The sequence below is a fragment of the Psychrobacter sp. N25K4-3-2 genome (assembly GCF_015351755.1).
In the GTDB taxonomy this organism is placed as follows: domain Bacteria; phylum Pseudomonadota; class Gammaproteobacteria; order Pseudomonadales; family Moraxellaceae; genus Psychrobacter; species Psychrobacter glaciei.
In genome coordinates this window covers 230686-346028 of the sequence record NZ_JADKLX010000002.1, presented here as the reverse complement: position 1 = coordinate 346028, position 115343 = coordinate 230686, and the positions used below count along the sequence as shown (strand labels likewise).

Here is a 115343-nt window from a genome sequence, read left to right as displayed (position 1 = left end):
ATGGCTAAATCTTGCCAAACATCGTCAAATAGCTGGTTAATATCCCGATATTATCTGCGCTATTTTTCTTGTTTGACGGCAATTTATCTCATTTTTATCACCATTTTTGAAATGAAGACACGCCCTAGAGTGAAACGATATACTCGCGCCCATTTTTGTGAGCAATGATAATCCGTTAAAATTGACTGTATCTAAACAGTCAGCTCATTAAGCAAGGAGCGCTGGTGTACTGGTTACTTGGTAGTCTGGTGATTATCGTTATGATGGGCGTTTTGGCAGTCGCGGATAGTCTGGCGATACCAATCAATTCATCAATAGAGCTGCATAACGCTAACAGTTGGCCGCTATTATTAGTCATTATTGCTATTGTCTTGATAGCTATTAATCAGCGTCAAGCGCTGTCTATAAAATCAGTTAACGTCCAAAAGCTTTCTTCTAAACACCAACCTTCTCAACCTTTTTTTTCTCAAGACACGTCTAAATATTTTTCTTCTTCCTCTAAATTTCCCATTCGAATTGTCAATTATTTGCTGATAATGATACTGGCCATGGGGCTGGTGATGGGTAGCGCATTGCAAGCCTTGATGGGTTATCAGCAGGCTGAAGCGACCAAAATTACTGAGTCTATGCGTGTACAGGCTTTGGTCACTATCGAAGGTATTAGTGATAGCGTTTATGATGGTGTCACCAATAGCGGTTATCGACAAGTCGCTACCGTCAGTCATATATCGCCCCTAATTTCTGAGTTGACGGCTCAAGAATTAGATAGTGCTAAGGTCAATTATTTCACAGGTATAGAAAATAGCCTAAGCAATAATAATTTATTTGATGATACTTCAAATGAAAGTAGTGATAGCAATATTGAATATCGAGTGCTACTCAATGCTTATCCAAAAAAAGGCGCTAAAAGTGCTCAGGTCACCGATCTAAATCAGTTGCGACCGGGTGATCAGCTGTTTATGACGTTAACGCTCGCACCGCTTGCTACCTCTGAGCAAGCTCTCAATAATCCCTCTGGATTTGATAGCTATCGCTGGTTACGAGGTCGTCATATCGATGGGGTTGCAAACATAGTGACGACCAGCGCGTCGTCTTTTGCGCTCGATGAGTCGTCTGAACTGGAAGCTGCTTCTCGCTCCTATCTTAAGCGCTTTCGTACTCGGATTGACCAAGGGCGTTGGCAATTGCGACAGCATTTTTATCAAGAGTGGGCGGGACAAACTACAGCCACGCAGCAAGCAAAAGCGGTGACTCTAAGTTTGCTCACAGGCGATCGCAGCTTAATCAATCGCGATACCAAAGATCTGTATCAACTGGCTGGTATTTCACATTTGCTGGCTATCTCTGGCACTCATGTGTTGTTTTTAGCGATTATGCTGGCAGGGACAGTCGTATTCTTGCTCAATCGTCTGTATCCAGCTTTATATCGGCACATACCACGCTGGCAAGTGTGCTGGTGGGTGATGATCAGTGCCGCTTTTATTTATGCGCTATTCACTGGTTTCGATGTACCTGCTGCTCGTACTGCATGGATGTTATTGGCGATAGGTCTAGTACGATTAACCTTGCTACCGATTAGTACGATGCGAGTATTGTTGGCGCTGGCAGTCTTGATGGCATGGTTTGATCCTTATGTGCTCTGGCAAGCTGGTTATTGGTTGTCCTTTATCGCTGTGGCGCTGTTGCTAAAATACGATAGTGCTTCACAGTCGCAAAATAACTCAGTGTTATCACAATCAGAGAAACCTCTCTCTCAGCATGATATTAAATATAGCCGTATTTTACTTATAAAAGTATGGCTTACAGGCAAACGTGTCTTTAAGTTGCAGTTCTGGTTATTTATCTCGTTGCTACCCATTACGTTGTTATTGTTTGGCAAAGCTTCACTATGGGGTCTAGTCATCAATTTATTTGCCATTGGTTTATTTGGCTGGGTCATCGTACCGCTCAATCTACTAGCTGGGCTTTGCTACTTATTATGGCCTGCGCTTGCTGATAGCATCTGGGTGTTGGTCAGCGCAATCATCAGTAATTTACATGATTTGATTACGTGGTTAACATCATTGCCAGCGCTGTCAGAGGCGTGGCTGTATACGCCAGTGAATATGGCGATATTACTGATGGTATTGCTGGCGATGTTGCCTTGGTTATTACCACGTGGACTTATCAGTCGTTGGCTGGCATTACCGCCTTTGACGCTATTAATGATGACGGTATATGCCAACCAGCAGTCATTAGCCACGTCACCAACTTTATATATATTACCCACTGGAGATCACTATATAAGCGCGGCGGTGCTGCAATACCCTATAATGGATAACGAGGTTGGGGTTAAGGATAATAAGGCGCAGTCCGCGAAGGGAAGCGTGAGTTGGTTGTTTTTGGCAGACCACAAGCCTAGTGCGACACGTACCATGCCAAGTACCTTGACGGCAGAGAAGCTGTCCGCGATATTAGAGCAGCAATTACGCACCTTATCGATTAAACGCTTAGAAGGGCTCGTAGTACAGACCAGCAGTGCAGGATTGACCGATACGCTCACTATTAATGAGGCAGACAATACATTTAAACCTAACGCCTCAGAGTTGTTGCCGATGACCGTTGCCAGAATAAGTCAGCGCCTACCGACCAGCCAGTATTGGCAAGCAGGGCGTAGTGATCGTTGGTTTGAGCGAGAAAAAATTTATAAAGAAGCAAGCGAATCTAACAATGCAGCGCATGTCACTACCAAAACGTATATCAGCCCTAAAAGCTGTGAGCAAAATGACTCATGGCAGCTCCCCAACGGGGGTTTATCATTACAAGCAATGACGGGCTGGAGTAAGATAGATGATGCCAGTGTGTGGGACTGTACACTTGCCATCGATAGCAGGTTGCCGATACAAGTATTGCAGTATAATGCAGCTGATCCACTCAATTCACCGCTGGCCACCTCTCAACTACTAACGGCAATTCCCTCTACAGCAAAAAATACGCAACCAAACAACCAAGAACTTACTATGCAAGCTCAGTCTTTGCCATCACGTATCGTTGTTGATGCCGATACCCATCAGCGCGTTTGGCAACTGTGGTCACTGCTCTGCCAAGCTGAACCATTTGATAATAGCGCCTATAGTCATCATACTTGGCTTGGGCACAGCGCCTCACACCTAGCGACCGATGATATTAAGCGCCAGCGTATCAATGAGGTCATTACTCATGATGATAATGCACTTGAGGCAGCACTGTCTCTGAATGCTCATTGAGTCTTAGAATAATATTTGGACGCGACATCTTATTTTGACAATACATTCTAAAAATCATCTTAACCATAGCAGCGTTATAATATGGTGATATTTCACGGTTACACTCTTGAACCATAACCGAAATAGCACCATACTTAGCACTCTATTAATATAGATGACCTATACAGTGAGAAAATTTGATTTCTCACTGTATTTATTTTCTATATCATCTCTTTTATCGTTTTAGACTGTTTCTGACTTAGGAAGTTATATGCCCAACTGGCCACCAGACCCTAACAAACGTTCTGACAATTCGGCAAATCAGCCAACACAGATGCCACAGTCAAGCCAGCCAAGCGGACAAGAATGGCGCCTGATTGAAAACACCTTATTGGCTAGTGTGGTTGAGCAGCGCCGCGCTCGTCGCTGGAGTATTTTCTTTAAATTATTGACCTTTGGTTATATCTTATTGATATTTTTGACCCTCGGTCGTGGGTGTAGTAGTTCGCCAACGGGTATGGATGCAGTTGATACTAGCGCACCGCATTTGGCCGTGGTTGAGCTGCAAGGCGTCATCAGTAATGACGATGTTGCCAATGCTTATGATGTCAATGAAGCTTTGAGAGATGCTTTTGCGAATAGTAATTCCAAAGCGGTGGCATTAGATATCAACTCACCTGGTGGCTCACCTGTACAGTCTGATGAAATCTGGCAGACTATGATGGATTTGCGCAAAGAGTACCCAGATAAAAAGCTTTATGCTGTTATCGGTGATATTGGTGCTTCAGGTGCTTATTACATCGCTTCTGCGGCAGATGAGATTTATGTCAATCCATCAAGTTTGGTTGGCTCTATCGGTGTCATTATGCCAAGCTACAATGTCAAAGGTTTGATGGACAAGGTCGGTGTAGAAGATCGTACTATTACGGCTGGTGAGTACAAAGACATTTTAAGCTTGTCGCGCCCATTGACTGATTATGAAGAAAATCATGTCGAAAAAGTATTGGCCAATACGCATAAGCATTTCATTAATGCTGTAAAAGAAGGTCGCGGTGACCGCTTGAAAAACCCTGAGCAAAACAAACTGTTCTCAGGATTATTTTGGACAGGCGAGCAGTCTATTGAGCTAGGTTTGGCAGACAAGACAGGTAGTATCACAAGCCTGAGTAAGCAACTAGATCTTGATACTGTGATTAGCTATAGCCCAACTGATCCGTTCCAAATGTTTATGGATCGTTTTGCCGTGCAACTGGGTGCAGGCATTGGCTCTAGCGTTAGTGTTGATGGTTTTTTACCACAAGAAGAAGGTAACGTAAAGATGCGTTAAGCGTTTAATGTTTTAGATATACTGTGTATGATTGTTGAGGCTGGGCATATAATTATGCTCAGCCTCAATTGTATGTAATGCTAAATAAATATCTTATTTAAGACTAAATCTTTAAGACTAAGTCGTTATCAATGTCGCGATAGCTATCAATTTTGCTATATTGGTGATATTTAGCTTAAGAATGCTATAAGGTTCAATCATTAAAAATAATATATAACATAAACCATCCCACGAGAGCCTGTTATGAGAGATGAAATAAATTTGCAGACCTTTGCAGCGCTACCTGTCTCCAAAAAAACCAATAAGCCCGTTATACATTTTGCCCATGCCAATGGGATGCCAAGTGCCGTTTATCAGCCGTTTTTTGAGCATTTAGCAGAGTTTTTTACCATTGAATATATCCCGATGTTAGGCAATACGCCTGATTATCCAGTGGATGATCATTGGCGTCGACTGACTCAACAGATTATCGACAGTGTAAAAAGCACCTGTGAGAAGCATGGCATCTCGCAAGTCGTGGCTGTTGGGCACTCGCTGGGTGCTATGTGTACGTTACAGGCGCTGTACCGTGCGCCTCAGCATTTTGCTCAGGCGGTATTAATGGATCCGCCTTGGATTTATGGCAAAGTCAGTTTTTTGTGGCATTTGGCAAAGACAGCAGACAGATTGCCTCTTATGAATAATCGTTTGATGGACAAGCTGTCACCAGCTGGCGTGTCTAAGCATCGCCGCGATGTGTGGGACAGCCGAGCCGACGCGTATGAAAAAATGCGGCATAAAGGTTTTTTTAAAAACTTTGATGAGCGTAGTTTTCAAGGATATATCGAGCACGGTTTACATGAGCGTGCGGATGGCAAGGTAACATTGGCGATTCCGAAAGCAAGCGAAGTGGCGGTCTTTCGAACCAATCCATCATGGTATTGGCTGACCCCAAACCGTGCGCCTAAGCGACCAGTCACTCTTATTATTGGTGAAGAGAGTTTGTTTTTGAAACGCCGCTTCCCGCAGCAAATCAAATCCCGACTCAATATTCCTTATGCAACCCATGCGGGTGGTCATATGTTCCCGCTTGAGCATCCAGAGTCTGTGTCACGGCAAGTATTGGATTTAATCAAGCAACAACTCCCAACATGAGTGATGCTCGCTACTTATTTAATGGCTTATATGAATAACTATATGAAGCTGTCAGGAGCATTGCTCGTTTATTTTTTTGAGTCACCGCCTTATGCCAAACCAACCTAGTGCTACTAATGACCCGTCTATAAATGCGCCCGAGCGTTTGCCGTTATTTTCACGCTTCGGTGCATTTTCAATGACCGTAGGAATGGTCATATCGTTTTTTATCAGTCAATTGTTAGGAGTATATGTTGCAGGCAAGCTGTTATTACCAGCAGCTAAAAGCTCAAGCGTGGCTGATGTATTTTTCTTTGGCAGTAGTAATGGTACGGTCGTGAGTGTGTCGATCATGATTGGCGGTATCTTGCTAGTCGCCCTCATCGTTATGCTGATTCAATTAAGAGGTGGTAATTGGCAACAGTATCTAGCGCTCAAACCGTTTTCGGTAACGGTGGGTGTCGGTATGCTGGGCTTGCTACTGATATTTATGATTGGCAGTCAGGCATTGACTTACTGGCTCGATAAATCACCATTGGTATTTGTAGATCCGCTGTATCAGTCAGTCAGCTCAGTGTGGCTACTGGTGTTTGCGATGGTGATCGTTGCGCCATTATACGAAGAGCTGGTCTTTCGCGGCATAGTATGGTCGGCCATTGCTGAGCAATTCGTTGCCTCACCAAGTCAAAAACAGCGTGGGGCGATCATTGCCAGTATTATCACCAGTTTGATATTTGCGGTGATTCACTTGCAATATGGCGTTTACGAAATCAGCACTATCGTGGTGCTGGCATTGATATTTTGCTACGCACGTGTAAAGTCTGGCTCGCTGTTACTACCAATGCTGCTCCATATTGTGAATAATGGCGCAGCGATGTGGCAGTATTTAGCGCAAACAGCTTAGGGCATGTGCTCAATTCAATCGATGGTCATCTAAATGGGTTAAAAATGGCTAAATCTTGCCAAACGGTGTCAAATAGCTGACTAATATCTCGATATTATCTGCACTATTTTCCTTGTTTGACGGCAACTTATCTCATTTTTATCGCCATTTTTAAAATAAGGACACGGCCTAATCAAAATCTGTTTAATCAAGCGTCTATTTAATCAAAGAAAGCTACGCATCAGGGTTTAACGCCAAGACTTCAGACGCTGCTTGCTTAATATCATCTATGGTCAGCTTGGGTTTGCCGCTCAGTGATTGACGCCATTTTCGAGCACCTGTCAGCCCTTGAAACAATCCTAAATAATGACGCGTCATCGTGGGTAGTGCTTCGCCTTTGTCGACTTTTTCTTCTAGATAAGGATAAAGCTGCGTCAAAATGTCTGAGCGCTTAGGTGCTGGCTCACCCCATAAGCTGTTGGCTTCTGCCAGTAGATAAGGGTTGTGATAAAACGCGCGGCCAATCATCACACCGTCTATATGCTGTAAGTGCGCTTGAATATCTGCAACTGTCTCAATACCACCGTTTATCTCGATATCGAGTTGTGGAAAGTCTTGTTTGAGACGATACACATCCTCATAGCGCAGTGGCGGAATGTCGCGATTTTGCTTGGGACTAAGACCTTGTAGCCATGCAGTACGGGCATGAACGATAAAACGGCTACAACCTGCAGCAGCGACTTTCTGCACAAAATCTGCCATAAACTCATAACTGTCAAAATCATCGATACCAATACGGTGTTTAACTGTCACTGGGATATCGACAGCCGCTTGCATATGTTTGACTAAGTCAGCGACAGTGTTTGGCTCGGCCATGAGACAAGCGCCAATTTTGTTATGCTGTACCCGATCTGACGGGCAACCAACATTGATATTGACTTCATCATAGCCATGCTGCTGAGCAAATTCAGCACATTGGGTCATCTCACCAATATCTGCACCGCCAAGTTGCAGGACAAGTGGGTGCTCAAGTGTATCAAAGCGCAAATGCCGAGCCCGATTGCCATGTATGAGCGCACCAGTACTGATCATTTCGGTATATAGATACGTATGCGGATTAAACAGCCGTGCAAAATAACGGTAGTCGGTGGTTGTCCAATCAATCATTGGGGCAACGGACAGTCGCTTATTGGTCATATCAACCATGGGTATTAAGCCTTAATATTTGTGTCTTAAATAAATGGATAAGGTGCAATGGATGAGACATACCATTGCACCTTAGTTTCAATTTTGATGTGGATATTGGTCAGCTATTTACGAGATCACATGGTCAATTTTTTTGTATTCAGGCAGATTATAAAAGTAAAGCCCCATGATAATACCAATAAAGCCGATAAAGGTAATGTACAGTGCTGGTGAGAAGCTTATTAGCGTAGTGGCATAGCCTAGACCGAAAGGTACTAGCACACCCACGATACCGTAGGTAATATTATAGCAAAAAGCCATTCCTGTGAGGCGCACATTGGTCGGAAACAATTGCACAAGGATGGCAGGTACCATACCGACGATGCCAGCGCAGAAGCCCAACAGTGCATACATGATTAATATGTAATCACCACCTGCCTGCAAATGGTAAAAGAAGGCCAGCATTTGAGCAATGAGTAGAACAGAACCAATAACTAAAATTTTACCAAAGTTCTCATGGTTAGACACCATGCCATAAAATATGCAGCCAAAAATCATAAATATGATGCCCAAACTATGAGAAAACCCAAATAGGTCACTATCTAAAACAAAGTTTATCTCTATTAAGTCTGGTAGCAGTAGAATGATAACAGAGGTAATGCTAGAAATGACCAATGTCAGTACCATGCCGACAAATATAGAATGCTTACAGTGTTTAAAGAGTATGGTAAATGGTTCGCTCACGCTAGTACCAATTTTTGACTTGTCCAGTGCAAGGAAAAACGGTGTCTCTCCAACGAGTCGCCATACCAATAATGGCAAAAAGCTTAATACAGCGGCAACTAAGAATGGCAAACGCCATCCATAATCAGTCAACTGATCCGTCGTCATAAAGGTAGAGAGCCACATAAAGAATGCATTTGAAAATAGCACACCTACTAAAAAGCTGGCAGTGACATAGCTACAGGCTACTGATAAATATTGCCGTGGTACATGCTCTGCCACAAAAACCCAGGCCAAGGGGACATAAAGGCCATATGCCATACCCTGTATAAGCCTTAGGAAAATAAATAAAGCGGGCGCAATCCATCCCCACTGTGCATAATTGGGCAGAAACGCCATCGCCAATAAACTTGCAGCGGTTACTATCAGGCTTAGCAACAATATGGGCTTTCGACCTTTTATATCGCCGTATCGACCAAAGAGGATACCACCAATTGGACGTGCCAAATAACCAACAGCAAAAAGCCCCAGCCCTTGTAGTTTAGCAACTTGAGGGTTGGTGTTCGCAGGAAAAAATGCAGCCGAGATGATATCTGCCATGTACAAATAAATCAAAAAATCAAAAAACACTACAGCGCTGGTAAAGCTAATAAACAGCACTACATTTTTGTCTCTAGCAGACATTAACGCATATTGAGAACGAGACGGCATAATAGATCACGCATCCACAGAGTAAAGTGGTCATTAAGACGGTCATCGTTTGGATAACCGCTCATCATAAAAACCGGCAAATCAACGTAGATAGATAATGATTTGCCGAAACAGTAGGTTTGGGTATTTTGTGTTAGTAATTTTGGTTGCAGGGGTTTGATTTAACAGAAGCTAAATCCGAAACCCTGAACTTTTGAGTGTCAATTAAGGGTCAGTGAGTAAAAGGTCTTACGTCTTTATAGCAGCCAGTCGATTGGTAACCATGACATGATGGTGAGCCAAATGTGATCACTCATATCAACGCGTGGCTCTGAATTATAAATCACTTTTTTACCATCTTCCATGGTATGCCATTGCAAAGCGCCGATCTCTAGCAACTTGACTTCATAAGCTTGATTTAACAAATCATCGCTGAGTGCACCGTGCAGCTGGCTTGCCAGTTCCTCATCGTTAATAATGACACCCATTTCGGTATTGATATTGGCAGAGCGCGGATCGACATTGTATGAGCCAATAAAGACTTGATAGTCATCCACGGCAAAAGTTTTTGCATGTAAGCTGGTCGATGATTGACTACGTGCTCGCCACAGTTTGTTTTCACGTTCTTCTTCAGCAGCCGTTGATTTTAGCTCGTATATTTTGACGCCTGAGCGAAGCAAGTTGGGTCGCCATTGACTATAGCCAGAGTGAACGGCAGTGACGTCCGTCGCATCAAATGAGTTGGTCAAAATTTTAATATCAACACCAGATTTGGCCAGCTTGACCAAGGTATCGACACCATCTTTAGTCGGCACGAAATAAGAAGAGATGATAGTCAGCTTTTTGGTTGGGCTACCGAGCAAAGTGCGCAGCTGATGTACCAGATTGGTGTCAGTAGGAACCGTTTTGCTCAGTTTACCGACATCATCACTCAAAAACTGCATATCCGTCCAGCGAAAGGGTACCCGTTTATTGATCAGATCGCTGTCTATCGTAGAGTCTTTGATCGCCGCTTTATAGACCGTCAAACTGCTGCCTTCGTTATTGTCTTCGTCGAGACCGAGCTTATCCAATGCGGACAGAAAATCAGGTGTCACATCATCATCAAATTTTGCCAACGTTTCGATATCAAATGATAAAGGTGATGACCAGTAACTGGCAAAACTGTTGTCGATATCTGCGACGACTTTACCAATAAGTAACACATCCAAATCCGCAAATTGACTGCTTTGATCATTACTCAGGTATTCGTTACCAATATTACGACCACCAATGATGGTGATTTGCTTGTCAAAGGTCATGCTTTTATTATGCATACGCCGATTGATACGCGGCAATCCTGTGACAAAGTTCAAGGTTTGAAATTTACGATGCATCAACGGATTAATAATGCGCACCGCAATGTTTGGATGGCTGGCAAAACGTAATAAATGCTGATCGAACTTCGCGCTATTATTAAAATCATCGAGCAACAAGCGCACGATAACGCCGCGTTCAGCTGCATCCCAAAGGTCTTTCAACAGTAGTTGACCGGCTTGGTCATTATGCCAAATATAATACTGTGCATCGATGTTACGTGTGGCCATATCTGTCAAGATACTGCGCGCGGCAAAGGCATTTGCCCCAGTCACTATCGGGTGATAGCCTGACAAATCAGGGTGAATGTCATTCTGCGCACTGATAGCGGATACCAAATCGATATTACTGGTGTCAGTCGCTGCAATTTGTTTAGGCTGTTGGTTGCTTTCTTGCTGATATAAAGCATTCACTCGCGCTGACAAGGCTTGGCTTTCAGGCAAATGGGGCTGTTCGGGCAAAATCTGACATCCACTCAGTCCTAAGGTCAACCCGAGTGTTAGGCTCAGCGATAAACTGCTTGGTTCTATATTTAGCATCGACATAACTGATTAACCCTAATAAGCCTTGATTTATTGAAATTTTGCTGAGTATTTTCGTTTATTTTCAAACAATAGCGATGATTATAATGCTTATAAAAATAACACTCGAGACAAAGCGTAGGACAAAGCCTAAATGGTCGCTAAGCTTAGCAGCTGTCGTCCTATCTGCCTATTATAAATACGTTATTTTTTTAGTTTATGCGCTTGACTAATCTCGCGTTTTATTCTGATTATAGACTTGGTGGTTATATCAAGACGTATTCAAAAATAATGTTTAGTAGGGCTCTGAAACCAGATGTTTGGAATAAGTTGACATGCTATGATAACGCTGACAAATGGTATCCATAATTAGGGTCTGTTGAACATTCAAATATTAGGACTGCTGATCGCTAAAATCGCATCAAACTAGGCGTAAACCGACGATAATGTCGAGACCTTAGCTAGGTTTATAACAACGTTTGGTGCGATTTTAGCATCAGCCCTTCGGGGCGGGACTATTTTTTGCCAATACATGGCGAAATTGTCTAACCTAGAATGACTAGGCGTCAAAAATTTCACTGCGTATTGTCTAAAAAATAGCCACTGCCAGTGCCACATTTGAATGTTCAACAGACCCTAAAAACAAGCAGCCATTCTATTACTAATCGTTTTATTACCAACACATTTTACTATTAACAAAAGTAACGGAAGATTTATGAGTCAGTCGCAAACGCAGAATGAGAGCAAGGTGAGTAAGTTAGATCCAAACTGGCGTAACGACGCCCTAGATTTAGGGCTTGATTATGGCATGCAGACCATCGCTGTACGAGCAGGGCAACATCGCACGGATGAAGGTGAGCACTCAGAGGCTATCTTTACTACCAGCTCGTATGTTTATACCTCAGCGGCAGATGCCGCCGCTCATTTTAACGGAGATAAGACGGGCAACGTCTACTCGCGGCATACCAATCCGAGCGTGCGTACCTTTGAGCGTCGTTTGGCAGCGCTTGAAAATGGTGAGCGCGCTGTTGCGACAGCTTCGGGTATGGGTGCGATTTTGACCATGTGCTTGGCGTATCTAAAAGCAGGCGATCATCTGCTGGCTGCCAATCAGCTGTTTGGTTCATCCATCGGTCTATTCAATAATTATATGGCCAAGTTTGATGTTGAGGTCAGCTACGTTGATTGCTTCGACAATGACGCTTGGGCAAAAGCGGTTCAGCCGAATACCAAGGTTATTTATTGCGAAAGCCCTAGCAATCCATTGGCGCAGATTTGTGATATTGAGTATTTAAGTCAGCTGTGCAAAGCCAATGACATCTTATTGGTGGTAGATAATTGCTTTGCCACGCCAGCCTTGCAGCGTCCACTCGACTTGGGTGCTGATGTGGTGATTCATTCTGCAACCAAGTATTTGGATGGTCAGGGTCGAGTATTAGGCGGTGCCTTGGTTGGTAGCGATGCGCTCATGCAAGAAGCGTTTACCGTGGTACGCTCAGGCGGTATTAGCATGAGTCCGTTTAATGCGTGGGTGTTTACCAAAGGGCTTGAGACACTGAAATTGCGTATGCAAGCGCATTGTCAAAATGCCAATCAAGTGGCGGATTTCTTGGTCAATCACCCCAATGTCAGTACCGTGCATTTCTCAGGGTTGAGCGATCATCCGGCTCATGAACTGGCGACGCGTCAACATCATATGAAAGGTGGTTATGGTGCTATCATGGGTTTTGAAGTCAAGCCATCTGCTAGCCTTGATTCAAAAGCCGCTGCATGGCATGTGATAGACTCAACGCAAATGGTTTCTATTACTAATAATTTGGGCGATGCCAAAACCACGATTACCCATCCAGCGACGACTACCCACTTTCGCTTGACCGCTGAGGCGAGGGCAGAAGCAGGCGTCAAAGATGGTCTTATTCGTCTGTCTGTCGGTTTGGAAGATGTAGAAGATATCATTAAAGATTTGGCGCGTGGTTTAGACAGTTTGTAAAGATAACGGTATAATCACCGTTAACGCATAAAATTTACGTTATGATTTACGTTAATAAAAATTACTCATTACTATATTACTCATTACTATAAAAGACAAAGAGGCAATTATGAATATTCAAGCATTGATGCAACAAGCCCAAACGATGCAAAAGAAAGTCGAAGCAAACGTTGAAAATGCTAAAAAAGAGCTAGGCAATAAAGAAGTTCACGCAGAAGCGGGTAGTGGTCTGGTAAAAGTCACCATGACGGGTCGCCATGTGGTTAAGCGTTTGACCATTGATCCAAGTTTGCTTGAAGATGAGCCAGATATGATCGAAGACTTAATCGCTGCTGCTATCAATGATGCGGTGCGTCAAGCGGATGAGCTATACGAAGAAACCATGGCTGGCGCGACCTCAGGTATGGGTCTGCCACCAGGTATGCAAGGTATGTTTTAAGCGTTAAATACTTCATACTTAAGACAAAAATGGGGTTGTTATCGACACGATACGACCCCATTTTTATAGCTACGGTTTATAAATTAAGTTAAATTAAGTTAAATAAAGGAAGATGCTTTGCTGACAGCCAAATTTGATCAGCTGGTCAAACAGCTGCGTATTTTGCCGGGTGTGGGTCAAAAAAGTGCCCAACGTATGGCGCTGCATTTGCTTACCAAAAAGCGCCCACAAGGCATGGCACTCGCCCAAGCACTTGATGAGGCGATGCGTGATATCGTCGAATGCCAGCGTTGTCACAGCTTTAGTGATGAGGTCGTTTGTCCGCTGTGTCAAGATCCAAGGCGTGATGATGGCCTATTATGCGTGGTCGAAACGGCGGCAGATGTGATGGCTATCGAGCAAACGGCAGGTTATCGTGGACGCTACTTTGTTTTAGGTGGTCACTTATCACCGATTGATGGGATTAGTGCCGACGACTTAAACATCGATCAGCTAGTATGGCGGGTTAAGCAAGAGCCTGTTGAAGAGCTGATATTGGCAACGGGTACAACTGTCGAAGGGCAGACCACCGCACACTTTATCAGCGAAGCGGTCAGTCGTCATGTCAATAAAGTCACACGTTTGGCGCAAGGCGTACCGATGGGTGGCGAGCTGGAATACCTTGATAGTATGACCCTTGGACAAGCGATGCAAAATCGTTCATTCCTATAGCAATTTTATAAGTTCTCTATAAAACCCAAATCTTGCCCATTTTATTTTATGAACTTGTTATAATTGCTTAATTGCCACTATTTTTCTCGTTTTTTTTTATTAAAACGCAGTTTGGCGTTTTCTTTCCCCCTATTTATGCAGGTATCTGCCCGTGTCTAACCATGTTCCAACCGCTTCAAGCGCTGCCACCCAATCAAACCTTGCAGACAACGCTGCTGCTATTGACGATTCATCAAAGCAATCAGTTAATACTGAAATAGCGTCAGCAGCTGTGCCGCCTGAACCAAATATCGATGCATTATTGGATATTGCGGATGAAGTTGCCATCACGTGGGTGCGTGAGCAAGATGGTTTGGCTGAAGTTATCGATGCATTGGCGATTTGCGGACGAGTGGCATTAGATACCGAGTTTATCAAGCGCGATACTTATTACCCGCGCTTGGCACTGGTACAGCTAAATACAGGCAATCACATCTATTTACTAGATGCCCCACAGTTGCAACTGGGTGATTTTTGGCAAGCGCTCAGTGAAGTTGACGTGGCGATTTGGCATGCTTGTGGTGAAGATTTAGGGATTTTTTATCTATTGTCTGGTTGCCCACCGTTGACCAATATTTTTGATACGCAAATTGCGTTGTCTTATTTGACGGGACAGTTGCAAATGGGCTATCAGCAGGCGCTTGATGACCAGTTAGATATGCATATCGATAAAGAACAAAGCCAATCAGATTGGCTACAGCGTCCGCTCTCAGATGAGCAAGAGCAATATGCGATTGATGATGTACGCTTCTTGCCAGCGCTTTACTTGAGCCTCGAATACGAGCTAAAAAAGCAAGGACTGTTTGAATATGTATGGGCGGATTGCCAGCTTTATGCCAGCGATTTGTACGATGCCCAGCATGTTGAAGACGAAGCGATGTACTTAACGATGGCTGATTATCGCTATAACTCGCAGCAAATGGCTATACTCAAAGGAGTGGCTACGTGGCGAGAAGAGCTAGCGCGTTCGACCAATCAGCCGCGTACTTTTGTGATTAAAAAACAAGCCGTACGTGAGATTATCACTGAAAAACCAAGTAATATGCGAGAGCTTGCGCACAAAACCACGATGCACCGTAGCATGTTGCGACTGCATGGCGAAGAGTTGCTTAAAGTAATAAAAGAGGCAAAAAACCTGCATCCTGCTGAATATCCAGACTGTCTATTGCCGCCGTATCGCTCAAAAAATAAAGTGCTGTCAAAAGCCGTGCAACAAGCGATTGATGAGCAAGCAGAAGCTATTGGTGTACCTGCTAATGTATTGATGCGCAAAAAATGGCTAGGGCAGCTGTATGAAGTGATTGCGTTTGATAAAAACCTAAGCGAGCTACCAGAAGGCTTAAAAGGCTGGCGCAATGAGTGGGTGACGCAGACTTTGATACCAGTGATTAACAAGCATAAAACCGAGTTGCAGCAGGGTATGGGTATCAATGTTTAAGTTTTTTATGCTCAAACTGTCCATGTTGTAAAAAATATATAACTTGTGTGGTGACACCTTTATCGACCAGCATCCCAGTATGCGAAACTGGTAAAACAATATGATCAGTGGCTGCCTCTATTTTAGTTTCTTCTATATATACTGTGCCATCGTGTAGCAGATGTTTTGCTGATGGCATATTGTCTGCTTTACGCAGTTTACGGTTATGATACTGTAAAAAAAGCTGCCCCAATCCATACGGACGATTTCCCGCAATCACGCCCAAGGTAATATGTGCTGGTAATGGTGGGACTGTTCCATCTAAAGCATCGACATATGAGCGTCCTACTACAGCGGGGCTTAAGCGCCAGATATAATCTGCACAAACACTTCCTACATGCGGTGTCCCAAGCGTCACGCAGCGTCCAATCTGCCACTTGGGGTACTGAGTGACGAAATCACGAATAATCAAACCACCCAAACTATGACCGACCAAATCTACCGGCTGATCAGGTTGATGATGATTTTCTAGCCAAGTATTGAGGCCTGCGCTATTGGTTTTGATGCCATCACGCATACTGCGGTAGCTATATTGATGGGTATCGAAGCCTGCTGCTTGCAGGCGCTTTGCCAATGGTCGCATGATCCAAGCGGTTTGATGCAGACCATGAATCAGAATAACGCGGTTTTTTTGTTGCATAGTAAGATCCAAATCATTGCTTCAAAAATTTACGGCTTCAAAGATTTAAGATAAATATTTTCTTATCGGTATAAGCCTTTATTTATCGCTTATCCATTAATAATGTTACCTGTTAATTTGATAGATAAAAAGTAAGCAAAATAAAAACCTCCAAATCAGCTACTGACTTGGAGGTTTGTTTTTCTATAAAAAGCTACTTATGATTTATCGAAGACTTCGATTACAGATAGTTTTCGATACTTGGGCACGAACACATCAGATTCTTATCACCATAAGCATCATCGATACGAGCGACGCTTGGCCAGAATTTATGAGCGCGTACATAAGGCAATGGGAATGCGGCAACATCACGGCTGTATGGATGCGTCCACTCGCTGCTGGTGATCATAGAAGCGGTGTGCGGTGCATTGACTAGAGGATTGTCTTCTAACGTCCAATTGTCTTCGCCTGCTTTGGCTTTCATCGCTTCGGCTTTGATAGATTTTAGCGCACTGATAAAACGATCTAACTCTTCTTTTGACTCAGACTCAGTTGGCTCAATCATCAACGTACCTGAAACTGGGAAGCTCATGGTTGGTGAATGGAAACCATAATCCATTAAGCGCTTGGCAATATCGCTTTCGCTGATACCTGTTTCATCCTTTAATGGACGAATATCGATGATACATTCGTGTGCCACGCGGCCGTTTTTACCAGCGTATAAGACAGGATAATGACCTTTTAGCTCGGCTGCTACGTAGTTGGCATTTAACAGCGCCAGTTCAGTGGCTTTAAGCAAACCATCACGGCCCATCATGGCAATATACATCCACGAGATCGGCAAGATGCTGGCTGAGCCATAAGGCGCTGCCGATACAGCTGAACAGTCTTTTTGCGCATTATGCACAGGGCTTAAGGTATGGTTGGCCATAAATGGTGCTAAATGTGCCTTCATACCGATAGGACCCATGCCAGGACCGCCGCCGCCATGTGGGATACAGAAGGTTTTGTGCAAGTTCATGTGTAATACATCTGCACCAACATCCGCAGGCTGCATCATGCCGACCTGCGCATTCATATTCGCGCCATCCATATAGACTTGGCCGCCATGCTTATGAATCAAGTCACAAATATGACGGATGCCTTCTTCGAACACACCATGCGTCGACGGGTAGGTGATCATCAAGGCACCTAGGTGCTCGCTATGCTCTTCACATTTAGCGGTCAAATCTTCGATGTCGACGTTACCGTTTTCATCGGTTTTAACCACGACGACTTTCATACCCATCATCATGGCAGTCGCAGGGTTGGTACCATGCGCTGACATTGGAATGAGACAAACATCACGATTGGTCTCGCCCAATGATTCATGATAGCGGCGAATCGCTAGTAGACCCGCATATTCACCTGAAGCGCCAGAGTTTGGCTGCATCGATACATCGTCAAAACCAGTGATGGCTTTAAGTTGATCTTGCAGACTGTCAATCATCGCAATGTAGCCGGTGACTTGATCGCGCGGTGCAAAAGGATGCACATTGGCAAATTCAGGCCACGTAATTGGTATCATCTCACTGGTTGCATTGAGTTTCATGGTACAGCTACCCAATGAAATCATACTGCGGTTCATCGCTAAATCTTTGTCTTCAAGCGACTTTAAGTAGCGCAGCATCTCATGCTCGGTATGATGCGAGTTAAATACTGGATGGGTTAAGATGTCGTCGGTACGCAAATGCGCGCTATCAAGTGACAGGCTAGCAGTCTCAGGCAAGTCATGCGATTTACTAACGAACAGCTGGGTTAATACGGTAAAGTCATGCTGGTCGCTGATTTCACTAAAAGCGACACCCAGTTTGTTATCATCTAGACGCCATAAGTTATAACCAACATTGTCTGCATTTGCAAAAATTTGCATCGCCAGTTTTTCTGAACCGCAATCGACAACGACGGTATCAAAGAACTGATCATGTACTACACTTAGACTGCTATCGTTGGCTTCTGTAATGACATTAGCAAACGCTGTGGCAAAAGCATGGATACGAGTGGCAATACGTTTTACGCCACCTGGACCATGATAAACCGCATACATCCCAGCGAGGTTGGCCAGCAATACTTGTGACGTACAGATGTTTGAGTTGGCTTTTTCGCGGCGGATATGCTGCTCGCGGGTTTGTAATGCCATACGTAGGGCGGTATTACCTTGCGAATCTTTTGAGACACCAATGATACGACCAGGTGCTGAGCGTTTGGCTTTATCAGAGAATGCAAAGTAGGCGGCATGAGGACCACCAAAGCCCATTGGAATACCAAAGCGCTGGGTGCTACCCAAAGCGACGTCTGCGCCCATATCCGCTGGTGACTTTAATAGCACTAAGCTCATGATGTCGCTGACGACGCTCACGTACGTTTTGTTTTTCTTAACCGCAGCGATAACGTCAGTTAAGTCTTTGACATCGCCTTCAACACCGACGTATTGGAATAGCGCACCGAAATAATCACCAGATTTGGCGGTTTCAAAATCACCAACAACGATTTCCCAACCAAAGTATTTTGCGCGAGTATTGATAACGTCTAACGTTTGTGGATAGACACGATCATCAACAAAAAACTGCGTTGATTTGCTTTTGCTCACCCGCTTAGACATCGCCATGGCTTCTGCGGCTGCCGTTGCTTCGTCAAGTAACGACGCACCAGCCATTTCTAGACCCGTTAAATCGATACAAACTTGTTGGAAGTTAAGCAGAGCTTCTAGACGACCTTGGGCGATTTCAGCTTGGTAAGGCGTATAAGCCGTATACCAACCTGGATTTTCAAGGACATTACGCTGAATGACCGCAGGCATACGCACAGGCGAATAGCCTTGGCCGATGTAGCTTTTATTAACGGTGATATTATCTGCCATGGCGCGCAATTTAGCCAACGCTGCATGCTCACTCATTGCCAATGGCAAGTCTAAGTCTTTGTGCAAGCGTACGGGCTCAGGCACCGTATCATTGATAAAACTCGCCATGTCTTTATAACCAATTTTTCTGAGTAAATCAGCTTGTTTGGTCTCATTTGAGCCTAAATGACGATAGACAAATTCAGCTTCGTTGAATAAACCTTGAAAGGTATCAAACGTCGGGTTTTGAGAAATAGTCATGACAATCCTTGGTTAAGGGAGTAATAAAAGGGTTTATTTAAATAGAGTAATATGGCGATGCATTAAACGTAATGTACAAATTGCTTTTGATCAAAGCGGAACTGGCTGTTGTAAATGCCATTGTCAGCACGCTCGCCAGCACCAATCATCATGATAATGTGCTGATCATTGCTTAAGCCTAACAAGCGCTTCATGGCAGGCTCATCGAAGCCGCCCATCGGACAGCTATCAAAGCCGTGCGCGCGTAGTGCCAACATGAGGTTTTCGGCAGCAAGTGCGGTATTGTTGGTCGCCCAGTTTTTGGTGTCTTCAAAAGTATAGTAAGGCGATTTAATAGGCCCTTTTACCCGTCTGACGACTTGAGTTGCGCTCCATTTAGCCGCTGATACTACGTTGGCAGGTCCACGTAAAAAGTCCATGGCAACGACTTTGGTATAGTAGTCTTTAACTTTCTTCGGTACTGGTGTCTCAGGATACTCACGTAAGATCTGCTGAGCGTGGTCGTGCCAAATGTCAGTACGGGCGACAACTGCGATCAAGCGCGCTGCTGTTTTTGCTGCGTTTTGATTCATGCAGTTTTTGACGGTACGTTTGCGTTTATCAGCATTGTCAATCACATAAAATTCCCACGGCTGTAGATTGCTTGAGTTCGGCGCTAGCATGGCCAAACGCAGACAATCTGCTAACACATCGTCAGGTATCGGCGTGTCAGTAAAACGACGGACTGAACGACGTGACTCGACCACCTCACGGAACGCTTGCAACTGCGGTGTGTGTTCGGGTGTGGCAATGTTGTCGTTGTTATCAGAGTTGGAAGTCATATTAGGATCCATGCTGGGGATTAAGTGATTAATTTGCTTATTACCGATGGCAGATTTTTTATAGACCAAGTGAAATAGATAAGGCAAATACATTAACGAGCGTATGGGGTAATAACATTGAGTAACGATCTTTCATGGCAGTATGCGTATTTAGCACAATTGCTGAATATTTTGAAATGATAAGTGCGTCTAAAATAAAGCGTACAGATACCAGTTAGCACCAGTATCTGTCATGTTTTCACGTCATATGACTATCGAATATAAGTGACTATCGAATATAAGTGACTATCGAATATAAGTGACTATCGAATATAAATGACTATCGAATATAAATGACTATCGAATATAAATGACTATCGAATATAAATGACTATCGAATATAAGCTAAATATTGATTACAAAAGAAAGCTTGGACTATAGATCGTTTTCGTACTCATCAGCCGTCATTAGTGCTTCGTAGTCAGCGATGTTGTCAGGCTTCATTCTAAAGAACCAACCTTCGCCATATGGGTCAGAGTTGATGATTTCTGGATCTTCTTCTAGCGCTTCGTTAATCTCAACCACTTCACCTGAGATCGGGGCATAAACGTCAGAGGCAGCTTTTACCGACTCAACGACTGAGATTTCGTCATCAACAGCGATGATGTCACCCACGTCAGGCAGTTCAACAAACACCACGTCACCAAGCAAGTCTTGAGCATGGTCTGTGATACCGACAGTGATTGTACCGTCGTCTTCTAGACGTAGCCATTCGTGGCTGGCAATGTATTTTAGTTCTGCTGGGATATTACTCATGGTCTCTCTCCTAAGTGATAGAGGATGGTTAACAAAAAAAGTGAAAGCTAATAATAGAGTTTATAATGCCTATGAGTCAAACTGCTGCTTGCCATTACGGACAAACGGTAACTTGAGAACGCGTACATCAACGAACTTGCCTTTGCCGCGTAGATCGACCTGTACGTTATCATCGTCTGATACGCTGGCAGGAACACGGGCAATCGCAATCGAGTTTTTTAGACTAGGGGAGAATGTACCACTGGTGATAATGCCAGTCTGCTCATTGTCTGAGCCTTGATTGATGGTGACCGTCATGCCTTCACGTAACACACCGCGCGTTGTCAATAGGAGACCCACTTGCTTCATGGCTGTATTGTCGTCTTTTGACTGCTGGCGTTTGCTAACCAACGCTGCACGACCAACGAAGTCGCGCTCATCTTTTAGCGCGAGCGTCCAGCCCATATTACATTCGTAAGGGCTAATGGTTTCGTCCATATCGTGACCATAGAGGTTCATGCCCGCTTCCATACGCAAGGTATCACGAGCGCCAAGACCCGCTGGTTTTACACCGTTGGCTTTTAATAGCTCAAAGAACGCTGGTGCATCATCACCATGCATAATCACTTCGACACCGTCCTCACCAGTGTAACCAGTACGAGCGACGAACCAATCAGCGCCTTCGATATCAGTCAAGTCAGCACCGACGAAAGGTTTGAGTTCGGCTAACGTTTCTGCCCAGCTTGGTTTGGCTTGTGCCAGTTTTTCGACCGCATGTGGCCCTTGAACTGCCAACATAGCAAGCTCTGGACGCTCAGTGATGGTGATGTCAAAGCCTTCTGCGACTTTATTGAACTGCGCCATATCTTTATCGCGAGTGGCGGCGTTTGAGACGATACGATATTCGGTTTCATCTGCATTCATAAGATAAACGATCAAATCATCGATAACGCTGCCTTGCTCGTTTAGCATGCCAGAATACAGCGCTTTGCCAGCAGTCTTGAGTTTATTGACATCATTAGCGAGCAGTTTTTGTAACCATGCCTTAGTGTCAGCGCCTTTAATATCTGCGACAACCATATGTGAGACATCAAACATACCAGCGTCAGTACGTACCGCTTCGTGCTCTTCGATTTGTGAACCATAATGAATCGGCAATTCCCAACCAGAAAAATCCACTAACTTGCCTTCACTATCAACGTGAGACTGGTAAAGGGGCGTGCGTTTAGGGGCTGAGGTATTGGTGTTTTGAGAGTCGGTCATAACAAATCCTTATGTGTACATTAGTCATACTCGGTAGAGTAATGAGCGATGCGCAGTATCATAGTAGCGAGAAGCAACGTTGCAGGATGCAAGCATTGCAGCCAAGGGTAGCACAGAAAAAAAAGATAAAGCCGCCAGCCAAACAGACGCTGAACGTCAGTTTAAGCAAAAGCCCTATCTGTCCTGTAACCTGAGATTTTCAACACGAACCATCACTGTTAGTTTCTAAAGCATAAGCTTCAAAAAATCAAATCAAATGATGTCGCATTTTCTCCCCTTCGGTGGGTAAGACGTCGTCCGTCTTTACCGCTCTCCAGATTTGTTATGCCCTATGTTCGGATGTGCTACGCGATTGACGGTAGACAGCGAAACAGTCGTGACATGCGTTTTTCAGTCCTTTTACCTGAGCGATTGGCAGGGTGGATGCGCCTTCGGTGGTCGTGTAGCAATTATATACGTCGTATGACCAATGCGGTTTGATACGATATTTTTTATGTTATAACCATATATTATAGTATAACTATGCTCACAAACTCTCTCCTGAAAAACGCTTTTATTATGAAAGGTTCAGGGCGCTTTTACAAGTCATCAACGCCATTAAAATGGATAATTTCGGCAAAAGTGCCTGTTTGTGAGGATAATCAGGCACATCCGCGATAAACCGAGTACCTTTATTGCTATTTTATCGTCTCAGTCTTAGAGCGGTTGCTTATATCAAAACGTAAAGCAACTACTGAAATTTGGCTAAATTATGCTAACCTACGCCTATAGTTTCTGACAGGTGGTTTTTATGCATTGTGATATTTATAAATTTTCTAAACATGACGGCATGTATGTCTATATTGCCCGCCCTGATTATCCTGATGACACTGACGAGATTAAGGACTGGCTGGGTGTGCTACCAAAAGACTTCCGCGCAAGCTTAGGTCGCAGTAAATTTGTGATGCATCTGGATTTGGCAACCACGCCAACGCTTGCACGTGTCGATAAAGAAGAGGTACTCGCAAAATTACAGTCGCAAGGGTATTTTGTACAAATGCCACCGCAAGACGTTATGCGCCGCCAAGCGGAATTACGTGCGCGCGAGGCACAAGACAACATTTACGATTGATACGTTTCTTTGAAAAATTTTCTTGATAGCTATCTCTTTGATATGTTGAATAAAAGCCACTAAGAAAAAGTTTACGACACATTTGCGCTCATGCATTTTGATAGAAAGTCATGATAAACTAGCAGGCTATCAATGAGTGATGAATGGCAAGGTGAGTAGTTTTGTCTCCAAGGCTTCTTTCGATAACGTATACGATATTCTCGTGAATAAAACAGCATATACTATAGTCAGAGCATTTTTAAACCGCTACGGTGTTACCTGTCCTAGATGTACTCAGTGTACTATTTGCGGTCGGTCGCCTTGTAGCGATTCTAAAATTACTTGACTATATTTATCATTAAGCGCAACAACGCGACGCACAATTTATAAACGCAGGTAACTACACACGCATGGACTGGTTAAAAGGTATTATAAACAGCTTACCGCTGGAAGCCATTAGCGATATTCTCGGTGAGATTGCTATTTGGTGGGGACAGCTGGTAAAAGACGTGCCACCCGCAGACTTACCAATGTATGCGTATCTCGGTGGTGTCGTTATTGTGTTGGTATTGTGGTTGTTGGTCGCTCGTATGCTGCCGCGACCGTTGGGTGGTATGAGTTGGATGATGTTGTTTGCCGTGTTGTTGGCACCTGGCACTGCCCTTAGCGACCCAAGTGTGATTGCACCGGCCAGTATTTCTGTAGTCTATGCGATTATGATGAAAGACACAGCTGGCGCGATTACCAACATGTTACCGATATTGGTTGTCTTGGTATCAGGCTTGTTTATTGGCTTTGTTTGGCAGCTTATTCGCGGTGCGTTTGAGTCAAGTCTAGACAAAGCGCGCAGTCGTACCGCAGAAGATACGCAAGCAACCATGCAGCTGACGACGGGCAGTTATTTGACAGAAAACGCGACTTTGATGGATCCGCCTACTGTCGCTGAGCAGTCTAATAAAACGCCTTTAGCGGCTAATGCTAAAGCAGATATTAGCTTAAAAAAAGACAGCAGCTTAGCTAAGCAACCCAATGCTGAAAAGCTTGATAAGCGGTAAAGTGACATCAGAAAACTGATATCAAAATTTTGCTAGAGGCGACTGGGTCTTTGCTTTAGGCTTATGGTAAATAAAATCAAAGCCGTTATGAATAAGAGACACTGTTAATAGATAAAAGATATTATGAATAAGAGACACTGTTAATAGATAAAAGATATTATGAATAAAAAAAAGACACCATGCGTGTCTTTTTTTATGAAAAAACGTTTTATGATTGAGAGAATAAATAGTTAAAAGGCGCTTCCTATATATATTGTTTATTAGCAATTGCGAACGCATGAGTATTTTGGCAATCAATCATGCTGTGCTAATCTAAATGATTATTTATTTGCCATCGATTGCTTTTAAGCTCTTGATAGCCTTAATCTATAACAATAACTGAGACTTGATTATGACCACGACTGATAAAACGAAGAAAAGCTTTACCGGTACGCAAAACTATATAGCCACTGACGATTTGCAGCTGGCGGTTAACGCAGCGATGACGTTACAAAAGCCGCTCCTGATTAAAGGTGAGCCGGGTACTGGTAAGACGTTATTGGCAGAAGAAGTGGCTGAGAGTTTGGGTATGCCGCTGATTACGTGGCATATCAAATCAACCACCAAGGCTGAGCAAGGTCTGTACGAGTACGATGCCGTATCACGCTTACGTGACTCGCAACTGGGTGATGACAAGGTGTATGAGATTGGCAACTATATCAAGCCCGGTAAGCTATGGGATGCGTTTACCAGTAAAGAGCGTAGTGTGCTATTGATTGATGAAATTGATAAAGCCGATATCGAGTTCCCAAATGACTTGCTACATGAGCTGGACAAAATGTCTTTTTATGTCTATGAGACAGGTGAGACCATTACCGCGGCACAGCGTCCAGTGGTTATCATCACCTCGAACAATGAAAAAGAGCTGCCCGATGCCTTCTTGCGTCGTTGTTTCTTCCATTATATTGACTTCCCAGAAGAAGAGACCATGCGTCAAATCATCGACGTGCATTTTCCTGAGATTCAAGAAAAGCTGGTCAATGATGCGCTCGATATTTTTTATAAACTGCGTAATGTTCAAGGGCTTAAAAAGCCGCCATCAACGTCTGAGTTGGTTGATTGGTTAACACTATTATTGGCTGATGATATGGCACAAGCAGAGCTGGAAGAAAACTTACGCGGTGAAAAATCTATTCCGCCGTTGTATGGTGCGCTGCTCAAAAATGAAGCCGATGTGAGCTTGTTGCAACGCTTTGCTAATATGATGCGTCGTTAAGCAACAGACTATTTGTCATGATTAAAGCTCATGATTGAAGTTAATAAAACGGCTTCATTCGTCACCATATCAGCCAATAAGCGATGCGACTCTTATGTTTATCAAATTGTTCTATACCTTACGTACTTACGGTGTGCCAGTCAGTACGCGCGAGCTGCTTGATCTAAATGCTGCGCTAGATAAAGGGCTGATGATGCACCCGCATCCTGAAGATCCAGCATTGACTACCTTTGCCAGTCGCGAAGATATGTATCGGTTGATTCGATTGTGCATGGTCAAAGACGAGCGCCATTTTGATAAGTTTGATCGGGCAATGGCAGATTATTTCGAGGGTGTCGACAGTCTGGATATGGATGAGCTATTGTCTAAGCTCACAGACGTGCCTAAAGAGTGGTTAGATTTAAAGCTCGATCCAAAGAATCTGACCGAAGAGCAGCGCCGATTGCTGAAAAAATATGGCTCGTTAGAGGAGCTGATGAAAGCCTTGGAAGAGCGTCTCAAGGAGCAAAAAGAGCGTCATCAAGGCGGCAGTAAATGGGTCGGCACTGGCGGTACGTCACCATTTGGTGCCTATGGCGACCATCCAGAAGGGGTGCGTGTCGGCGGTGAGTCACGTAAGCGTAGCGCGGCTAAAGTCTGGGAGCAGCGTAAATATCGCAATCTCGATGACGACAGTCAGCTTGGCACCCGTCAGATTCAGATGGCACTACGAAACTTGCGCCAGTTTGCTCGTACTGGTAGCGCGGATGAGCTAGACATTCATGAGACTATCAAACGCACCGCCAAAAAAGGCGTGCTCGATATCCATATGCAAGCGGAGCGTCGCAATCGCGTCAAAGTATTGATGCTGTTTGATGTTGGCGGCAGTATGGATATTCATGTCGAAGCTCTGGAAAAGCTGTTTTCGGCGGCTAGAAATGAATTTAAAACCTTAGAGTTTTTTTACTTTCATAACTGTCTGTATGACTATGTCTGGAAGGATAATGATCGTCGCCACAGTGCGCCGATGCCAACGTATGAGCTGCTCAACAAATACGGTCGCGAGTATCGCGTTATCTTCGTCGGTGATGCATCAATGTCGCCATATGAGCTGATGACAGTAGGCGGTAGCGTAGAGTATATGAACAATGAGGCGGGTATTGTTTGGCTCAAGCGAGTACTTGATCATTTTGATAAAGTGGCGTGGCTGAATCCTGAAGCGCCTTCTTATTGGCAATATACCCAAACCATCGTTGAGATCAAAAAATTAGTGGATCATAAGATGTATCCGATGACGTTACATGGCGTAGAAGAGATGACCAATTATTTAGCGCGGTGATTTTGGCGTTTTCACCAACTTGTAAAACCTGTTGATTCCCATATTTTTTTGATAAAAGCAGCCGTTATGACAGCATAACGGCTGCTTTTTTGGCTAATAAATCAGCTTTATAGCAATGCGGCATTGGTATACTCAGTAAAATATGATAACATTCATTTAAAATGAATGTTATAGATAGGTTGATGGCTTTAACAAAGCTTGACGACAGAATTTTAAATTTTGTTGGCGACACTTATTTAAGTCCTTTATTTTAAAATCTCTATCTTCCATTTTTAAACTGATCAATACCATCATTTATTAAGAGAAATAACATGGCCTCACCAAAAACGTTAGAAATCGTCACCGCAACTGTTCCCGTCCTTGAAGAGCATGGAACGGCAATCACCACGGTATTTTATAAAAACATGTTTGAAGAGCATCCCGAGCTGTTGGACATATTTAACGAAACCAATCAAAAATTGGGCCGTCAACAGACGGCTCTGGCGACGACCGTATTAGCCGCTGCTAAGCACTTGGATAAATTGGCAACGTTATTGCCACAAGTCACGCAAATCAGCCACAAGCATCGTGCTTTACAAATTTTGCCCGAGCATTATCCTATCGTTGGTAAGCATTTAATCGGTGCAATCAAGGAAGTGCTGGGCGAGGCTGCCAATGACGATATCATCGATGCTTGGACAGAAGCTTATGATGAGATTGCCTCAGTATTTATTCAGATTGAACATGGCATGTATGAAGAGGCGATGTGGCAGGATTTTGCGCCTTTTGTAGTGACTAAAAAGATAGCAGCCGCTACGGATATTGCTGCTTTTACAGTTGTGCCAGTCAATGATAACGCCGACAGCAATCAAGATATTGACCTGAGCAAATTGACTTTAACCGCGGGTCAGTACATCACGGTGAAAACAGACCCAAAAGACAGTGACCATGTTGCCCTGCGTCATTACTCTTTGTATTCCGCTAGTACCGATGCAGGCATTCAGTTTGCAGTCAGACGTGACAACCGTAACGAGCATCATGGTTTGGTCTCTAACTATATGCACGACCAATTAGAAGTGGGTGACACGGTTCTATTATCGGCACCAGCGGGCGACTTTGCGCTCAAGCAAGATTTGGTACAGCAGAATGAGATTCCTCTAGTATTGATGAGTGCTGGTGTTGGCGTGACCCCTGTGCTATCTATGTTGGAGGCACAAGTATTAGGCAATCCAAAACGTCCTATCATCTGGGTTTATGCTTGCCAAAATGAAGCGCATCATGCTTTTAATACCGAAGTAAATAAGCTATTAGAAAAGGCTGAGACTGTAGAAAAGCATGTCTTCTATTTTGAGTCGGGACAACTATTAGATGAGGCATGGCTTGCTACCTTGCCTGAGCCTGCTGATATTTATGTCTGTGGCTCGATGCCATTTATGGAAAGTATGATCGATGGGTTAGTGACGTTAGATCACGGTGTCGATAGTGTCCATTACGAACCGTTTGGTCCCAAGATGAGTCTGGGCGGCTAGTTTTTAGCTGTTGACTGTTGCTAGTAATAAAAAAAGCACTTGGATGACAAAGTCGTCTCAAGTGCTTTTTATGCGACACATTATAGTCGATACTAAATAAAATGCATACAGGACACTATGCTGCAGGGCTGGTACAAGTTTCTCTCGCTTGCTGTGCCTACGCCAGTAGAGGCTACGAAAAATTTGTACCAGTCATGCTGTATCTCTTTTATATTGACATAACTATATAAAGGCAGGCAGTTGATTAGATATTAACTTTGAAATATAAAGGCATATTAATCTTTACTTTCAACCAATCCAATCATCACACCCATCTCTTTTTTATCGTGCTTATCAATGCTGGGCGCATATAATGCTGACGCAATCCCGCCATCTAAAAATAGCGCGTTTGCACAGCTTAAGTCATCCTTAAACAACGATGCAAATTGATAAAACGTGACTGGTTCATCGCTATTAACAAACTGTATGCTGCCGTCATCACAAACCCCTGCGCCATTACGAATCTTGAGTGAGGTGCTATCAGGATTAAATTGCGGGTGTATCTCGTTATTGATGACCAGCATAGGACCTGATTGAGTGGCATACCTAGGTTCTGCCTCATCATTTTTAAGCTGCTCATTTAAGGCATTGCTTTCAGTGATTTGTACTTTACCAGCTTTATCCCACCACAGCACACCATTGGGCAGTAAATGAAAATTGCCGCCACCTTCTTTGGTATTTAACGCACGAATCTCTTTACCGTCGATGACAGTATAGCCAATCGGTGCATAATTTTCGTTATACATGCCCGCATTCATGGCAAAGGTGAGTGTTTGGTTGGCTGGTAAAGTCGCTAATAAATTGTCAAAGGTCAGTAGCGGCTGACTGCTATCGGAGGGCTGCCAAAACAGCTGTAGAGAAGAGTGTTCGCTATTTAATGCATCAGCATCGACACGACAGACGCTGTAAGTAAACGGTGAATTTTGCGTCTGGCACGACCAAATTCCTGTATTACTTTCAGAATCTTGTTTGGTGATGGGTTGGCAAGCACTGACGCTTAACGTAATAAGCGCTGCTGTCAGTAGAGTGTGTGGTAAGGTGAAAACGGAACTTGGCATCAATCATCTGTCTTTTTGATAAAGAGTAAAATAGAAACGCTCACGGATAGTGAAATACTCATCACTATTTTTCAATACTATTTTCAGTCATTGCTAGGTGGAAATTCGCGAAAAGTATTGTTGACGTTGCCGATTAACTGCCCACCGCCACTGATACTCGCAAAGTTCCCAAGACTCTGTTCCGCTGATGTGATGGTTTCTCTACCTTTATCTCGTGAGTCTTTATTATAAGCAATGAGGGCATCATCATTGGCTAAGAAGCTATCAGGGTTCGCCATTACCCACATCTGATTGAACACGTCCGCGCGGGCGCTACTATTGAGCAGGGCACCTCTATCAGTGAAATAAAAGAACTTCGATAATAGCTTTATCTGCCCGTCATCGAGGCGGCGAGCAATATGATAAGGTTGTAATTGGCTTGGGTGTTGCAAGCCAACTGCACCCACGATACTGGCAAGCGATTTTAGGGTGTTTTTATGGAAGCTTGCAACACGCTCAGCTTTGCTCGGCACATCCAATGCCTTTTGACGATACGGGTCTTGGGTGGCAACGCCAGTCGGGCAAGTGTTGGTATGACACGAGCGTGATTGAATACAGCCAACGGCAAACATAAAGCCGCGCGCTGAATTACACCAGTCTGCGCCCAACGCAATCATACGGGCAATATCGAAGCCAGAGACGATTTTACCGCTCACGCCAAGTTTGATTTTATCGCGAATGCCTGCACCGACCAAGGTATTGTGTACCAATAAAAACCCTTCGACCATTGGCATGCCAACATTGTCCATAAACTCGACAGGGGCGGCACCCGTACCACCTTCTGCGCCATCGATAACGATAAAATCAGGATAATTGTCCGTCTCTATCATGGCTTTGACGATGGCCATAAACTGCCAAGGCTGACCAATACATAGCTTAAAGCCAACTGGCTTGCCACCAGATAATTCACGCAGCTGCTGCCAAAAGGCGACTAGCTCACGCGGTGTGCTAAATGCCGTATGCGAAGAGGGTGAAACGCAGTCTTGCCCCATCGGCACTTGACGTGTATCAGCGATTTCTTGAGTGATTTTGCTGGATGGTAAGACGCCACCTTTACCAGGCTTTGCGCCTTGAGATAGCTTAATCTCAATCATTTTCACTTGTGGATCAACGGCTTTTTCGGCAAAGGATTGCGGACTAAAATCACCGTTTTCATCGCGGCAACCAAAGTAACCCGTACCTAGCTCCCAAATCAAATCACCACCGAACTTGCGATGATAAGGACTGATGGCACCTTCACCCGTGTCATGGGTAAAACCGCCTATTTTTGCGCCTTGATTAAGCGCCATGATAGCGTTTGCTGACAGACTACCGAAACTCATCGCCGAGATATTAAATACCGACATATCATGCGGCTGCTGACAACGCTCACCGCCCACCATAATGCGAAAATCTTGGTTTTCTAAAGGCTGGCTAATGGCGGATTGTAAAAACCATTCTTTACCATGGGTGTAGAGATTGTCTAGTGTGCCAAAAGCATTGGTATCACTAACGTTCTTGGCACGTTGATAAACCAAGGCGCGCTGCTGGCGTGAAAACGGTACTTGTTCTTTATCGTTTTCTAACAAATACTGACGAATCTCAGGACGGAAGTCTTCAAGTACGTAGCGGATATGCCCAGCCACTGGATAGTTTCTCAAGATGGCATGCTTTGACTGTATAACGTCATAAATCCCCAAACATACCCCAAACCCGCCAAGAATAATCAGCCACCAATTCATCAATAATAGCCCTGCTAAAAACAGCAAGACAGCAGCGGCAAAAGTGCTGTAACGTAACAGCACACCGACTAAATAAGGCGAGTTGGTTTTGGGTTCAGGGTTTAGATTGGTACGAGATTGGGGCATAACGAAGCTCAATAGTAATGATTAAATATAGTATAGATAAGATGCTCAAATTTATCGTGTATATCATACGCCAATAATATCATGGCTTAATGATTATTGAGTAACGGTGTGCTAACGTTGGCTTTATTGAGTCAACCGCTTCGATTTATACGATTCTGGATATGTTTATAGGTTCTTACCCATCTCTCCTCAAAGGGACATTGAATTTCCTATATAATGTGAGCTATTTCGTTGTTAACGATCCATTCAATTTAGGCTTTTTTCTTAGCAAAAAGGCTTCTTATCAGGTAAAACGGTGCTTTATGTTTAACGCTTCCTCGACTCGTTTAAATAAATACATCAGTGAAAGTGGCATTTGCTCTAGGCGCGACGCTGACCGCTTTATTGAGCAAGGTAATGTGTACGTCAATGGCAAGCGTGCTCAAGTAGGCGCGCAAGTGGTTGCTGGAGATGCGGTGAAAGTTAACGGGCAGCTTATTGAGCCACGAGAGGCAGATGATTTTGTGTTTATTGTCTTAAATAAGCCAGTGGGCATTGTGAGCACCACAGAAAGCTCCGAGAAAAATAACATTGTCGACTTTGTGAGACACAGTTTACGTATTTTCCCCATTGGACGTCTAGACAAAGATTCCCAAGGATTAATATTTTTGACCAATAATGGCGATTTGGTCAACAAGGTGCTACGTGCTGGTAATAACCATGAAAAAGAGTATCTGGTCACGGTCAATAAGCCTTTAACCGATAGTGTTATTGAGGGTTTGGCGGGCGGTGTGCCGATGCTTGGTAAGATGACGAAAAAATGTCCAGTGACCAAAGTAGCGCCCAACGTGTTTAACATCACACTAGTTCAAGGTCTAAACCGTCAAATTCGCCGTATGTGTGAGCATTTTGGCTATGAAGTCGTCAAGCTTGAGCGTACGCGGATTATGAATGTAAGTCTTAAGGGTACGCCCGTTGGAGACTGGCGAGACTTAACCCCAAAAGAGTTGTCTGTTTTGCTTAAGTCTGTAGAAGACTCTTCTTCGCAAGACAGTAAACCGGCTAAAAAATCTCATAATGCACCACGAAAAACCCCTCGTACTGATGACTCGTCAAAAGCAAAGTCGTCTTCAAAACCAGCGGGGGCGGCAAAGGGAAATAAAAAATACTCCAAGGATGATGCTAGAAAACCAGCGGGTTCTAAAGGTAGGGATGGGCGTCCTGCTGGTCGTGGTAAGCCGTCAGGGGGTAAGGGTAAGTCTGGAGGCAATGGCAAACCTGCTACCAATGGCAGGCGTCCTTCAAAAGGCCGAGGGTCTAAGCGGTAGTAGTTTCGCGATCATAAGTTTTTGACGTGCGACTGCTTTATTCATGTTTTAAATGTCAGTAAGCTAAATAATTTCAACTTTGATCTTAACAGGATAATATTATGTTTAAAATAAAAGTAGAACGCATTGTCAAAAAACCGATTGATGAGGTGTTTGAAGCGCTGAGTGACCATGCCAGTTATGGCTCATTTAAAGCAGTAGGTGTAGCTAAGTTGGTGAATGAGGGTGACGAGGAGCGCAATGGCGTTGGGGCTTTACGTAGCATTCAAACGGGACCTGTTAAGTTTTGGGAGCGAATTACAGCGTTTGAGCGTCCTACTCATATGCAATACCAAATCGAAAAATCTCAACCTATCAAAATGCGACATGATAAAGGCATCATTGATTTAAAAGACTTGGGCGATGGCACCACACACGTGACTTGGGTATCTGAGGGTCGATTGACTGTACCGTTGCCATTAATCGGTCGCCTATTTGACCGTCAAATGCAGAAACAAGGAACCATAGGGTTTAGTAGCATACTCAAATCTATAGAAAGCCGCTAATCTAGCGGCAATGTTGGGTTTTTTGATATAATTATTTAGGACACGCCCTAGTGGTGGCTTATTTTATTTGAGCTATCACTGTTAGTTTTAATCCGATTTTTTCTTAGCCGCTTCAATCTCGTTAAAACGTGCTAACTGCTCTGGCGTTGCTTTCTGTTGATGCTTCTCTTTCCACTCAGCATAAGGCATACCATAAACAAGCTCGCGTGCATCCTCGTATTCGATTTCAATACCACGCTCCTCACCAGCAGCTTTGTACCATTTGGATAAGCAGTTACGACAAAAATCGGCAAGGTTCATCAGTTCGATATTTTGTACATCTTTACGCTCGTCTAAATGAGCTAGTAAGCGACGAAATGCCGCTGCTTCTAATTCGATGTTTGATTCTAATTTTGCCATGATATTTTCCTAATTGTAATTGAATCGTTTCAAAACTGAGATGATACTAACGATGTAAATATTGCGCAACCTGTCATGATCTATATTAAAAAAGTCTATCAGTAAACTTGGTAAACTTATTATAGTAAGGTTTATCGACTTAAAGCCTTTTAATCATGATATTAAATTACGCTTCATTCCTATCTGCTCGTTGGTCAATCGTGAGCTAAGTTTCTTCTTTGAATTCATGAATAATTTTTTTGCCAGTCACGCATCATAATGTCGTGTACCCATTTTACGTAGTATCAGCTATATCATTACTTCTAGATAATCGTCGTTAAATGATTTGACTGTTATCATTTTAGCTGTTAATTTTAAGTAGCGTTTTGAATGTTAAGCAGTTTTAATTTAAAGTGTTTATGTCTATTGAGGCAGATTAATTAAGTCTTAATATCAATCAAATGTCAAAAAAATAATCGCTATCAAAAGGAATTGATAATGAAATTAGCACCTTTTTTTTCGATAGGTGCACTAGCAGCTATTAGCCTTTTTGGTTGTTCTGGCCAATCTGATAACAGTAGCGAAGTTGCCTCAAATCAAGAAGTTACCGTTCTACGTTTCTCCCATTTTTATCCCGCCACTGCTGATGTTAATAAAGAAATTTTTGAGCCATGGGCCAAAAAAATTGGAGAAGATTCTAATGGTCGTCTTAAGGTTGAGGTATATCCATCGGCAACACTCAGTAAAGCAGATACCGCTTATGAATCCACAGTAAAGGGAACGATTGACATCGGTTCTCAAGTACAGGGTTATACTAGTGGCCGCTTTCCACTGACCCAGATTGCAGAGCTTCCCGGTTTGTCTAATTCATCAACACAGACAGGTTGTATGCTGCAAACCCTTTATGAAAATGGCACTATATCTAGCGAATATGAAGATTCACATCTCCTTTTTATGTTCGCTACCGGCCCTGGTACATTACATAGTGCTGATAAGCTTATTCGAACTCCCGAAGATATGAAAGGGATGCGTATCCGCAGGCCATCTGCTGTAGCAGGTGATATTATAGAAAGTATGGGTGCCTCTCCTGTGGGTTTACCTGCCAATGATATATATACGTCTCTACAGCGCGGTGTGGTTGATGGATTAAGCTTTCCATGGGAGGCGATCACAACTTTCAAGCTTGATGAGTTAACCAAATATCATACCAATATCCCATTTTATAGTTCTGCTCTGATGATGACTATGAATAAAGATAAATATGAAAGTTTGCCTGATGATTTAAAAAAGGTCATTGATGATAACTCAGGTATGGCTCTTACTAAGAAAGTTGGTGAGATGTGGGATAGAACTGATTTATTAGGTTTGCAAGCTGCTAAAGATAGAGGTGATGAGATCATTGATATTCCAGATCCACTTAATGATCCAGATTGGAAAGGACCTCTGCTAAAAGGAACACAAAAATACTTAGACGATGTAAGCGCATTAGGACTCGATGCCGAAAGTGTCTATGAAAAAGCAAAAGCTGCTAGTGTGGCCTGTAAGGTCTAATTATTTTTTAATATTAGGGCGTGTCATCAAATCTTCTATAAACCCCAAAAATTGGACAAAAAAAGCCTCACTTCCTATTTAAGGAGTGAGGCTTTTAGTGCTTTTTCAAGCCATATTTGGAGCGGGAAAAGAGATTCGAACTCTCGACATCAGAACGCTACTGCGGTGACATGTCGCTAACTCTGATAGCGAAAAGCCGCGAAATCAATAACGGTAGTGAAGCTATGAGTAGCTATGATATCAAGGTCGTGGTACTACAAGGGGAGTCTGCTATTGTTAATAACGCTTACGTCACAAATACGCTGTCCTCATCAAGCGTACAAAACGAGGCTGATATCAATAATAAAGTAGCTACTCCAGTACTGAACGTTAGGAACAAGCAAACCTCTCCTCATTCCAGTGCGCCAGTATGTAATGAGCGATCAGGTAAAATAGACATCACTGTCGCAGCTCAGCCTGTACGTGTTGATGGCTTCGATGCCATAGACGACTGGCTTACGAACATGGAGTCAAAGGCACAGAAGAAGTGGCGCGTTTAAAACGAAGATAATGCTTAACATTGAAGACGCTATGCGGCAGCTTTGAGTTTGTTTTCTGAGACAACAAAGCTGTCCAGTAGTACGATACGTAAAATAAACATATAAAGGACAACACATGAGCTTTAACGGAATATTCGTATGGGATGCCAAGAACGGCAAACCGACCAGCTATAGTGACGCGCAGGACATGGAAACGCAGGTGTCACACAATGCGCTAAAAAGGCATAATCCCGCCTTTATGGCAGTTGCCAAAGCAGTAGAGCAGTTTATAAAAGAAGCCAAAGCCTACTATGATGATGAAATCCTTAACATGTATAGTGACATGACAGACTGGATGGTCGACTTTACTAACCCTGTCTTAAGCATTGATCATGCTCCTGAGGAGCTCGCCATTGAGTTTTCTGCGGTCATTATCAGAGCAGCGCAAGTGCATAACCTTGTAGTATTGCATCAAGAGATCGAAGTGGTGTTTTTACCTGATGGTACGGTATTAACCGAGAATACTCCTGAGATCTGGATAGATTATGCTAAGGAGACCTTAGCGGCATGGGCACAACAGCTTGTCACACTCAAACAAGAGAACGAGAACAGAGACACGTTGCCCAGCACCAGCGCTCCCCTAAAAAAACTCATCAACCAAATAGTACGTACCCGCCTAAAAGAAGCGGGTCTTACTAAGATAAAAAAACCGGAGCCAACCGTTTTTGCTGTGGACTGCGGTAGAATCCAGCTAACACTAGCTATGTTTCCAGAGATAGACCATCTTTACAAGATAGAGGAAGGAATAGTGAGAGTTGAGTTTCTTAATTTTCTATATATCTTTATCAATGACTTTAATCCCATAAATAAGGACAAAGCGCAGGGTTCTGACAATGAGGATAGCAGTACTCTAAGGGACTTCGTCAACTTTAAATTACGTACAACACCTAAAGCCTTCTATAAAGATGAACACGAGACAATCGTTTATACCTTACTAGAGTATGAAAATGAAATACATCGCTGCGTAGATATGTTTCTGTATTTTTATAAGGTGTGTGGTAGCTTACCGATGTTATATGAGATGCTGGTCACCAACAAAGACAGTAAAGAGCTAAGCCTTTATAAGCAAGGGTATGAGTGCCAATATGTAAACTATATTCCTGCACCAGATACGCTGTTAGTAATGGCAAAGTTAACCAAGCAGCCTAACTATGACGAGCTAGTACCATATTATCGCCAAGCTTATATTGACCATAGAACCGCTATATACTTGAATAAAAAAGAGTCTTGGGAAAGAAATGAGCAAGAACTATCAGAACGAAATCTAAACTACAATAAAATAAAATTTCAAGAGATGGTGAATCCGCAAGCCACTTTTGAGCAGGAAATTGACAAGCTCATTACTTATTTAGAGACGCTAGATGTGGATGCCATAGTAAACGCACCGCCTAATAAAGCGTTGGATTTTCGATAGCGGTTAGCTACTATTTTTATTTTAGTGATCGATGAATGTTTAATCACGACACTAAACGTTGATATATTTTAAAATACCGATCTTAATTAACACTGTGCAAATACTTATGAATTTTAGAAAGTTACATATAAGAGCAATACTGTCTCTATTGGCTTACAGTGTTATCACGCCAGTATATGCTTCGGTTGGTCAATCTTCACCCACGCTATCACAGCTACAACAAGCAGCGATTAAGCGTAACCCTGAGCTGGCAGTGCAAAGAGCTGAACAAGAAGTGGCAGGAGCGGAAGTAGATATCGCTAAAAGCGAGTGGTTACCCTCTGTTTCTGCCAATATTGACAAATCTTATGGTAGAGGGTCTGGTAGCTTTTCTGATACCAGAGTCTCCAATAAACGCATCAATGATGCTGGAAAAGTTGGATTTAGTATCTCCCAAAACCTATACAATCCCATCTTGAACATCAATATAGATCAAGCAAATCTGAGTGCAAAGTCAACTGATTTTGCTATTGACCAAACGTACGATGAGCTGACCAATCGTATAGTCTCACTATTTTTAGATATTTTGGCCACACAGTCTGAGATGGTTCTTTTGGAAGGTCAGCAAGTTGCTGTCAATGAGCAAAGAAAACAAGCACAGTTAAGCTTCGAAGTAGGGACAGTGTCTATTACTGATGTACGTGAAGCCGAGGCCAAGCATGATCGCATTGCTGCGCAACTATCCGCATTGAAATGGCAAATGCAAGCAAAACAAGCAGAGCTTACAACCTTGAGCGGGGCTAAAATTGAACCCAGTACTTATGCATCAAGTATTCAGGCGCTACCAGATGTCGCCGAAGAAGATCTTACCTTATGGCTTGCTGCTATGGGTAGTCAAAATAGCCTATTAAAACAGTCTGTTATTGATTATCAAATCGCTACACTCGAAAAAAATAAATTGCAATATAAGCATTATCCAAAAGTGCAGTTGGTTGTGGAAAACAACCGTAACTTAGGTTCTTGGTCTAGTGAAGGGCAAGAGGATTATAATAATAGTAAGGTGGCAGATCACGCCAAGGACAGCCAACACACATACGATATAATACGCCTTCGACTGTTTGTCTAAGAGTCCCTTTGTCATAGATATTAAGTTCTAGTAATATAGGTCTTAGTCTTGTCCTTTGAGCATTGTACGAGGCATAGCAAACGATGTCTTTTTTGTGTGAGAACTTAAAGACTAACCGTTTGCTATTTTTTTGCCATCGTTTTATTCTCAATGTTCAACACGCCCTAGTTTGATTGGTCAACAAGATATAAAAACGCTGTAGCCCTTAAAAATTAGACAAAAAAAAGCCTCACTGTTAAGTGAGGCTTTTTAAGTATTTGGAGCGGGAAAAGAGATTCGAACTCTCGACCCCAACCTTGGCAAGGTTATGCTCTACCACTGAGCTATTCCCGCTAATTATCAATTAACTATCGTCAGTTGATGAAGGCGTATTATACGCAGTTTTTTTTACCTGTCAACACTTACGTTAAAAAAAAGTAAAGTTAGTAAAACAGGCATGTCATCCAACTGCATAGATATGTTATAACAGTTTCTTATAAAAACTATTCCAAAAGCTTTGCATTGAATAAATAGGCTGGAATACGATTTATAATTTACTTCAATTATATAAACAATCGTCAATACTTATAATGATAAGTCATAAGGATATAAAATGAGTCAACAATATACCATCGCTGATTATTTGTTTGATCGCATCGCAGAAGCGGGTGCATCGGAGATATTTGGTGTCCCTGGTGATTTTAATTTAACTTTTTTGGATAACATTCTTGCCTCTGATAAATTGCGTTGGGTGGGTAATACCAATGAGCTAAATGCCGGTTATGCTGCTGATGGTTATGCACGCGAGCGTGGGTTTGCCGCGATGGTAACTACTTTTGGTGTGGGCGAGTTGTCCGCTATTAATGCCACGGCAGGCTCTTTTGCTGAGTACGCGCCTGTATTGCATATCGTGGGAGCACCAAGTACCGCTCTACAAGACTCAAAGCGCCGTATTCATCACTCGCTTGGTGATGGCGTATTCAATCATTTTATTAAAATGGTCGAGCCAGTGACAGTGGCACGGGCGCAAATTACACCAGAAAACGCCGCCTCAGAGATTGACCGTGTCATTCGTCTGGTGCTCAAAAAGCATCGCCCCGGCTATCTGTTACTATCGCCTGATGTTGCGCGTCAGCCTATCTATCCACCAACCACCAAGCTGATCGACAGCCAAGAAGATATCACCAGTCAAGCGGCACTGGCAGATTTCAAACAAGCCTTGACGGAGTTTTTGCCAAACAAAACCATGATGCTTATGGCAGATTTGATGGTACATCGTTTAGGATTGCAAAATCAGCTCAAAGCACTGATCGCTGATACCGATATTCCTTATACCACGCTGTCTTGGGGCAAAACGCTGCTTGATGAAAACAGCGATCGCTGGGCAGGAACTTATGCAGGTGTTGCTTCGCGTCCTGTGGTCAAAGACGCGGTAGAAAACTGTGAATGCCTGATCAAAGTAGGGGTGCAGTATACCGATACGACTACCGCAGGATTCAGCCAAGATATCAATGAGGATGTGGTCGTAGACTTACATTATGAGCGTGCTGCCATTAGCGGTAAGAATTTTGCACCGATTGCACTCAAAGATGCGTTGCAAGCGTTACATGAAGTGATGACCTCAGGCATTAACATCGTACCGAAAGTTTTTTGTGAGCCGGTCAATCCTCATGAACAAAATGGCAAAGACGATGAAGCCATCCGCCAAGATGATCTGTGGCATATCATTGCTGCGCGCTTAGATCATAATAATTTGGTGTTTTCAGAACAAGGAACGGCCTATTTTGGTATCAGTGATGTGCGTCTGCCAGAAGGGGTTACCTCTTATGGGCAACCAATGTGGGGGTCGATTGGCTACACATTGCCAGCCAGCTTAGGTGCCGCTATCGCATCGCCAGACAAGCGCAGTGTTTTATTGATTGGTGATGGCTCAGCATTGTTGACTATTCAAGAACTGGCGGTCATGATTCAGGAGCGTATCAATCCAGTCATCGTCTTAATTAACAACGATGGCTATACGGTAGAGCGTGCGATTCATGGCGAAAATCAATACTACAACGATATTCCTAAATGTGATTGGCAGATCATGCCACAAGCCTTTGGTGCCAACAAAGAGAACAGTCTCATACTCAAAGTAGAAACGGCAGGTGAGCTAAAATCTGCCCTCGACAAGGCCGCTGCTACCACGGATAAATTAGTGATGATCGAGGTGATCGCGGACAAGCATGATATCCCGCCATTACTTGCAGATATCAGTGCCGCGCTGAAGCCAAAAAATGATTAATTAGTTCGCAAACAGCATTAACAATTATCAGTCATCGCCCCATTTAGCACTATTGCTAGGTGGGGTTTTTTTGAGCCTTTTTATGATGTAAGTCAATTAAGCTGTTGTTCCTCTTATATCGCTTTGCAGACTTTAGTATCATGGTGGATTGGGCTATGTTCAGCCCTTAGCATTCAACAGGAGATGATCCCGTCGTGATTTGGTTAAAAATGCTTATTGGCGCTTTAATGGTACTGGCAATTCAATTATTTGCGCAAACTCGATTTTTTTATTTGGCGGCACTTGCGCCACTTTTCCCTACTTTTACATTAATCAGTCACTTCATCGTCGGTACTGAGCGTAGTCCTGCTGATTTAAGGGTTGCATTGATATTTAGTATGCTTGGCATCATCCCGCATCTTATTTATACCTTTGTAGTGTTTTTTAGCATCAGCTATGTCAGCTTATATAAGGCACTTTTATTGGGCACCGTTGCTTGGACAATAGCGGCGGCAATTTTAGTACTTACTTGGCAATACATTCAGGCTTAGTCAGTATTGAAAAGAGTATGCCAAACAGTTTCAACTGTATTTATAGGACTGAGGGCATGTCATCAAACTCACTTGTATCATCATGACTAAAATGAGAGCAAGTATTAGTAAAAATCTTTATAGATAGTTTTTGTAGAAATGATAGTAGATGTTATTCTTAATGATATTTTTAATATTCAGATGTGGCGTCTACTGGTAAAGGTAAAAGATTAAATTGTAATATTTTCGCACCAACTTAATTCATCACCATTGATAAAAATAGGGCTTAAAAAAAGATGGATACCTTAAATATCCTATACCTCGTAGGAGCATTGTTAATTTTTGCCAGTATCATGGCCAGTACGTTATCCGCGCGTTTGGGCGTTCCATTATTGCTGTTGTTTTTGATGGTAGGGATGTTGGCAGGTGAGCAGGGTATTTTAGGTATTGAGTTTTCTCAATATGGTATTGCCAATTTCGTTGGGCAAGCAGCCTTAGCCTGTATCTTGTTAGATGGTGGTTTGCGCACCTCTTTTAAATCGTTTCGGGTTGGTCTTAAGCCTGCCGTTACACTCGCTACTTGGGGTGTCCTCGCTACTGTCATGATACTGGGCGTTTTCGTGACTTGGCTACTCGATGTCGATTGGCGCTTTGGGCTATTGATGGCAGCTATCGTTGGCTCAACCGATGCGGCAGCGGTATTTTCACTATTGCGTAATGGCGGTGTCAAGCTCAATGATCGCGTCCAAGCCACGCTCGAATTAGAGTCTGGTGCCAACGATCCCTTGGCTATTTTATTGGTTACGGGTCTTATCGCTTTAAATGTTGATCCAGCGGGACAGACAGTATTTGGCTTTTTGATATTACTGTTCCAGCAGTTGAGCTTTGGGCTAGGGATGGGCTTGCTATTCGGTTATTTGCTATCCCGATTATTGCCCAAGATACATTTAGCAGAAGGCATGTATGCTATTTTGATACTATCTGCTGGCTTGTCCGTCTTTGCCGCGACCAATCTAATTGGCGGTAGTGGATTTTTAGCGGTTTATCTCACGGGTGTGATGATTGGCAATCACAAGGTACGCTCCACCGAGCATGTGATGCGAGTGATGGACAGCTTTGCATGGTTATCACAAGCGGTGCTTTTCGTAGTGTTAGGACTATTGGTCACCCCATCAAACGTCATCAATGTCTGGCATTATTCAGTTGCGATCGCGCTCTTTATGATCTTTGTTGCCCGTCCTATCGCCGTCTATACCAGCGTTAAACCTTTTAAATTCAAAGACAGAGAGATAGGCTTTATCTCTTGGGTTGGCTTGCGCGGGGCAGTGCCTATTACCCTTGCGATATTGCCTGTTATGGCAGGGATAGATAACGCCTTTATGCTGTTTGATATTGCCTTTGGGGTCGTGGTTTTGTCCTTGATTTTGCAAGGTACAACCATTCCTATCATGGCCAATTTGTTTAAGGTGCGGATTCCGACCAATGATGATCCAAAAGAGGAGCATGAGGTTTGGGTGTCGGATAAGGCAAGTATTACTTTGTATGAATTCGAAGTTCAATCAGGGGCATTTGCGATTGGTCGTCATCCGATGGATATCTCTAAACGCATTAGCTCTGATGAGATTAGTGTGTTTGCGCTGGTACGTAGGCAGAGAATCGTGGTCGTTGACGAAGACACGAAGCTGAAATTTGGTGACAGTGTTTGGTACGCCATGCGCGGCGATCATGCCAGAAAAATCGCTAAAATTTTCAATGATACGACATTGGATCGTAAAGTCATCGATGATTTTTATGGCGACTGGCTACTATCACCTAGCGTCAAGCTTGGAGATTTACCCTTCTTCACGGCTATGATGCAATCTGAATCACTGGTAGACAACCTACAGTCTGACTCTGACAGCCCAAAAACTATGTGGGAACAAACGGTCGCTGAATATGTGACAGGAAATCTAGGTACGGCACTGGTCTCAGGAGATACCGTCGCCATTAATGATAAGTGGTCATTGGTCATCAAAGAAATGGATGATAAAGGCAAGCTAAGAACCATTGGCTTAAAGCGTCAGGAGCAACCAATATAGTCGGTTCAATTTAAAAGCGTTACAGCGTTAACCTCGCTTGAGGTCTTAAGTATACATCTACACTCGGTTGCCTTGTACCACTTTTAAATTGAACCGACTATAGCCATTTATCGTTGTGATGAGCCGTAATTTAAACTGGCTCGTATTAGGCCACGCCTTAGTCATTTATAGCTTTGGCGAGCTTTTTGATAATAGACGCATCATTTGACTTAAAAAATCAGCGACCTGTTTGTGCAAGTTTTCTCGATAAGCCCAATGATGCTTGACCTCATAACTGGCCTCGGTGGGCAGTAGTATTTTCATCAGTCCCATCTCTTCATAACGTTTGGCTAAGTCATTGGGCAGATAACCAACATGATGACCTGCCAAAATCAGCTGCGCGGTCGCCTCCATATGGTAAGTGGTGGCACTCAAAGTTTTTGGGCGCACATGATTGATACTCAAATCGGTAATATAGCCTCGTTTTATCCATGGATAGTTTTGTTCCAAATCCTCAAAAGTTAGCCCTTCTGATTCATAAAATAATCGATGCTCGCGTCCACAGCAAACCACCTGCTTTTCAATAAATGCTGGCTGAAAAGTGAGTAGCGGTGGAAAACTGCCAAAATATCCCACACCAATATCACTCTCGTTGCTTAGCAGCTTTTCTAGCATGCTTTCAGGACTTTGCACATCGATAGAAAAGTGGATAAGGGGATTGTCACGATAACTAGCAGCCAAGCATTGGCGCAAGGCATCATAAAAAAACGTCGGCATTTGATCAATGAGACACAATCGAATGTGACCGCCATGCACGGAGTCTAATTGACGAATGTAGTGCAACTGATGTTGAAAGCTGGCAACTGCTTCGGTAAAACTCAAGCAAGCTTCATATACTGCTGCGCCATCTTCTGTCAGCTTAAAACCCGCGCGTCCACGATGACAAAGCGTCATACCCAAGCGGTCTTCTAAATGGGTCAAATGACCACTAATGACAGAGGTTGTCACATTCAAGCGCGACTGGGCGGCCGTCACGCCCTGACACTCTACAATTGCCATAAAGCTACGCAAGGTTTTGATGTCTATTTTTATCAATTCATCTAGCATCAGTAATTATTCCTCAGCACTTGTGATGTTTATCAAAATGAATTTTCTATTCATCACTTTTTTAGCATAAAATTTATATCAAACTTCTGATAATAACGGTTAAATCTAACTTACTACGAAAAATCAGAAGTTTACTTCTGAATTTTACCATGGTTTGTATTCAATTATTTAGGTATTGTCAGAGTCATATAAAAAGTGACATATAACAAATTGGCTATACCGACACACTAAAACAAGGATGTGATTTATGAAATTCAATCAACCATTAAGCGGCAACGATATGCCAAGATTTGGCGGCTTTGCTTCTATGATGCGCCTGCCGACTCAGGCTGATGCAGAAGGATTAGATGTGGCTTTCGTTGGTGTACCTTTGGACATCGGTGCATCAAACCGTAGTGGTGCTAGATTGGGACCAAGACAGATACGCGATGAATCACGCATGATTCGTCCCTACAATGTGGCCACTCGTGCTGCGCCTTTTGAGTCTTTACAAGTCGCTGATATTGGCGACGTACCTATCAATACTTTCAACCTGCTAAAAAGCGTTGATATCATCGAAAAATTCTATACAGAAAAAGTCGTCAAACATGGCGCGATTCCTCTAACACTAGGCGGCGATCATACCATTGCCTTGCCTATTTTGCGTGCGCTTGCCAAAAAACATGGCCCTGTCGGTATGGTGCATATCGATGCGCATGCAGATATCAACGATGATATGTTTGGCGAAAAAATCGCTCATGGTACACCGTTCCGCCGTGCTGTCGAAGAGAACTTAATCGATGGCAACCGTGTGGTACAGATTGGCTTACGTGGTACAGGCTATAGCGCCGAAGAGTTTGACTGGTCAACCCAGCAAGGCTTTCGCGTTGTACCTGCTGAGGAATGCTGGTACAAGTCGCTAACACCATTAATGGCAGAAGTGCGCGAAAAGCTAGGCGATGGACCTGTCTATTTAAGTTTCGATATCGATGGTATTGACCCAGCGTTTGCACCGGGTACGGGTACTGCTGAAATCGGTGGTCTGACCTCAACTCAAGCCATAGAAATCATTCGCGGTATGCGCGGACTGGAAGTAGTCGGTGGCGATTTAGTAGAAGTGTCACCGCCGTATGACCCATTCGGTAACACCTCAGTACTGGCAGCGAACTTATTGTTTGAGATGCTATGTATCCTACCGGGTGTGCGCTATGACGATAAGGTCAAAGCTGTTTACTAATAGCTGTATCTTATCATGACAATCATAAAAGAATGGATCATTAACAATCTCTTACTAGCTAGATTTTGCGTATAGGGTAGTTATCCCAATGCGGTATATGAGCGGATAACGGCATCGTCACCAGTGTACTTGAGTTGCTGGTATTAATATAATTTGGTTAAGGAAGACCGCAATGAGCAAACCCTCTTCATTTTTTGGTCAAGATACGCTCTCTCCAAATGAGGCTGGACACAGTTTAGGTTCGATTGGTACGTTTGCGCTGTGGTTTGGTGCCAATATAGTCGTCACGACTATTTTAACTGGGATGCTGTTGGTACCTGATTTGCGGTTTACTACTGCTATAACGACGGTACTAATCGGCTCATTGATCGGTGCCATTCCGTTACTCTTAGTTGGTCTAATGGGTCAGCGCACTGGTTTACCATCGATGGCGCTCACACGTAGAGCTTATGGGCCATTGGGTAGTCAGTTAATTTCATTGGTAAACATGGGCGTGCTCATCGCGTGGAGCTGTATTCAGGCTTTGCTCGCTGGCATGAGCCTTAACTATGCCGTTGAAGCCACAACAGGCTATAGCAATCTGCCACTATTTGTCATCCTGTGCGAGACAGTCGTGGTGTTGATTGTATTACGTGGTCACCTTGGTATTGAGCTTGTCGAACGCTGGGCAGCATTAGCAATGGCAGGTCTTACCGTCGTGGTGCTCTATCAGTTAAATCAGCACTATGATGTTTCTACACTATTTGAGATGCCAGTTGAGTCGCGTAATGGTATTACGTTAGGTATCGCTTTTGATATTGTTATCGCCACTGCGTTTTCTTGGATGTCTTCGGCAGCCGATTACAATCGCAATTGCAAGACCTCAAAAATTGCAGTATGGGGCACTTATTTTGGTTATATCGTGGCTGCTATCGTTGCGATGGGTTTGGGTGCGACAATCTCAGGGCTTTCTATCCTAAATGGCATGGAGCAGACTTACGATCCGACTCGTTTGCTTGCTGAATTTGGTTTTGGTTTACCAGCTGCACTGGTTATTTTCTTCTCAGTCATGACAACCAATGTGATGGCAGTCTATAGCGCAACGCTATCATGCATGAACATAGCGCCTAACATGAGCTTTTGGAAACCTGCACTTATCATTGGCTTAGTCACTATTTTTGGTGCACTGATTCCTGGTATTTTAGATCAGTTCCAAAACTTCTTGTTAATCGTTGGTGCATTGTTCATCCCAGCATTCTCAGTCATGATTGTTGATTATTACCTTGTGGGTCAAGAAGGTTATACGGCAAAACTGCTTGATTCTACTAAACAATTGGGCCGTCCTACGGCAAAGATTGCTATCGCGGCTTACTTAATTGGTGCTGCTCTTGCAGCTTACTGGACTTTGATCTCTCCTCCTTCTTTTGGTGCCTCATTACCTGTCTTTATCATCACTGGCGGACTTTACTGGTTAGGTGCTACTTTATTTACTCGTCCTAGTGATGCCATCACTTCCGCTCAAAAGGAGCCTTCATTATGAGATTGATGATTGCTCAAACAAATCCTTTATGGGCTGAACCTGCTGCTAACTTAAAAGCATTGGAGTCATTATGTCGCCTAGCAGCAGAAGCCAAAGTAGACTTATTGGCACTGCCAGAGCTGGCATTCACAGGCTACAACATCTTTGAGCGGCTTGATAGCCTAGCGGAACCTGCTGATGGCTCAATCGTGACCGAAGTAGCCACGCTTGCTGATAAATATAATTTGCACTTGCTATTTGGCTTTGCTGAGCAGGGTGCTGATGGTGAGTTTAGCAACTCTGCCGTATTGTTAGATGATAACGGTCAGCACCTTGCCACTTATCATAAGCGGCATTTATGGGGCCGCGAAAATGAGTTCTTTGTCGCAGGTAAGCAATCTTGTGTGGTTGATACTCGATTCGGAAAATTAGGATTGATGATTTGCTATGACAATGAGTTTCCAGAAGTGGCAAGAGAGCTGGCACAAGCAGGGGCAGAAATCATACTGTCACCGACGGCAAATATGTTGCCGAATGCAGAGCGGCAGGTACTACAAATACGCGCGCGAGCAATGGACAATCAATGTTTTGTTGCTTGTATTAACCGATCAGGTGTAGAAGAAACGCTTCATTACTGTGGGAATAGTATCGTCGCTGGTCCGGATGGTGAGGTGCTCGGCCGACTTGGCTTAGCGGCTGGCACCTTGATAGTAGATATTGATCTCGCTTGCATTGATGAGAGTCGCACGCATCAAGACTATCTTAAAGACTTGCGTGTTCTTAAAGATACTCATGCCTTTAATGGAGCGAACTCATGAGTGAACAGTCATTACCACGTATTAAACCAGAAAACTGGTATCGAACAACAACACTTAGCGATGGCATTACGCTCATCGATGAGCCGTGGATCAAGCCATTTTTCCGCTGTAATCTATGGCACGTACGGGGTAGTGAACGCGACTTATTAGTCGATTTTGGATTAGGGGCTGTACCATTGCGCCGCCATGTCGCTTTGCTCGCTGATCGCGATATCGTTGGTGTTGCCAGTCATACTCATTTTGATCATATTGGCGCGGCAAGTGAATTTGACTGCTGTCACGTACATTCTGCTGAAGCCCATATTCTCGCTGAGCCAGACAATGCTCGCACCTTAGCAGATATGTTTGTCAACGATGAGATGTTTGATGCACTGCCTCCTGAGCCTTATGCTCATTGCGGCTATAAAATTGCTGCACCAGCGAAAATAATGCAACTTGAAGACGGTGACATGATTGATTTGGGCAATCGTCAATTTGAAGTGATTCATACACCCGGTCACTCCCCAGGTGGTATTGCCTTGTGGGAATCAGCTAGCGAGACTCTGATTTCTGGTGATCTTATTTATGACGGCCCATTGATCGAAGATACATGGCATAGCAATATGTCTGATTATGCTAAGAGTATGCGCCGCCTAAATGCACTGCCTGTACGTGTTGTACACGGTGGTCATTTTCCCAGTTTTTCAGGCAAACGCTTAAATATCATGATTGATGATTGGTTACGGCACCATGAATTGTGATTTGTAGCATTTAATAACTATTTAAAACAAACAGCTAGCCAATATAAAAAGCTTAACTTAATACTTATTACATTCTTTAGGATAACTGACTCATGACCCAATTGACGCAAGCGTCTTCTTCATTACCTGCAACCCCATCTCTGACATGCGGTGAGCTGTTGGTACAGTGGTTAGAATACTATGGCGTAGAGACCGTATTTGGCATACCCGGTGTGCACACGGTCGAGCTATATCGTGGTCTGCCAAACACCAATATCCGCCATGTGACGCCGCGTCATGAACAAGGCGCTGGGTTTATGGCTGACGGCTATTACCGCGCTTCGGGCAAGATTGGTGTTTGCTTTATCATCACCGGCCCTGGCATGACCAATATTATGACTGCCATGGCACAAGCATTGGCGGATTCTATACCGATGCTGGTGATCTCTAGTGTCAATAAAGTGGCAGATACGGGCAGCGGTGAAGGGCATTTGCATGAATTGCATGATCAGCAAGGTATGGTCAGCAAGGTGGCACTCACGAGCAAAACCATCTGGAAGCCTGAGTCGTTACCCAAAGTCATCGCAGAAGCTTTTGCCTTATTCAATGGTGCACGTCCGGGGCCAGTGCATATCCAGCTACCAATCGATGTAATCACCGCTGATGCCAGTCATGTCGCCAAGCCGCCTGATTTAACGCCTTACTTGAATAGTCCGGCAACCAGCCAAACTGATGCGAATAGCTCAACGCTGCCTCGAGTAATGAGACCGCTGCCCAATCCTGCACAGCTTGATTTGATTATCGAGTCTCTTAAAACCGCAAAAAACCCAGTATTGCTTTATGGTGGTGGCTGCGTCGATGTCAATCAAGATGCACAAAAACTGGCAGAGCTGATCGATGCGCCGACATTTTTGACCATCAATGCCAAAGGTTTGCTACCACCCGCTCATCCGTTGAGCTTAGGCAGCAATCAATCATTAGCAGCAGGTCGAGCCGTTATTACTGAAGCCGATCTGGTATTGGCGATTGGTACTGAACTTGGTGAGACTGATTATGATGTGTTTTTTAATGGCGAGTTTAAAATCAACGGTAAGCTGATTCGTATCGACTGCGACGCTCAGCAATTGCAGCGTCCTTTTAGAGCGGATATCGCCGTATTATCCGATGCGCAAATGGCTATAAGTGGCCTTTGCACACGTTTAGAAAACCAAGCGTTAAATCATAAAGCGGTGTCACGAGTCGCTGAGGCAAAACAGGCATTGTTAGCAGAAATGACCCCAGACTTTGCTGGTCAAAATGCACTACTTCAGCTGATTCGAGATGAAGTAAAAGACGTCATATTTGTTGGAGATTCAACGCAGCCTGTCTATAGTGGCAATCTTGGTTTTGAAGCACTGGCAACCCGAAAATGGTTTAACTCGTCGACTGGGTTTGGCACGCTAGGTTACGGTTTGCCTGCCGCGATAGGTGCCATGATTGGCTCAAAATCGCCAGTTATTAGTCTTATTGGCGATGGTGGTATTCAGTTTACGATTGCAGAACTCATCTGCGCTGCCGAGCTTGAGCTACCATTGATTGTGCTGCTGTGGAACAACCAAGGCTATGGTGAGATTCGTCGTTATATGGAGGAGGGCGGTCTACCACTGATTGGGGTCAATATTAAGACGCCACATTTTGAGCCATTAGCCGCAGGATTTGGTGCAGGTTATCGCCGAATTACCGAAAAGCAGCAACTGCTAGACGCCTTGCAAAAGGATATCAACGGCAAGCAGCCTTTCATTTATGAAATTGATGAAGCCGATGATTTTCTGACTGAGATAGGCAAGGACTTTATCTGTTTTAGCTGATGATAATGACTTAACGGTACTAAAGGCTAGTCACTCAAGGAAAAATGTCTGCAATGCTAAATGCTAACCACTCGTCTAATAGTTGGAATGCGTCGCAGGCGAGTTTGTTAGCAGACTTAGCAGCCGTTGCTGGCGCGCCCAATGTATTGACCAAGCCGAGTCAGCAGCAGTCGTATATACAAGGGGCGATTGCTGCTATCACAGATGCTATCTTGGCAGTGGTGACCCCACATTCTCTTGTGGCGCTATGGCGCGTCATTAACCTCTGTGCAGCATCTGATGTGATCATTATCGCTCAGGCTGCTAACACAGGGTTGACCGGAGGCTCCACGCCGTATGGGAAGTATGATCGACCAGTCATCGTTATTTCTACGCAACTATTGGGCGGTGTTCATCTGCTCAATGACGCAGCAGAGCTTGTTGCCTTGCCAGCGGCGACCCTTCAGCAATTAGAATACAAGCTTGCACCTTTGGGGCGTGAGCCGCATTCAGTGCTGGGCTCTAGTTGTGTTGGTGCTTCGGTGATTGGTGGCATTTGCAACAGCTCTGGCGGTATGTTGGTGCAGCGTGGTCCGGCGTATACCGAGATGTCACTATTTGCCAAACGTAATGCTATGGGTGAGTTTGAATTAATCAATCATTTAGGCATTGATTTAGGTGTAGATCCAGAAGAGATGCTTGGTAACCTACAAACTGGCACGTTCAATAAAAATCCACATAGTGCCAACAGTAAGTCCTGTACAAACCAGCATTATCAACACAAAGTGCGTGATTGCGAGGCAGACACACCTGCCAGATTTAATAATGACCCTAACGGATTGTATGAAGCCTCTGGTTCAGCAGGCAAAGTCATCGTCTTTGCGGTTCGAGTCGCGACATTTGCCAAACCAGCGCAAGAGCAAACATTCTATATCTCGACCAATGACGCCGATACCTTGACCACACTCAGGCAGCAGTGGTTAAAAAGCGAGCTGAACCTGCCTGTTTTGGCAGAATACATGCACAAAGACTATAACGATATAACCATGCGCTATGGCCGCGATACTTGTTTAAGTATGCGCAAACTGCCAGCCAGTAAGATAGGCGCGTTGTATCGGTTACAAGCCAAGATTGGCTATTATTTGGATAAATGGCGACTGCCTCAGACTTTACCAGATCGGGTGCTACAAATGGCATCGACCTTTATGCCGCCATCATTGCCAGACTCTTTGGCTGAGCAGGCACGCTCCTATCGTTATCATTTGATCATCAAAGTCGCGAATGACAGTGACGATGATAATGACAGTGCTAAGGCTAGTAATCAGCATATTGCCGCCGCTCAAGCATTTCTACAGTCCCATATGCAGCATCATCAAGGCGTCGTACATCTTTGTACAGCTGAAGAAGCTCAGGCATTATTGGTGTTTCGCAGTGCGGCAACCGCTGCCATGTTTCGTTATCACAATCTTAACCACACAAAGTTTGGCGAGCTATTAGCGACTGATATTGCCTTACCAAGGAATGCCGTAGATTGGGATGAGGTGCTACCTACTAACTTGCAAAAGCAGGTAAGTAAAACCTTTTATTTGGGGCATTTTTTCTGTCATGTCATGCATCAAGACTATCTGTTATACCCTGAAGTGGATGTAAAAAAATTCAAGGATGACCTATTGGCGTTTTATGATCGACGTCGTATAGAGTACCCTGCTGAGCACAACGTGGGACATGTCTATACCGCAAAATCTGCACTACATAATTTTTATAAAAAACTAGATCCAACCAATTCGCTAAACCCAGGCATTGGTCAGACAGCAAAATGGAAAAATTGGCGGTCGTCGCCTATCATGGAGGAATTAAATGACGAGTCATATCAGTAAGTCACAGCAGCCAGTCTTAGGTAATAATGCTGTCGACCCAAAAACACCACAGGGCGAGCAATGGCGAGCGTCATTGTGGAAATTTCTTTTATTTTCAGCCCTTGGTATCGCGCTATTTATCATTCCCTTTCAATGGGATGGCAAGGTTACTATTTTATTGGGCGTATTGACCGATGCACTACAAGGCTGGATAGGCGGTTATGTGGCTTACGTGGCACTGGCGATCGTTACCATCTCTTTTGTTGGCGCACTCGCGGTCAAGCTGTTACGACCGACCTTGCACGAAGACTCTATGATAAAGAAGCTCTTCGATGTTGAGTGGCTGTGGTTTGGCGCTCGTTTTTTGGGCGCAGTATTTATCTGGATGATCTTTTTACAAGTAGGCCCCGAGTTTATTATTAACCGTAATACCGGCGGCGTTATTTTTGAAGATTTGATTCCGATTTTGATTCCTTTATTTTTCTTCGCTATCTTATCCTTGCCGTTCTTAACAGATTTTGGTTTGATGGAGTTTTTGGGAACATTAGCCAGCAAAGTCTTTATCAAACTATTTAAACTACCCGGACGCTCAGCGGTAGATGCGATGTCTTCTTGGTTTGGCGCGGCCTCTATCGGCTTGCTAGTGACCATGCAAGAGTATGACAAAAGTTATTATAGCCAGCGTGAAGCAGCGGTTATTGCCACAACTTTTTCGGTCACCTCAATCGCCTTTACTTATGTCGTAGCGAAAACAATTGGCGTAGACAATAACTTTGTTTTCTTTTATCTGACCATCGCGTTGACTGGTTTTATAGCAGCCATTATCATGCCACGTATTCCGCCATTATCACTGAAAGCGGACACCTATCATTCTGGCAAATGTATGCTAGATGAAGAGATTCCTACTCAGTATAGTATGCCGCAGTGGGCGCTAAATCGTGCTGTGACTCGTGCGTATTCTATGCCAAGTCTGGCAAGTGTGTTCAAACACAGCCTAAAGAATTTATTTGATATTTACTTTGGTCTGATTCCTGTTATTTTTGCTATCGGCACCATTGGTCTAGGGCTGGCAGAGTACACACCAGTATTTAACTGGATATCTGCGCCCCTCGTGCCTTTGCTTGAATTGCTACAAATTCCAGAAGCGGCAGAAGCGGCGCCTGCCATGATTATGGGATTTGCTGATATGTACTTACCAGCGTTGGTCGGTAAGAGTATTGAGAGTGAAATGACACGATTCATCGTTGGGGCATGCTCTATTACGCAGATTATTTATATGTCTGAAGTGGGTGCGCTGATTTTGAAATCAAACATTAAGCTTAATGTTCTAGAGCTATTCATGATTTTCATCCTCCGTACTTTGATTAGCCTAGTGATTATTACCTCAGTAGCGCATCTCCTGTATTAATCAGAAGACCCCGTGACAAAGGTAGGATAGGGTAAACGACAGTGATTTTTGGCGGGTGATTGATGCCAGTGACTGCGCAGGTAGGCAGTAGCGTCAATCACCCGTAATCATTATCAATAAATACGCTACGAATAAACAATGAGAGAGGACATACCATCATGGAAACGATAAATGCTACTGATATAACCAGACAAATTGCAAAAGAGACAATGCAAAATGAAGTGGTATTAAATGCGGCCTATATTAATGGTAAATGGACTGCCATCGAAGCATCATCGGTTGATAGCGAAGACACTGATACGCAGAATTTATATGACCCAAACACTGGTGAGGTGTTAGCAATGACGCGCTTATGTACCAGTGCCCATGTAGAAACAGCGGTTAATGCTGCCTCTGACGCCTATGCAAATTGGTCGCAAACCCCAGTAAGCGTGCGTGCGCATTATCTGCATGCGATTGCTGACGCTATGGAGCAGCAATTTGATAAGTTAGTGGGGCTGTCTGTTTTAAACAATGGTAAGCCCATCGAAGAGGCAAAAATAGACGTCGGTGATGCTATCGCTTGTTATCGCTATTATGCCAACCTGATAACAGATCAAGAAACGTGGTCGGAAGTACCCACGAATGAATCAGGCATTCGTCTGCTAAAGACTTTTGCGCCCGTTGGCGTGTGCGCATTGATTGTACCTTGGAACTTTCCAATGGTGACGACCTCTTGGAAGTTGGCGCCAGCGCTAGCAGCAGGCTGTACAGTGGTATTAAAGCCTTCTGAGGTAACCTTATTGCCAGAATTGATGCTGGGCAATATATTGTCTAGTATCGAGCTGCCAAAAGGCGTGGTTAATATTTTGCCCGGTGCTGCCGAAGTTGGTGCTGCCATGACCAGTCATCCGCTGATTGATAAAGTCTCTTTTACGGGTAGTAATGTGGTGGGTGAAAAGGTAATGACCCAAGCGGCAAAGAGCATCAAAGACATCAGTCTTGAGCTTGGTGGCAAGTCTGCTATTGTGGTGCGCGCGGATGCCGATATCGATTACGCTTGTGACCTTATCATTGGCGGTGTATTTACCAATGCTGGTCAAATATGTTCAGCGACCTCTAGATTGCTTGTTCATGAAGATATCGCACCGACTTTATTTGAAGCGTTGAAAGTAAAAACCGCAAGCCTACAAATTGGTGATGGTTTTGATACAGGCACTCAGATGGGTCCAATGGTCAGCGAGCAACAGCTTAAGCAAGTAAAAAAATACTGTGATATTGCGACTGCCGAAAACCTTACTTGCCTGACTGGTGGAGAAATATCAGCTAGTCAAGGGTATTTTGCCGAGCCCACTGTTTATATCGATGTTCCTGTAACCAGCCAATTGTGGCTCGAAGAAGTGTTCGGACCAGTATTGGTTAGCAAAACCTTCAAAGACGATGCAGAAGCCATTCGTTTGGCCAACGACAGCAAATATGCGTTGGCGGCAACCATTGTCAGTACTGATGAAAAGGTCGCATTGGCGATGGCATTACAGATTGAAGCGGGTCATGTTTGGATCAACGAACAACAAATCGTGCTGCCTGAGTCAGGGTGGGGCGGCTTTAAGCAAAGCGGCATCGGCCGTGAGTTAGGTGGAGGCGGTCTGTCCGCTTACCAAAAGAGCAAGCATGTATTGTTATCTGACTAAATATTTGAATGTTCAACAGACCCTAATATTTTAAGCTTATCGATTACCCATTAAAAAACCCCTTTAAATTTTAAAGGGGTTTCAAAAACGATTAACTTTGGATAATGAACGACAGTAGTACGATTGAGTTTTCAATTTTTGCCACGTTAATGGGTCATCCGCCTTAGCTAATATAAATATTACTCTCAATATTATTCTTCATATGAAGCAATCGAGGGGCAATGTCTTCTTCTAGCTTAGTACGACTAAGAACAAAACTGGGTGCGCCGCAATTAAAAGTCAGTAAGCCCTCAGTCGGATGCATGATGGCGGTAGCGACAGCGTTGACGTCTTTTTGCCATTCACTAATCGAGAAGCAATACCCATAGTCGTCATAATCTCTAAAGGCTTTATCCAGTCCGCGTCTAATCTTTAACCAATCATCTTTATACTTACTGCGAATGGCATCAAGGATAAATTCTTGCTCAGCAGCGGGCATACTGGCTAAGCATGCGCGTCCCATCGAACTTAAATGAATGGGTAGATATGAGCCGACATTACGTCGCATGGTCGTCGTGCCAGACCCTTGCACGACGTTTAGATATACCATCCTCAGGCGGTCACGGGTTGCCATAGCGACCGCACTATTGGCATAATCTGCCAGTTCTTCCATATAGGGGGTGACTAAATTGTTGATAGAGATATTCGCCATCATCGTATAGCCAAACCCTAACACACCGGCAGAAAGCTGATATTTACTACTATTGGTCGATTGCTTTAGATATCCTAACTTGACTAAGGTATAAGTCAGCCGCGTGATCGTCCCTTTAGGCAGGCCAGTCAATTGACTCAAGTCTTGATTACCCAAATAGGGACGCTGCGGGGTAAAACAACGCAGCAGCTCTAAGCCGCGTGCCAAAGCGGTAATAAACTGCCTATCGTTTTTATCTCTCATGTCACTAATCGGCTCTAACAGCTCAATGTGTGTTGATTTATTAGAGTCTTCATCATCAAGGATATTAGTTGTCATATAAGATTTATTGCTCTCAATTACGTTAATTTAAATAGCATAAAATTCACTACTTTTAGGGCGTGTCTTCAATTCACTCGATAGTCCTCTAAATGGGCTAAAAATGGCTAAATCTTGCCAAACATCGTCAAATAGCTGGTTAATATCCCGATATTATCTGCACTATTTTTCTTGTTTGACGGCAATTTATCTCATTTTTATCACCATTTTTGAAATGAAGACACGCCCTAGTACCTTGCAAGCCAATAGTCGTACGCTGATATAGTCATTCCACTATAAAAGTATTACAGCGTTAACCTCGCTTGAAGTATCAAATATACATCTACACTCGGTTGCCTTGTACTACTTTTAAATTGAATCGACTATAGTAATTTGTTGCTTTTAATAACACTCTATTAATGTACATTGAAACTATTAACATAGCTATTATAAATATCAGCTATTATAAATATAAAGGATTTCGCTATGCGGTATATATGTATTTAATAGTATCACGCCTTTTGTGGATCATATTGCTGCTCTTTGATGAACAACGTTGGAATAAGGCCACATAAGAAATACGCGCCTGCCATAAGCAACAAACCTGCACCGATAGAGTTTTGCATGGCCATATAACCAATGGCAACCGGCGCAATAACTGAGCCCAGTCGTCCGATATTGAACGCACCGCCAATAGCCGTACCTCGAATAGCGGTAGGAAAGCTTTCCGTCAAGTAGGTGGCATTGATAGCATAAGGGATGCCGTATAAGAAACCAAAGGTTATCATCAACCAACCGATGTTTTCTGGGGTATGCATATAGACTAACACTGGAATAAATAGCGCTGTGCCCATAGTACCGAAGGCAAATACTATTTTGCGACCAATTCTATCAGCCACTAAACCTGCCACGACTTTAGCAAACATCATCGTCAAGTAAGTACCTGCCATATATAGTGCCATCTCCTTAAACTTGATACCCAGTTCAGTTTCTAGATAAGACGGTAGCCAGTTGCTTACGCCAAAATAGCCAAATAGTAACAGCCCTGAACTCATCGACCATAAAATGAACATAATGCGATGTTTGGGGTTTTCAAATATGGCTTTATAAGGGTTTTCAGGTTTTGTGAGTGAGTTCTTCGCGCCGCTAAGTTTGAGGGCACGAGCCTCTTTCCAAGACTGTGGTTCAGGGATAAGAAAATACATCGATATCGAGAGAATGATAGGTAGGAACGTTAAGAGATATAAGGTGCGCCAACCATAGACGGGAATAATCCAAGCTGAAATGCTCGTGATCACTAAAGACCCTAAGGTAAAACCTGTCATTAGCGCTGCGAGTACCGTCGTTCGATGTTTGGTAGGTACCATTTCAGACATCAGGGTGTTAGTGGCAATATATAAACTGCCCAGACCCAAACAGGCGGTGAACCGTAATGCTATAAACTGCTCATAACTCTGTACAAAGCCACTGAAACCAGATAATACAGAGAACATCGCTGTCGCAATCACGATAACACGTACTCGGCCAAAACGATCACAGGCCCAACCACCGAAAAATCCACCGATTGCCATGCCAAATAATGACCAACTGCCCAAAGCGCCAGCTTGTATATTGGTCAACCCAAATTCTTGCTTGAGACTTGACAGAGTAAAGGCGAGAATCCCAATATCAGCCCCATCACATAACAGTACTAGAAAACAAAAAAAGAAGGCCAATTTCCAAGGTTGCTTTTGGGTAGAATCTGAGCTTGGATTTGACGTTATAGCGGCACTTTTCACAATTTATATCCTTATTGTTGTGAGAAAGAAATTTTATGGTAACAGCGACATAAACCAGGTATCTGCGTCCTAGCAAATACCTCGATATGCTTTGATCATGTAAATACCTTTTAATAATCAAATAAATAGCATTCAAATAAATGACAACTACTCGCTAACTTCTTTAATCATATTGCGGGCAATAATGATCTGCTGGATTTGGGTCGTGCCTTCATACAAACGATATAAGCGCACATCACGATAAAAACGTTCAATGCCATAATCGGCAATATAACCAGCACCGCCATGAATTTGCACGGCTCTATCAGCAACACGGCCACACATTTCGGTGGCAAACATCTTGGCACATGACGACTCGGTAACGACATCTTTGCCATCATCGCGCAAGCGTGAAGCATCTAATACCATCGATTTTGCCGCATAAATCTCTGCTTTTGAGTCAGCAAGCATCGCTTGAATCAGCTGAAAATTGGCAATGGGTTGACCAAATTGTTTACGCTCGACGGCATAGCGTAGCGCGTCATCTAACATGCGAGTGGCTGCGCCTGTACTCGCTGCAGCGATATGTAAGCGGCCTTTATCCAGAACCTTCATGGCGGTTTTAAAACCTACGCCTTCTACACCACCAATCAAAGCATCAGCAGGTACGACGCAGTTATCAAAAATGACATCACAAGTATGTGCGCCTTTTTGACCCATTTTTTTGTCGATTTTACCAAGCGTAATACCAGGAGTATCGCTCTCAACGATGAATGCTGAAATACCACCAGACCTTTTGTTTTCGGGATCAGTGCGTGCCATGACGGTAAAGATACCGGCTTGAGGGGCATTGGTGATATAACGCTTAGTGCCGTTGAGTACGTAAGTATCGCCGTCTTTGATTGCAGTGGTTCGCAGCGATGCCGCATCGGAGCCTGACTCAGGTTCGGTCAAACAAAATGAGCCGATAATTTCACCGCTGGCCAGTCTTGGTAGGTATTTTTGTTTTTGCGCTTCAGTACCATCGATGACCAGACCAGAGGAACCAATACCGTTATTAGTGCCTATTAATGAGCGAAAAGCAGGTGAGGTACGCCCTAACTCAAATGCCAATGTGACCTCTTCTTCCATCGTAACGCCAAGTCCACCGTATTCCTCGGGAATAGTCAGTCCAAATAGACCCAGCTCACGCATCTGACTAATAATCTCTTCTGGCAGACGATCATTTTCTGCCACCCAGTCTTCTTTTGGGATCAGTTGGTTATTCACAAATTGACGAATGGTTTGGACAATATGGTCGAGTACTTCCTTATCTCTAATCATGTGATTCTTCCTTGTTTAGATGACGTCTAATATTGATTGATGAGGGCTTTATAATTAATTTGAATAAACAGCATAATCGATAATTTATTGGATTACAATACTTTTGGTTTAAAAAACCGCAATGCGGTATTTATAAAAGAGACGAGGCATTAACGGCCTATCTATTTATTAATTTAACTGGCTTTTACTCTTCACAAAAGAAAATAAACAGTATATATTGGTACTGAATATCGCTATGCGGTATTAATAATCATAATTTTTAGTGTGTTTTAAGGGTGGCGGCAGTTTACCTAAAGACATTACTTAAAGGACAGCATCATGGAAGAGCAAATCATCATTTGTGAAACGTTAGACAATGGCGTGAGTTTGATAACACTGAATCGTCCCAAGGTTCGCAATGCTTTAAACACTGAACTACGCGAAAAAATGGCAGAGATTTTCATCAAATTAAACGATGACCCAAAGACCAAAGCTATCGTGCTGACGGGTGGTGATAAGGTGTTTGCGGCCGGTGCTGACATCAATGATTTCCTAACTACCAAAACAGTCGATGTGTATTTACGCCACAGCGAGCGTTATTGGGATGCCATCACCAATTGTCGTAAGCCGATTATCGCAGCGGTAAATGGCTATGCGCTTGGCGGTGGCTGTGAGCTTGCTATGCATGCCGACATCATCGTCGCTGGCAAGTCTGCTAAGTTTGGCCAACCAGAAATCAAAATCGGACTGATGCCCGGAGCAGGGGGCACACAGCGTTTGTTTCGCGTGATTGGCAAGCATAAAGCCATGAAGCTGATACTAACAGGCGACATGATAAGCGCTGATGCAGCGGATCAAATGGGGCTGGTCTCTGAAGTGGTCGAAGATGAGGCGACTATTAATCGTGCCATCGAGATTGCTGAACAACTAGCAGGTTACTCGCCTATTGCTTTAACCCAAATTAAAGAAGTCGCCAATCTTGGGGTGGATATGCCGCTACAAGCCGCATTGGCTTTGGAGCGTAAAGCCTTTCAAATTTTATTTGATACCGAAGATCAAAAGGAAGGCGCGAAAGCCTTTTTAGAAAAACGTGACGCGAATTATAAAGGTCAGTAGCTTGTCAAAGCATAGACTTTCCGAAACATAGATTTCTCAAAGCATAGACTTCTCAAAGCATAGAAAGAAACAGCACATATACTTTGAAAACGAGACTATTCAATAAGAGCATATAAATTAACAAGACCATATAAAGGATTATTATGACTGTTAAATCATTGGCCATTGTTGGCACGGGCATTATGGGCATGGGGATTGCCCAAATCGCAGCGCAAGCAGGGATTCAAGTAATGTTGTTCGATGCCAAATCAGGTGCTGCTGAGCAAGGACGCCAATCACTTCAAGCTATGCTCGAGAAACTAGCCGCTAAAGGTAAATTTACTGAGGAGCAGCTACAAGCGACTTTGGCTAATCTGATAGTGATTGAAGATATAGCCAAAGTTGCCAAAGTAGATATCGTCATTGAAGCCATTATCGAAAATCTAGAAATAAAACAACAGCTTTTTAAACAGCTAGAAAGCATTGTTCCTGCCGAAACAATTTTAGCAACCAATACTTCATCGCTCGCGGTAACCGCAATTGCTTCTGATTGCGAGCACCCAGAGCGCGTAGCAGGATTTCACTTTTTTAATCCAGTACCCTTAATGAAAATCGTTGAAGTGATTCCAGGGCTCTCTACTGACCACCGTGTTGTAGAGACGCTTACTGATCTAGCCAAACGCATGGGTCATCTAGGCGTCGTTGCAAAAGATACGCCAGGGTTCATCGTCAATCATGGCGGTAGAGCTTATGGCACAGAAGCCTTAAAGATATTAGGCGAGGGCGTGGCTAGTTTTGAGGACATCGATCGTATTTTGCGTGATGGCGCAGGTTTTCGTATGGGGCCGTTTGAGCTGCTCGATCTCACGGGTATCGATGTTTCACATCCCGTTATGGAATCAATTTATAATCAGTATTACTTTGAGCCGCGCTATCGCCCGCATCCCTTGACCCGTCAAATGCTAGAGGGTAACAAGCTGGGCCGTAAAGTTGGTGAGGGCTTTTATAAGTATAAAGACGGTCAGAAATCCACAACCGGATTATCGCAACGGTCAGTACCTAATGTAGTAATCACCTCAGTTTGGATTGGTGCGGATTTAGCCACAGACAAAAAACAGCTGATTGATCATCTAAACGCTAATGGTATTACTATCGACGATAATGATCAGCCAAATTCTGACAGTTTGATATTACTGGCAATTTATGGCGAAGATACCACCAATGCGGCTATTCGCTATCAAGTCAATCCTAAACAAGCGGTTGCCATTGATATGCTGACTGACTTATCCAAGCATCGTACTCTCATGCCAAGTATCGTCACAGAGGATAATTTTGTGGCACAAGCTTATGCCCTATTTGGTAGAAATAATAAGTTCGGTAAAAACTCGGATCAGAACTCGAATGTTGCTGTCGTTGCCACGCTAATTGCCGAAAGTACTGGCTTCGTGGCGCAGCGAGTCGTTGCTATGGTGATTAATTTAGGTTGCGATATTGCGATGCAAGGTATTGCCACACCAAAGGATATCAACAATGCTGTCAAGCTTGGATTGGGTTATCCCTATGGGCCTATCTCATGGGGAGACGAGCTTGGTGCCGAGCGAATTTTACTTATTCTACAACGTATCTATGGGTTAACAGGTGATCCGCGTTACCGTCCAAGCCCATGGTTGCAGCGCCGTGCCAAGTTAGGTATCTCATTATTTACTCAACAGAGCAATTATCAACGCTAAGAGCTAGGCCAATTTAATAAACCCTATATTTCAATCAAATAAACTCTTAAAACACAACAAGGAACAGTTATGTTAGACGCCTATATTTATGACGGATTAAGAAGCCCTTTTGGTCGCCATGGAGGCGCACTAGCCACCGTACGTCCTGATGACATGATTGCGACAGTAATGAAAGCTTTGGTTGAAAAGCACCAATTACCGAACGATATTTTTGACGAAGTGCTGATCGGTAACACCAATCAAGCGGGTGAAGACTCACGCAATATTGCTCGTAATGCTGCATTGCTAGCAGGATTAGATGTCACGACGCCCGGTCAGACCGTCAACCGTTTATGTGCCTCAGGGCTGTCTACCGTCATCGATGCCGCCCGTAGTATTACTTGTCATGAGGGGGATATATTTTTAGCAGGTGGCGTTGAGTCAATGACCCGAGCACCATTTGTGTTTGCTAAGACCGAAACGCCTTTTAGTCGTGAATTTAAAGTATTTGATACCACTATTGGCAGCCGTTTTCCCAATCCTCTTTTGACCAAAGAATTTGGCAGCGATAGCATGCCGCAGACGGGTGATAACGTTGCTCGCAAATATAATATTAGCCGAGAAGAGGCCGATAAATTCGCCGCCGCCTCGCAAGCGAAATATCAGACTGCCAAACAAGCGGGGTTCTTTGACGATGAGATCACACCAATTATGGTATCACAAGGCAGAAAACTACCGGATAAAGCGATAGTAGAAGATGAACATCCTCGCGCCAGCTCTACTGTGGAAGCACTGCAAAAGCTCAGACCATTAAATGAAAATGGCATAGTCACGGCAGGTAACGCATCAGGTATCAATGATGGCGCAGCGGCGCTTATTATTGGCTCAAAGCAAGCAGAAGAGCAACTAGGCTTTAAGCCTATTGCCAAAATTCTATCCTCTGGCGCTATGGGGGTTGAGCCAAATATAATGGGCGTAGGCCCTGTTGAGGCCATCAAACTGGCATTGAAACGTGCTGATTTGACCCTTGATGATATGTCCATCATTGAGATTAATGAAGCATTTGCCTCACAAGTACTAGGCTGTCTAAAAGGTCTAGAAATTGACTTTGATGACAAGCGTGTTAACCCCAATGGCGGTGCGATTGCCGTTGGACACCCGCTGGGCGCATCAGGTGCAAGACTTGCATTAAGTACGGCACGAGAGCTACAGCGCACGGGCGAAAAATACGCAGTGGTCAGCTTGTGCATTGGCATTGGGCAGGGGCTTGCCATGGTAATAGAACGAGTTTAATTTTTTCGTTAATCCACTATAAAAGAGTGACAGCGTTAACCTCGCTTGCCTTGCCCTTCTTTTAAATTGAATCAACTATATGCCCTCGCCATACTATTTTATTATCAAGGACGACAATAATGACTTCTATACTTAACCAACATGAGGATTACCAACAAGCTCAAGAAGCGTATGGTTTTCCTTTGATTATCAAGCAGCTGCTAAACCGTGCAAAAATTGCCTCTACGGATCAAACCATTAGTTATGCCGATAAGGTCACTTATACCTATGCTGAATTTTTTAAGCGCGTTAATCGCTTGGCGAACGTACTGAAAAACATGGGTTTGCAAGCAGGTGATGTGGTTGCTGTTATGGATTGGGACAGTCATCGTTACCTTGAAGCGTATTTTGCTGTGCCGATGTCTGGCATGATTTTGCAAACGGTCAATGTACGCCTAGCTGAAGATAAAGTGCTGTACACCATCAACCACGCCAAACCCAAAGCCTTGTTACTAAATGCTGAATTTGAGCCAATGGCTAAAAACTATCGTCATGAAGCCCCTTCTATCGAGAAAATTGTTTGGCTCGATGATACTGGCTTTGATGATGCTGAGTATGGTGAAGACGATATAAAGAATGATACAAAAACTGAGCAAGCTAGCATGCCAGATTATGTCGAAGGTGAATATGAAGCCATGCTAGCTGCGGCTAGTGATGCGTTTGATTTTCCAGATTTCGATGAAAATACTATCGCTACCACATTTTATACCAGTGGCACGACGGGCGATCCAAAGGGGGTTTTCTTTACCCATCGACAGATTGTATTGCAGACGCTGGCAAGTACGTTAGCATCCGCGCTAAATGCCGAAGGTCAAGGCGCGCGCTACAATGATGTGTACATGCCAATGACGCCATTATTCCATGTGCACGCTTGGTGCTGGCCGTATGGGGCAACCATGATAGGGCTTAAGCAAGTGTATCCGGGGCGCTATCTAGCTCCCACGTTAGTGGACTTAATCGAGCAGCACAAAGTCACGCTTTCACATGGCGTTCCAGCAATTTTGCAGATGCTATTAAAAGAGATGGCAGCACGAGGACGTAAGTTTGAGGGTCTGAAGTTGTTACTCGGTGGCTCAAAGTTGAATGAAGGTTTGGCCAAAGCAGCCATTGAAAGCGGTATTGAGTTTATGTCTGGATTTGGGATGTCAGAATCCTGTCCTGTGCTATCTAGAGCAGTATTCGATGATAAAACGGACTCGATGGAGATGAAGGAGCAGCTCAATTATCGGTGTTTGTCTGGCTCACCCATTATGCTCGTTTCAATGGAAATTTGGGATGAAAATGGCAAGCCGCTACCAATGGACGGCGAGTCGACAGGGGAGTTGGTCATTCGATCGCCTTGGCTGACCCAGAGTTATTTTAAAAACCCAGATGCTGGCAATGAGTTATGGCGTGGTGGCTGGATGCATACCCAAGATATTGCTTGTATTACCTCTGACGGCACGCTAAGCATTACGGATCGGCTTAAGGATGTGATTAAGTCTGGTGGTGAGTGGGTATCTTCGCTTGAGGTCGAGACTATTTTATCCTTCCATCCCAGCGTCGCTGATGTTGCCGTCATTGGCGTGCCACATGAAAGATGGGGCGAATGCCCTTTAGCGTTAGTCGTTTTAAAACCTGAACATATCGATACCAAGGCGGATGATATTTTAGCCTTAGGTCATCAAGCGGTAGAGAAAGGCCATTTACCAAAGTATGGCGTGCCAAGCGAAATCAAGTTTTTAGCAGAAATGCCAAGAACCAGTGTGGGTAAGCTCGATAAGAAAAGAATGCGGATAATGTGCGCAGAAAAACTTATTTAATCCAATTTTTTTTGTTAAACATTGTCGAAAACACTCATTACATCTGACTGAATATTTTTAATATCGGTGTCAATTGGCATGACTAGAAGAGAAAACTATGAAAGCTTTAGCTATATTACCGGAAATCCAAGAGGTGCTGGATAAAGACAAAAACCATCCCATGCATGGCTTCGCGGTTATCTACTCTCAACAAGTAGCGTGGGGCGATATGGATGCTTTTGGTCACGTCAATAATGTGGTCTATTACACTTATGCCCAAAACGCTCGTATTTACTACAACAGTCAACTAAATCTATTTAATGAAAATACTTTTTCTGTCATGGCGGCATCATCCTGTCAATACTTCAAACCCGTGACTCACCCTGATACCTTATGGATTGGGGTTCGAGTCAAGAAAATTGGCAATGCCAGCTTGATTCATGAATATACCTATTATAGTACGGTGTTAAATACCATCGTTGCTAAGGGTGAATCTGTGCTGGTATATCTTGATAAAACCAGTGGAAAAAAGAAAAATATCGATGACACCAAAAAAGCCGCGATTACTGCTTTTGAAAGTTTTAACTAGGGCGCGTCATCATTTAGATTGTGAGGCTTAAAATGAGAAAAATTGCAGCCAAACAAGGAAGAAATTGCCGAAAATATGAACATATTGACAAGATTGCTGACGATGTTTGGCAAAATTTAGCCATTTTAAGACCACTAAATGTATCAATGTGCTAATTGATGACACGCCCTCAATTAGAATGCATAGGTTTTATACAAGGAAATGATGCTGGCATTTATAAGATAAAGAAATACGATAGCAGCAGAGATTTAAAGGGATTTTAATTAATTTAACTGGATTTTAAAACAACACAAGGAATGTGTAGGTTATGCTTTATATCAAAAAGTTGTCTTTTGGTTTGGCTGTTCTTGGAGCATGCGTACAGGCACAAGCCATAGATCTTGTCACCAATGGAGATACCACTTTAAGCATCGGTGGTTATGTTAAAGCGGAAGGCATATTTTACTCTCCCGATGAAGGGGAGTCTGAGTTCAAAGGAAGTGGACGACAATCTCGGATTAATGTTAAAACCACAAAGAATGTAAAGGATAAAAAGCTAACGGGTTTTATTGAAGGCGACTTTTATGGCAATGCCGCAAACGGTGGTTCAGACTTGCGGCTCCGCCATGCTTATGTTCAGGTCGATGATTTGACCGTCGGTAAGACGTGGAATGGTCAGTTCTTAGCGGTCTACCCACTTTTGACTGATCAGCTTGACTTTCGGGGCACGGGATTGGGTACTATATCTGGTGGCGGCGCTGATATTCGTCCAGATTTGACGGTGCACTACACTCATAAAGGGTTTCGTTTTACCGCTCAAGACCCTGTTTATGATGAAGCTAATCTGCCTGATATGGTTGTTAGCTACAAGAATAACATATCTGATCTTAGTTATAACGTGGCGGTCACTGCTCGTGAGGCCAAGAATGGAGACGATTCGGATGTAGGCGTCGGTGTCTCTTTGGCAGGTGAACTGAAACTGGGCAATGACTCGCTACATGCGAGCGTATATAACGGTAAAGGGATGGGTGTCTATTCTACCGTCTGTGTGGGAAGAGCCCTTGGCACGACGGGCGATTTAGATTGCGATGCGGAAGACGGTAAGCTTGTCTCGCAAACGGGCTACACGGTCGGTTACAGGCACAAGTTCACAGAAAAATTGATGAGCAACATGCGTTATGGTGAGATTATGGTGGATGATGAGGCGAATACTTCTGTAAATGTAAAAAGTATCAACCTTGTCTATGAGTATCTACCAGATCTAGATATTGGTATTGAGTGGAGAGATCGTAGCGACAAAACGCTATCACAGGTAAAGAAAGGTCAGCAAGTTGAAATAATGGCCAAATATAACTTCTAAATTATAGTCAGTGAAAAGTAATATTGATACATCACGCACTGCTAATATCAATTTTTCTTGCTTGCTGTGCCTGTGCAGACAGAGGCTACAAAAAATTGATATCAGCAGTATCGTCGCGTTTTTGGGGTATTTTGACTATATATGTTGAGAGATAATAAGCAAACCACATCTGCCTTAGCGCTTTAAAACCCAAACCCTTCTGAATTCCAATGCGAGCACAGCTTTCATCTTATGTAGAGACAAAGCCGTGCCTCGCTTCATCCTTCCTTATTTAATATCTCTCGTTCTTCTTCAGCTATTTTTAATTGGCGTTTGAGTTGCTTGATTCCTTCAAGAGCTGACACAACTCCAGTATAATAGGGTGCTGCGGTGACAAGCTTGCTTTGATTGGTTTTGTTCTGCCAATTGGCTAGCTTTTGCATCGCTTTTCCTAATTGTTGAGCAGTTGCAATCGAATTAGCATTATTATCTGCTATCTTTTGACCGATTCTACTTTGAATTCCGTATTATCGCTCTGTATTTTCTTGGTCATGATACACTTATCGTCGAGTGGTTGCTTGACCAAGTTTACTGCCATGATTTTTTCAGCATCGCTCAATAAATGTAAATAATGACTGTTAATTTAATGAATAAGTAAAATATTTAACCCATTAATTTTTTCACTCATACGCCTCTAACAAGAAGATTTTATTATGCAAACCAAACGTCCGTTATATATTCCCTTTGCAGGCCCTGCATTATTAGAAACCCCTTTACTAAATAAGGGTAGCGCTTTTTCATCAGAAGAGCGCGATAGCTTTAATCTAACAGGCCTACTGCCTCATAACATTGAGACGATTGAAGAGCAGTCATTACGCGCTTATCATCAACTGCGTTCATTCACTAATGATATGGATAAGCATATTTATCTGCGTAATATTCAAGATACTAATGAAACCTTATTTCATCATTTGATTGAGCAGCACATTGAAGAAGTCATGCCGCTCATATATACCCCAACCGTTGGCCAAGCATGTGAAAAATTCTCTCAGATTTATCGCCGCAAACGTGGTTTGTTTGTCTCTTATCCTGAGCGTCATAAAATCGATGACATGCTGCAAAATGCCACCAAACAAAACGTCAAGGTAATCGTTGTCACCGATGGTGAACGTATACTAGGCCTAGGCGATCAAGGCATTGGCGGTATGGGTATTCCCATTGGTAAATTGTCGTTATATACGGCTTGTGGTGGTATTAGCCCCGCTTATTGCCTACCGATCTTATTAGATGTGGGCACCAATAATCAGCAGTTGCTTGACGATCCTATGTACATGGGCTGGAGAAATCCACGCATCTCAGGTGACGAATATAATGAGTTTGTAGACTTATTTATTCAAGCCGTTAAACGTCGTTGGCCTGAGGCATTATTACAATTTGAAGATTTTGCCCAAGAGAATGCGACACCATTATTGAATAAATACCGTGACCAATTATGCTGCTTTAATGATGACATTCAGGGTACTGCTGCTGTTTCAGTCGGTACCTTGATTGCAGCGTGCTTGAATAAAGGTCAAAAGCTTAGCCAACAGAATATCGCGTTTTTAGGTGCAGGATCTGCTGGCTGCGGTATTGCTGAGCATATCATTCGCCAAATGCAGCGTGAAGGGTTGACGGAGGCGCAGGCTCGCAGCCAAGTCTTTATGGTGGATCGTTATGGCTTGCTTACTGATGGCATGACAGAGCTACAAAAATTCCAAGAACCGTTAGTACAAAAAGAATCCGCTATTGCAAGTTGGGATAAAAGTAAAAAGCTTGGTTTGGCGCAAGTGGTGAAGCAAGCAAAAATAACGGTATTATTTGGCGTCAGTGGACAAAAAGGTCTGTTCACCCAAGAGGTGATCGAAGCTTTATGTGTGAATACTGAGCATCCGATTGTATTACCGCTTTCAAACCCAACATCTCGTGTTGAAGCGACACCGCAAGAAGTAACAAACTGGAGTCGTGGTAAGGCAATCGTGGCAACCGGAAGTCCTTTTCCTCATACTACTTTTGAAGGACAGACTTTCGAAGTGTCGCAGTGTAATAACAGCTATATTTTCCCCGGTATTGGTCTAGGTGTTTTAGCATCACGTGCGACGGGCATCAGCGATAATATGCTAATGGCGGCAAGCCAAGCACTTGCCGATATATCAATGGAATATGAAAAAGCACCAGGTGCAATATTACCGCCCATTAGAGTCATTAGAGAGATCAGTGAAAAAATAGCCTATGCAGTCGCACGACAAGCGATTGAAGATAAATTGGCATTACCTGTCACGGCAGAGAACTTAGAACGTCAATTAAAAGCCAATTTTTGGTTGCCTAAATACCGCAACTATCGTCGTACTTCTTTCTAATTTTATAAAGTACATACAGAAAAGCCAAATGTTACCGTTAGAGGTAGCATTTGGCTTTTCTGTTATATGGTGTCATGAACATATTATATCGTTTAAAACCCATAAAAAAAGGCTTGCCGCATCGCTGCGAACAAGCCTGATTTCTTTTTGCACTATAAATTTGGTGGGCCCAGTAGGACTTGAACCTACGACCAAAGGATTATGAGTCCTCTGCTCTAACCAACTGAGCTATGGGCCCTAACGCTAGACGGACAATGATACCTTATTTTTTGAATTTTTCAAGTAAAAGTTAACAAGTAGCGCAGAGTATTTGATGACTTGTTAATAACTGCCACCAGCCAAGGTCAAACTACGCCCGCCATCAACCGCGATAATCTCGCCAGTCACATAACTTGCGCCAGCCAAATAGAGCACGCAATGTGCAATGTCAGCTGGTTTGCCTATTCTTTGCATAGGAATAGAGTCGATAATGCTGTGTTGTTGCTCATTATCAAGCGCTTGGTCGCTATCAGTCTCAGGTAAAATATTGACCCCAGGGGCAACACCATTGACGCGCACATCAGGTGCCATATCGAGTGCGAGAGATTGTACCATCATCCGATGTGCAGCCTTTGCCATGTTATAGACGGTATAAGTGCTGAATGGTTTATTGTGCGCATGGATATCGAGTAGGCTAATGATGCAACCTTGCCGTGCTTTCAGATACGGATATAACGCTTGGCTTAATAGTAAGGGCGCTTTTGCATTGGTCAAAAACAATTCGTCCCATTGTGCTTTTTCGATACTACCAAGCGCACTCGGATAAAACCGTGAGGCATTATGTACTAGCACATCAAGCTGACCAAAACTTTCCATGATATTTTGGATGAACTGGCTAAGAGTACGGCTTTCATTAACGATTGCTAAATCAGCGACGATTACCAAGGCACTATCGGCTCGATTTTCATTGAGCTCATCGGCTAGGGTATTGGCTTCTTGCTCACTATGATGACAATGGATAATGACACGGTAGCCTTGACGGTGTGCGGCTGTGATAATGGCGGCACCGATACGCTTAGCGCTGCCAGTCACGAGTATCACTGGTGCAACGGTATTTTCTGCTAGAGAGGTGTTAATTTTTTGATTCATAGTTAAGTTTTAGTAGACATTTGAGAGTGATTTTTAAGCCATCTTTTCAGAGGGTGTTAAAGACATATCGTGCGCTTGTAAGTGTTCAATTCTGGCTTGTCGCAATGCAGCACCAATCGCTGGACCTTTGAGGTCTGATTCGATATCTTTGACACCGATAGCATGGAAGCTGTCTAAGGCTAGCATCATCTCACGGTGCTGAGAGGCGAGCTGTAACACGTGGCTGGTCACTAGCAGTTGCGAGAGCTTATCAGGCTCTTTATGGGCGCTACAGGATTGGATAAGGTCTATTTTTTCACTCGCGCTAAGCTCATTTATACGTTTTAATTTTTCGCCTTGCTGCACGAATAAAGTCGCAAACTGAGTTTGAGCTTTTGGTACTTTAGCGGCGTTGCCTATTTCAGTAATAGCTTTTGTGGCAGGCATCGTTTCACTGGGTGTTAAACCAAATAACGCTGGATTAAGACTGGACAGTAATAACGCCCAGCGTTGTGATAGATTTAATTGCATTTGACCCGCGAAATACAGCGCGGTCTGTACAGTCTCTCGTATGTGACCATTAGCGCTCCACGTCTGATGTAAGGGCGCAAAGTATTCTGTTAAAGCATCGATTTCGAACAATTGCTGCCAGTATACCTGAGGAGAGACCTGCATCATTGCGCGGCTCGATTCTTGCCAAATGCGCTCACTACTCAAATGCGACAGTTCGCCTGAGCTGACCAACTGGCGCATCAATGCCAAGGTCTCATCAGCAATCGTAAAGCCTAAGTCATAATAACGCCCATAAAAGCGCGCCGTTCTAAGCACTCGTAATGGATCTTCGTTAAAAGCGCTGGAGACATGGCGTAGGGTTTTGCTTTTTATGTCACTCAGTCCACCATAATAATCGACTACTTCGCCACTGATAGGAGTGTCGTCAGTGAGGCTCGTGACTTCGATTGCCATGGCATTGACAGTTAAGTCGCGTCGTTGCAAATCTTCCAACAGCGTCACTTCAGGGCTGGCATGGACACTAAAGCCCTGATAGCCTCGTCCTTGCTTGCGTTCGGTACGTGCTAGCGCATACTCTTCATGACTGGTAGGATGCAAAAACACAGGGAAATCTGCGCCGACTTGTTGAAATCCAGCAGCAATCATCTCTGCTACTGTCGCCCCAACGACAACGAAGTCTTTGTCTTTAATAGGACGATCTAGCAATCGATCGCGTACTGCGCCGCCGACGAGATAAACTTGCATAATAGTTCCTATTTATTGACTTAATTGACACTAGTGAAAGGGTGATTGACAAAAAAACCAGTCAGCGCTTTTAATAAAGCACTGACTGGTTTTAGTATAGCAGACCATCTCCATAAATAAATTACAGTGATGGTGCTAATAACACACTCATACTATCGTTGAGCTATTTCTGAGCTTCGTTCTCTAAATCCTGAGCTTCAGTAACGGTCAGTGCAGTCATGTTGACGATACCACGTGCTGTCGCTGATGGCGTCAAAATATGCACTGGCTTATTAGTACCTAATAGGATAGGGCCAATAGAAGCACTGCCAGTTGCGGTTTTAAGCAGGTTGAAAGCGATGTTTGATGCATCAAGTGTTGGCAAGATGAGCAAGTTCGCTGCACCTTTTAACGGACTTGATGGCATGTCGTTTAGACGGATATGCTCATTCAGCGCGGCGTCACCTTGCATTTCGCCTTCAAATTCAAAGTCGACATTCATATTGGTTAGTAGCTCATGAACCTTACGCATTTTGACAGCGCTGGCACGGTTTGAAGCACCAAAGTTAGCATGAGAAACTAGTGCGACACGTGGCGTGATACCAAAACGACGTAACTGATCAGTTGCCAAGACCGTCATTTCAGCCAACTGTTCAGCCGTTGGATCTTCGTGGATATAGGTATCCGCGATGAAAATGTTACGATCTTGCATCAATACGGCATTCATCGCATAAAAGTCGTTCATACCTTCTTTTTTACCAATGACGCTTTCAACGTATTTTAGATGCAATTGATAATGGCCAAATGTACCACATACCATGCCATCTGCCGCACCATTTTCGACTAGCAAAGAACCAATCAGAGTCGTCTTACGGCGAACATCACGACGAGCAAGCTCAATGCTTACACCGCGGCGTTTGTTCTTCTCGTAGTAGCCCTGCCAGTAGTCTTTGTAGCGAGGATCGTCATCAACGTTGACGATGGTAATATTCTCGCCATCTTTTAGACGTAGGCCCAGTTTTTTGATATTGGCTTCGATAACTGAAGGGCGACCAACCAAGATAGGTTGTGCTAGCTTCTCATCCACGACGACTTGCACAGCGAGCAAGATATTGTTGTCTTCACCTTCACAATACACAATACGTTTTGGATCAGCTTTAGCACGAGCAAAGATTGGCTTCATCACAAACGCTGAGTTATAAACAAACTCAGACAGACGCTGACGATATGCTTGCATGTCATCGATAGGTAGCGTGGCAACGCCTGAATCCATTGCTGCTTTGGCAACAGCAGAGGCAATCTCAATGATTAGATTTGGCTCTAGAGGGCCTGGGATTAAGTAGTCACGACCAAAACTCTGCATCTTTTCGATGTTTCTAGCGCTGGTAGTTGGAGTAGCTTCGACGTGTGCCATCGCAGCGATTGCTTTTACGCAAGCGACTTTCATCTCTTCGTTGACGGTCGTTGCGCCAACATCCAATGCACCGCGGAAGATGTACGGGAAGCATAGCGCGTTGTTTACTTGGTTTGGATAGTCTGAACGACCAGTTGCCATGATGACGTCTGGACGTACCGCATGTGCCAATTCTGGCATGATTTCAGGTGTTGGGTTGGCAAGTGCAAAGACGATAGGGTCTTTTGCCATACGGCGTACCATATCTTCTGATAGTGTACCTGGCATTGATAGGCCTAGGAACATATCAACATTATCCATGACTTCTTCAATAGCAGTGGCCGTGATATCACGAGCATAGCGCTGTTTGGTCTCATCAAGGTTTTCACGGCTAGTACTGATAATACCGCGTGAATCTGAAACAATAATGTTGTTCTTATTAACACCAAGGGCGCAAATGATATCTAAGCAAGAAATGGCTGCTGCACCCGCGCCTGAACAAACAATTTTAATCTCTTCAATCTTTTTGCCAGTAATCAACAGAGCGTTTAGCATGGCTGCGGCAACAATGATTGAGGTGCCATGTTGATCGTCATGGAATACGGGAATGTTCATGCGCTTACGCAATTCACGTTCGATTTTGAAGCATTCTGGTGCTTTGATGTCTTCTAGGTTGATACCGCCAAATGTTGGCTCAAGAGAAGCGACGGCTTCAATAAATTTGTCTGGATCATTTTGGGCAATTTCAATATCAAAAACATCAATACCCGCAAACTTTTTGAACAGAACCCCTTTACCTTCCATGACTGGTTTTGACGCCAACGGGCCGATATTACCTAAACCTAGTACGGCAGTACCATTGGTGATGACACCGACCAAATTGCTACGCGCTGTATATTTGGCTGCTAACGCTGGGTCTCTTTGAATTTCAAGACACGGTACAGCAACACCTGGAGAGTAGGCAAGTGCTAGGTCGCGTTGGTTGGCCAATTGCTTGATAGGGGTAACTGAGATTTTACCTGGTCTTGGAAACTCATGGTAATGGAGGGCAGCTTGTTCAAACTGCTCTTTTTCCGTATTAGGGTTATCCGTATTCAAAGTGATATCGTCATTCATAATAATTGCCATGGTTGGAATAAATTGGAATAGATTAAATGGTGATAAAAAACTAACGCCGAACCCTCAAAAAACCATAAGATATGATAAGAAGAGGGCACAGTTACACTAAAAAAGGTAATGATCGATAAAAAGGTAATGGTTGGCGCTTAGATTGCAGCGAAAAAAGCAATTTTGCAAAATAGTTATTCTAGCACTATTGACAATTCGCGCCTAGTCAATAGCCGTGAATTGTCCGAACAATATAATAAAATGATATTCATTATTTAGCTGGTTGATAATGCCAAAGAACAGAGCCAAATATCAACCTTAATTTTATAATGTTTTAAAATACTATCGAACAGTAGATCTATTAAGACGAGCAGCTAATGGGCATTTGCGGTGCGTGAGGTGCAGGCGGCGCACTATCTAAATCGGTAGCGATAGCTTGGACATCATAAGGATTGGCAAGTAGCTCGAATACACGATTAACTTCCTCGAATTGACCTTGTTCAGCGGCGGTAATGGCACGCTGAGCCATGCTGTTACGCAATACATAGACAGGATTATTAGTTGTCATTTCATTAATTGTCTGTTCAAGTGGCAGCTGCTCGATCTGTGCCAGATAACGTGCTGACCAGTCTTGCCATACTTGCTGCGCATCACTGCTTAATTCAGTGGTCATAGTAGCCAGCAGCTTTTGCTCATAAGGATAATCTGCTGGTGCGACCAAACCGAGTAGGGCGCGGAAACTATTGGTGTAGTCAAGCAAGTTGTCTTCTAATAGTGTCAACCATTCAAAGGCCAAGCTGAGGCTTTCTCTTTGGTGCGGTAGGCCAAGCTTGCGGCATAGCCCTTGCTGATAGTGCTGCATAAAGGTCGCCTCGTAAGGTGCCAAACAGTCAGCCAGCGTCTCACGTGTTACTCCCTCTAAGCGCATGAAATGTGGTAGCCAAGTATTTAGATTCCAATGTCCGATAGCGGGCTGATTCTGATAAGCGTAACGCCCAGTATGGTCTGAGTGATTATTAATCCATGCAGGATTGAAGCGCTCCATAAAGCCAAACGGCCCAAAGTCCAAGGTACTGCCCGTGATAGATAAGTTATCTGTATTCATCACGCCATGGGCGAAGCCAATCAGCTGCCAGTCGGCAATCATCCGCGCGGTACGCTCAACCACTGCGGTCAAAAACGCCAATACTGGAGTCTCGCTTTGGCGACACTTTGGATAGTAAGTGTCAATCATATAGTCAGTAAACTCACTGAGTAAATCAGGAGCGAAGCTGGCAATCCACTCGACATGACCCAATCGAATATGACTGTCAGCCACGCGCATCAATGCCGCACTAGCTTCTATGCGCTCACGGCGTACCCGAGTGTCTGAGACCACAAAGCCCAAGGCATTGGATGAAGGAATACCAAGCTGGGTGAGGGCGTGACCACATAAATATTCCCGAATGGTACTGCGTAACACCGCGCGTCCATCGCCCATCCGTGAATAAGGCGTCAGGCCGATACCTTTGAGATGTAAGTCTTGCGGTTGATTATTACTATCGAGCACTTGTGCCATGAGTAAGCCGCGCCCATCACCCAATTGACCGGCCCATTGCCCGAACTGATGACCCGCATAAGCCATGGCTAACGGTTCAAAATCTGCTGGCAGGTATTGACCACCGAGTATATCAACCCAGCGTGCCATTAAGTCTTCATCGTCTGCCCAGCCCAATTGCTGTGCCACCTGCATATTGAAGTGACCAATCCGTGGATTGTCTAGTGGCGTAGGAGACTGTTTATGATAAAGACGTGTGTCTAGATTGACGTAGGTGTTTTGATAGCGCATGCAAGGCTTTCCCATCGAATTATAAAGTAAGTGACTTATTTTAGTGACTTGCTTACTATAGCATAGCCTTACCATTGCAGCGTTTCACTCTGTCCATCTCTTGTAATCTGCGCCTCTCAAGACTGTCTGATGAATCCTGTCCGACTCCATAAATCTCATAAATAAGTGCTGTGAATAAACGTTAGATAAAAAAATCCCTCTATCTATTACAGATAAAGGGAAGGAAAAAAGTCAAAATAGAAAAGTCAGATTACTGTTAACGTTTAAGCCGCTTTGGCGTTATGACCAATAGAGCGAAATGCCGTCTTTAAATTGCTATTATGCTCAAGGATTTTTTGTTCAATCTTAGCATAGTCATTTTTCAGTATATCTTCAGCTTCATGCAAGCGATCCGCAAACTCTGTCTTTTTCATCTCAATAGTCTTGGCTTTTAGTGCCTGCCATTCTTCTACTGTCTGGGTGAACGCATCAAATTCAAACTTAATACGATCTTGGAAGCTTTTCATTGCATGAGGTAGATCAATGCCGCCAACGGTTGCTGTATCAATTTTCTGTTGTGCTGCCTTAAACTGCATTTGCACTTCAGCATACTTGATGGTCGTGTCATCGACTGTACGTAGATCTGTTGTCAGACCAAGCTTCGATAAACCTACAATCAACCATTTGGTTGGATCATACTGCCACCATTTCACGCCATTACGATAATCGTATTGGAAGAAGTGATGATAGTTATGATAACCCTCACCCCATGTAAAGATGGCTAAGAAGAAGTTATCACGGGCTGTATTAGTATCCGTATAAGGACGGCTACCAAACATATGGCATAGCGAGTTGATAAAGAACGTAAAGTGATGCGTCAATACTAAGCGTAGCAAACCAGCTATAACCAGCGTACCCCAAACATCACCCAATAACCAACCAATAGCAGCGACCATACCAACGTTCAAGGCAACGACCCATAGACCGTAGTATTTATGCTGAATCTGTAACGTTCTGTCTTTGGTCAAGTCAGGGATGTTTTTATAGTCAAACTTGCCGCTAGGGTAGTTGCGTAGCATCCAACCAATATGGCTGAACCAAAACCCACGCTTTGCTGAATATGGATCATCCAAACGATCGTCTACATGGCGATGGTGAGTACGATGGCCAGACACCCAGTCAAACGCAGAGCCTTGCACCGCTAGGGTTGAGCCAAGCAACAAGAAGTTTTTGACAATTGGATGCGCTTTATAAGCACGATGCGCCAATAGACGATGGTAACCAGTTGTGATACTCATGCCCGTCCATACCATAAAGGCACCAAATACGCCCCAAACAGGCGCGCTCACATCATGCGTAAATAAATACCATGGCGTAATAATAGCGGCAGCAATTGGTGTGGCTACCAAGATAGTCGCTGGAATCCAGTTGATCGGCGCTTTTGTGAACTCAAACTCACGCATATCAATGCTTTGCTCTTCTGTAGAAACGTCAGTTTGTGCAGAATCTGTCGCATAGTTGCGTTTTGCTACAGGTTGCTCATCAAAAGCAGCTTGCGCCTTTTTTTCGTCAAAACGAGTTTTAAAACGCGTTACTTGAGTGCTGGCAGTTTTTACAAGCGTGTCGCCAGATTTGATAGCGAAACGTAAGCCTTTAAGCGGTAAGCCAAGTGCTTTTTTTGCAATCATATAATATCCCTAACGGTATTAATTTAAGACACCATAGTACCTTAAAAACTAAGTAAAGTGAACACTTATACACTATAAAAATATTGCTAAATAACAATAACTTGTATCAATTATAGTATTCATTGCTGTAAATAACCGGTGACTTATCAGGCATAGCGTAAAAGTGTAAGTAGCACGATAGATATGTAGGGGGTGTGAGGTTTTTTCAAGAGGGGTGTCGGACCGTTAGTGTACCAATAGGTGGGTTGGGAAATCCGTAATAATTACATCAACCTGCCACGTTATTAGTGATTTAATGGTATCGATGTCGTTGACCGTCCACGCACTAACAGGTAAACCATAACGATGGCTATTTTTAATGACGGACTGGGTTAGGAGCGGGTAGTGGATACCCAGTCGACTACAGCCCAGTTGCAATGCGGTATTGGGCGCCGTTGCCAAGGCGTCAGGTGTGCGAATAAGCAAGCCGCGTGGGGTATGCATCAATAGCGGATGACGTTGCAAGCGAGCATGCAGCTCAACATCAAAGCTAGTAAGGACAATAGGTAAGCTGGCAAGTGGTGTGTCAATGAGGTTGCGTGCTAGTGCGTTAACCAACTGCCTATAATTGGTACGCTCATGGGTTTTTATCTCAAGCTCGATATAGCGAAAATTGGTCAGTACATCATAAGCGCACGCTAAGGTCATGACTGGATATCCATACTGCCAGTAGCGTTTAATCTCAGCGAGCGTTAACTGGTCGATATGCGATTGCTGACCACACATGCGTTCTAAGTTATCGTCATGGAACACAACCAATTGTCCATCAGCACTTAGCTGAACATCAAACTCAACCCCCGCTAAACCCCGTGCCTGTAAATGCTGCGCATGCTCAAAACCTGCCAAGGTGTTCTCGACTGCTTCACCGCGTGCACCGCGATGACCGAGCAAAAGCGTGTTGTTAAGATTTATCATAATGAGGAACTGTCGGCTATTTTTACGAGTAATGATATAGCGTCCAACCGACAGAATCTAACGAAATTTGCAAAATAGTTTTTGCTCAGGTGTTGCTGTAGAGAGTGGCAATATAAAAAAGTAAGTTGATATTTGAAAGTCGTTTCAAAAAAGGTTTATTGCAATTTCCCGCTAGAAGTAAACCGTTGTTTAAAAATTATTAGCGATGATATAAGTATGTATTTGTTATGTTTTTGCAACCAAACATAGGTTTTGGGCACAATGTTGGACATTATTTGTACAGTAGGGAGTTACACTAATGACCATCCTATTCAAACACCGTATAATAATCTGATTTTCAAATCTATCGCGGCAAATGTTGCGATCTGAATGTCAAATACCGTCCATCGCAGGCGGTAAGCATTAGTAAATTGGGAGTAAATTGAGTATGAGCGTAGCAAAAAGCAAGTGGATCAAATGGCAGCACGTTGCGGGTATTAGTCTGATATGTGGTTTGGCCGTGACAGGTTGTGATCGCTCAGATAAGGACGATAGCGCTGAAACGACAGCAGCAACGGCAGATCAACCAGTGACTGACGATAACGTAATTGCTCCTGCCGTCAGTTGTGATGATCCGCTGGTACAAGATCGCTTGAAATCCACGCTGAAAAACACGCTCAATCAGCAAGCCCAAACGTTGGCTGCCAATTATGCCAATGAGGCAGAAATCAGTCTAAACGGTGGTGTTGTCACTGACAAAATCAATGGCATTATTATCGATGTGCAAAATGCTGCGATCTTACAAGAAGCCAATAACAATGGTATGACGACTTGTCAGGCAAGCGTTAGTATGACTTTGCCAAGCGAAGACTTATATCAAGCAAGTCAAGTACAAGCGGCTGGTAACCAACCAAGCTTGCAGTCTCGATTAGCGCAAAACAATATTCGTATCAATAATAATATGCTCGTTGACGACGCTTTTACGTATGTCGTCGGCACTCAAGGTGGTCAAGTTCGTACCCGTATTGCTGGACAACCGGCACTATTGACTGTTGTGGCAGATGTGATGGCAGGCTCGGTGTTTAAGTCAGCGGTTGATGAGCAGCGCGCTCAACAGGCTGAAAGTCGCCGTGACGCTGCACAGAACAATAACAACGATCAATCAGCGCCAACCCGTCAGCCAAGAATAGTGACGCCAACCGCCCCTGTTCGTCCAGTAGAGCCTGCTACGCCGCCGACCATTAATAATCCAAGCAGTAGCCAAAGCAACAGTCAGAGTAGCGCTACAGAAAACAACCAAGCCGCCGCGGCAAGTGCTGACGCCAAAAAGCCAGCAACACAAACAACGCCAAAGTTAGTGCCTAATGATGACAGCATTGATATGGTCATCGTCGAAGATGATAGCGCTACATATTAAGTCGTCAAGACGAAGCAGTTGCTAATAGCATCTCAAAAAAGCCCGCAACTTTTACGCTGCGGGCTTTTCTATATGAGCTATTGGCTTATCGATAGAGTGGCATATAGCCTCATATCGCTGTGCTGTGCTGTGCTGTGTTGTGTTGTGAGTGATTATTTATCATTAGTGAAATTTTGCAAGACCTGACTGTCCCACAGCACTTCAGAGACTTGGGCAGGATCGGTGCAAAAACGCGCCGCGACGAATAACCAATCAGATAAGCGATTTATAAAGCTAATCGCAGTACCGCGAATGGCTGGTGGACGTTGTTGCTGTAAGAGTACCGCTTGGCGCTCAGCACGGCGACAAACAGTACGCGCTATATGCAGCTGACTGACCAATAGTGAGCCTGTCGGTAGAATAAAGTCTTTTAACGGTGGTAAGGTCGTGTTCATCGCGTCAATTTGTTGCTCCAACCATTCGATATGAGTGGCATTGACACCTTCATATTCTGGCATGGCCAACTCGCCACCGATATTAAATAATAAATGCTGAATAATGACTAAGGCTTGAGCAAAGTCTAATTCCTTTTGCTGTTGTAAGCGTTCAGGCAACTGCTGTTGATTTGCGTTTTCATTATTATGGGCAGCTTGTGCCAAGTGCGCGCGTACCAGACCGATGTGTGAGTTGAGCTCATCGATATCACCCATCACGCTAAATAGGTTGTCGGCTTTACTCACGCGGCTGCCATCTGCCATACCGGTACTACCATCATCTCCGGTGCGTGTATATATTTTGCTCAAGCGATTGGCCATTTCTACATCCTTAGCGGTTTTTATCATTGAATAGGGTTAGTTGTGCGCTCATTGTAGTATTTTCCGGCTGATTTCGCTAAGATAATGGGTTAAGTTTTATAAAGTGATTATTTTTTATAAAGCGGTAACTTTTAAATTTATCATCTCATTAGTCGCGGTTGGTGGCTAATAGTACGGTACTCATATTTTATCGTCATCTCAATTTATCTATCTTGTTCTAATTAAAAGGCTTTTATACCATGACCACACCTCTTGCCGATGCGATGTCTCAGCTTGCCATTTATGATTCACTGACTGGCGGTAAACGTCAGTTTGTACCACTCAAAGCCGGGCAAGTAGGTATGTATGTATGTGGCATGACTGTTTATGATTATTGTCATATTGGTCATGCACGCATGATGATTGGCTTTGATATGGCAGTACGCTGGCTGACGCAATTGGGCTATGACGTCAATTATGTGCGTAATATCACCGATATCGATGACAAAATTATCACGCGCGCTGCCGAAAATGGCGAAGAGATTGGTGTATTGACTGAGCGTTTTATTAAAGCGATGCACGAAGACTTCTCTGCACTTGGCTGCTTGACGCCTGATGCCGAGCCGCGGGCAACTGACCACATCGACGAGATGCAGCAAATGATTGAGACGTTGGTTACTGGTGACTACGCGTATGCTGGCGACAATGGCGATGTTTATTATGCCGTGGATAGTTTTGCTGACTATGGCAAATTGTCCAAGCGCAATCTTGATGATATGCAGGCAGGCTCGCGCGTCGATGTCGAGAACGATAAGCGCAATCCGTTTGATTTTGTATTATGGAAAGCAGCAAAACCTGATGAGCCACAATGGGCGTCACCATGGGGTCAAGGGCGTCCAGGCTGGCATATTGAATGTTCGGCGATGTCGACCAAGTGCTTGGGCAATACTTTTGACATTCATGGCGGTGGTCATGACTTACAGTTCCCGCATCATGAAAACGAGATTGCGCAGTCTGAAGCAGCGACTGGCTGTGAGTATGCACGTAATTGGATGCATGTTGGTTTTATCAATGTCGATGGCGAAAAAATGTCTAAGTCATTAGATAACTTTTCCACCATTCGTGATGTCATTGCGCACTTCCATCCTGAAACGTTGCGCTTTTTCTTATTATCCAGCCATTACCGCAGTCAGGTAAATTTCTCTGATAGTGCCTTGGAAGAAGCGCATAATAGCCTAAGCAGATTATACAATACCTTAAAGCTGGCTGAACAGCAAAAAGGTGAAGCATTGGTAATCAATGAGGCGTTAATAAACGACGCTTACAGTAGCACGGCTGGCCAAGACTTCATTAAAGCCATGAATGATGACTTTAATAGCTCGACGGCAATTAGCGTGTTGTTTGGGCTGGCCCGTGATATCAATAAAGCCATCAAAGCTGAAGACGTGGCGAGTGTTTGGCAATGGGCGCAGCAGCTCAAAGCCTTGGCACAGGTATTAAATGTACTACAGCAACCAGTGTCACAGTTCTTACAAGCAGTCGTCGGTGATCAAGCAGATGACGGGTTAACTGATGCGGTTATTGATGGTCTAATCATTGAGCGAGCAGAGGCTAAAGCCAATAAAGATTTTGCGCGTGCCGATGAGGTGCGTGAGCAATTAAAAGCGGCAGGCATTGAGCTTGAAGATAGCCGTGCTGGTACGACTTGGCGCCGTGCCTAATGCTGTGCTTAATAGTGCTTTGCTCAACATAGATGGTATCAACCATAAACTACGTCAACTTACCTCACTTTTATCCTCATTTTTAAAATGAGGACACGCCCTAATAAATTAAGTCAGCATTGCGCTGGCTTTTTTTTGTAGACTGCATTAGGTTAGAAACACACTGAGGCCAAGATTTCTCTTATGCAAAATTTCCTACATTCTCTAGACACTACACACGTTAAAAACGTCAATGATAAACCTAACGCTATTTATGATATTGGTGGCAGTGCTGTGCGCCATCATAGTAGACTGACACTTTTACTCAGCATGCTGGTCATGGTATGTAGTGTGTTTTATCTTCCTGCGACGGCGGCTACCAACCAGGATACGGCCGTCGAAAATCAAAGTAATGCACTGAATACTGTACTTGCGAAGCCAGAAAACTTGGCGGATTACACGGCACATAAAATTGAACAGATCAAAAAAGAAGGCATTAGTGTCTCGGAGATTGCAGATGAAGTTGTCAATCCTTTAGGCAAGGATGCAGTGCAGCAAGCAGGCGTAATGCAAGGAGATACGGGTCTCACTGGTGATTATAACGAAAGCTATTATTCTTTAAACAAACTAAATGTAGGCTTGCCACCGCTCGCTGAACCACCGAATTTATCTACGCCGCTTGCCACCTTAGAGTTTTTTCAGTCAGCCGTCATGAAGCAGCAATATGATTTGGCCGCTTATGCGCTCAATATGAATTTGATTGATGGTAAGTTACAGCGTAGTCGGGCGATAGATCTGGCCAAACAACTTGATTTTTTGTTGATTGAAAAAAAGCTCTATGTTTTTGATGAATTGCCAGATCGCCCTGACGGTTTGATTGAGCCACCGCTTGGTAGCACGAACAGTATTCAAGGCATTCCTAGACGCTCTATTCAGCTTGGTTACATTGATTATCGTGAGCGCCGTGTACCCATACATCTAGAGCGTGTGCGCATTGATGATAGTGCGCCTTTTTGGATATTTTCTGCCCAAACGGTTGGTAATATCGATAACCTCTATGAGCAATACCATCCTGCAAAGTTTGAGCGTTATTTACCGGCGTGGACAAAATTACAGTTATTTAGTATCGCCATCTGGGAGTTTTTAGCATTACTTGTTTTCTTCTCTTTTACCATGGGAGTGGGCTGGTTACTCAGTAAAGGTGCTGGCAAGCTTCTCAATTGGTATGTCAAAGATAAAGCCGGCAATCGGCTGAGTACGCTCCACCATAATAGCGTGGAAGATTTGGTCAATAAGCTGACAGTACCGCTAACCTTTACCATCAGCTTCTCATCGGTATTTACTTTGGTGTCGGGTGGCTTTCCTTACCTGGATGCAGTCGCTTCCTCTATACGTCCGATTATTTGGATTGGATTGGTCTTTAGCGCCATGTGGCTAGGTATACGTGTTATCAACTTTTTTGCCAACCGCTATCAAGATATGCAGATTGAAAACCTAGGAGAGGAGCAGTTTGACAAAGTGCGCCGTCGTCGCACTTACGTATCGATATTTCGCCGCGTCTTCGTATTTGTCATGGTGTTGGGCAGTATTTGGATAGGTCTGAGTGAGTTTGCCAACATGGAAGGCTTTGGCAAAACCTTAGTGACTTCGGCTGGCATTGCTGGCGTGGTCATTGGTATCGCTGCTCAACCAATACTGGGTAACATCATTGCTGGAGTACAGGTAGCAGTGACCCAGCCCGTACGAATTGGCGACAGTGTGATAATGGATGGCAACTTTAGTACCGTTGAAGACCTGCGTTACACTTATGCGGTACTAAAAACATGGGATGAACGTCGATTAATCGTGCCGATGCGCGAATTGATCACCGAAATGGTAGAGAACTGGTCGCATACAGAAGTGCATCAGACCTGTCCTGTGTTCTTATATATCGATTATGGTGCAGATATTAATGCCATTCGGCAGCAGTTTATCTCGGTGGTGAAAGACAATGAGCTTTGGGACAATAAAACTGAGCCTGAAATATTTGTCGTTGAGGTGACTGAAAAGACCATTCAACTGCGCGGCGCTGTTTCAGCGGTAGGCCCTGTAGAAGCATGGACACTGGCCTGTGAGATACGTGAGCAGATGCTTGATTATTTGTACCGTGAACAAAAGCATTATTTACCAGCCGAGCACCTTGTATTGAGACAAAAGTAGTCAATGTCTATTAGGGTCTGTTGAACATTCAAGTATTAGGACTGCTGATCGCTAAAATTGCCCCAAACCTTTTATCAAATCAGGCGTAAACCGACGATAATGTCGAGACCTTAGCTAGGTTTACAACAACGTTTGGAGTGATTTTAGTATCAGCCCCAAGTATACAAGCAGGGGCAGGGCTATTTTTTGCCAATACATGGCGAAATTGTCTAACCTAGAATGACTAGGCGTCAAAAATTTCACTGCGTATTGTCTAAAAAATAGCCACTGCCAGTACCACATTTTAATGTTCAACAGACCCTAGTTTGACGCTTAAAAAAATTGAATGTACAGCCTCACTATCGATAGACAACTTTGGGTAAAACCCACTGACAAATATAGCATGCGATTTGCTTGCTTATTTGTTATAATATGGCGTTATTTTTAAGGGATAACTGAGCGATTAAAGATAAGGCCGCGCAGTATTTGCGTTTTCTTACCACTGATAAATCAATAGCAGTTTTCTAGTGTTCTTATTTGATGACAAATAATGTTTGATTATAAATAACGACTGGTACATTGCTTATTATCTAAAGCTCTATGATTCAAAGCCTTTAACAAATAAGGGTTGAACGTCGTAAAGTCATAATGGTGATCTTGAATGATTGTCTTAATGCGAAAATCCCACCCATCAAAATAACCACCACTAGGGGTCTGTATGTTACGAATTGTCGATGAAGCCTTCACCTTTGATGACGTTTTATTGTTACCAGCCTACTCTGAAATCCTGCCAAAATCTGCCGATCTGTCCACGCGTTTGACCAAAAGTATCACACTGAATCTGCCGCTAATCTCGGCTGCTATGGATACCGTCACCGAGTCTGAAATGGCTATCACCATGGCACAGCTGGGTGGTTTGGGTATCTTGCACAAGAGCATGGATATCGATAAGCAGGCCACACAAGTACGCCGCGTCAAAAAATTCGAAGCAGGAACGGTAGTCGATCCTATTACTGTGCATCCTGAAATGACGATTGGTGAATTATTAAGATTGACCCAAAACAACAATATATCAGGTGTACCTGTGGTAGAGAAGGGCACGGATAAAGTCGTCGGTATCGTCACACATCGTGACTGGCGTTTTGAGACCAATCTGTCGTTACCAGTTAGCTATATCATGACGCCAAAAGAGCAGCTAGTCACCGTGCAAGAAGGTGAAAGCAATGAAAATATCAAAAAATTGCTGCATGAGCACCGTATCGAAAAAGTGATCGTAATTGATGAAGACTTTCGTCTGCGCGGTCTGATTACGGTCAATGACTTTGCCAAAGCTGAAAACAACCCAAACGCTTGTAAAGATGAGCAAGGCCGCTTACGTGTCGGCGCTGCTGTCGGTACGGGTGCAGATACGCAAGCGCGCGTTGAAGCATTGATTGCAGCTGATGTCGATATTATCGTGGTCGATACGGCACATGGTCATTCAAAGGGCGTGATTGAAAAAGTCTCTTGGATCAAGAAAAACTTCCCTCACGTACAAGTTATCGGTGGCAACATCGCTACCGGTGATGCAGCTTTAGCGTTACGTGATGCGGGCGCTGATGCGGTAAAAGTTGGTATCGGCCCTGGCTCTATCTGTACCACACGTATCATCGCGGGTATTGGTGTACCACAAATCTCGGCCATTGATAATGTCGCCAGCGCCCTGAAAGACAGTATTCCATTGATTGCTGATGGTGGTATTCGCTTCTCAGGTGACATGGCAAAAGCCATCGCAGCTGGTGCTTCATGTATCATGGTTGGCTCACTAATGGCCGGTACCGAAGAAGCCCCAGGCGAAGTTGAGCTGTTCCAAGGTCGTTATTATAAAGCATATCGCGGTATGGGTAGCTTAGGTGCGATGTCAGGTCAGAATGGCTCATCAGACCGTTATTTCCAAGATGCCAAAGATGGCGTAGAAAAACTGGTTCCAGAAGGCATCGAAGGTCGCGTTCCTTATAAAGGACCAGTGGCAGGTATCGTGAATCAATTGGTAGGCGGTTTACGTTCATCAATGGGCTATACTGGCTGTGCAACTATTGAAGATATGCGTACCAAACCACAGTTCATCAAGGTGACGTCTGCGGGCATGAAAGAGTCGCATGTGCATGATGTGCAAATCACCAAAGAAGCACCGAACTATCGAGTGGATTAATTAAAACACTTTAGTCCTAATAACTTCTTAATCCTAATAACTTTTTAGTCCTAAGAACGTCGATAGTCACTGACAGACAGCATGACAGTGACATCAGGATACAAACAGTCAACAATGCCCCGTCATTGTTGGCTGTTTTTTTTTGTAAAATACACCAATAGATTATAATAACTATTGCCTTGCCTGCGCGTACGTCTGGCGTTTCATTTTTAGACTTGAGGAACATTTGTAATGAGCTACTTTGGCACTGATGGTATTCGCGGAAAATTTGGTGAGTTACCGATCACCCCTGATTTTATTCTAAAGTTAGGTTATGTGACTGGACTGGTGCTCATAGAAAACAATGACAATCCTAACCGTAAGCCGAGCGTGGTCATCGGCAAAGACACTCGTCTCTCAGGCTATGTGATCGAAGGGGCGCTACAGGCCGGTTTTAACGCAGCAGGGGTCGATGTAAACATGCTTGGCCCATTACCAACGCCAGCTATCGCTCACTTAACCCGCAGCTTTCATGCGGATGCAGGCGTCGTTATCTCAGCATCTCATAATCCATACTATGACAACGGCATTAAGTTCTTCTCAGCTGACGGTAAAAAGTTGACCGATGAGATGCAAACGGCGATTAATGACAAATTAAAAGCCATTATGAGTGAATCTAGTGGCAGCGATGTGCTCATGCCTATTCTTGATCCAGCACAATTGGGTAAAAATAACCGAATTAACGATGCTAAAGGTCGCTATATTGAATTCTGTAAAGGCAGCTTCCCTTATCAGTACGACTTAGCTCATCTAACTATTGTTGTCGATTGTGCCAATGGCGCAGGCTATAGCGTTGCTCCAAGAGTCATGCGTGAGCTTGGTGCCAACGTGATTGCTATTAATAATACGCCAGATGGTATCAATATCAATGCTGACTGCGGCTCGACCCATCCAGAGAGCTTGCAAAAAGCCGTACTCGAGCACGAAGCGGATGTCGGTATTGCCTTAGATGGTGACGGTGATCGTATCGTGATGGTCGATGAGATGGGTAAGCTGGTCGATGGTGACGGCATCTTGTATGTACTTGCCACTCAAGGCAAAACGCCTGCGGTAGGAGTGGTTGGTACGCTCATGACTAACATGGGTCTAGAGTTGGCACTGAAGGAGGCAGGTATTGTCTTTACTCGTGCAAAAGTAGGCGATCGTTATGTCATGCAAGAGCTTGCCGCTCACGACTGGATACTAGGCGGCGAACCATCTGGGCATATATTATGCTTAGACAAGAGCCGTACGGGCGATGCGATCATTGCGAGCTTACAAGTATTGGCCGTTATGCAAGCGCAAAATAAAGCCCTAAGTGACCTTACAGAGGGCTTTGAAGTACTGCCACAGAAGCTGGTCAATGTACGCTTATCTACCATGCAAGATCCTTTTGAGCATAAAGAGTTAGTCGCCGCTTTTGATAAAGCACGTGCTACTCTAGAGGGTCGTGGTCGTCTGTTGATTCGTCAATCGGGCACTGAGCCGATGATTCGAGTGATGGTCGAGTCAGATGATGAGATAGAGTGTGATGTGATGGCCAATGATTTGGCTGAGCAGATTAAGGCAGTATTGGGCTAGGGCGTGTCTTCAATTCACTCGATAGTCATCTCTATGGGCTGAAAATGGCTAAATCTTGCCAAACATCGTCAAATAGCTGGTTAATATCCCGATATTATCTGCACTATTTTTCTTGTTTGACGACAATTTATCTCATTTTTATCACCATTTTTGAAATGAAGACACGCCTTAATAATTTCGATAAATAGGTCATTAAAAAGGGCTTAATAATATAACGCAATCAAGGAATAGTTATGAGCATGGACTTTACCGATCAACGTTTATCGTACGAAAAAGGCGCTCTTGACCAGCAGTCGATTCCTACATCACCATTTGAGCTATTAAAAGGTTGGATTAGCGATGCGACCGAGCAAAAAGTGCAAGAGCCTTATGCGATGAGCCTTGCTACTTGCGGGGCAGATAATAAACCCAGTGTGCGTATTGTATTAATGCGTGAGATTACTGAGACTGGTGTGGTGTTTTATACCAACTATGAAAGTGCTAAAGGTCAAGATATTGCTGAGAACCCCAATGCAGAAGTGCTGTTCTTTTGGCATGAGCTTGAGCGGCAAGTCCGTATCAGCGGTAGTATTGCTAAAATAGATGCCAATAAGTCAGCTACGTACTTCCAAAAGCGTCCACACGATAGCCAAGTAGGCGCATGGGTCAGCCAACCACAAAGCGGCGAAGTCGCTAACCGAGAAGTTATGGAACAGACCTTTGACCAGCTACAAGCTGATTATCCCGAAAACAGCCAAGTGCCAACACCAGCGTTTTGGGGTGGCTATGAGATTACGATTCAACAAATTGAATTTTGGCAAGGTCGTGCCAACCGCATGCATGACCGTATTGTGTACACCCAAGATAGCAACGAGGACAAGGCAGGTTGGACAACTAAGCGCTTATTACCTTAGATGTTAAATCAATAGGTATAAGGCTGATAGATGTCAGCTTGTTTTAACGCTAAACAAAAACCCCTTTAAATCCCTTTATACTGGTATTTAAAGGGGTTTTTTATGCAGAGGCGTACTTAATATGGCCCAGTTTTTTGCTTTAATCTAGCTTTTTACTTTGATATTAGTATCTACATCGACAGAGACCGACATACCGGGACGTAATTGAGCAAGCTCAGCCTGATTTTGGTCTAAGTCAATGCGCACGGGGATACGCTGGGCAATTTTAATATAGTTGCCAGTAGCAGGGTTTGCAGCGCCTGCGCTAAATTCACTACCAGTCGCTGGTGAGATATTGCTGACACGCCCGTGGAATTTGGCACCACCAAGCGCGTCAACATGGATGGTTGCAGGTTCACCAACTGCCATATTAGCGACTTGCGTTTCCTTAAAATTCGCGATAATCCAAACGCCTTTAGGAACGACATACATCAGCTGGGTGCCAGCACTAACGTATTGACCTTCTTTGACACTGACCTGACTCAACTGTCCCGCTTCAGGTGCGGTGATGATGGTGTTATCTACATTAATTTGTGCTTGCTTGAGACCTGCTTCAGCATTTTTTATGTTCGCGTCCAAAGAGGAGCGGCTGCCACTGGTTTTTTTGCGGTTTTCACGAGCTGCTTGTAAGTTAGCCTCAGCTTGCTGGACGCCTGCCTGTGCTTGCGCAAGTTGTGCTTTTGTATGAGCAACTTCTGCCTTTGATACTGCGCCGATAGCATCCAAACCTTGATATCGATTGACATCTTCACGAGCACTTTCGACACTCACTTTGGCACTATATAAATCGGCTTCACGTGCTTCAATTTGTGCTTGACTTGATTGAGTATCTTGAGTGTTGCTAGAGCGGTTGGTAACGGCCACTTCTATATTGGCCTGCGCTTGCTCAAGCTGTTGACGGAAGCTACGATCATCAATTTTTACTAATAAATCACCCGCTTTTACGTTGGCAAAATCCTGTACGGCTACTTCGGTGACGTAGCCTGAGACTTGCGGGCTTATAATGGTCGTCTGGCCTTTGACAAAGGCGTTATTGGTTTGCTGTACCGTCGGGGTAAACGGTGGGAGCTTCCATGCATACAAAATCAATGCCACACCAATGACAATCATTACAACCAATAATCCTAAATTCAGATAGGATTTTTTCTTTGGCGACCAGCCAGTAGCCGCTGCGATAGGTTCTTTTGGTGGCATAGGCGTCTCATCACGTGAGCCTTTTTGTATGTCAGTAGCTGGATTTGCCTCAGAGGTATCCGTTTGCTCTATTGTAGGATTTTCGGCCTGATTGGTATCGGTATTTGACGCAATACGTGCGTCTGTTATGGGAGCATCAGTTGACGTCTGAGGTGTTTGATTCAGTTCACTGGGTTTCTTTTGGCTCATGACGCGCTCCTAAATGTTTAATTAGCAAATACTTAAACGGTGTGGCGATAAATCAATAAAGTGAAAAATCACTCATGCAATAAAAGGTGTTATTTTGGTTCACGCATTTTTGCAATAACAGCAAGCTCTTTGGCCAGAGGATTGCGTTTGTGATAACGATAGTAAAAATAATTGAGTAATAACATAGCAGTAGCTACAGTTGACAGAATGGCCATGATAAAAAACAAATCACCATAAGCGGAGACCGTTGCTTGGCGCTGAATCCCTTGCAAAACTTGGTTCATTGCAGCCACATTCGCTTGCGCTGCATCCGTCGTTTGGTTTGACAATACACTACGAGTACCAGCAATTTGAGCGCTGAACGTAGGATTACCCAAATTCAGTGAGCTGACCATATCTGCATAATGGACCTGTGTGCGAATAGTCGTAAATGCCTGAATAGCCGCTGCACCTGCCAATCCGCCAACCGTTTGGGAAATACCAAAGATAACCGAAAAACTAATGATATAAGCAGGGCCACTAGCAATAGCTCGCAGAAATCCTTCGAAAACCAAAGGCCCCATAAAGTATACTGCGGCAAATGCAATCAAAAACTGGCTAATATAAAACATATAGGGAGCGGAATTAATAGACACCCCAACGTCCATCCAAGACCCTAAGGCAATCAATGCCACTGCAAAAATAACGGGTCGGCGTAAATCCATCGGATTGGTGCTAAAAATACTAATCACCAAAGCCAACACACTGGCAGCCAATATGACCGCATAAAAAGTAATGAGCTGATCGTTACCATAGCCTAAGTTGGCAAGTAATCCTGCCGCACCGACATTTTGCTCAGATAGCAAAATTCGCATGACAGCGCCCGTAATCATAAAAGCGATAATATTGCGGCTACGCATCCAGCGAACTTGCAGCATTGGGTTTTTGCGATGCGTTTCAATCCATAAGGCGATGCTGATTCCAATAATGGCAATCATCAATGGATAGACAAGCCAAGGCGTCGTCCACCACAGAATCCTACCTTGCACCAAAATGACCGCTAATGCAGCCAGACCACTGGCAAAAAACCCAAAGCTGAGAAAATCGAGTTTCTCAAATACTTTTTCTGTATTACCTGGTGGTAGCTCTAAGATGTTAATCAGCCCAAAGCAAATCAGTGCCAAACCAAATTGGAATAGAAATAAGCTTTCAAGCTGACCATCGATGGTGAGGTAGGGCGAGATGATGCGGGATAATGGAATACCGAACTGTACCAAGCCAAAGCCCAATATTAGGCCACTAGTACGTTTGACAGTTGGCATACCTTGCAAGCAATAAAATAAGCCCAATATGGTCATGCCACTGGCCACCATACCGCTAAGTCCCCTTGCGACAATCTCTAGGTAATAGGGCTCGATGCCAATGTTAGGCGTATCTAATAAGTGACTACTGATCAGCCACTGTAGACTCGTAGCGGCTAACAGAAAAAATAGGGTGATTTTACTAAACAGTGACATGCCAAATTGTTGGCGAATTTTGTACAGTAGAACGGTAATACAAGCATTGGTCATATTGTAGCTGACAGATATCCAACCACCTTCGGCGGGCGTTAATCCCAATTGGCCTTGAATTTGAGTGAGATTTGCGACAAGTAGACCATTTTGAAAGCTGGCTGTAAGACCAACGAAAATTCCAATCAGCAAATAAAACACTTTACGGCGTGCAGGATGATCAGGATTGGCTGGAGAGCCCACCATCATTGGTTGTTCGTGGGGCTTAAACTGGTATTCGTTACTCATGGTCGTATGATGATTTGTGTGAGTGAATAGAGTAAGGACATGGTACAGCTCCCCTATGATTGGCGGCGCTAGATGAGCGTGTCAGCAACTGATCTTAGTACAGTTATTAATGGAATAAAACCACAAAAATAGCCCAAGATAGACTTGGGCTATTTTATCATATTTGTTATTGAGCATTTATTATGAAGCGTGTTTACGCTTGCTTTGACTCGTCATGCTCAGCTTCAAGATTCATCGCACGTTGATAGCTATCAAGACTGGCCAGCTTTTCAGCATATTGTTTAATATGTGGATAAGCGTCCAGTTTTTGACGTTGAGCAAGAATGATCAAGTCAAACGACAGCATAAAATCAGCACCGCTCAATTTATCACCCACAATAAACGACTTACCCTCAACTGAGGTGTCTAGATATTTGAACAGTCGGGTTTTTTCTATCTCTATATAACCGTTCAAAAACTCATTGTCATTGATACCTGCTTTTTTGGTAAACAATTCAAGCATCAATGGCAACATCAGCGAGCTTTCGGCAAAGTCAATCCACTGTAGATAATGCCCATAATCGGCACTGTCAGGAGCAGGGCGTAGACGATCTGGCGCAAAGCGTTCGATCAATAGCTCAGTAATGGCCCCTGACTCCGAGTATATTTCACCATCCATTTCAATGACCGGTGATTTACCAAGAGGATGCACAGCTTTTAAGCTATCAGGTGCCAAGTGCGTTTTAGCATCGCGCTGATGACTGACGATCTCATAAGGGACGCCAAGCTCTTCTAAAAGCCATAAAGTACGTAGCGACCGCGATTGGTTGAGATGATGTAAACGAATCATAATAGTAGCCTTTTTTACTTCGTTAATTGGATCAACCGTTAAGCTTTGCCATTAGACGCTTAGCTGCTTCTTCTGACGATGCTGGGTTTTGACCTGTGATTAACAAGCCGTCTTCTACCACAAACGATTCCCAATCAGCCGCTTTTTCGTAATTACCGCCATTGGCTTTAAGCGCATCTTCTACTAAGAAAGGCACTACATCTGTAAGGCCAACTGCGTCTTCTTCTGAATTGGTAAAACCAGTAACAGTTTTACCTTTCACTAGGTACTCACCATCAACTTTGACGTTTTTAAGCGCAGCAGGAGAATGACAAACAAAAGCAACAGGCTTATCTTGTTTTACAAATGTCTCGATCAGATTGATAGAGTTTTCATCAACTGCCAAATCCCACAATGGGCCGTGACCACCAGGGTAAAAGACTGAATCAAAGTCTTCTGCTTTCATATCAGCCAGTTTTTTGGTGTTAGCTAAATGCTCTTGAGCGTCTTTATCATCTTTAAAACGGGTGGTATCTTTGGTTTGCGCATCTGGTGTGTCACTACTAGGATCTAGCGGTGGCTGACCACCAGCAGGAGAGGCGATCGTGACATTGGCGCCAGCATCAAGAAAAGCATAGTAAGGTGCGGCAAATTCTTCTAGCCAAAAACCTGTTTTCTTACCAGTATCGCCCAATTTATCGTGTGAAGTTAGTACCATTAAAATATTCATGATTATCCTTATTTATTATTAACATTGTTTATAAATGATTTATTGTTAGCAGCCATCTTTGACCAATCGTACTTAGTCAATAATAGCGATGACTGCCAACAGTATTCATGGTTAAGATGTCATTTTCAGTGGTTGTCTTAACAAATTATGTTGTTAACTCGTTATCTAACCGATTTGTTCGACATCAGATACTTTTACGACGGTCTTACCAAAGTTATCACCATTGAGCATGTCAACGAAGGCATTTGGTGCATTATCTAAGCCATCAGCAATATATTCTTTGGTTTTGACATCACCTGATTCTACCCATTTGCTCATGGTTTCTAAAAATTCTGGGAAGTGATCGCCATACTCTTCAAAGATGATGAAGCCTTTAACGGTTAAACGGTTGGCCAATACTTGACCCATTAGCATACCCAAGCGGTCTTTGCCGTCAGGTAAGTCAGTGGCGTTATATTGTGATACTAGACCACATACTGGGATACGGGCATGCGCGTTCAATAGTGGTAATACTGCATCGAACACTTTACCGCCAACGTTTTCGTAATAGATGTCGATACCATCTGGACATGCTGCTTTTAGTTGCTCAGCGAAGTCATCGGCTTTGTGATCGATACAGACATCAAAGCCAAGCTCGTTGACCGCAAAATCACATTTTTCTTTGCCGCCTGCGACACCGACAGTGCGCAGACCATATTGATTACCCACTTGACCAACCGTTGCACCGACAGGACCAGTAGCCGCTGCGACAACCAAAGTTTCGCCTTTTTGTGGTTTGCCGATATCGGTCAAACCCATATAACCAGTAAAGCCTGGCATACCTAACACGCCTAAGCCGTAAGACGGGTTTGACATATTTTTATCAAGCTTAAGGACACCTTCGCCATCGCTGACGCTGTAGTCCTGCCAGCCTGAATTTGAGACTACTAAATCGCCTTTGGAGAAACCATCGACATTGGATTCAACGACTTGAGCGACTGTGCCGCCCATCATGACATCACCAACTTCTAAGGGATCAGCGTAGCTTTTGGCATCGCTCATACGTCCGCGCATATATGGGTCTAATGATAGATAGACCGTACGCAGTAGCATCTCACTGTTATTGGGTGTTGGGATGTCGCTAGTAGCCATGTCAAAATTTTCAGCTTTTGGCTCACCAGTAGGACGACTGGCCAGTTTGATTTGACGATTTTGTTGTTGGTTTTGTTGTTTTTCAAAGCTCATAGTAAAGCCCCTTTTTTATTTATTGAGTGTTAGATGTTGATTGTCAGTTAATGACTAATACTTAGAAAGTTAACTGTTTAATCATTGGGTATTGCATAGCCGTTTTTTAATAGTTATTGGCTAGTTACTGATTGAGAGGGCAGTAACTACTCACTGTTGAATAGTTACTGTTATTTTCATGATAATTTTATTTTGATGGTACTTTTATTTTCATGACAATATCATTTCGGATAGTGTCATTTAAAGGAGGACAATCACAAACAAATACTATTTAACCTAACATCGCATTTGTTTGCTGTATTCATTGGTTACGAAGCCTTGCTAGTAACCGCACGGTCCAAGATACGACGTGATACGTCAAGATCGTTTTTGCCGTGCTCACCCAGCTTGACCATGTTATGAGCTTCAAGTTGTTTGATGATAGGATCAATGGCAGCATTGTCTAAATCAACATCTTCTAAACTTACTGGCAAGCCAAGCTCGCGGAAGAAGTTTTCAGTGTTGACAATCGCTGTCTCAATGATGGTGTCATCATCTTGGTCAGTATCGGTGAGGTTCCATACATTACGTGCATACTGAAGCAATTTCTCTTTTTTGCTTTCTTTTAGCTCGCGCATCACTGATGGTAAAACGATGGTTAATGTACGTGCATGATCGATGGCGTGCAATGAAGTCAATTCATGACCAACCATATGCGTCGTCCAATCCTGTGGCACACCAGTACCAATCAGACCGTTCAGTGCCATGGTCGCTGTCCACATAATGTTTTTACGCGTTTCCATGTTTTCTGGGTCTTTTTTGACTGCTGGACCTTCTTCAATCAGAATTTTCAACAAGCTCTCAGCAAAGGCATCTTGCACTTTTGCATTGACTGGATAGGTTAGATACTGTTCCATCACATGGACGAAGGCATCGGCAACGCCGTTCATTACCTGACGCTCAGGCAAAGTCAATGTCTTAGTAGGATCTAATATTGAGAACTTAGGGAAGGCAAGTGGGTTACCAAACGGTAGTTTTGCTTGGCGTTCGCTATAGTTGACAACGCCGCCAGAGTTCATCTCTGAACCAGTCGCTGGAATCGTTAAGACTGCACCTAGATCAACGGCAGAGTCGATATTTCTGCAATAGCTTGTCAAGGCATCCCATGCTTGATCGCGTGAGACAGTACCGTCTTCTTCTGTTAATGAAGCCACAAGCGCCACAAACTTACTGCCATCAATGACCGAACCGCCACCGACTGCTAATAAGAAATCAATATTGTGCTCGTTAACCATGTCAGCAGCTTTTAATAGTGTGACAAATTCTGGATTTGGCTCAATACCACCGAACTCAAAGACAGTACGGTTTCCGCTCGCAGACAAAGCATCTTTTACTTCGTCTAATGTACCAGTGCGCTGTGCTGAACCGCCACCGTAAGTAATAAGAACACGGGCGTCAGTAGGAACTAGATCTGATAATTGCTCGATTTGACCTTCACCAAAAACGATACGTACTGGGTTGTAATATTGAAAGTTATTCATAATTTTCCTAAAAGTTATAGAGTGTATGTCTGAAATTAAAAGCTAAAATTCGTGATGCTTGTTTTAAACATCTGCAGGCATTGTACATTAATTAGACCGGTCGTCTAGTATTTTCTGTAAATAATTACAAAAGTATCGTAAACCAAATGATATGAATCCAACGAACCGTTATTTACTATTAAGGTGCTTTTCATTGAAAACACCTAGTAATTGAGAGTGGTGATTTAGACTAACGACTGAGAATAAGTAACGACCGTTAGCGCCCCATTTGCGAAGTCGTCATTTGCCAAACTTCCGCAAGCGGCGTATTGGTTTGACTGGTCTTAGCGATTAAGCTGGCTCCGAGCCATGCAAAATACCAGCGCTTAGCCATACTCTCGGCAGCGATATTGTCAGGCTGTGGTACAGAACCATCGACCCAGCCCGCTTTTATTTGTGTGGCTAGCCAAGTGACGGTCTGCTGATAGCCAGCATTTAACGCCTCACGCATCGTCTCTGACATGTCTGCCACCTCGGCGCTGAGCTTGACGACCAAGCATTTCTCGTGGTCACAGCCATTCTGTTGGGTGTCGTACCAATTCTGAAAATAGTTATACAGTTTTTGCTGCGCACTCACATCTTGCCCGCCGATCGCTTCTAGACGATGCTTATAATTGACAAAATAGTGACTGATGATCGATTCGCCAAAGGCTTCCTTTGAGGCAAAATAATGATAAAACGAGCCTTTGGGCACCCCTGCAGTATCCAATATTTGCTTGATACCAACAGCGGTAAAGCCTTTTTTGGCTATTAATTGGTAGCCAGTCGCAAGTAAATGAGCTTTTGTATCAGGTGTAGTAGTGTCTGTTATGTTAGACATAGGTAGGATGTTCTCCTTTAGTAGCAGTATTTATATAAGATAGTCAGCGTTCATTTGAACGTCATGTTGATAGCGTATTGTAATAGGATATATTTATAGGTGTTACGTTTTATCAACAATATTTACTGACAAAGTAGTCTTGTTTTATTGATAGCTATGGTAGCATTAGACCAGTCGTCTAGCAAGGTAGGTTTTGTTGTTATCCGTTATCACAGCGTCTCCATTCTAACTGATGGCTTTTAACTAATTGTTCAACCATAACTTCAGACTTACTACTTATAAGATATGCTTCTAATTGAGATATCTCCGACTTAATAATTTTGTTCAAATAATCGAAAATAAACATTCAGCACAACAAACCAAAAATAAGGCTAATTATGTCAACCAATAATACAACTACCAGTGCATATACTGACTTCCATTTGCAGTTCATCGCTGGTGAATGGCAAACAGGTAAGGACGACAGCAGCAATACTAATACCAATCCCTACAATGGCGATACGCTCGTAGAGATTCAGCAAGCAACCAAAGATCAGCTTAATGAAGCATATGATGCTGCGAGCCAAACTCAAGAAGCATGGGCTAAGCAAACGCCTGCAACGCGAGCCGCAGTATTATATAAAGTGGTAAATATATTGGATCAGCGCCAAGAAGAAATCGTTGATTGGCTAATCAAAGAGTCGGGCAGCACACGTATCAAAGCGATGGTCGAATTCAGTGCGACGCGTGCGATTACCCTTGAAGCAGCGACGTTCCCTAACCGTGTACATGGTGAGATTCGTCCATCGAATACCCCTGGCAAAGAAAACTTTATTTATCGCGAACCTATTGGTGTCGTAGCAGTTATTAGCCCATGGAACTTTCCTCTACATTTGACTCAGCGCTCTATCGCACCAGCCCTAGCGCTTGGTAACGCAGTGGTACTTAAGCCTGCTAGCGATACGCCAGTGACCGGTGGTCTACTGCTCGCAAAAGTTTTTGAAGAAGCGGGTCTGCCAAAAGGTCTATTAAATGTGGTAGTTGGCTCAGGTAGCGAGATAGGCGATGCAATCGTTGAACACAAAGCGCCAAGCCTAGTTTCGTTCACAGGTTCAACCTCAGTCGGTAAACACATTGGTGAGCTAGCAAATGGTGGTGAATACATCAAGCAAGTAGCACTTGAGCTGGGCGGTAACAGTCCGTTCGTCGTACTAAAAGATGCTGATATTGAGCAAGCAGTAAAAGCGGCTGCCTTTGGTAAGTTCTTGCATCAAGGTCAAATCTGTATCGCGATTAACAGAGTCATCGTAGAAGACGAGATATATGATGACTTTGTAGAGCGTTTCTTAGCACACGTCAAAACATTGAACGTCGGTGATCCTAATAAGCAAGATACCGCTGTTGGTCCGATTATCAATGCCAAGCAAGTTAAATCGCTCAAAGAAAAAATTGCTAAAGCGCAGGAAGAAGGCGCAAAAATGATACTAAGTGGCGAGATTCAAGGCCAAGTCGTACCGCCGCATATCTTTACCGAAGTCACTCGCGAAATGGATCTATCACGTAATGAAGTGTTTGGACCACTGGTCGGTATCATCCGTGCTAAAGACGAAGACGATGCACTATCGATCGCCAATGATTCTATGTATGGTCTGTCTAGTGCCGTGTTCACTGCTGATATGCAAAAAGGCCTGCGCTTCGCTCGCGGTATCAGAGCTGGCATGACCCACATCAATGACATCTCAGTCAATGATGAGAGCAATACGCCGTTTGGTGGTGAGAAAAACTCAGGCATCGGCCGCTTCAACGGTGAGTGGGTATTAGAAGAATTCACTAGAACACATTGGATCTCAATGCAAAATGAGCCACGTGAATATCCATTCTAATTGTCTTAAATTAGCTATTAAATCTAGCTGATAGCTAATAAAAAAGACCGCTTTGATAGCGGTCTTTTTTTGTGTGACATCAGGAAGTTTATGGAAAGCGGTATATCTGAGAGTTAGTCAATCTCTTATCTCGCATGAAAGCCCAGTAATCCTTCAATCTCTTCAATAGTCATCCGTCTTACCAGTGCTTGCTCTTCTACCGACAGGCGATTGGTGTGTTCTTTTATCATCGTATGAATACTCCGCGATATCTCAGAGGTGGTCGCATAATACATTTGAGGCTGCTCTTTTGTCAATCTCATCAAAAATCGATTGATAAGTTTACGCTTTTCATCTGATTTATTTTCTTCAGTCGTAGTATTATTTTGAGTCATGATGTTCTCCTAGAGGTAAACCATTTAAGCAGTCAGACACATGAGAGTCAATGCTTATAAGTGGTTTCTGGGGCTGAGCGCATTGCCTTACAAGTATTAGGTTAGCATCAGCTCAAAGAGACAGAACTATTTTTTGCCATTTCATTGTTAAAAATACACGCTTAGAATGACTAAACTTACTACTTTTAATGTCGAACTGTCTAAAAAATAGTCTCTGTCAGGGCCATGGTCGAATATTCAACACGCCCTAAGTATGTGTTATACCGTATATGATACTTTAAGATTAAAAATAATAAATCAGTGCTAAGTAGCCAGAAGGATAGGGTATGTCAAATCAAGCAGCGAACAACTCAGAGAACAACAATGTCACATTAGTACTATTTCATAATGACTTGAGAGTGGCGGACAATGCCACTTTATTGAAAGCATCTAAGATATCCACTGATGGAAAGCTGCTATTGGTTTATGCGTCATCGTTGACAGATATATTAGATAATAAAGACCATTACGATGCCTATCGCTATGAGGCTATGGGGCAAGCTCGCCAGCAGTTTTTGCATGAGAGCTTGGCTGATTTAAATGCGTCACTAGAGCCGCTTGGTAATAGGTTGCTGTATTTACAGAAAGGCGAAGAAGCATTGGACTTCTTTACTCAGTTGAGTGATCTAATAGAGCAGCAACAAGTGACGGATATCTGCATCAGTCAAACGGCAGATTATAATCAAAATAAAGTATATGACCTTATACAGGCGAAGCATCCCGAGATACAGTGGCATGTTCAAACAACAGCGACTTTGTTTGACAAGTTACCGCTAGAGAGCTTACCCAAAAGCTTTACGCAGTTTCGTAAACAAATAGAAACCGATTATGATTTGTTGCATGCAGAAAAAGATATAGCGATTTATCCAACGCCAGAATCACTTGCTCCATTGCCTGAAAATATGCAGAGTAGGGATGAGTACTTTTTTGAATCTCAGTTGTCTGATCAGGCAGGGCATGATAAGCCATCACAGCAGCCATCCAGTTTTAGAGGTGGGGAGTTAAATGGTTTGAATCACTTACATACCTATTTTGATTCCGATGCGCCCAACACTTATAAAACCACCCGAAACGCGCTAGATGACTGGACACATTCTACGAAGTTCTCCGCTTGGCTTGCAAACGGCTCACTATCTGTAAACACAGTATTGAATCGTCTACGTCGCTATGAGCGCGATATTATCGCAAATGACTCTACCTACTGGATTTGGTTTGAGCTGCTATGGCGTGAGTATTTCTATTGGTATGCTGTCACCCATCAGGAAAAGTTATTTTGGTTTAAGGGCATCGCTCAGCACGCGCCATCAACTCAGTTGGACGAAAGTTTGTTAGCGCAATGGAAAAACGGTACAACACAATATCCTATTGTTAATGCGTGTATGAACCAATTGCGCACGACAGGTTATATGTCGAATCGCGGGCGACAACTGGTTGTTAGCTGCTTTATCCATGAGTTGGGTCTCGATTGGCGTTACGGGGCAGCTTACTTTGAGCAACATTTGGTTGATTATGATGTTGGCAGTAATTGGGGCAATTGGCAATATCTGGCAGGCGTGGGCGCTGATCCAAGAGGATGCAGACAGTTTAATCTCGACAAGCAGACCCAGCAATACGATCCAAATGGTGAGTTTATCCGTCAGTGGCAAGGCAACACTCAAAGAGTGATTAATGTATGTTGAAAACTCCCATTCAACAGATGACAGCTATTATTAGATTAATCATAAGATAGGTTTGAACAATGAAAAAGCCCAGTCCTTATCTAACTTTTGCAGGTGCTATTCCGTTTGCCGCCTGTGCATTTTTGCTGATGATAGACGTTGTTACCGTGCCTATACTTGGCTCAGTAGCCAATATATTAAGTGCTTATGGGCTAGTGATTGCATCATTTATGGTAGGCACGCATTGGGGTAATCATTTGAGCTTGGCTGATGACAATAAGTGGGCTATTAGGCTTCCACTGTATAGCAATGTCATTGCGCTTGGCCTTTGGCTTGGTTTTTTGATCTTATCAGCTGTTGATTTCATTTGGCTATTAGTGATTGGGTTTATAAGTCTGTTGGTTATCGATTATAGTCTGCATCGAGCGCAGATTATCAGTCATGCTTACTTTAAAGTTAGGCAGTATGTCACGGCGATAGTGGTCATATCGTTAGTCGTTGCAGCATTACAGTTGTAAGTGGTATTAACTGAGTCATGGCCAAATAATAGTCAGTTGGCTTTCTCTATTTTTATATAGTCAAATCCATATAAATCCGCTACATCATCACCCTCGCTAAGCATACTAATGTATAACTTGCGCTCGGTTTCCTTGTATCGAAATTATTTGAATTTAACTATACTTGAGATTTTGCTTCTAGAGATTTCCGTAGGCGCCGCACTTCTGTGAGTAAAGTATTTGATAGTTAGACTAAAGATTAATAAAGTTCATTTAAAATGAATGTTATAATTAAAGCCATCTATATTTCTCTAAGAACATGGTTATGCAATCTATCAAGTTACCTAGCAAACCACCAAGCTCTCCGCATCCTATCCTTAATTTGAGCTTTCGCATATTTTTTAGTGCAGCTGCGCTATTTGCCGTAGTAACGATGCTGCTATGGGCGTTTGTGTTCACTGGTCACACGGAAATCGATGCACAGGTATTGAATCCGTTGTATTGGCATGGTCACGAGATGATTTATGGTTATGCACTCGCAGTGGTTGCTGGGTTTTTGCTAACCGCGGTGAAGACTTGGACAGGGGTGATGATGCCGCATGGTTATTCGCTACTGGCAATCTTTACTTGTTGGTTGCTGGCGCGTTTAGGATGGTTGGCTTTTGGGCTTGGTGTCGCTATTGCGGGGAGTAGTGTGTGGTTACTATATGCAGCGGCACTATTTGATATGTTGTTCATCGGAGCGATGGCCTTTGTCATATGTCGTGCAGTGCTACAAGTTAAGCAATACAAACAAATGGGAATTTTGGCAAAGCTGGCGCTATTAACACTGGGCAACGGGCTGTGCTATTGGGGCATTATTAGTGCTGATATGGCCATTACCAGAGTAGGTATATATCTAGGCTTTTACTTAATCATTGGTCTGGTATTGACCATCGGGCGACGGGTAGTTCCTTTCTTTATTGAGCGCGGATTAAGTGGGGGTGGTACAGACAATGTAACGCTACGAAATAGTAAGACTCAAGATATTGCCAGCTTGGCTTTTTTGTTCGCTTTTTTTATGGCTGATTTGTTTTATCCTAATAAGTACTTGCTGACGATCACAGCACTTGGCGTAGCCGTGGTCAATATCATTCGTTTACTAGGATGGTATAATCGCGGTATTTGGCAAAAGCCATTGTTGTGGTCATTGTATATTGCGTTTTTAGGAATGTGTCTGAGTTTCTTATTGTATGCATTACAGCCTTGGCTAGGTTATCCGCACAGCATCGCTATGCATGGACTGGCAATTGCTGGTGTTGGTATGATGACCGTGGCGATGATGACTAGAGTATCGCTTGGACATACGAGTCGCAGTATTCATCAGCCACCAAAAACGGTAAACGTTATGTACGGTTTGATGGTATTGGTATTTATCAGCCGAGTGCTATTACCGCTGGTCGATATGAGTCATTATCTAGCATGGATTATGGTGGCTCAAAGCGCGTGGATTGCTTGCTTTGTATTATTTTGCATCAGTTATTTGCCGATGCTGACACGACCGAGACCAGACGGCTTATTTGGGTAATGTGCTTTAGCTCATCAATGTTGAAACCGTAAAATTTTAATACTCTCAAAACAGACAGGAGCGTGAATCAATGCGATTAACCAATTATAGTGACTACGCACTGCGCTCATTAATTTATTTAGCAGTGAAGCCAGATCAGCACTCATTGGCTAATATCAGTGACATAGCAGACAGCTATCATATTTCTAAGAGCCACTTAACTAAGATTATTCATCAGCTGGGTCAGCTCGGGTACATTGATAGCGTCCGTGGCAAAAATGGCGGTATTCGGTTGGCTTACGCTCCAAAAGATATTAACTTAGGCGTATTGATTAAACAAATTGAACCAGATTTTGCGTTGGTAGAATGTTTTGCCGCGCAGTTGCCCAATACCGAGACAAAACCTCATTCAATAGGCTTACCCATCACCTTGGTAGCGGAATCAGCGCCGACGCCTACTTTGGGCTGTGTAATTAGTCCAGTCTGCCAATTAAAAGGGGTGTTTTTTGAAGCGCTCACTGCTTTTATTACCGTGCTTGAGCGTTATACGTTGGCAGATATCATCAATAATGAGGATGAGCTGGCGACCTTGTTATTTCGATGAGGTTATAGCCACCTCAAAACATAAAAAAAGGCTACCAGAATGGCAGCCCTTTTTTTCACAAAATACGTCGGTCAAAATACGGTACAAGCTATGATTTTTCTAGCTTTGGACGTGCTTTATCAATGGCTTTTAGCAGTGCTTTTTCAAACTCACCTTCTTTAAATCGAACCAGATAAGAATGCGCTGCGCAGAAATTGCGAACGTCGCGCCACTCACTTGCCAAGTTGGTCGCCCAATCGCAATAGTGTGCACCAGCATTTGGCTCGTTTGTGAGGGCTTTTTTGGTAGTAGGGTGCAATATCAGCTCAGGTAATACTGCCTCTAGTAATTTCATTGGGGGACTCATAAAAGTGTCATCAACGTGTAAGCTCTGGCTGGCAGGGTGATAAGCCAATAAAGAACCTGCATGGATCATCTCGTTAGGCGAGATATAGTGGACACCTTCAGATAACGAAAATTTTAATTCAGGGTAGCGCTGTGCCACCGCTTCGCTCTCAACCAAATCCTCTGCCCACTTAATCTCTGGCATTTTTTTATGATGACGGCTGCTGCCATACATAGTGGCTTGCGGAAAGTCTTTTGCCATTTGTGCACAGCTCACCGTGTGGAAAGGATGAACGTTAAGTACCGCTTCGACATCTTGACCATTATTGGTTAGTGCCATGACTTCATCTCGAACGTCACCCGTCAAGGCGTAACTGTCCAAAAATATAAAGCGTCCCGATGCCAGCTTGACCAGTGAGCATTGAGTGCCGATATTTAGCACGCCACCAATACGGAATGTTCCGCGTATGTTCCAAAATCCTGAGCCTAAATCTATAATTTTGTCTGTCATAAATATTGTTCCTTAATTGATCAATGATGAGGTGTAGCAATTTAATAGGGTAGTTATGGGTGACTATAAAAACAGTAAATCACTAAATATAAGCAATTAAATATAAGTCACTAAGTTTAAGCCACTAAATATAAGCAACTATAAATACCAAGATATGGATAATGACGTATGACAGGCATAAAGTCTGTTATAAAAAGGATGTCAAAGACGGCAATATCCCATCGACATCATGAGTTCAATACAAATTGTGATGAACCACCCATATTTTTTCAGCGTTTTTTGATGTTGATAGCTTTTTTACGCTTGTGATTTATTATTGTTTCTTGGATTTGTTTAAGTCATGCAAGCTTTTTCAAGCTCAGGACGGGCGCTGTCAATAGTAGCCAATAGCGCCGCCTCAAATTCACCTTCTTCAAACACTACCAAACCTGAATGCGCACTACAAAAATTGCGCACGTCACACCAGTCATGCGCCAAGTTGATGGCCCAATCACAATAATCTTTGCCAGCATCTGGCTCATCTTTGAGTGCTTTTATGGTCGTAGCATGTAAGTTTATACCTGCTTGTACCGCATTAAATCGCTTCGAAGGTGGCGTCTCGATGGTATCGTCGACATATAGACTTTGGCTGGCAGGATGAAATACCAAGAGCGAGCTTGAGTGCACAGAGTCATCAGGGGCAATATAGTGAATGCCTTTTGGCAGTGAAAATTCAAGCTCAGGATAACGCTCGGCGACCGCTGCACTTTCAACGTAATCTGCGCTCCAATTCACTTCTGGCACTTCCTTATGGTGACGTGCACTGCCATAAAATAGAGCATGTGGAAAGTCTTTTGCTACTCGCGCACAGTGCACCGTATGAAAAGGATGCACATTGAGTACCGCTTCTATGTCCTGCCCATTATTGGTCAGCGCCATCACTTGCGCGCGGACCTCCCCAGTGAGCGTATAACTGTCCAGCAGCACAAACTTTCCAGAGGATAATTTTACCAATGCTGATTGATTGCCTATATCGATCATGCCTTGTCTCACGAACGAGCCGCGAATATTCCAAAAACCTGCACCCAAATCATGTATCTGGTCTTTCATTGTAGACAGTCTCCTTTAAGTCATAGCCAATTTAAAAGTCATCGCTAAATTTAAATTTTCTTAAGTCATATTAAGTTTTCTCAAGTCATAATAGTACGCAAATAAAGGAGTAATTAAAGCAAATGTCACCATTCCTATACACCGCTTTACGAACAGTCTTTATAATCATAAGCAGAGATACGTGGGCTTTTGCTGTAGTTTTCGTTGGCACATAAAAATTTATCGAAGCGTGTGTCATTATTGATATAGCGCTGCATCCACGCGATACCAGGCTTACTCAGCAGTATCTCGTTAAAGCGGTAGGTTGGACAAAAATGACTGCCATTGTCCACCTCAATTTTCATCTTGGGGCCGGTGGCATTATGATAAAAAACATTGGTATATTTCTCATTGGTGGCAATACGGTCACGCTCGCAGGCGATGACTAAAGTTGGTGTCTTTACCTCGCCATAGCTTTTGTCATGATAGGGTGCGAGTGGAATGATGGCTCGTACTGTGCTGCGCTCCTTTGCTAGCTTAAGCGCACCGCCACCGCCCATAGACCAGCCGATAGCGCCCAATCGCTTAGGATCTATCTTATTGCCAACGGTATCATCAGCGATTATGTGGTCTAGTGCGGCATTCAATTGAGTAGCTCTACTATCTGGATCGTCGTAGATAGAGTTGGTATCGATAGTGATAACGACGAATCCCCAAGAAGCCAAACGCGGTCCCCACCATTTGATAGCAGCCTCGTAAGACACGTAACCCGGAACCACAGCGATAGCACCTAACAAGCCGCAACCGATAGCATCGGTTGGGTAGTGAATCGTGCCACCACCGAAGCCTTTTGCTGATTGGCGCGCAACGTGTTTGGTACTGACAGAGAAGGGGCCGTTATCACGAGTATCTGACAGCGCAGCTGCTGTGATCGCGCTATCAGCAATACAGTCTGATGGCACTGTTGGTAATGTTGGCACTGTGGGTAATACTTCATTTGCTGAAATAGTCGTGGTTTCTGATAAGCTGACTTCAGCCAAAGTTGGCATAGAAAAAATCAGCGCGCCTATGGTGATAGTGGCTTTTTTAAGCCAAGCATTTTTTATCATGATAAATATTCTTTTAAGTGAAAGTCGTGTACTTGTGCTGAGCGGCTTATTTGTATTGTTTTATCTTATACTTAAGGCAAAACAATAGTAGACATTAATCTTGTCATTGTCAAAGTTGTGCACTGTCTGCACTGTCTGCACTGTCTGCACGGTATCGGATGCGACTAGGTAGCAGTGCAAATTTAAAAGGTAAAGTGAGGCTGCTTTAAAGAATTATATTTCTATAAGTGAGGTGGGCATCATAGACATAAAATCGTCGGTATCTATTGGTTAAATAACAAAGCTAATGTGGTGCCAATAACACATCTAGAACTGAGTATATGGCTTGATGTGATAACATAAGCCGCTTGTCTTTACGATATGAATGTATCATTTAAAGAGACTGTCTTACCTTCTGGATTTATCGTGCAACTAGATTTATTGTGCAGCGTGTTTAGAACATAGCTCTGTCACCCGTCTCTCATCCAAGCCAATAACAGGTGTGTATCACTGTCGTGGCATAACCAATAAAGTCAGCCTCCTTGTGAATCATTCTAACGACCAGACCCAAAATACCGTCCCACAGCCTTCTGTCTCACCAAATCATTCAACGTCATGGGTTTTAAAGCTCACCTTTGGCTTGATTGGCATGTTCGCTTTTTTACAAGTGTATTCTATTCAAGCGGTGCTACCCGTCCTGATGGTAGATTTTGCGGCGACTGAAGTGCAAGCCGGTATGATCGTTGGGGCAACCGTGTTGGCAATCGCCATCATGTCACCGTTTTTGGGCATGCTCTCTGATGCGGTCGGGCGTAAGTCATTTATCGTTGGTGCTTTGCTATTTTTAGCGATACCGACGGCGCTCATTGCGCAAAGCCCTAGCATTGGTTGGATGGGTATATGGCGCTTCATACAAGGACTCTCTGTGCCCGGTATTACCGTGGTGACCATTGCCTATATCGGAGAAGAGTTTGAGGGACGCGCGGTCACTGAATTGATGTCATTTTATGTCTCAGGTTCGGTATTTGGCGGCTTTATGGGGCGGTTTTTGCTTGGGCATTTACACGAGCTTATTGGCTGGCGTGCCGGCTATTATGTGATGGCAGCGATGACGCTGATAGGTGCGCTCTGGGTCGGTAAAATGCTACCCTCATCGCGTCACTTTGAGGCCAATCCGAACTTTCGCTCAGCGATACAGACGCTGGGTGAGCATTTGACCAATCGTTACGTTGTGACCGCCTGTTTGCTTGGTGCTTGTGTATTATTCTCATTAGTTGGCTGTTTTACCTTTATTAATTTGCACCTAACAGGCACGCCATATGAGCTCGGTACGGGTGCGCTGGCCAATATTTTTGCGGTGTACTTAATTGGGGTAGTCATTACGCCATTGTCCTCTACATTGCTACGTCGATTCGGTTCAGCACGAACCGTTCGGGTGGCCGTTATTGTGTCGATATTTGGGATGTTATTGACGCTGGTGACGCCACTTTGGGGTATTGTCGTAGGGCTCGCGATTATGTCCTCTGGCGTGTTTGTCACTCAGGCGGCAACGATTAGCTATATCGCGGTCAATGTCAAAAAAGGTCGCTCACTGGCTTCTGGTTTATACTATATGGGCTATTATGCAGGTGGCACTCTAGGGGCATGGCTGTGCGGCATGGCCTATGCGCGAGGACAATGGTCTCTTACAGTAGGACTATTATTATTCGTGCAAGTATTGGCATTATCGGTCGCTAGCTTTGGCATGATAAAAACCAAACCCCGAACCACTTAACCTATATATAGCTCGTCAAATATGGCATAAAAATCACAGCTACTATCCTAATACTTACGTAAGCAGCCTTTACATGGTTGAGGTTTTTTCTTACTATCATTACAAGGTTTGTCGAGCATATTTTTTATTAAAATAATAATTTCAGTTCGCCTCAAACCCTTTAATAGCTATTAAAATTACTGTAAATAATTAACAAGGACGTCAGATTTATGTCAAATATCTATCACAGTGCGCCAGCTGCTTATGAGTTCCCATTACTGATTAAGCAATTGTTAAACCGTGCCAAAACCGTCTCACAAGATCAAGAAATCGTTTATGCAGATAAAAAGCGCTTCACTTATAAAGATCTGTTTAATCGTATCAATCGCTTGGCCAATGTTTTAGCCGACCTGAATCTTGATACTGGTGATGTGGTTGCCGTCATGGATTGGGATAGCCATCGCTATTTAGAATCCTACTTTGCGGTGCCAATGTCGCAGTATATTTTGCAGACCGTCAATATCCGTTTATCACCAGAAAAGGTGCTGTACACCATCAATCATGCAAAACCAAAAGTGCTGATGCTGAACTCTGAGTTTGCCGCACTGGTGAAGGATTATCAATTTGAAAACTCCAGTATCGAGCATATTATTTGGCTAGATGATAACGGTATGACGGTAGAAGGCGTTTTTGGTGATAACCAAAGTCGCGTAACGGGTGAGTATGAGGCATTGCTAGAAGCCGCTGATGACACTTTTGAGTTTCCAGATTTTGATGAAAACACGATTGCGACGACTTTTTATACCTCAGGCACCACAGGCGATCCAAAAGGCGTGTTTTTTAGTCATCGTCAGTTGGTACTACATAGTATGGCAGAGGCCGCCACACTGGGTATGTTGCCGAACAAACAAGGCGTGAGTAACGGCGACGTTTATATGCCGATGACGCCGATGTTCCATGTGCATGCATGGGGTTTCCCGTTTACCGCGACCATGGTTGGTCTCAAGCAAGTCTATCCGGGACGTTATGCGCCTGATACTTTGCTGGATTTAATCATCAACGAAAAAGTTAGCATCACCCATTGTGTGCCGACGATTCTGCAAATGGTACTCAAGGAAGCGCAAGATCGAGGTGCCAGTTTTAATGGTCTAAAAATGATCATTGGCGGTTCAAGATTGACCGAAGGGTTAGCAAAATCTGCATTGGCGCAAGATATCGAAGTCTATACGGGCTACGGTATGTCGGAGACAGCGCCGCTCATTAGCCTGACAGAATTTAGCCTCAACGAGCCAGAAATGACGGAAGAAGAAGACATCGCTCGCCGTTGTATGACTGGTAAACCAGTGGTTATGGTGGACGCCCAGATATGGAGTACGAATAATGAGCCAGTTGGCACTGGTGAAGAAAATACGGGCGAGCTGGTACTGCGCGCACCGTGGTTGACCCAAAGCTATCTAAAAAATGATGACGCTGGCAAAGAGCTGTGGGAAAACGGCTATATGCATACTCAAGATATTGCCTATGTACGCCCTGATGGCTATATTAGAATCACGGACCGTCTAAAAGATGTGATTAAATCAGGTGGCGAGTGGATTTCATCATTGGAGATTGAGACGATTTTGTCGCTGCATCCATCAGTGGCTGATGTGTCGGTCATTGGCGTTCGTGATAAGCAGTGGGGCGAGCGTCCATTGGCATTAGTGGTACTCAAGCCTAATGCTCAAGAGACCAAAGTCGAAGATATCAAAGCCATTGCTGAGAAAGCGGTAGAGCGCGGTATCATTCCTAAGTATGGTGTGCCCAGTCAGTTTAAGTTCGTTGATGAATTGCCCAAAACTTCTGTAGGCAAGCATGATAAAAAAGTCATGCGTGAGATGTATGCCGATCAGACCGAAGTATAACTTTACGTGTCTTATTATCTAAAGTCGTTAGCTGTTAAAGTACTTAAATGTTCATTATGATTGAACAGATTGAACAGATTGAACGCTTAACAGTTGACCTTTATTGTTAGCTCTGCTACATTTTAAACCGATACATTATGTATCGGTTTTTCAGTTCTGGCACGGATGACCAGTACCTCATTACGATATTGTTTATCACAACTATATTCAAAACTATATTGCATCATATCTTGTTTACGCTAAGGACAGCTATTATGAGCGACCCAATCAACAACCAAGTGGCAACCGAACTTTCTGAAAATGGCCAAACTCCAGCCACTCAGACCCCGAGCTTTGCTGATATTTACCACAGCTCTATCAACGATCGCGAGCAATTCTGGGCAGAGCAAGCGAAACGTATCTACTGGCATAAAGAGCCGGAACAAATCCTTGATGACAGTAATTTGCCGTTTGCTAAATGGTTCGTCGGCGGTGAGACCAATCTCTGCTATAACTGCGTCGATCGCCATCTGCCTGATCGTGCTGAGCAAGATGCTTTTATTTGGCTGTCCTCAGAGATTAATCAAGAGCTGATAGAAACCTTTCCCACCGTGGCTGATGCTTTTAGCAATCTAGGCAATAACGTTGAGTTCTATACAGACTATACCAAGCGTCGCCTAACCTATAATGACTTGTATAAAGAGGTCAACTACTTCGCAGATGTGCTGCAACGTCATGGTGTTGGAGAGGGCGATCGAGTCATTATTTATATGCCGATGATTCTGGAAGCCGCTTATGCCATGTTGGCTTGTGTGCGTATCGGTGCCATTCATTCAGTGGTATTTGGTGGGTTTGCCGCGCACAATTTAGCCATTCGTATGGATGATGCCGAGGCAAAAATGGTCATCACGGTCGATGCTGGTCTGCGCGGTGGTAAAGTTATTAATTATAAAAACCTTGTCAATCAAGGGGTAGAGCAAGCGACAGCCAAGCCTGAGCATGTATTGGTCGTTGATCGTGGTATTTTACCTTTTGAAGCGCAAGCGATAGATATCGATTATGCGACTGAGCGCCGCATCAGCTGCGAGGCCAATGCCATCGTTGAGCCAGTATGGTTAGAGTCCAACACCCCATCGTATCTACTTTATACCTCTGGTACGACCGGTACGCCAAAAGGGGTGCAGCGTGACACGGGCGGTCATGCCGTGGCGTTAACGACCTCGATGGACTATATTTATGATGGTAAAGCCGGTGAGACCTTTTGGGCGATATCCGATATCGGTTGGGCAGTGGGTCACTCCTATACTATTTATGCGCCATTGCTGGCAGGTATGACCAGCGTTATGTATGAAGGTCTACCGCACCGTCCTAATCCGGGCATCTGGTGGCGTATCGTTGAGGCCAACAAGGTTAATATTCTTTTCACCGCGCCTACAGGTGTGCGTATGCTCAAAAAGCAAGATGAAACTTGGATGACACGCTATGATGTCTCTAGTCTTAAATCTTTCTTTTTAGCCGGTGAGCCACTTGATCAGTCTACAGCGGATTGGTTAAAGAAACATCTGGGCGTGCCTATTTTAGATCATTACTGGCAGACTGAGTCCGGCTGGCCCATCCTAAGCAATACCCCAAAATTTGATGATAAACCGCACAAACAAGGCTCACCTGGTTATCCGATGTATGGCTATGATGCGCATGTGATCAATGAAAAAACAGGCGAGCGTTGTGCTGCGGGCGAAAAAGGCTTGCTGGCAATTACTGCGCCTCTACCACCTGGCTGCCTGACAACCGTATGGCGTAACGATGAGCGCTTTATTAGTAGCTACTTTAGTTTAGCTGATGGCAATGAGTACTCTACATCAGACTATGCCGTAACTGACGAAGATGGTTGCTTTTATATACTCGGCCGTACCGATGATGTCATCAATGTCGCTGGTCATCGGATTGGTACTCAAGAGATTGAGGAGGCGATTAGCACCCATCCTGAGATGGCTGAGTGTGCCGTTGTGGGTATTCATGATGAGCTGAAAGGTGAGTTACCCATCGCGTTTTGTGTGCTAAGAGACCACACCCAAGTGGCCACAACCGAAAACCGCTTTCGCCTTGAGCAACAAATCATTGGCGCAGTCGTCAAGTCGCTTGGCGGCATTGCGCGTCCAGCAGCGGTCTATTTCCCGCAATCAGTACCAAAGACCCGTTCTGGTAAAATACTACGCCGCGCCATACGTGCGCTGGCTGAAAACAAGCCCACAGGAGATATGTCAACACTCGACAATCCAGCAGCGATTGATGCGATTAAGCAGTCTATGAAAGATTATTAGAAAATAATCAGCCTAGGTTTTATTGGTTAGAGTGTGCTAGATATTCAAAAATAGTCTCTGTCGGAGCTATGGTTGGATATCTGGCACACTTTAAGAGAATACCCAATTTTACCTAGTGCATTTCTACGACTTATTCGTTTGCGTTAGAGGAAGTTGCTGTTATGGATATTTTTGCCATTGTATTGTCTTTGGTATTGTTAATGTATTTTGCTTATCGAGGAGTGAGTGTTTTAATACTAGCCCCTGTTCTTGCCATTCTAGCTGTTGTTCTAAGCGGCGTTGGCAGTCAAAGCATGGGAATGTATACCCAGATATTTATGGAGGGGATGGGCAGCTTTGCGGTTAAGTATTTTCCCTTATTTTTACTCGGGGCTATTTTTGGCAAGCTGATGCAAGACTCAGGCTATGCTTATGCCATTGCCAAAACTTTAGTGACAAGATTAGGAGACAAGCATGCCATGCTATCGGTGGTATTGGCTTGCGCTATTCTTACTTATGGCGGGGTATCCGCTTTTGTGGTTACTTTTGCCATATACCCGATTGCCGCTGCTTTGTTCAGACACGTCAATATTCCCAAAAGACTGATACCGGGTGCGATTTGTATTGGTGCCTTAACACTGACCATGACCGCATTACCGGGTACCCCCTCAATTCATAACGCTATTCCCATGCCTTACTTTGAGACAGATGCGTTTGCAGCCCCTGGATTAGGCATTATTGCCGCAATAATTATGCTGGGTGGCGGTATGTTATGGATGAGTCGCCAACTTCGTATTGCCCGTGTGAATAATGAAGGGTATGGCAATCATACTTTAAATGAACAAGACAGCCCTTCGAATAACGATATACCCAATTTCTGGCTAGCACTACTGCCTATTATCATCGTCATATCAGGCAATTATGTCTTTTCAAAGATCATAATACCTTTGTGGAGCAACAGCTACTTAGCTGATGAAAAATTTGGAGGGGTAGAACTAAGCTCGGTCATTGGTATTTGGTCCATAATTCTATCGTTGGTTTTGGCTTGTATTTTTGTTATGGCATTTAATTTTAGAAAAATGGACAGTGTAAAAGAAAGTTTAAACAAAGGTGCTATGGGATCTTTACTACCGATTTTTAATACGGCATCAGAGGTAGGCTATGGGTCTGTTATTGCGACGCTTGCAGGATTTGCCATTATCAAACAGTACCTTATGGGGTTTGCGCCAGGCAATCCATTGATATCTGAAGCGATCATGATTAATGTTTTAGCGGGTATCACAGGCTCAGCGTCTGGTGGGTTGGGTATTGCCCTAGAGATTATGGGCGCAAGTTATATGCAATTAGCAGAGCAGTATAATATTGACCCTGAACTGATGCATCGTATTGCTTCTTTAGCAGCAGGTGGGCTGGACTCATTACCACATAACGGGGCCATCATAACCATGCTCGCTATTTGTGGGCTCACCCATAGAGAGTCCTATAGAGATATCTTTGTGACGGCTGTCTTAGTCCCGTTGATAGCACTAATCACAGTGATTACCTTAGGAACAATGTTTGGGTCGTTTTAATACTTTGTAGAATGATAGTTTGTTACCTAGAAACAAGGTAAACGCTCTAATTTATATATAAAATTTGTTTATATTGCTACTTATGTTGTTCTTTACTCATATTTCACCTTTGAGCTCATGGACTCTCATGGGCTTTTTTTGTTCTTAAATTTTACTCTGCGTTTTTAAGTTAGCGATAAATAATGGCTGATATAAATTTATGATGTCTATGTTTAAAGTTCAGGTTTAAAGTTCAGCTTTAACATTCAGGTCTAGCGTCCATATTTACCGTCAAAAATACCATTCGGAAGGCTAATAGGCTTTTACCAGC

85 protein-coding genes, 2 tRNA genes, 2 pseudogenes and 2 riboswitches are annotated in these 115343 nt (G+C 43.7%); of the genes and pseudogenes, 52 read left to right on the top strand and 37 right to left on the bottom strand.

The annotated features are described in order from the left end of the window. Positions 1-224: 224 nt before the first annotated feature. From IOD06_RS06440 to IOD06_RS06425, 4 genes are all read left to right on the top strand, one after another. On the top strand, positions 225-3245 hold the full coding sequence (locus tag IOD06_RS06440) for a ComEC/Rec2 family competence protein (RefSeq protein ID WP_194620042.1): 3021 nt from the start codon (positions 225-227) through the stop codon (positions 3243-3245). Positions 3246-3495: 250 nt separating this feature from the next. Beyond that, positions 3496-4551 carry a signal peptide peptidase SppA gene (sppA, locus tag IOD06_RS06435; protein WP_194620040.1) on the top strand — a complete coding sequence of 352 codons (1056 nt, stop codon included), beginning with the start codon at positions 3496-3498 and terminating at the stop codon, positions 4549-4551. 243 nt (positions 4552-4794) lie between these two features. Next, positions 4795-5685, top strand: coding sequence for an alpha/beta fold hydrolase (locus tag IOD06_RS06430; RefSeq protein ID WP_194620038.1), 891 nt, complete (start codon positions 4795-4797; stop codon positions 5683-5685). A gap of 91 nt (positions 5686-5776) precedes the next feature. Further along, positions 5777-6568 carry a CPBP family intramembrane glutamic endopeptidase gene (locus IOD06_RS06425; RefSeq protein WP_227669939.1) on the top strand — a complete coding sequence of 264 codons (792 nt, stop codon included), beginning with the start codon at positions 5777-5779 and terminating at the stop codon, positions 6566-6568. 213 nt (positions 6569-6781) lie between these two features. Here IOD06_RS06425 and dusA read toward each other — a convergent pair whose 3' ends face one another. From dusA to IOD06_RS06410, 3 genes are all read right to left on the bottom strand, one after another. After that, positions 6782-7753, bottom strand: a complete 972-nt coding sequence (dusA, locus tag IOD06_RS06420) for a tRNA dihydrouridine(20/20a) synthase DusA (RefSeq protein ID WP_194620036.1) — start codon at positions 7751-7753, stop codon at positions 6782-6784. A gap of 108 nt (positions 7754-7861) precedes the next feature. Further along, a complete protein-coding gene (locus tag IOD06_RS06415) occupies positions 7862-9166 on the bottom strand; it encodes an MFS transporter (protein WP_194620034.1) in 1305 nt (434 codons plus the stop codon). Positions 9167-9402: 236 nt separating this feature from the next. Continuing rightward, positions 9403-11046, bottom strand: a complete 1644-nt coding sequence (locus IOD06_RS06410) for a phospholipase D family protein (RefSeq protein WP_194620032.1) — start codon at positions 11044-11046, stop codon at positions 9403-9405. Positions 11047-11737: 691 nt separating this feature from the next. On the opposite strand from IOD06_RS06410, the gene IOD06_RS06405 reads away from it, so the two are divergent. The 4 genes from IOD06_RS06405 to IOD06_RS06390 all read left to right on the top strand — a co-directional run bounded on the left by IOD06_RS06405 (position 11738) and on the right by IOD06_RS06390 (position 15639). Continuing rightward, a complete protein-coding gene (locus tag IOD06_RS06405) occupies positions 11738-13012 on the top strand; it encodes an O-succinylhomoserine sulfhydrylase (RefSeq protein WP_194620030.1) in 1275 nt (424 codons plus the stop codon). A gap of 109 nt (positions 13013-13121) precedes the next feature. After that, positions 13122-13451, top strand: a complete 330-nt coding sequence (locus tag IOD06_RS06400) for a YbaB/EbfC family nucleoid-associated protein (protein WP_189584573.1) — start codon at positions 13122-13124, stop codon at positions 13449-13451. Between the two features lie 117 nt (positions 13452-13568). Next, complete coding sequence (recR, locus tag IOD06_RS06395; RefSeq protein WP_010199654.1) at positions 13569-14162, top strand: recombination mediator RecR; 594 nt, start codon at positions 13569-13571, stop codon at positions 14160-14162. A 151-nt stretch (positions 14163-14313) separates the two neighbouring features. After that, positions 14314-15639, top strand: coding sequence for a ribonuclease D (locus IOD06_RS06390; protein ID WP_194620028.1), 1326 nt, complete (start codon positions 14314-14316; stop codon positions 15637-15639). Here the strand turns inward: IOD06_RS06390 and IOD06_RS06385 are convergent. From IOD06_RS06385 to gcvT, 5 genes are all read right to left on the bottom strand, one after another. Continuing rightward, positions 15629-16318 carry a triacylglycerol lipase gene (locus tag IOD06_RS06385; RefSeq protein WP_194620021.1) on the bottom strand — a complete coding sequence of 230 codons (690 nt, stop codon included), beginning with the start codon at positions 16316-16318 and terminating at the stop codon, positions 15629-15631. The genes IOD06_RS06390 and IOD06_RS06385 overlap by 11 nt on opposite strands. A 220-nt stretch (positions 16319-16538) precedes the next feature. Further along, on the bottom strand, positions 16539-19436 hold the full coding sequence (gene gcvP / locus IOD06_RS06380) for an aminomethyl-transferring glycine dehydrogenase (protein WP_194620019.1): 2898 nt from the start codon (positions 19434-19436) through the stop codon (positions 16539-16541). A gap of 62 nt (positions 19437-19498) precedes the next feature. Then, entirely contained in the window at positions 19499-20257 is a 759-nt protein-coding gene (locus IOD06_RS06375) for a nitroreductase family protein (protein WP_189584601.1), read from the bottom strand. Between the two features lie 414 nt (positions 20258-20671). Continuing rightward, positions 20672-21052, bottom strand: a complete 381-nt coding sequence (gene gcvH / locus IOD06_RS06370; RefSeq protein WP_010199661.1) for a glycine cleavage system protein GcvH — start codon at positions 21050-21052, stop codon at positions 20672-20674. A 69-nt stretch (positions 21053-21121) separates the two neighbouring features. Then, positions 21122-22294: a glycine cleavage system aminomethyltransferase GcvT gene (gene gcvT, locus IOD06_RS06365; protein ID WP_194620017.1), complete on the bottom strand. Its 1173-nt coding sequence runs from the start codon at positions 22292-22294 to the stop codon at positions 21122-21124. 168 nt (positions 22295-22462) lie between these two features. After that, a riboswitch (glycine riboswitch) is annotated at positions 22463-22621 on the bottom strand. A gap of 54 nt (positions 22622-22675) precedes the next feature. Then, positions 22676-22847, bottom strand: a riboswitch (glycine riboswitch). Between the two features lie 237 nt (positions 22848-23084). On the opposite strand from gcvT, the gene IOD06_RS06360 reads away from it, so the two are divergent. The 5 genes from IOD06_RS06360 (at position 23085) to IOD06_RS06340 (ending at position 28520) form a co-directional block, all read left to right on the top strand. Continuing rightward, the gene (locus tag IOD06_RS06360) at positions 23085-23405 is read left to right on the top strand and encodes a YcgL domain-containing protein (RefSeq protein ID WP_010199666.1); all 321 of its coding nucleotides are present in this window, start codon (positions 23085-23087) and stop codon (positions 23403-23405) included. Between the two features lie 389 nt (positions 23406-23794). Then, entirely contained in the window at positions 23795-24439 is a 645-nt protein-coding gene (locus IOD06_RS06355; protein ID WP_194620015.1) for a hypothetical protein, read from the top strand. A 391-nt stretch (positions 24440-24830) separates the two neighbouring features. Beyond that, the gene (locus tag IOD06_RS06350) at positions 24831-25694 is read left to right on the top strand and encodes a MoxR family ATPase (protein ID WP_010199670.1); all 864 of its coding nucleotides are present in this window, start codon (positions 24831-24833) and stop codon (positions 25692-25694) included. A 94-nt stretch (positions 25695-25788) separates the two neighbouring features. After that, on the top strand, positions 25789-27012 hold the full coding sequence (locus IOD06_RS06345) for a VWA domain-containing protein (protein WP_194620013.1): 1224 nt from the start codon (positions 25789-25791) through the stop codon (positions 27010-27012). Between the two features lie 311 nt (positions 27013-27323). After that, a complete protein-coding gene (locus tag IOD06_RS06340; RefSeq protein WP_194620011.1) occupies positions 27324-28520 on the top strand; it encodes a globin domain-containing protein in 1197 nt (398 codons plus the stop codon). Positions 28521-28795: 275 nt separating this feature from the next. Here IOD06_RS06340 and IOD06_RS06335 read toward each other — a convergent pair whose 3' ends face one another. Next, on the bottom strand, positions 28796-29617 hold the full coding sequence (locus IOD06_RS06335) for a phosphodiester glycosidase family protein (RefSeq protein WP_194620009.1): 822 nt from the start codon (positions 29615-29617) through the stop codon (positions 28796-28798). A gap of 83 nt (positions 29618-29700) precedes the next feature. Further along, the gene (locus IOD06_RS06330) at positions 29701-31503 is read right to left on the bottom strand and encodes an FMN-binding glutamate synthase family protein (RefSeq protein ID WP_194620007.1); all 1803 of its coding nucleotides are present in this window, start codon (positions 31501-31503) and stop codon (positions 29701-29703) included. Positions 31504-31805: 302 nt separating this feature from the next. On the opposite strand from IOD06_RS06330, the gene rluF reads away from it, so the two are divergent. Together rluF and IOD06_RS06320 are read left to right on the top strand one after the other, a co-directional pair. Beyond that, positions 31806-32810 carry a 23S rRNA pseudouridine(2604) synthase RluF gene (gene rluF, locus IOD06_RS06325; protein ID WP_194620005.1) on the top strand — a complete coding sequence of 335 codons (1005 nt, stop codon included), beginning with the start codon at positions 31806-31808 and terminating at the stop codon, positions 32808-32810. A 101-nt stretch (positions 32811-32911) separates the two neighbouring features. Then, positions 32912-33355: an SRPBCC family protein gene (locus tag IOD06_RS06320; protein ID WP_194620003.1), complete on the top strand. Its 444-nt coding sequence runs from the start codon at positions 32912-32914 to the stop codon at positions 33353-33355. Positions 33356-33442: 87 nt separating this feature from the next. Here the strand turns inward: IOD06_RS06320 and IOD06_RS06315 are convergent, their stop codons facing one another. Then, positions 33443-33754 (bottom strand): DUF1244 domain-containing protein, encoded by a 312-nt coding sequence (locus IOD06_RS06315; RefSeq protein ID WP_194620001.1) that lies wholly within the window; start codon positions 33752-33754, stop codon positions 33443-33445. A 477-nt stretch (positions 33755-34231) separates the two neighbouring features. Here IOD06_RS06315 and IOD06_RS06310 point away from each other — a divergent pair, with 477 nt between their 5' ends. From IOD06_RS06310 to IOD06_RS06295, 4 genes and pseudogenes are all read left to right on the top strand, one after another. Then, a complete protein-coding gene (locus IOD06_RS06310) occupies positions 34232-35284 on the top strand; it encodes a TRAP transporter substrate-binding protein (RefSeq protein WP_194619999.1) in 1053 nt (350 codons plus the stop codon). Positions 35285-35454: 170 nt separating this feature from the next. Then, complete coding sequence (locus IOD06_RS06305) at positions 35455-35823, top strand: hypothetical protein (protein ID WP_194619997.1); 369 nt, start codon at positions 35455-35457, stop codon at positions 35821-35823. A 115-nt stretch (positions 35824-35938) separates the two neighbouring features. Beyond that, positions 35939-37276, top strand: coding sequence for a hypothetical protein (locus IOD06_RS06300; protein ID WP_194619995.1), 1338 nt, complete (start codon positions 35939-35941; stop codon positions 37274-37276). Positions 37277-37382: 106 nt separating this feature from the next. Next, positions 37383-38042 (top strand): annotated as a pseudogene (locus tag IOD06_RS06295) (TolC family protein); the annotation flags it as partial. Positions 38043-38307: 265 nt separating this feature from the next. On the opposite strand, the pseudogene IOD06_RS06290 reads toward IOD06_RS06295, so the two are convergent. Further along, positions 38308-38456 (bottom strand): annotated as a pseudogene (locus IOD06_RS06290) (IS5/IS1182 family transposase); the annotation flags it as partial. A 183-nt stretch (positions 38457-38639) separates the two neighbouring features. After that, a tRNA-Gly gene (locus IOD06_RS06285) sits at positions 38640-38714 on the bottom strand. 259 nt (positions 38715-38973) lie between these two features. Here IOD06_RS06285 and IOD06_RS06280 point away from each other — a divergent pair. The 3 genes from IOD06_RS06280 to IOD06_RS06270 all read left to right on the top strand — a co-directional run bounded on the left by IOD06_RS06280 (position 38974) and on the right by IOD06_RS06270 (position 43231). After that, positions 38974-40644, top strand: coding sequence for an alpha-keto acid decarboxylase family protein (locus IOD06_RS06280; protein ID WP_194619991.1), 1671 nt, complete (start codon positions 38974-38976; stop codon positions 40642-40644). Positions 40645-40838: 194 nt separating this feature from the next. Continuing rightward, positions 40839-41174, top strand: coding sequence for a GlpM family protein (locus IOD06_RS06275; protein ID WP_320157425.1), 336 nt, complete (start codon positions 40839-40841; stop codon positions 41172-41174). A gap of 275 nt (positions 41175-41449) precedes the next feature. Beyond that, on the top strand, positions 41450-43231 hold the full coding sequence (locus IOD06_RS06270) for a potassium/proton antiporter (RefSeq protein ID WP_194619989.1): 1782 nt from the start codon (positions 41450-41452) through the stop codon (positions 43229-43231). 165 nt (positions 43232-43396) lie between these two features. On the opposite strand, the gene IOD06_RS06265 is transcribed toward IOD06_RS06270, so the two are convergent. Further along, the gene (locus tag IOD06_RS06265; protein ID WP_010199705.1) at positions 43397-44317 is read right to left on the bottom strand and encodes a LysR family transcriptional regulator; all 921 of its coding nucleotides are present in this window, start codon (positions 44315-44317) and stop codon (positions 43397-43399) included. A gap of 247 nt (positions 44318-44564) precedes the next feature. Here IOD06_RS06265 and speB point away from each other — a divergent pair, with 247 nt between their 5' ends. The 8 genes from speB (at position 44565) to IOD06_RS06225 (ending at position 55328) form a co-directional block, all read left to right on the top strand. Continuing rightward, the gene (speB, locus tag IOD06_RS06260; RefSeq protein WP_010199708.1) at positions 44565-45533 is read left to right on the top strand and encodes an agmatinase; all 969 of its coding nucleotides are present in this window, start codon (positions 44565-44567) and stop codon (positions 45531-45533) included. Between the two features lie 172 nt (positions 45534-45705). Then, on the top strand, positions 45706-47052 hold the full coding sequence (locus tag IOD06_RS06255) for a cytosine permease (protein WP_194619987.1): 1347 nt from the start codon (positions 45706-45708) through the stop codon (positions 47050-47052). Beyond that, positions 47049-47849, top strand: a complete 801-nt coding sequence (locus IOD06_RS06250; RefSeq protein ID WP_194619986.1) for a carbon-nitrogen hydrolase family protein — start codon at positions 47049-47051, stop codon at positions 47847-47849. Before IOD06_RS06255 ends, IOD06_RS06250 begins: the two co-directional genes overlap by 4 nt. Next, a complete protein-coding gene (locus tag IOD06_RS06245) occupies positions 47846-48589 on the top strand; it encodes an MBL fold metallo-hydrolase (protein ID WP_194619985.1) in 744 nt (247 codons plus the stop codon). Before IOD06_RS06250 ends, IOD06_RS06245 begins: the two co-directional genes overlap by 4 nt. Positions 48590-48681: 92 nt before the next feature. Then, positions 48682-50415: a 5-guanidino-2-oxopentanoate decarboxylase gene (locus IOD06_RS06240; protein WP_194619984.1), complete on the top strand. Its 1734-nt coding sequence runs from the start codon at positions 48682-48684 to the stop codon at positions 50413-50415. A 53-nt stretch (positions 50416-50468) separates the two neighbouring features. Continuing rightward, entirely contained in the window at positions 50469-52271 is a 1803-nt protein-coding gene (gene dld / locus IOD06_RS06235; protein ID WP_194619983.1) for a D-lactate dehydrogenase, read from the top strand. Next, on the top strand, positions 52252-53658 hold the full coding sequence (locus IOD06_RS06230; RefSeq protein ID WP_010199713.1) for a YjiH family protein: 1407 nt from the start codon (positions 52252-52254) through the stop codon (positions 53656-53658). Before dld ends, IOD06_RS06230 begins: the two co-directional genes overlap by 20 nt. Before the next feature lie 158 nt (positions 53659-53816). After that, entirely contained in the window at positions 53817-55328 is a 1512-nt protein-coding gene (locus tag IOD06_RS06225; protein ID WP_227669938.1) for an aldehyde dehydrogenase family protein, read from the top strand. A gap of 163 nt (positions 55329-55491) precedes the next feature. On the opposite strand, the gene IOD06_RS06220 is transcribed toward IOD06_RS06225, so the two are convergent. The 3 genes from IOD06_RS06220 to IOD06_RS06210 all read right to left on the bottom strand — a co-directional run bounded on the left by IOD06_RS06220 (position 55492) and on the right by IOD06_RS06210 (position 59396). After that, positions 55492-56337 carry an IclR family transcriptional regulator gene (locus tag IOD06_RS06220; protein ID WP_010199717.1) on the bottom strand — a complete coding sequence of 282 codons (846 nt, stop codon included), beginning with the start codon at positions 56335-56337 and terminating at the stop codon, positions 55492-55494. Positions 56338-56828: 491 nt separating this feature from the next. Then, a complete protein-coding gene (locus tag IOD06_RS06215; protein ID WP_194619982.1) occupies positions 56829-58094 on the bottom strand; it encodes an MFS transporter in 1266 nt (421 codons plus the stop codon). Positions 58095-58241: 147 nt separating this feature from the next. Beyond that, positions 58242-59396: an acyl-CoA dehydrogenase family protein gene (locus IOD06_RS06210; protein WP_101212061.1), complete on the bottom strand. Its 1155-nt coding sequence runs from the start codon at positions 59394-59396 to the stop codon at positions 58242-58244. Between the two features lie 318 nt (positions 59397-59714). Here IOD06_RS06210 and IOD06_RS06205 point away from each other — a divergent pair, with 318 nt between their 5' ends. From IOD06_RS06205 to IOD06_RS06180, 6 genes are all read left to right on the top strand, one after another. Continuing rightward, complete coding sequence (locus tag IOD06_RS06205) at positions 59715-60491, top strand: enoyl-CoA hydratase (protein ID WP_194619981.1); 777 nt, start codon at positions 59715-59717, stop codon at positions 60489-60491. Between the two features lie 137 nt (positions 60492-60628). After that, entirely contained in the window at positions 60629-62200 is a 1572-nt protein-coding gene (locus IOD06_RS06200) for a 3-hydroxyacyl-CoA dehydrogenase (RefSeq protein ID WP_194620426.1), read from the top strand. A gap of 69 nt (positions 62201-62269) precedes the next feature. Further along, complete coding sequence (locus IOD06_RS06195; protein ID WP_194619978.1) at positions 62270-63472, top strand: 3-oxoadipyl-CoA thiolase; 1203 nt, start codon at positions 62270-62272, stop codon at positions 63470-63472. Between the two features lie 119 nt (positions 63473-63591). Further along, positions 63592-65313 carry a fatty acid--CoA ligase gene (locus tag IOD06_RS06190; protein ID WP_194619976.1) on the top strand — a complete coding sequence of 574 codons (1722 nt, stop codon included), beginning with the start codon at positions 63592-63594 and terminating at the stop codon, positions 65311-65313. A 97-nt stretch (positions 65314-65410) separates the two neighbouring features. Then, entirely contained in the window at positions 65411-65881 is a 471-nt protein-coding gene (locus tag IOD06_RS06185; RefSeq protein ID WP_010199738.1) for a thioesterase family protein, read from the top strand. A 307-nt stretch (positions 65882-66188) separates the two neighbouring features. Next, entirely contained in the window at positions 66189-67220 is a 1032-nt protein-coding gene (locus tag IOD06_RS06180; protein ID WP_194619974.1) for a hypothetical protein, read from the top strand. Between the two features lie 257 nt (positions 67221-67477). Here IOD06_RS06180 and IOD06_RS06175 read toward each other — a convergent pair whose 3' ends face one another. Then, positions 67478-67642, bottom strand: a complete 165-nt coding sequence (locus tag IOD06_RS06175) for a hypothetical protein (protein ID WP_194619972.1) — start codon at positions 67640-67642, stop codon at positions 67478-67480. Positions 67643-67912: 270 nt separating this feature from the next. Here IOD06_RS06175 and IOD06_RS06170 point away from each other — a divergent pair, with 270 nt between their 5' ends. After that, a complete protein-coding gene (locus tag IOD06_RS06170; RefSeq protein ID WP_189584705.1) occupies positions 67913-69595 on the top strand; it encodes an NAD-dependent malic enzyme in 1683 nt (560 codons plus the stop codon). Positions 69596-69756: 161 nt separating this feature from the next. On the opposite strand, the gene IOD06_RS06165 is transcribed toward IOD06_RS06170, so the two are convergent. The 7 genes from IOD06_RS06165 to IOD06_RS06135 form a co-directional block, all read right to left on the bottom strand. Further along, positions 69757-69833, bottom strand: a tRNA-Ile gene (locus tag IOD06_RS06165). An 83-nt stretch (positions 69834-69916) separates the two neighbouring features. Continuing rightward, entirely contained in the window at positions 69917-70723 is an 807-nt protein-coding gene (locus IOD06_RS06160; protein WP_194619970.1) for a pteridine reductase, read from the bottom strand. 33 nt (positions 70724-70756) lie between these two features. Continuing rightward, positions 70757-71959 carry a tRNA nucleotidyltransferase gene (locus tag IOD06_RS06155; protein WP_194619969.1) on the bottom strand — a complete coding sequence of 401 codons (1203 nt, stop codon included), beginning with the start codon at positions 71957-71959 and terminating at the stop codon, positions 70757-70759. 163 nt (positions 71960-72122) lie between these two features. Continuing rightward, positions 72123-74447 carry an NADP-dependent malic enzyme gene (locus IOD06_RS06150; protein ID WP_194619967.1) on the bottom strand — a complete coding sequence of 775 codons (2325 nt, stop codon included), beginning with the start codon at positions 74445-74447 and terminating at the stop codon, positions 72123-72125. Positions 74448-74799: 352 nt separating this feature from the next. Next, on the bottom strand, positions 74800-76266 hold the full coding sequence (locus tag IOD06_RS06145) for a YdiU family protein (protein ID WP_194619965.1): 1467 nt from the start codon (positions 76264-76266) through the stop codon (positions 74800-74802). 263 nt (positions 76267-76529) lie between these two features. Beyond that, positions 76530-77708, bottom strand: coding sequence for a fatty acid desaturase (locus tag IOD06_RS06140; protein WP_194620425.1), 1179 nt, complete (start codon positions 77706-77708; stop codon positions 76530-76532). Positions 77709-78158: 450 nt separating this feature from the next. Further along, positions 78159-78887, bottom strand: a complete 729-nt coding sequence (locus tag IOD06_RS06135; RefSeq protein ID WP_194619964.1) for a glycerophosphodiester phosphodiesterase — start codon at positions 78885-78887, stop codon at positions 78159-78161. 427 nt (positions 78888-79314) lie between these two features. Between IOD06_RS06135 and IOD06_RS06130 the strand changes: the two genes are divergently transcribed. Beyond that, on the top strand, positions 79315-80283 hold the full coding sequence (locus IOD06_RS06130; protein WP_194619961.1) for a hypothetical protein: 969 nt from the start codon (positions 79315-79317) through the stop codon (positions 80281-80283). A 152-nt stretch (positions 80284-80435) separates the two neighbouring features. Here the strand turns inward: IOD06_RS06130 and IOD06_RS06125 are convergent, their stop codons facing one another. Beyond that, entirely contained in the window at positions 80436-81077 is a 642-nt protein-coding gene (locus IOD06_RS06125) for a cob(I)yrinic acid a,c-diamide adenosyltransferase (protein WP_194619959.1), read from the bottom strand. A gap of 239 nt (positions 81078-81316) precedes the next feature. On the opposite strand from IOD06_RS06125, the gene cysS reads away from it, so the two are divergent. The 5 genes from cysS to pdxH all read left to right on the top strand — a co-directional run bounded on the left by cysS (position 81317) and on the right by pdxH (position 89617). Continuing rightward, positions 81317-82777 (top strand): cysteine--tRNA ligase, encoded by a 1461-nt coding sequence (cysS, locus tag IOD06_RS06120; protein ID WP_194619957.1) that lies wholly within the window; start codon positions 81317-81319, stop codon positions 82775-82777. 183 nt (positions 82778-82960) lie between these two features. Beyond that, positions 82961-84955, top strand: a complete 1995-nt coding sequence (locus IOD06_RS06115; protein ID WP_194619955.1) for a mechanosensitive ion channel family protein — start codon at positions 82961-82963, stop codon at positions 84953-84955. Between the two features lie 697 nt (positions 84956-85652). Then, positions 85653-87125 (top strand): IMP dehydrogenase, encoded by a 1473-nt coding sequence (guaB, locus tag IOD06_RS06110; RefSeq protein ID WP_189584734.1) that lies wholly within the window; start codon positions 85653-85655, stop codon positions 87123-87125. A gap of 231 nt (positions 87126-87356) precedes the next feature. Next, positions 87357-88724, top strand: a complete 1368-nt coding sequence (gene glmM / locus IOD06_RS06105; RefSeq protein WP_194619953.1) for a phosphoglucosamine mutase — start codon at positions 87357-87359, stop codon at positions 88722-88724. Positions 88725-88963: 239 nt separating this feature from the next. Beyond that, positions 88964-89617, top strand: a complete 654-nt coding sequence (gene pdxH / locus IOD06_RS06100; protein WP_194620424.1) for a pyridoxamine 5'-phosphate oxidase — start codon at positions 88964-88966, stop codon at positions 89615-89617. 144 nt (positions 89618-89761) lie between these two features. Here the strand turns inward: pdxH and IOD06_RS06095 are convergent, their stop codons facing one another. The 7 genes from IOD06_RS06095 to IOD06_RS06065 all read right to left on the bottom strand — a co-directional run bounded on the left by IOD06_RS06095 (position 89762) and on the right by IOD06_RS06065 (position 97958). Then, positions 89762-91039: an HlyD family secretion protein gene (locus IOD06_RS06095; protein WP_194619951.1), complete on the bottom strand. Its 1278-nt coding sequence runs from the start codon at positions 91037-91039 to the stop codon at positions 89762-89764. A gap of 89 nt (positions 91040-91128) precedes the next feature. Continuing rightward, positions 91129-92817, bottom strand: coding sequence for an MFS transporter (locus tag IOD06_RS06090; protein ID WP_194619949.1), 1689 nt, complete (start codon positions 92815-92817; stop codon positions 91129-91131). 193 nt (positions 92818-93010) lie between these two features. Beyond that, complete coding sequence (locus IOD06_RS06085; protein WP_010201074.1) at positions 93011-93646, bottom strand: glutathione S-transferase family protein; 636 nt, start codon at positions 93644-93646, stop codon at positions 93011-93013. 31 nt (positions 93647-93677) lie between these two features. Continuing rightward, complete coding sequence (locus IOD06_RS06080) at positions 93678-94355, bottom strand: type 1 glutamine amidotransferase domain-containing protein (protein WP_010201076.1); 678 nt, start codon at positions 94353-94355, stop codon at positions 93678-93680. Positions 94356-94520: 165 nt separating this feature from the next. Beyond that, entirely contained in the window at positions 94521-95579 is a 1059-nt protein-coding gene (locus IOD06_RS06075) for an NADP-dependent oxidoreductase (protein ID WP_194619946.1), read from the bottom strand. Positions 95580-95887: 308 nt separating this feature from the next. Further along, positions 95888-97099: an iron-containing alcohol dehydrogenase gene (locus tag IOD06_RS06070; RefSeq protein WP_189584749.1), complete on the bottom strand. Its 1212-nt coding sequence runs from the start codon at positions 97097-97099 to the stop codon at positions 95888-95890. A 256-nt stretch (positions 97100-97355) separates the two neighbouring features. Continuing rightward, the gene (locus tag IOD06_RS06065; RefSeq protein ID WP_194619944.1) at positions 97356-97958 is read right to left on the bottom strand and encodes a TetR/AcrR family transcriptional regulator; all 603 of its coding nucleotides are present in this window, start codon (positions 97956-97958) and stop codon (positions 97356-97358) included. Positions 97959-98335: 377 nt separating this feature from the next. Between IOD06_RS06065 and IOD06_RS06060 the strand changes: the two genes are divergently transcribed. Next, the gene (locus IOD06_RS06060) at positions 98336-99820 is read left to right on the top strand and encodes an aldehyde dehydrogenase family protein (protein WP_194619942.1); all 1485 of its coding nucleotides are present in this window, start codon (positions 98336-98338) and stop codon (positions 99818-99820) included. Between the two features lie 125 nt (positions 99821-99945). Here IOD06_RS06060 and IOD06_RS06055 read toward each other — a convergent pair whose 3' ends face one another. Next, the gene (locus tag IOD06_RS06055) at positions 99946-100194 is read right to left on the bottom strand and encodes a hypothetical protein (RefSeq protein ID WP_010201084.1); all 249 of its coding nucleotides are present in this window, start codon (positions 100192-100194) and stop codon (positions 99946-99948) included. Positions 100195-100520: 326 nt separating this feature from the next. Here IOD06_RS06055 and IOD06_RS06050 point away from each other — a divergent pair, with 326 nt between their 5' ends. From IOD06_RS06050 to IOD06_RS06035, 4 genes are all read left to right on the top strand, one after another. Continuing rightward, positions 100521-101912, top strand: coding sequence for a DASH family cryptochrome (locus tag IOD06_RS06050; RefSeq protein WP_194619940.1), 1392 nt, complete (start codon positions 100521-100523; stop codon positions 101910-101912). 59 nt (positions 101913-101971) lie between these two features. After that, complete coding sequence (locus IOD06_RS06045) at positions 101972-102409, top strand: DUF3429 domain-containing protein (protein ID WP_194619938.1); 438 nt, start codon at positions 101972-101974, stop codon at positions 102407-102409. 304 nt (positions 102410-102713) lie between these two features. Beyond that, positions 102714-103955 (top strand): NnrS family protein, encoded by a 1242-nt coding sequence (locus tag IOD06_RS06040; protein WP_194619936.1) that lies wholly within the window; start codon positions 102714-102716, stop codon positions 103953-103955. Positions 103956-104025: 70 nt separating this feature from the next. Beyond that, positions 104026-104538: an Rrf2 family transcriptional regulator gene (locus IOD06_RS06035; protein ID WP_194619934.1), complete on the top strand. Its 513-nt coding sequence runs from the start codon at positions 104026-104028 to the stop codon at positions 104536-104538. A gap of 88 nt (positions 104539-104626) precedes the next feature. Here the strand turns inward: IOD06_RS06035 and IOD06_RS06030 are convergent, their stop codons facing one another. From IOD06_RS06030 to IOD06_RS06020, 3 genes are all read right to left on the bottom strand, one after another. Next, entirely contained in the window at positions 104627-105373 is a 747-nt protein-coding gene (locus IOD06_RS06030; RefSeq protein ID WP_194619932.1) for a hypothetical protein, read from the bottom strand. Between the two features lie 333 nt (positions 105374-105706). Beyond that, complete coding sequence (locus tag IOD06_RS06025) at positions 105707-106462, bottom strand: hypothetical protein (RefSeq protein WP_194619930.1); 756 nt, start codon at positions 106460-106462, stop codon at positions 105707-105709. 146 nt (positions 106463-106608) lie between these two features. Beyond that, positions 106609-107550, bottom strand: coding sequence for a dienelactone hydrolase family protein (locus tag IOD06_RS06020; RefSeq protein ID WP_194619928.1), 942 nt, complete (start codon positions 107548-107550; stop codon positions 106609-106611). Between the two features lie 619 nt (positions 107551-108169). Here IOD06_RS06020 and IOD06_RS06015 point away from each other — a divergent pair. From IOD06_RS06015 to IOD06_RS06000, 4 genes are all read left to right on the top strand, one after another. Further along, positions 108170-109303 carry an MFS transporter gene (locus tag IOD06_RS06015; RefSeq protein WP_265087667.1) on the top strand — a complete coding sequence of 378 codons (1134 nt, stop codon included), beginning with the start codon at positions 108170-108172 and terminating at the stop codon, positions 109301-109303. Between the two features lie 209 nt (positions 109304-109512). Then, entirely contained in the window at positions 109513-111183 is a 1671-nt protein-coding gene (locus IOD06_RS06010) for a fatty acid--CoA ligase (RefSeq protein ID WP_194619924.1), read from the top strand. Between the two features lie 254 nt (positions 111184-111437). Then, positions 111438-113483 (top strand): propionate--CoA ligase, encoded by a 2046-nt coding sequence (locus IOD06_RS06005; protein ID WP_194619922.1) that lies wholly within the window; start codon positions 111438-111440, stop codon positions 113481-113483. A gap of 161 nt (positions 113484-113644) precedes the next feature. Beyond that, positions 113645-115033, top strand: a complete 1389-nt coding sequence (locus IOD06_RS06000; protein WP_194619920.1) for a GntP family permease — start codon at positions 113645-113647, stop codon at positions 115031-115033. Positions 115034-115343: the final 310 nt, after the last annotated feature.

What these genes read in the sequence shown, in the direction of transcription:
- sppA (WP_194620040.1), top strand. Translation starts at nt 3,496, where the DNA reads ATGCCCAACTGGCCACCAGACCCTAACAAACGTTCTGACAATTCGGCA.
- IOD06_RS06430 (WP_194620038.1), top strand. Translation starts at nt 4,795, where the DNA reads ATGAGAGATGAAATAAATTTGCAGACCTTTGCAGCGCTACCTGTCTCC.
- IOD06_RS06425 (WP_227669939.1), top strand. Translation starts at nt 5,777, where the DNA reads ATGCCAAACCAACCTAGTGCTACTAATGACCCGTCTATAAATGCGCCC.
- dusA (WP_194620036.1), bottom strand. Translation starts at nt 7,753, where the DNA reads ATGGTTGATATGACCAATAAGCGACTGTCCGTTGCCCCAATGATTGAT.
- IOD06_RS06415 (WP_194620034.1), bottom strand. Translation starts at nt 9,166, where the DNA reads ATGCCGTCTCGTTCTCAATATGCGTTAATGTCTGCTAGAGACAAAAAT.
- IOD06_RS06410 (WP_194620032.1), bottom strand. Translation starts at nt 11,046, where the DNA reads ATGTCGATGCTAAATATAGAACCAAGCAGTTTATCGCTGAGCCTAACA.
- IOD06_RS06405 (WP_194620030.1), top strand. Translation starts at nt 11,738, where the DNA reads ATGAGTCAGTCGCAAACGCAGAATGAGAGCAAGGTGAGTAAGTTAGAT.
- IOD06_RS06400 (WP_189584573.1), top strand. Translation starts at nt 13,122, where the DNA reads ATGAATATTCAAGCATTGATGCAACAAGCCCAAACGATGCAAAAGAAA.
- IOD06_RS06385 (WP_194620021.1), bottom strand. Translation starts at nt 16,318, where the DNA reads ATGCAACAAAAAAACCGCGTTATTCTGATTCATGGTCTGCATCAAACC.
- gcvP (WP_194620019.1), bottom strand. Translation starts at nt 19,436, where the DNA reads ATGACTATTTCTCAAAACCCGACGTTTGATACCTTTCAAGGTTTATTC.
- IOD06_RS06375 (WP_189584601.1), bottom strand. Translation starts at nt 20,257, where the DNA reads ATGACTTCCAACTCTGATAACAACGACAACATTGCCACACCCGAACAC.
- gcvH (WP_010199661.1), bottom strand. Translation starts at nt 21,052, where the DNA reads ATGAGTAATATCCCAGCAGAACTAAAATACATTGCCAGCCACGAATGG.
- gcvT (WP_194620017.1), bottom strand. Translation starts at nt 22,294, where the DNA reads ATGACCGACTCTCAAAACACCAATACCTCAGCCCCTAAACGCACGCCC.
- IOD06_RS06360 (WP_010199666.1), top strand. Translation starts at nt 23,085, where the DNA reads ATGCATTGTGATATTTATAAATTTTCTAAACATGACGGCATGTATGTC.
- IOD06_RS06355 (WP_194620015.1), top strand. Translation starts at nt 23,795, where the DNA reads ATGGACTGGTTAAAAGGTATTATAAACAGCTTACCGCTGGAAGCCATT.
- IOD06_RS06350 (WP_010199670.1), top strand. Translation starts at nt 24,831, where the DNA reads ATGACCACGACTGATAAAACGAAGAAAAGCTTTACCGGTACGCAAAAC.
- IOD06_RS06345 (WP_194620013.1), top strand. Translation starts at nt 25,789, where the DNA reads ATGTTTATCAAATTGTTCTATACCTTACGTACTTACGGTGTGCCAGTC.
- IOD06_RS06340 (WP_194620011.1), top strand. Translation starts at nt 27,324, where the DNA reads ATGGCCTCACCAAAAACGTTAGAAATCGTCACCGCAACTGTTCCCGTC.
- IOD06_RS06335 (WP_194620009.1), bottom strand. Translation starts at nt 29,617, where the DNA reads ATGCCAAGTTCCGTTTTCACCTTACCACACACTCTACTGACAGCAGCG.
- IOD06_RS06330 (WP_194620007.1), bottom strand. Translation starts at nt 31,503, where the DNA reads ATGCCCCAATCTCGTACCAATCTAAACCCTGAACCCAAAACCAACTCG.
- rluF (WP_194620005.1), top strand. Translation starts at nt 31,806, where the DNA reads ATGTTTAACGCTTCCTCGACTCGTTTAAATAAATACATCAGTGAAAGT.
- IOD06_RS06320 (WP_194620003.1), top strand. Translation starts at nt 32,912, where the DNA reads ATGTTTAAAATAAAAGTAGAACGCATTGTCAAAAAACCGATTGATGAG.
- IOD06_RS06315 (WP_194620001.1), bottom strand. Translation starts at nt 33,754, where the DNA reads ATGGCAAAATTAGAATCAAACATCGAATTAGAAGCAGCGGCATTTCGT.
- IOD06_RS06310 (WP_194619999.1), top strand. Translation starts at nt 34,232, where the DNA reads ATGAAATTAGCACCTTTTTTTTCGATAGGTGCACTAGCAGCTATTAGC.
- IOD06_RS06305 (WP_194619997.1), top strand. Translation starts at nt 35,455, where the DNA reads ATGTCGCTAACTCTGATAGCGAAAAGCCGCGAAATCAATAACGGTAGT.
- IOD06_RS06300 (WP_194619995.1), top strand. Translation starts at nt 35,939, where the DNA reads ATGAGCTTTAACGGAATATTCGTATGGGATGCCAAGAACGGCAAACCG.
- IOD06_RS06280 (WP_194619991.1), top strand. Translation starts at nt 38,974, where the DNA reads ATGAGTCAACAATATACCATCGCTGATTATTTGTTTGATCGCATCGCA.
- IOD06_RS06270 (WP_194619989.1), top strand. Translation starts at nt 41,450, where the DNA reads ATGGATACCTTAAATATCCTATACCTCGTAGGAGCATTGTTAATTTTT.
- IOD06_RS06265 (WP_010199705.1), bottom strand. Translation starts at nt 44,317, where the DNA reads ATGCTAGATGAATTGATAAAAATAGACATCAAAACCTTGCGTAGCTTT.
- speB (WP_010199708.1), top strand. Translation starts at nt 44,565, where the DNA reads ATGAAATTCAATCAACCATTAAGCGGCAACGATATGCCAAGATTTGGC.
- IOD06_RS06255 (WP_194619987.1), top strand. Translation starts at nt 45,706, where the DNA reads ATGAGCAAACCCTCTTCATTTTTTGGTCAAGATACGCTCTCTCCAAAT.
- IOD06_RS06250 (WP_194619986.1), top strand. Translation starts at nt 47,049, where the DNA reads ATGAGATTGATGATTGCTCAAACAAATCCTTTATGGGCTGAACCTGCT.
- IOD06_RS06245 (WP_194619985.1), top strand. Translation starts at nt 47,846, where the DNA reads ATGAGTGAACAGTCATTACCACGTATTAAACCAGAAAACTGGTATCGA.
- IOD06_RS06240 (WP_194619984.1), top strand. Translation starts at nt 48,682, where the DNA reads ATGACCCAATTGACGCAAGCGTCTTCTTCATTACCTGCAACCCCATCT.
- dld (WP_194619983.1), top strand. Translation starts at nt 50,469, where the DNA reads ATGCTAAATGCTAACCACTCGTCTAATAGTTGGAATGCGTCGCAGGCG.
- IOD06_RS06230 (WP_010199713.1), top strand. Translation starts at nt 52,252, where the DNA reads ATGACGAGTCATATCAGTAAGTCACAGCAGCCAGTCTTAGGTAATAAT.
- IOD06_RS06225 (WP_227669938.1), top strand. Translation starts at nt 53,817, where the DNA reads ATGGAAACGATAAATGCTACTGATATAACCAGACAAATTGCAAAAGAG.
- IOD06_RS06220 (WP_010199717.1), bottom strand. Translation starts at nt 56,337, where the DNA reads ATGACAACTAATATCCTTGATGATGAAGACTCTAATAAATCAACACAC.
- IOD06_RS06210 (WP_101212061.1), bottom strand. Translation starts at nt 59,396, where the DNA reads ATGATTAGAGATAAGGAAGTACTCGACCATATTGTCCAAACCATTCGT.
- IOD06_RS06205 (WP_194619981.1), top strand. Translation starts at nt 59,715, where the DNA reads ATGGAAGAGCAAATCATCATTTGTGAAACGTTAGACAATGGCGTGAGT.
- IOD06_RS06195 (WP_194619978.1), top strand. Translation starts at nt 62,270, where the DNA reads ATGTTAGACGCCTATATTTATGACGGATTAAGAAGCCCTTTTGGTCGC.
- IOD06_RS06190 (WP_194619976.1), top strand. Translation starts at nt 63,592, where the DNA reads ATGACTTCTATACTTAACCAACATGAGGATTACCAACAAGCTCAAGAA.
- IOD06_RS06185 (WP_010199738.1), top strand. Translation starts at nt 65,411, where the DNA reads ATGAAAGCTTTAGCTATATTACCGGAAATCCAAGAGGTGCTGGATAAA.
- IOD06_RS06180 (WP_194619974.1), top strand. Translation starts at nt 66,189, where the DNA reads ATGCTTTATATCAAAAAGTTGTCTTTTGGTTTGGCTGTTCTTGGAGCA.
- IOD06_RS06175 (WP_194619972.1), bottom strand. Translation starts at nt 67,642, where the DNA reads ATGCAAAAGCTAGCCAATTGGCAGAACAAAACCAATCAAAGCAAGCTT.
- IOD06_RS06170 (WP_189584705.1), top strand. Translation starts at nt 67,913, where the DNA reads ATGCAAACCAAACGTCCGTTATATATTCCCTTTGCAGGCCCTGCATTA.
- IOD06_RS06160 (WP_194619970.1), bottom strand. Translation starts at nt 70,723, where the DNA reads ATGAATCAAAAAATTAACACCTCTCTAGCAGAAAATACCGTTGCACCA.
- IOD06_RS06155 (WP_194619969.1), bottom strand. Translation starts at nt 71,959, where the DNA reads ATGCAAGTTTATCTCGTCGGCGGCGCAGTACGCGATCGATTGCTAGAT.
- IOD06_RS06150 (WP_194619967.1), bottom strand. Translation starts at nt 74,447, where the DNA reads ATGAATGACGATATCACTTTGAATACGGATAACCCTAATACGGAAAAA.
- IOD06_RS06145 (WP_194619965.1), bottom strand. Translation starts at nt 76,266, where the DNA reads ATGCGCTATCAAAACACCTACGTCAATCTAGACACACGTCTTTATCAT.
- IOD06_RS06140 (WP_194620425.1), bottom strand. Translation starts at nt 77,708, where the DNA reads ATGCGTGAGTTTGAGTTCACAAAAGCGCCGATCAACTGGATTCCAGCG.
- IOD06_RS06135 (WP_194619964.1), bottom strand. Translation starts at nt 78,887, where the DNA reads ATGATAAATCTTAACAACACGCTTTTGCTCGGTCATCGCGGTGCACGC.
- IOD06_RS06130 (WP_194619961.1), top strand. Translation starts at nt 79,315, where the DNA reads ATGAGCGTAGCAAAAAGCAAGTGGATCAAATGGCAGCACGTTGCGGGT.
- IOD06_RS06125 (WP_194619959.1), bottom strand. Translation starts at nt 81,077, where the DNA reads ATGGCCAATCGCTTGAGCAAAATATATACACGCACCGGAGATGATGGT.
- cysS (WP_194619957.1), top strand. Translation starts at nt 81,317, where the DNA reads ATGACCACACCTCTTGCCGATGCGATGTCTCAGCTTGCCATTTATGAT.
- IOD06_RS06115 (WP_194619955.1), top strand. Translation starts at nt 82,961, where the DNA reads ATGCAAAATTTCCTACATTCTCTAGACACTACACACGTTAAAAACGTC.
- guaB (WP_189584734.1), top strand. Translation starts at nt 85,653, where the DNA reads ATGTTACGAATTGTCGATGAAGCCTTCACCTTTGATGACGTTTTATTG.
- glmM (WP_194619953.1), top strand. Translation starts at nt 87,357, where the DNA reads ATGAGCTACTTTGGCACTGATGGTATTCGCGGAAAATTTGGTGAGTTA.
- pdxH (WP_194620424.1), top strand. Translation starts at nt 88,964, where the DNA reads ATGGACTTTACCGATCAACGTTTATCGTACGAAAAAGGCGCTCTTGAC.
- IOD06_RS06095 (WP_194619951.1), bottom strand. Translation starts at nt 91,039, where the DNA reads ATGAGCCAAAAGAAACCCAGTGAACTGAATCAAACACCTCAGACGTCA.
- IOD06_RS06090 (WP_194619949.1), bottom strand. Translation starts at nt 92,817, where the DNA reads ATGAGTAACGAATACCAGTTTAAGCCCCACGAACAACCAATGATGGTG.
- IOD06_RS06085 (WP_010201074.1), bottom strand. Translation starts at nt 93,646, where the DNA reads ATGATTCGTTTACATCATCTCAACCAATCGCGGTCGCTACGTACTTTA.
- IOD06_RS06080 (WP_010201076.1), bottom strand. Translation starts at nt 94,355, where the DNA reads ATGAATATTTTAATGGTACTAACTTCACACGATAAATTGGGCGATACT.
- IOD06_RS06075 (WP_194619946.1), bottom strand. Translation starts at nt 95,579, where the DNA reads ATGAGCTTTGAAAAACAACAAAACCAACAACAAAATCGTCAAATCAAA.
- IOD06_RS06070 (WP_189584749.1), bottom strand. Translation starts at nt 97,099, where the DNA reads ATGAATAACTTTCAATATTACAACCCAGTACGTATCGTTTTTGGTGAA.
- IOD06_RS06065 (WP_194619944.1), bottom strand. Translation starts at nt 97,958, where the DNA reads ATGTCTAACATAACAGACACTACTACACCTGATACAAAAGCTCATTTA.
- IOD06_RS06060 (WP_194619942.1), top strand. Translation starts at nt 98,336, where the DNA reads ATGTCAACCAATAATACAACTACCAGTGCATATACTGACTTCCATTTG.
- IOD06_RS06055 (WP_010201084.1), bottom strand. Translation starts at nt 100,194, where the DNA reads ATGACTCAAAATAATACTACGACTGAAGAAAATAAATCAGATGAAAAG.
- IOD06_RS06050 (WP_194619940.1), top strand. Translation starts at nt 100,521, where the DNA reads ATGTCAAATCAAGCAGCGAACAACTCAGAGAACAACAATGTCACATTA.
- IOD06_RS06045 (WP_194619938.1), top strand. Translation starts at nt 101,972, where the DNA reads ATGAAAAAGCCCAGTCCTTATCTAACTTTTGCAGGTGCTATTCCGTTT.
- IOD06_RS06040 (WP_194619936.1), top strand. Translation starts at nt 102,714, where the DNA reads ATGCAATCTATCAAGTTACCTAGCAAACCACCAAGCTCTCCGCATCCT.
- IOD06_RS06035 (WP_194619934.1), top strand. Translation starts at nt 104,026, where the DNA reads ATGCGATTAACCAATTATAGTGACTACGCACTGCGCTCATTAATTTAT.
- IOD06_RS06030 (WP_194619932.1), bottom strand. Translation starts at nt 105,373, where the DNA reads ATGACAGACAAAATTATAGATTTAGGCTCAGGATTTTGGAACATACGC.
- IOD06_RS06025 (WP_194619930.1), bottom strand. Translation starts at nt 106,462, where the DNA reads ATGAAAGACCAGATACATGATTTGGGTGCAGGTTTTTGGAATATTCGC.
- IOD06_RS06020 (WP_194619928.1), bottom strand. Translation starts at nt 107,550, where the DNA reads ATGATAAAAAATGCTTGGCTTAAAAAAGCCACTATCACCATAGGCGCG.
- IOD06_RS06010 (WP_194619924.1), top strand. Translation starts at nt 109,513, where the DNA reads ATGTCAAATATCTATCACAGTGCGCCAGCTGCTTATGAGTTCCCATTA.
- IOD06_RS06005 (WP_194619922.1), top strand. Translation starts at nt 111,438, where the DNA reads ATGAGCGACCCAATCAACAACCAAGTGGCAACCGAACTTTCTGAAAAT.
- IOD06_RS06000 (WP_194619920.1), top strand. Translation starts at nt 113,645, where the DNA reads ATGGATATTTTTGCCATTGTATTGTCTTTGGTATTGTTAATGTATTTT.